The 111191-nt window shown below is 58.0% G+C and carries 95 protein-coding genes, 2 tRNA genes and 1 pseudogene; 53 read left to right on the top strand and 45 right to left on the bottom strand.

The window, feature by feature from the left end; translation table 11 throughout:
- From PKC81_RS00490 to PKC81_RS00465, 6 genes are all read right to left on the bottom strand, one after another.
- On the bottom strand, positions 1-895 hold an 895-nt coding region (locus tag PKC81_RS00490; RefSeq protein ID WP_324332640.1), incomplete at its 3' end, for an ATP-dependent metallopeptidase FtsH/Yme1/Tma family protein.
- Positions 896-997: 102 nt separating this feature from the next.
- Positions 998-1921, bottom strand: a complete 924-nt coding sequence (tilS, locus tag PKC81_RS00485; RefSeq protein WP_324332638.1) for a tRNA lysidine(34) synthetase TilS — start codon at positions 1919-1921, stop codon at positions 998-1000.
- An 86-nt stretch (positions 1922-2007) separates the two neighbouring features.
- A complete protein-coding gene (locus PKC81_RS00480; protein ID WP_324332636.1) occupies positions 2008-2940 on the bottom strand; it encodes a tetratricopeptide repeat protein in 933 nt (310 codons plus the stop codon).
- A gap of 148 nt (positions 2941-3088) precedes the next feature.
- Entirely contained in the window at positions 3089-3964 is an 876-nt protein-coding gene (locus PKC81_RS00475) for a helix-turn-helix domain-containing protein (RefSeq protein WP_324332635.1), read from the bottom strand.
- Between the two features lie 108 nt (positions 3965-4072).
- On the bottom strand, positions 4073-6337 hold the full coding sequence (gene ptsP / locus PKC81_RS00470) for a phosphoenolpyruvate--protein phosphotransferase (RefSeq protein ID WP_324332634.1): 2265 nt from the start codon (positions 6335-6337) through the stop codon (positions 4073-4075).
- 80 nt (positions 6338-6417) lie between these two features.
- Positions 6418-6762, bottom strand: coding sequence for a YdcH family protein (locus PKC81_RS00465; protein WP_324332633.1), 345 nt, complete (start codon positions 6760-6762; stop codon positions 6418-6420).
- 22 nt (positions 6763-6784) lie between these two features.
- Between PKC81_RS00465 and PKC81_RS00460 the strand changes: the two genes are divergently transcribed.
- The 3 genes from PKC81_RS00460 (at position 6785) to PKC81_RS00450 (ending at position 8704) form a co-directional block, all read left to right on the top strand.
- On the top strand, positions 6785-6982 hold the full coding sequence (locus tag PKC81_RS00460; protein WP_324332632.1) for a DUF465 domain-containing protein: 198 nt from the start codon (positions 6785-6787) through the stop codon (positions 6980-6982).
- Between the two features lie 128 nt (positions 6983-7110).
- A complete protein-coding gene (locus PKC81_RS00455) occupies positions 7111-7560 on the top strand; it encodes a DUF1465 family protein (RefSeq protein ID WP_324332631.1) in 450 nt (149 codons plus the stop codon).
- Positions 7561-7591: 31 nt separating this feature from the next.
- Positions 7592-8704 (top strand): fatty acid desaturase, encoded by a 1113-nt coding sequence (locus PKC81_RS00450; protein ID WP_324332630.1) that lies wholly within the window; start codon positions 7592-7594, stop codon positions 8702-8704.
- On the opposite strand, the gene PKC81_RS00445 is transcribed toward PKC81_RS00450, so the two are convergent.
- Positions 8701-10026 carry a M20/M25/M40 family metallo-hydrolase gene (locus tag PKC81_RS00445; RefSeq protein ID WP_324332629.1) on the bottom strand — a complete coding sequence of 442 codons (1326 nt, stop codon included), beginning with the start codon at positions 10024-10026 and terminating at the stop codon, positions 8701-8703. The genes PKC81_RS00450 and PKC81_RS00445 overlap by 4 nt on opposite strands.
- Before the next feature lie 20 nt (positions 10027-10046).
- Complete coding sequence (locus PKC81_RS00440) at positions 10047-11471, bottom strand: aldehyde dehydrogenase family protein (RefSeq protein WP_324332628.1); 1425 nt, start codon at positions 11469-11471, stop codon at positions 10047-10049.
- 461 nt (positions 11472-11932) lie between these two features.
- On the opposite strand from PKC81_RS00440, the gene PKC81_RS00435 reads away from it, so the two are divergent.
- Together PKC81_RS00435 and PKC81_RS00430 are read left to right on the top strand one after the other, a co-directional pair.
- Positions 11933-12580, top strand: coding sequence for a response regulator transcription factor (locus tag PKC81_RS00435; RefSeq protein ID WP_324332627.1), 648 nt, complete (start codon positions 11933-11935; stop codon positions 12578-12580).
- A gap of 82 nt (positions 12581-12662) precedes the next feature.
- Positions 12663-14447 (top strand): ATP-binding protein, encoded by a 1785-nt coding sequence (locus PKC81_RS00430; protein WP_324332626.1) that lies wholly within the window; start codon positions 12663-12665, stop codon positions 14445-14447.
- A gap of 72 nt (positions 14448-14519) precedes the next feature.
- Here PKC81_RS00430 and glnA read toward each other — a convergent pair whose 3' ends face one another.
- The 5 genes from glnA to PKC81_RS00405 form a co-directional block, all read right to left on the bottom strand.
- Positions 14520-15929: a type I glutamate--ammonia ligase gene (gene glnA / locus PKC81_RS00425; protein ID WP_324332625.1), complete on the bottom strand. Its 1410-nt coding sequence runs from the start codon at positions 15927-15929 to the stop codon at positions 14520-14522.
- 70 nt (positions 15930-15999) lie between these two features.
- Positions 16000-16338, bottom strand: a complete 339-nt coding sequence (locus PKC81_RS00420; RefSeq protein WP_115550127.1) for a P-II family nitrogen regulator — start codon at positions 16336-16338, stop codon at positions 16000-16002.
- 188 nt (positions 16339-16526) lie between these two features.
- The gene (locus PKC81_RS00415) at positions 16527-18716 is read right to left on the bottom strand and encodes a PQQ-dependent dehydrogenase, methanol/ethanol family (RefSeq protein WP_324332623.1); all 2190 of its coding nucleotides are present in this window, start codon (positions 18714-18716) and stop codon (positions 16527-16529) included.
- 66 nt (positions 18717-18782) lie between these two features.
- Entirely contained in the window at positions 18783-19460 is a 678-nt protein-coding gene (locus tag PKC81_RS00410; RefSeq protein WP_324332622.1) for a DJ-1/PfpI family protein, read from the bottom strand.
- A gap of 140 nt (positions 19461-19600) precedes the next feature.
- Entirely contained in the window at positions 19601-20788 is a 1188-nt protein-coding gene (locus PKC81_RS00405; RefSeq protein ID WP_324332621.1) for an acetyl-CoA C-acyltransferase, read from the bottom strand.
- A 130-nt stretch (positions 20789-20918) separates the two neighbouring features.
- Between PKC81_RS00405 and PKC81_RS00400 the strand changes: the two genes are divergently transcribed.
- The 3 genes from PKC81_RS00400 to PKC81_RS00390 all read left to right on the top strand — a co-directional run bounded on the left by PKC81_RS00400 (position 20919) and on the right by PKC81_RS00390 (position 22788).
- The gene (locus tag PKC81_RS00400; protein ID WP_324332620.1) at positions 20919-22340 is read left to right on the top strand and encodes a coniferyl aldehyde dehydrogenase; all 1422 of its coding nucleotides are present in this window, start codon (positions 20919-20921) and stop codon (positions 22338-22340) included.
- A 43-nt stretch (positions 22341-22383) separates the two neighbouring features.
- Positions 22384-22468 (top strand) — tRNA-Leu (locus tag PKC81_RS00395).
- 128 nt (positions 22469-22596) lie between these two features.
- Positions 22597-22788, top strand: a complete 192-nt coding sequence (locus tag PKC81_RS00390) for a hypothetical protein (RefSeq protein WP_324332619.1) — start codon at positions 22597-22599, stop codon at positions 22786-22788.
- A gap of 16 nt (positions 22789-22804) precedes the next feature.
- On the opposite strand, the gene PKC81_RS00385 is transcribed toward PKC81_RS00390, so the two are convergent.
- The gene (locus PKC81_RS00385) at positions 22805-24100 is read right to left on the bottom strand and encodes an MFS transporter (protein WP_324332618.1); all 1296 of its coding nucleotides are present in this window, start codon (positions 24098-24100) and stop codon (positions 22805-22807) included.
- 247 nt (positions 24101-24347) lie between these two features.
- Here PKC81_RS00385 and PKC81_RS00380 point away from each other — a divergent pair, with 247 nt between their 5' ends.
- Together PKC81_RS00380 and PKC81_RS00375 are read left to right on the top strand one after the other, a co-directional pair.
- Positions 24348-26813: a TonB-dependent receptor gene (locus PKC81_RS00380; protein WP_324332617.1), complete on the top strand. Its 2466-nt coding sequence runs from the start codon at positions 24348-24350 to the stop codon at positions 26811-26813.
- A gap of 11 nt (positions 26814-26824) precedes the next feature.
- Complete coding sequence (locus PKC81_RS00375; protein ID WP_324332616.1) at positions 26825-28111, top strand: amino acid permease; 1287 nt, start codon at positions 26825-26827, stop codon at positions 28109-28111.
- Here the strand turns inward: PKC81_RS00375 and PKC81_RS00370 are convergent.
- The 3 genes from PKC81_RS00370 to PKC81_RS00360 all read right to left on the bottom strand — a co-directional run bounded on the left by PKC81_RS00370 (position 28092) and on the right by PKC81_RS00360 (position 32380).
- Entirely contained in the window at positions 28092-29468 is a 1377-nt protein-coding gene (locus PKC81_RS00370) for an L-serine ammonia-lyase (RefSeq protein WP_324332615.1), read from the bottom strand. The two genes, PKC81_RS00375 and PKC81_RS00370, sit on opposite strands and share 20 nt — an antisense overlap.
- A gap of 41 nt (positions 29469-29509) precedes the next feature.
- Positions 29510-31111, bottom strand: coding sequence for an NAD(P)/FAD-dependent oxidoreductase (locus PKC81_RS00365; RefSeq protein ID WP_324332614.1), 1602 nt, complete (start codon positions 31109-31111; stop codon positions 29510-29512).
- Positions 31112-31219: 108 nt separating this feature from the next.
- Positions 31220-32380, bottom strand: coding sequence for an aromatic ring-hydroxylating dioxygenase subunit alpha (locus tag PKC81_RS00360; RefSeq protein ID WP_324332613.1), 1161 nt, complete (start codon positions 32378-32380; stop codon positions 31220-31222).
- A gap of 21 nt (positions 32381-32401) precedes the next feature.
- Here PKC81_RS00360 and PKC81_RS00355 point away from each other — a divergent pair, with 21 nt between their 5' ends.
- The 3 genes from PKC81_RS00355 (at position 32402) to PKC81_RS00345 (ending at position 35077) form a co-directional block, all read left to right on the top strand.
- Entirely contained in the window at positions 32402-33007 is a 606-nt protein-coding gene (locus tag PKC81_RS00355; protein WP_324332612.1) for a TetR family transcriptional regulator C-terminal domain-containing protein, read from the top strand.
- 41 nt (positions 33008-33048) lie between these two features.
- Complete coding sequence (locus PKC81_RS00350; protein WP_324332611.1) at positions 33049-33837, top strand: tryptophan 2,3-dioxygenase; 789 nt, start codon at positions 33049-33051, stop codon at positions 33835-33837.
- 121 nt (positions 33838-33958) lie between these two features.
- Positions 33959-35077, top strand: a complete 1119-nt coding sequence (locus tag PKC81_RS00345; RefSeq protein WP_324332610.1) for a class V aminotransferase — start codon at positions 33959-33961, stop codon at positions 35075-35077.
- Positions 35078-35176: 99 nt separating this feature from the next.
- Here PKC81_RS00345 and PKC81_RS00340 read toward each other — a convergent pair whose 3' ends face one another.
- Positions 35177-36517, bottom strand: a complete 1341-nt coding sequence (locus PKC81_RS00340; RefSeq protein WP_324332609.1) for a dicarboxylate/amino acid:cation symporter — start codon at positions 36515-36517, stop codon at positions 35177-35179.
- A gap of 197 nt (positions 36518-36714) precedes the next feature.
- Here PKC81_RS00340 and PKC81_RS00335 point away from each other — a divergent pair, with 197 nt between their 5' ends.
- Positions 36715-41349 (top strand): NAD-glutamate dehydrogenase domain-containing protein, encoded by a 4635-nt coding sequence (locus tag PKC81_RS00335; protein ID WP_324332608.1) that lies wholly within the window; start codon positions 36715-36717, stop codon positions 41347-41349.
- 96 nt (positions 41350-41445) lie between these two features.
- On the opposite strand, the gene PKC81_RS00330 is transcribed toward PKC81_RS00335, so the two are convergent.
- Positions 41446-42621 carry an acyl-CoA dehydrogenase gene (locus tag PKC81_RS00330; RefSeq protein ID WP_324332645.1) on the bottom strand — a complete coding sequence of 392 codons (1176 nt, stop codon included), beginning with the start codon at positions 42619-42621 and terminating at the stop codon, positions 41446-41448.
- Positions 42622-42852: 231 nt separating this feature from the next.
- Here PKC81_RS00330 and PKC81_RS00325 point away from each other — a divergent pair, with 231 nt between their 5' ends.
- The 17 genes from PKC81_RS00325 to PKC81_RS00245 all read left to right on the top strand — a co-directional run bounded on the left by PKC81_RS00325 (position 42853) and on the right by PKC81_RS00245 (position 61263).
- Positions 42853-44349, top strand: a complete 1497-nt coding sequence (locus PKC81_RS00325; protein ID WP_324332607.1) for an aldehyde dehydrogenase family protein — start codon at positions 42853-42855, stop codon at positions 44347-44349.
- Between the two features lie 201 nt (positions 44350-44550).
- Entirely contained in the window at positions 44551-44913 is a 363-nt protein-coding gene (locus PKC81_RS00320) for a hypothetical protein (protein ID WP_324332606.1), read from the top strand.
- Between the two features lie 214 nt (positions 44914-45127).
- A complete protein-coding gene (locus PKC81_RS00315; protein WP_324332605.1) occupies positions 45128-46642 on the top strand; it encodes a hypothetical protein in 1515 nt (504 codons plus the stop codon).
- A gap of 81 nt (positions 46643-46723) precedes the next feature.
- Positions 46724-49444: a TonB-dependent receptor gene (locus tag PKC81_RS00310; RefSeq protein WP_324332604.1), complete on the top strand. Its 2721-nt coding sequence runs from the start codon at positions 46724-46726 to the stop codon at positions 49442-49444.
- Between the two features lie 129 nt (positions 49445-49573).
- A complete protein-coding gene (locus PKC81_RS00305) occupies positions 49574-50395 on the top strand; it encodes a type II secretion system protein N (RefSeq protein WP_324332603.1) in 822 nt (273 codons plus the stop codon).
- Complete coding sequence (gene gspD, locus PKC81_RS00300; RefSeq protein ID WP_324332644.1) at positions 50395-52557, top strand: type II secretion system secretin GspD; 2163 nt, start codon at positions 50395-50397, stop codon at positions 52555-52557. Before PKC81_RS00305 ends, gspD begins: the two co-directional genes overlap by 1 nt.
- Positions 52554-54083 (top strand): type II secretion system ATPase GspE, encoded by a 1530-nt coding sequence (gspE, locus tag PKC81_RS00295; protein ID WP_324332602.1) that lies wholly within the window; start codon positions 52554-52556, stop codon positions 54081-54083. Before gspD ends, gspE begins: the two co-directional genes overlap by 4 nt.
- Positions 54076-55299, top strand: coding sequence for a type II secretion system inner membrane protein GspF (gene gspF / locus PKC81_RS00290; protein ID WP_324332601.1), 1224 nt, complete (start codon positions 54076-54078; stop codon positions 55297-55299). Before gspE ends, gspF begins: the two co-directional genes overlap by 8 nt.
- Before the next feature lie 44 nt (positions 55300-55343).
- Complete coding sequence (gene gspG, locus PKC81_RS00285) at positions 55344-55790, top strand: type II secretion system major pseudopilin GspG (protein WP_324332642.1); 447 nt, start codon at positions 55344-55346, stop codon at positions 55788-55790.
- Entirely contained in the window at positions 55768-56232 is a 465-nt protein-coding gene (locus PKC81_RS00280) for a GspH/FimT family pseudopilin (RefSeq protein ID WP_324332600.1), read from the top strand. Before gspG ends, PKC81_RS00280 begins: the two co-directional genes overlap by 23 nt.
- The gene (gene gspI / locus PKC81_RS00275; protein ID WP_324332599.1) at positions 56222-56590 is read left to right on the top strand and encodes a type II secretion system minor pseudopilin GspI; all 369 of its coding nucleotides are present in this window, start codon (positions 56222-56224) and stop codon (positions 56588-56590) included. The genes PKC81_RS00280 and gspI overlap by 11 nt, the downstream gene beginning before the upstream one ends.
- Before the next feature lie 5 nt (positions 56591-56595).
- Positions 56596-57240 carry a type II secretion system minor pseudopilin GspJ gene (gene gspJ / locus PKC81_RS00270; RefSeq protein WP_324332598.1) on the top strand — a complete coding sequence of 215 codons (645 nt, stop codon included), beginning with the start codon at positions 56596-56598 and terminating at the stop codon, positions 57238-57240.
- On the top strand, positions 57224-58216 hold the full coding sequence (gspK, locus tag PKC81_RS00265; RefSeq protein WP_324332597.1) for a type II secretion system minor pseudopilin GspK: 993 nt from the start codon (positions 57224-57226) through the stop codon (positions 58214-58216). The genes gspJ and gspK overlap by 17 nt, the downstream gene beginning before the upstream one ends.
- Complete coding sequence (locus PKC81_RS00260; protein WP_324332596.1) at positions 58213-59298, top strand: hypothetical protein; 1086 nt, start codon at positions 58213-58215, stop codon at positions 59296-59298. Before gspK ends, PKC81_RS00260 begins: the two co-directional genes overlap by 4 nt.
- Positions 59295-59777, top strand: a complete 483-nt coding sequence (gspM, locus tag PKC81_RS00255) for a type II secretion system protein GspM (RefSeq protein ID WP_324332595.1) — start codon at positions 59295-59297, stop codon at positions 59775-59777. Before PKC81_RS00260 ends, gspM begins: the two co-directional genes overlap by 4 nt.
- A complete protein-coding gene (gene gspN, locus PKC81_RS00250) occupies positions 59774-60496 on the top strand; it encodes a type II secretion system protein N (RefSeq protein WP_324332594.1) in 723 nt (240 codons plus the stop codon). The genes gspM and gspN overlap by 4 nt, the downstream gene beginning before the upstream one ends.
- Before the next feature lie 14 nt (positions 60497-60510).
- A complete protein-coding gene (locus PKC81_RS00245; protein ID WP_324332592.1) occupies positions 60511-61263 on the top strand; it encodes a prepilin peptidase in 753 nt (250 codons plus the stop codon).
- 3 nt (positions 61264-61266) lie between these two features.
- Here the strand turns inward: PKC81_RS00245 and PKC81_RS00240 are convergent, their stop codons facing one another.
- From PKC81_RS00240 to PKC81_RS00205, 8 genes are all read right to left on the bottom strand, one after another.
- Positions 61267-62343, bottom strand: a complete 1077-nt coding sequence (locus PKC81_RS00240) for a glycosyltransferase family 1 protein (RefSeq protein WP_324332591.1) — start codon at positions 62341-62343, stop codon at positions 61267-61269.
- Positions 62340-63215, bottom strand: coding sequence for a UDP-2,3-diacylglucosamine diphosphatase (locus PKC81_RS00235; RefSeq protein WP_324332590.1), 876 nt, complete (start codon positions 63213-63215; stop codon positions 62340-62342). The genes PKC81_RS00240 and PKC81_RS00235 overlap by 4 nt, the downstream gene beginning before the upstream one ends.
- Before the next feature lie 121 nt (positions 63216-63336).
- Positions 63337-64014, bottom strand: a complete 678-nt coding sequence (locus PKC81_RS00230) for a response regulator transcription factor (RefSeq protein ID WP_324332589.1) — start codon at positions 64012-64014, stop codon at positions 63337-63339.
- 113 nt (positions 64015-64127) lie between these two features.
- Positions 64128-65438, bottom strand: a complete 1311-nt coding sequence (locus PKC81_RS00225) for an ectonucleotide pyrophosphatase/phosphodiesterase (RefSeq protein ID WP_324332587.1) — start codon at positions 65436-65438, stop codon at positions 64128-64130.
- Positions 65438-67660 carry a TonB-dependent receptor gene (locus PKC81_RS00220; protein WP_324332586.1) on the bottom strand — a complete coding sequence of 741 codons (2223 nt, stop codon included), beginning with the start codon at positions 67658-67660 and terminating at the stop codon, positions 65438-65440. The genes PKC81_RS00225 and PKC81_RS00220 overlap by 1 nt, the downstream gene beginning before the upstream one ends.
- Before the next feature lie 122 nt (positions 67661-67782).
- On the bottom strand, positions 67783-68517 hold the full coding sequence (locus PKC81_RS00215; protein WP_324332585.1) for a ParA family protein: 735 nt from the start codon (positions 68515-68517) through the stop codon (positions 67783-67785).
- Positions 68518-68614: 97 nt separating this feature from the next.
- Positions 68615-70057: a Ppx/GppA phosphatase family protein gene (locus PKC81_RS00210; protein ID WP_324332584.1), complete on the bottom strand. Its 1443-nt coding sequence runs from the start codon at positions 70055-70057 to the stop codon at positions 68615-68617.
- A 15-nt stretch (positions 70058-70072) separates the two neighbouring features.
- Positions 70073-72175, bottom strand: coding sequence for an RNA degradosome polyphosphate kinase (locus PKC81_RS00205; RefSeq protein WP_324332583.1), 2103 nt, complete (start codon positions 72173-72175; stop codon positions 70073-70075).
- A gap of 244 nt (positions 72176-72419) precedes the next feature.
- Here PKC81_RS00205 and PKC81_RS00200 point away from each other — a divergent pair, with 244 nt between their 5' ends.
- On the top strand, positions 72420-73211 hold the full coding sequence (locus PKC81_RS00200; protein ID WP_324332582.1) for an enoyl-CoA hydratase/isomerase family protein: 792 nt from the start codon (positions 72420-72422) through the stop codon (positions 73209-73211).
- Positions 73212-73266: 55 nt separating this feature from the next.
- Here the strand turns inward: PKC81_RS00200 and PKC81_RS00195 are convergent.
- Positions 73267-73343, bottom strand: a tRNA-Arg gene (locus PKC81_RS00195).
- Positions 73344-73401: 58 nt separating this feature from the next.
- On the opposite strand from PKC81_RS00195, the gene PKC81_RS00190 reads away from it, so the two are divergent.
- Together PKC81_RS00190 and PKC81_RS00185 are read left to right on the top strand one after the other, a co-directional pair.
- Positions 73402-74133, top strand: coding sequence for a queuosine precursor transporter (locus PKC81_RS00190; RefSeq protein WP_324332581.1), 732 nt, complete (start codon positions 73402-73404; stop codon positions 74131-74133).
- A gap of 5 nt (positions 74134-74138) precedes the next feature.
- Positions 74139-74531: a hypothetical protein gene (locus tag PKC81_RS00185; protein WP_324332580.1), complete on the top strand. Its 393-nt coding sequence runs from the start codon at positions 74139-74141 to the stop codon at positions 74529-74531.
- On the opposite strand, the gene purQ is transcribed toward PKC81_RS00185, so the two are convergent.
- Positions 74484-75149 (bottom strand): phosphoribosylformylglycinamidine synthase subunit PurQ, encoded by a 666-nt coding sequence (gene purQ / locus PKC81_RS00180; protein ID WP_324332579.1) that lies wholly within the window; start codon positions 75147-75149, stop codon positions 74484-74486. The genes PKC81_RS00185 and purQ overlap by 48 nt on opposite strands.
- 5 nt (positions 75150-75154) lie before the next feature.
- Positions 75155-75388, bottom strand: a complete 234-nt coding sequence (purS, locus tag PKC81_RS00175) for a phosphoribosylformylglycinamidine synthase subunit PurS (RefSeq protein WP_298600413.1) — start codon at positions 75386-75388, stop codon at positions 75155-75157.
- A gap of 175 nt (positions 75389-75563) precedes the next feature.
- Between purS and PKC81_RS00170 the strand changes: the two genes are divergently transcribed.
- Positions 75564-75716 (top strand): hypothetical protein, encoded by a 153-nt coding sequence (locus PKC81_RS00170; RefSeq protein ID WP_324332578.1) that lies wholly within the window; start codon positions 75564-75566, stop codon positions 75714-75716.
- Positions 75717-75723: 7 nt separating this feature from the next.
- On the opposite strand, the gene PKC81_RS00165 is transcribed toward PKC81_RS00170, so the two are convergent.
- Both PKC81_RS00165 and purC read right to left on the bottom strand, forming a co-directional pair.
- The gene (locus PKC81_RS00165) at positions 75724-78585 is read right to left on the bottom strand and encodes an insulinase family protein (RefSeq protein ID WP_324332577.1); all 2862 of its coding nucleotides are present in this window, start codon (positions 78583-78585) and stop codon (positions 75724-75726) included.
- A 51-nt stretch (positions 78586-78636) separates the two neighbouring features.
- Entirely contained in the window at positions 78637-79416 is a 780-nt protein-coding gene (purC, locus tag PKC81_RS00160) for a phosphoribosylaminoimidazolesuccinocarboxamide synthase (protein ID WP_298600422.1), read from the bottom strand.
- A gap of 180 nt (positions 79417-79596) precedes the next feature.
- On the opposite strand from purC, the pseudogene aat reads away from it, so the two are divergent.
- Positions 79597-80049: pseudogene (aat, locus tag PKC81_RS00155) on the top strand (leucyl/phenylalanyl-tRNA--protein transferase); the annotation flags it as partial.
- 74 nt (positions 80050-80123) lie between these two features.
- On the opposite strand, the gene PKC81_RS00150 reads toward aat, so the two are convergent.
- The 6 genes from PKC81_RS00150 to PKC81_RS00125 all read right to left on the bottom strand — a co-directional run bounded on the left by PKC81_RS00150 (position 80124) and on the right by PKC81_RS00125 (position 83841).
- Positions 80124-80768, bottom strand: a complete 645-nt coding sequence (locus PKC81_RS00150) for a DUF2155 domain-containing protein (protein ID WP_324332575.1) — start codon at positions 80766-80768, stop codon at positions 80124-80126.
- On the bottom strand, positions 80765-81151 hold the full coding sequence (locus PKC81_RS00145; protein ID WP_324332574.1) for an NADH:ubiquinone oxidoreductase subunit NDUFA12: 387 nt from the start codon (positions 81149-81151) through the stop codon (positions 80765-80767). The genes PKC81_RS00150 and PKC81_RS00145 overlap by 4 nt, the downstream gene beginning before the upstream one ends.
- A gap of 48 nt (positions 81152-81199) precedes the next feature.
- On the bottom strand, positions 81200-81688 hold the full coding sequence (locus PKC81_RS00140) for a DUF192 domain-containing protein (protein WP_324332573.1): 489 nt from the start codon (positions 81686-81688) through the stop codon (positions 81200-81202).
- Between the two features lie 20 nt (positions 81689-81708).
- Positions 81709-82443, bottom strand: a complete 735-nt coding sequence (locus PKC81_RS00135; protein WP_324332571.1) for a DUF2807 domain-containing protein — start codon at positions 82441-82443, stop codon at positions 81709-81711.
- A gap of 148 nt (positions 82444-82591) precedes the next feature.
- Positions 82592-83119: a CarD family transcriptional regulator gene (locus PKC81_RS00130; protein WP_324332570.1), complete on the bottom strand. Its 528-nt coding sequence runs from the start codon at positions 83117-83119 to the stop codon at positions 82592-82594.
- A 203-nt stretch (positions 83120-83322) separates the two neighbouring features.
- Positions 83323-83841: a helix-turn-helix domain-containing protein gene (locus tag PKC81_RS00125; protein WP_324332568.1), complete on the bottom strand. Its 519-nt coding sequence runs from the start codon at positions 83839-83841 to the stop codon at positions 83323-83325.
- Positions 83842-84021: 180 nt separating this feature from the next.
- Between PKC81_RS00125 and PKC81_RS00120 the strand changes: the two genes are divergently transcribed.
- Positions 84022-84375, top strand: a complete 354-nt coding sequence (locus PKC81_RS00120) for a hypothetical protein (protein ID WP_324332567.1) — start codon at positions 84022-84024, stop codon at positions 84373-84375.
- A gap of 186 nt (positions 84376-84561) precedes the next feature.
- Here PKC81_RS00120 and PKC81_RS00115 read toward each other — a convergent pair whose 3' ends face one another.
- The gene (locus PKC81_RS00115; RefSeq protein WP_324332566.1) at positions 84562-85374 is read right to left on the bottom strand and encodes a DUF4344 domain-containing metallopeptidase; all 813 of its coding nucleotides are present in this window, start codon (positions 85372-85374) and stop codon (positions 84562-84564) included.
- A 210-nt stretch (positions 85375-85584) separates the two neighbouring features.
- On the opposite strand from PKC81_RS00115, the gene PKC81_RS00110 reads away from it, so the two are divergent.
- Positions 85585-87678, top strand: coding sequence for a bifunctional (p)ppGpp synthetase/guanosine-3',5'-bis(diphosphate) 3'-pyrophosphohydrolase (locus tag PKC81_RS00110; protein WP_324332565.1), 2094 nt, complete (start codon positions 85585-85587; stop codon positions 87676-87678).
- On the opposite strand, the gene PKC81_RS00105 is transcribed toward PKC81_RS00110, so the two are convergent.
- Positions 87675-88109, bottom strand: a complete 435-nt coding sequence (locus PKC81_RS00105) for a hypothetical protein (RefSeq protein WP_324332564.1) — start codon at positions 88107-88109, stop codon at positions 87675-87677. The two genes, PKC81_RS00110 and PKC81_RS00105, sit on opposite strands and share 4 nt — an antisense overlap.
- Before the next feature lie 247 nt (positions 88110-88356).
- On the opposite strand from PKC81_RS00105, the gene PKC81_RS00100 reads away from it, so the two are divergent.
- Complete coding sequence (locus PKC81_RS00100; RefSeq protein ID WP_324332641.1) at positions 88357-91605, top strand: amidohydrolase family protein; 3249 nt, start codon at positions 88357-88359, stop codon at positions 91603-91605.
- Between the two features lie 32 nt (positions 91606-91637).
- Here the strand turns inward: PKC81_RS00100 and PKC81_RS00095 are convergent, their stop codons facing one another.
- The 3 genes from PKC81_RS00095 to PKC81_RS00085 are packed head-to-tail and all read right to left on the bottom strand — an operon-like array spanning position 91638 to position 95042.
- Positions 91638-93428 (bottom strand): NAD(P)/FAD-dependent oxidoreductase, encoded by a 1791-nt coding sequence (locus tag PKC81_RS00095; RefSeq protein ID WP_324332563.1) that lies wholly within the window; start codon positions 93426-93428, stop codon positions 91638-91640.
- A gap of 1 nt (position 93429) precedes the next feature.
- Entirely contained in the window at positions 93430-94422 is a 993-nt protein-coding gene (gene cobS / locus PKC81_RS00090; RefSeq protein ID WP_324332561.1) for a cobaltochelatase subunit CobS, read from the bottom strand.
- Between the two features lie 11 nt (positions 94423-94433).
- Complete coding sequence (locus PKC81_RS00085) at positions 94434-95042, bottom strand: DnaJ domain-containing protein (protein ID WP_324332560.1); 609 nt, start codon at positions 95040-95042, stop codon at positions 94434-94436.
- Positions 95043-95087: 45 nt separating this feature from the next.
- On the opposite strand from PKC81_RS00085, the gene PKC81_RS00080 reads away from it, so the two are divergent.
- The 3 genes from PKC81_RS00080 to PKC81_RS00070 all read left to right on the top strand — a co-directional run bounded on the left by PKC81_RS00080 (position 95088) and on the right by PKC81_RS00070 (position 97243).
- Positions 95088-95363: a BolA family protein gene (locus PKC81_RS00080; protein WP_324332559.1), complete on the top strand. Its 276-nt coding sequence runs from the start codon at positions 95088-95090 to the stop codon at positions 95361-95363.
- A gap of 2 nt (positions 95364-95365) precedes the next feature.
- On the top strand, positions 95366-96247 hold the full coding sequence (locus tag PKC81_RS00075; protein ID WP_324332558.1) for a pirin family protein: 882 nt from the start codon (positions 95366-95368) through the stop codon (positions 96245-96247).
- 72 nt (positions 96248-96319) lie between these two features.
- A complete protein-coding gene (locus PKC81_RS00070) occupies positions 96320-97243 on the top strand; it encodes an alpha/beta hydrolase (RefSeq protein WP_324332557.1) in 924 nt (307 codons plus the stop codon).
- Here PKC81_RS00070 and PKC81_RS00065 read toward each other — a convergent pair.
- Entirely contained in the window at positions 97212-98258 is a 1047-nt protein-coding gene (locus PKC81_RS00065; RefSeq protein ID WP_324332556.1) for a DUF2332 family protein, read from the bottom strand. The genes PKC81_RS00070 and PKC81_RS00065 overlap by 32 nt on opposite strands.
- A gap of 48 nt (positions 98259-98306) precedes the next feature.
- On the opposite strand from PKC81_RS00065, the gene hisG reads away from it, so the two are divergent.
- The 7 genes from hisG (at position 98307) to PKC81_RS00030 (ending at position 106101) form a co-directional block, all read left to right on the top strand.
- Entirely contained in the window at positions 98307-98957 is a 651-nt protein-coding gene (hisG, locus tag PKC81_RS00060) for an ATP phosphoribosyltransferase (protein ID WP_324332554.1), read from the top strand.
- Entirely contained in the window at positions 98950-100239 is a 1290-nt protein-coding gene (gene hisD / locus PKC81_RS00055) for a histidinol dehydrogenase (RefSeq protein WP_324332552.1), read from the top strand. Before hisG ends, hisD begins: the two co-directional genes overlap by 8 nt.
- Positions 100236-100685: a transcription antitermination factor NusB gene (gene nusB, locus PKC81_RS00050; protein WP_324332551.1), complete on the top strand. Its 450-nt coding sequence runs from the start codon at positions 100236-100238 to the stop codon at positions 100683-100685. The genes hisD and nusB overlap by 4 nt, the downstream gene beginning before the upstream one ends.
- A gap of 81 nt (positions 100686-100766) precedes the next feature.
- Positions 100767-101684: a thiamine-phosphate kinase gene (gene thiL, locus PKC81_RS00045; protein ID WP_324332549.1), complete on the top strand. Its 918-nt coding sequence runs from the start codon at positions 100767-100769 to the stop codon at positions 101682-101684.
- Positions 101685-101819: 135 nt separating this feature from the next.
- Positions 101820-103916 carry a sodium-translocating pyrophosphatase gene (locus tag PKC81_RS00040; protein ID WP_324332548.1) on the top strand — a complete coding sequence of 699 codons (2097 nt, stop codon included), beginning with the start codon at positions 101820-101822 and terminating at the stop codon, positions 103914-103916.
- Positions 103917-104038: 122 nt separating this feature from the next.
- Complete coding sequence (locus tag PKC81_RS00035) at positions 104039-105259, top strand: GNAT family N-acetyltransferase (protein ID WP_324332547.1); 1221 nt, start codon at positions 104039-104041, stop codon at positions 105257-105259.
- Complete coding sequence (locus PKC81_RS00030) at positions 105256-106101, top strand: transcriptional regulator (protein ID WP_324332546.1); 846 nt, start codon at positions 105256-105258, stop codon at positions 106099-106101. Before PKC81_RS00035 ends, PKC81_RS00030 begins: the two co-directional genes overlap by 4 nt.
- Here the strand turns inward: PKC81_RS00030 and PKC81_RS00025 are convergent.
- Positions 106098-108722 (bottom strand): TonB-dependent receptor, encoded by a 2625-nt coding sequence (locus PKC81_RS00025; RefSeq protein ID WP_324332544.1) that lies wholly within the window; start codon positions 108720-108722, stop codon positions 106098-106100. The two genes, PKC81_RS00030 and PKC81_RS00025, sit on opposite strands and share 4 nt — an antisense overlap.
- A 266-nt stretch (positions 108723-108988) precedes the next feature.
- On the opposite strand from PKC81_RS00025, the gene infA reads away from it, so the two are divergent.
- From infA to yacG, 4 genes are read left to right on the top strand one after another with little or no spacing between them, the layout of a single operon-like run.
- Entirely contained in the window at positions 108989-109207 is a 219-nt protein-coding gene (gene infA, locus PKC81_RS00020) for a translation initiation factor IF-1 (RefSeq protein ID WP_115547927.1), read from the top strand.
- An 11-nt stretch (positions 109208-109218) separates the two neighbouring features.
- The gene (locus tag PKC81_RS00015; RefSeq protein WP_324332542.1) at positions 109219-109788 is read left to right on the top strand and encodes a nucleoside triphosphate pyrophosphatase; all 570 of its coding nucleotides are present in this window, start codon (positions 109219-109221) and stop codon (positions 109786-109788) included.
- Positions 109785-110894, top strand: coding sequence for a ribonuclease E/G (locus PKC81_RS00010; RefSeq protein WP_324332541.1), 1110 nt, complete (start codon positions 109785-109787; stop codon positions 110892-110894). The genes PKC81_RS00015 and PKC81_RS00010 overlap by 4 nt, the downstream gene beginning before the upstream one ends.
- A complete protein-coding gene (yacG, locus tag PKC81_RS00005; RefSeq protein WP_324332540.1) occupies positions 110872-111051 on the top strand; it encodes a DNA gyrase inhibitor YacG in 180 nt (59 codons plus the stop codon). The genes PKC81_RS00010 and yacG overlap by 23 nt, the downstream gene beginning before the upstream one ends.
- Positions 111052-111191: the final 140 nt, after the last annotated feature.

Here is a 111191-nt window from a genome sequence, read left to right as displayed (position 1 = left end):
CGAAACCGTCCATTTCGACGAGCAGCTGGTTCAGCGTCTGCTCGCGCTCGTCATTCTGGTTGCCAAGGCCTGCGCCACGGCTGCGGCCAACGGCGTCGATTTCGTCGATGAAGACAATGCAGGGGGCGTTTTTCTTCGCTTGATCGAACATGTCGCGCACGCGGCTCGCGCCAACGCCAACGAACATTTCGACAAAGTCAGAGCCCGAAATGGTGAAGAAGGGCACGCCTGCTTCGCCCGCAATTGCACGCGCCAGCAAGGTTTTACCTGTACCCGGCGAACCGACGAGCAATGCGCCCTTGGGAATCTTGCCGCCCAGACGGCTGAATTTGTGCGGGTCTTTGAGGAATTCGACGATTTCCTGCAGTTCTTCGCGCGCCTCGTCGATGCCGGCAACGTCGTCAAACGTTACGCGGCCATGTTTTTCGGTGAGCATCTTTGCCTTGGATTTGCCAAAACCCATCGCACCGCCTGCGCCGCCACCCTTCTGCATCTGGCGCAGCACGAAGAAAGCGATACCGAGGATGAGGAGGAAGGGCAGCGCCTGATAGAGCAGGATCAGCCAAAGGCTAGGTTGCTCTTCGGGCTTGCCCTGAACATCGACGCCTTTTTCATCGAGCAGCTTGTAGAGTTCTGTATCGCTCTGGATCGGAACGGTGACAATCTGCTCTCCATTGGAAAGCTCACCGGTAATCCGGTCTGGCGAAATCGCGACCGATTTGACTTCACCAGCTTCGATCTTGTCCCGGAAATTGGAGTAGCTGATTCCCGTTGATGCCGCGCTGTTGCCACCACTGAAAATCGAAACGACCAGCAGCAAAGCGACCATGATCCCGGCCCAGATCATCAGATTGCGGGCGAAGGGGTTGCCTTTGGGTTCCTGTTCGTCGTTCATTTTGAATTTCCAATAATGGGAGAAATACAAGCCTAATGTAGGTCACAAAAGGTGAATGGCAATATAACCCTAGGGCTGGAACGTGCGAAAATTCCGATTTCTCTAATGATTTTGCTTTCTAGGCGGCGCGGGTTCGATGTGCCACAGCGTTCCGCCGGTACAGACAAGGTCCCCTATGGTTAGTTTTCCACCCGCGTTCAGCGTTTCCAGCGCACGGTCAATCGTGTCGCCGCGCGGCGAAATTTGAGGGTTCTGGCTTTGCAGCGCGCGGATCAGCAGACGACGAACGATTTCGGGCGGCAGGCCTGACGGATCGAGTGTTGCGCCGCGATTTTCGTTCACAGCGATGCGCTCAGGCTCCAGCCGTGCGGCCATCCACTCGAGCGCTTCGTGCGATTGGCGCAAGGCAGTGACGGTGCGGGCAATGCGGGCCGCGTCGAGCAACGGCGGCGCTGATTTCAGCCAGTTGCGCACCTGCACCCGGTCGAAATCAAGATTGGCATTGCTGGGATCCTCACAGGGCGTGACGCTTTGTTCCTGACAGACGGCAACCAGCTCCGCCTTAGTGAAGCCCAACAGCGGTCGGATGATGCGGCCATTGCTTTCGCGGATCGCCGATAGCCCCGCAATGCCGCTGCCCCGCGCGATCCGCATGAGCAGCGTTTCCAGCTGGTCATCGGCATGGTGCGCGGTTGCTATCCAGCGCAGGCCTTGGTTGTCGGCCCAATCGTTGAGCAACTGATAGCGTGCCTCGCGGGCGGCAGACTGGAGGTTGCCAGTGATGGGTTGGTCCGGCGTCAGGATCGTATGCGGAATCCCCCTCTCGACGCAGAGTCGGGCAACAAAAGCGGCCTCATCGGCGGCTTCGGGGCGTAGACGGTGGTCGACCGTCGCAACGCTTATGGCTTTAGGAAAGGCAGCATGCGCCAGCAGCATCAACGCAAGGCTGTCTGGACCTCCCGAGACTGCGAGGCCAATCCGCGGCAAATCCAACATCGCCGGATCGCCGCCCGTCAGCCGGCCCATCGCTCCCGCGAACATAGGTAAGATGTCTCTGGATGAACCCGCCATCCAACCGGCCTTAAGCCCAGCTTTAGGCCTTGGCTATCGGCTTATTTGCACTTCGCCTTCTTGCGACCTTCAGCCAATCGCGAAGCCAAACGTCCGCTGGCTTCCGAAGGATAAGCGCTCGCCAATTGACCGAAAGCTTCGCACGCCTCAGGCGCCTTGCCTAGATCAGTCAAGGCATCACCTAAGAAATACAGGCTTTCCGGTGCGCGTTCGCCTTTCGGGTCGTTCTTGTAATTGTCGTAAAAAATCTTCACCGCAGTCGCCGGCTTGCCATCGTCCAGCCAAGACCGGCCCAGCAGATTGCGTGCGAAGCTGGCCCGTTTGTGTTTCGGATATTTGGTGATCACATCCTGCAGCTGTACTTGCGCTTCTGGATAGAATTTTGCTTCCCACAGACGATAGCCATAGGAATAGCCGTCTTCGAAAGCATCGCCGGTTGAGGGCCGCTCAATCGCCGCCACAGCGGAGGTTCGTGCAGCAGTCGGTTTGGCCGGCGCTGTCGCTTTTGCTTGCACTGCTGCGGGTTTGGGTGCGCTGGTGGCTTTGGCCGGAACAGCGGCGACAGTGGTATCGGTTTCCGCCGCGCTGGCTGTGCTCGCTGCTGGAACAGCGTTTTGCGCTTTGATCTGCGTTTCGAGAAGCTTCAGCCGCTCATCGATCGCCTTCATTCCGGCGCTCTGCGTTTCAACCTGCCCAGTCAGCGTTGCCAATTGTGTTTCCAGCGCATCAACGCGCCCGATCAGATCCGAGACTGCGCTGGATGATGGCGTTCCCGTGGTTGCAGGTTTGGTACCTTCAGGCTGGATTTCAGGCTCGAAAAATTTCCCTGCGCCATCCGGAAAGACCTTGCGCTGGACTGCCTTCATTTCCTTTTCCAGCTTCACGACGCGACCTTCTACATTCGCGTCCTGCGCATGGGCGGCCGGGACTGCGGCAACGATTGCGGTGGCAGTCAGGAAATATCGGAACTTCATTTCAGCCCTCCCGGCTAACAAACTGGATTCTACGGCTTTTGCGCATTCCCCTATCCCGATGAACTATAACTGACCCGGAATCGTGAATAAAGCCTCTGGCGGGCAAAAGCGCCAAAAGGCCGAAAATAACTGTGGATTGCAGAAAAGCTTAGCGCGTGCCTGACGTGGGGGGCACTGCCGAACCGGCTGACTTTGCTCCACTGGCGGGGGCAGGCGAGGTGTTTGCCTTACGTGCCAGCAGGGCCGCTGCACTCACGCCAACATCTGCGATCGAGCGTTCGCCGGTTCCCAACGCCGGAACCGGTTTGCCGCCAATGGTAACTTCCAGAACCTGCGGTCTTCCGGTGACGATCATCGGGTTGTTGGCATTTGCAGGAACTGTAAAGCGATCACCTGGTTGCATTTCCTGCTCGTACAGTCGCTTATTGTCCGCATCGTAAATCTTCACCCATACAGCTTCGCGTGCAGCAATCACGACTTCACCAGCTGGATCGATGGCTGTTGCTGCATCCGGCTTGGGCTGATCCTTAATCGAAGCTTCGGCGACAGTCTTGATTGATTCCGTCGGCGTCGCATCGGGAGACAATGCAAAACTGCGCCAGACGAAATAGGCAGCGACCAGCGCGACAGCCAGCCCCGCTGCACTCCATGCCAGCCAGCGCGGCGGCACGCGTGCAGGATCGGTGGGCTCATAGGCAGGCGCGCGCGCAACCATGCCTTGATAGCCACCCTGTTCCAGCTCCCCCCGCATTTCTGCGGCGATTGCTACATCATCCAGTCCCAATGCCTTGGCATAGGATTTGGTGAAGCCAACCGTATAGGTTGAACCCGGCAATGCTGAATATTCCGAGGTTTCGATTGCCTCGAGATGGCGGATCGGTACACGCGTCCGATTGGCGATTTCATTGAGCGAGAGCCCTTCGGCTTCGCGCTTGGCGCGCAATTTGGCACCGACCGACTGAAAAGCAGTTTGTCCTTCGTCAGCTTTCGCAGCTTCAATTTCTTCCTGTTCGCGATTGTCCACCAAACCGCACTCCATGACCCGAATAAAAACGCCTCTGCCGGGCGGTTGCGAAACAATGACGGCGGTATAACGAAAGTCAATGTTTAAAAGGCCTGTCGCCGCCGCAACTCAAGATATTTCAACGCCTTGGGATTGCGCCCATGATTCAAGTCGTTGCCTGACATTATCGGCTGGAGATGACAATATTGTTGCCATTTCAGCAGCTATTCCTGTGGCATCGAGCGAGCGGACCATCGCCTTGATCGCACCGACAGCTGCCGGAGTGATCGACAGCCGTTTTATACCTATGCCTATGAGTGCCATCGCTTCCAATGTGCGCCCACCCATTTCGCCGCAAACCGTCAAATCCACTTTGTGGTCATCGCATGCAACGACGACGCGCCGGATGAAACGCAATATTGCTGGGCTTAACCAATCATAACGCTCGGCCAGACGCGGGTCCGCCCGGTCCGCTGCAAAAAGAAACTGGGTCAAATCGTTGGTACCGATCGATAGGAAATCGATCTTGGGCAACAATATATCGAGCACTTCAGCAAGCGCTGGAACCTCAAGCATTGCGCCATAGCGGATGCGCGACGGAAGCTGTTTTTTGCGCGTGGCCAGATATTCCAGTTGCGCCTGAAAAACCTGTTTTGCCGCGTCAAATTCCCAAGGCTCCGACACCATTGGAAACATGACGTTGAGGTTGCGACCTGCTGCTGCCTCGAGAAGCGCACGCGCCTGCGCCTTCATCAACCCTTCCTGGTCGAGCGCAAGCCGCAAGGCGCGCCAACCCATAGCAGGGTTCTCCTCCTCCTCAGAGATATGCTTCAAATAGGGTAGTGCTTTATCGCCACCGACATCGATCGTGCGAAACACTACCGGCTTGTCTCCGGCAGCATCGAGGACTTCGCGGTAGAAGCGCTGCTGGCGCTCGCGTTGCGGCAATGTTGCCGATATCAGGAACTGGAATTCGGTGCGGAACAGGCCGATGCCCTCTGCGCCTGAAAGGCCAATGGCCAGCGCATCGTCGCGCAATCCGGCATTAATCAGCAAGGCAAGATTCTGGCCATCTTTGGTGACCGATGGTTCATCGCGCAGCGCCGCATAGCGGGCCTTTTTCTTTTGCCGGTCGGCCAACTCGCTCGAGAAGGCCTGTTGCACCGCGGCTGATGGCCGGACGATGACATTCTTCTCATCGACATTGAGCAGAAGCATGTCGCCATCGCGAATGGTTTGGCGGACGCCCGCCACCCGGCCAAGCACCGGCACACCCATCGCCCGCGCTACGATGGTTACATGGGCTGTCAGCGAACCCTCTTCGAGAATGAGGCCGCGCAAGCGCCTTTTATCGTATTCGAGCAGCTCTGCGGGTCCGAGATTGCGGGCGACGAGGATTGAATCCTGCTTCAGGCCCAATTGCGCTGCCGTGCCCATCTGGCCGGAAACGATGCGAAGCAACCGGTTGGACAGATCCTCCAGATCGTGCATGCGGTCGGCGAGAAGCGGATCATCGATCTGCCGCATCCGCATCCGCGTGCGTTGCTGAACCCGTTCAATGGCCGCCTCGGCCGTGAGGCCGCTGTCGATCGCTTCATTGATGCGCCTAGACCAACCTTCATCATAGGCGAACATCTTGTAGGTATCGAGGATTTCGGCATGCTCGCCGCCGGCGCCGAATTCCGCCATATTGGCCATGCGGTCGATCTGCTCGCGCATCTTGTCAAAAGCCGAATAGACACGTGCACGTTCGGCCTCTGTGTCTTCAGCCATTGTATGTTCGATACGGACATTGGGCTGGTGAAAAATCGCCGCGCCAGCAGCGACGCCAGAGACGAGAGGCAGGCCATTGAGAACGACTGTGCCTGTCTGCCCGCTGCCAATCGTTCCAGCTTCGTCAATCAGGCCGGCATAGGCGATGAGTTCCGAAAGAACCATCGCCGTGGTCTGCAAAGCCTCTATCTCGACTTCGGCATATTTGCGCGGATCAGCATGCTGAACCGCAAGAACGCCGACGGCGCGTTCAGAGCGAACGATGGGCACACCCGCAAAACTGTGGAACCGCTCTTCGCCGGTTTCGGGCATGTAGCGGAAGGCCGGATGGGCGGCAGCTTCATCCAGGTTCAGCGTTTCGACATTGTCTGCAATGGTTCCAACAAGGCCTTCGCCGAACGCCAGTTTTGTAACATGAACTGCGTCTTGATTCAGACCGCGTGTGGCAAACAGCTCAAGCACACCGTCGCGTAACAGATATATCGAGCACACCTCGCTCGACAGAGCTTCGCCGATGATATTGACGACCTGATTGAGCTTTGCCTGCGCGTGATTGCCCGAGGCCATCACCTCGTGCAGGCCGGTCAATATGCTACGTGCGGCGATTGCTGCGCTTTCCATGCCACCCGGTTAGCAGATGGCATGGGCGCTTGCGATACCCCAGCGGGCATCAACCGAAAAAATTACGTATGCCTAATATCTCAGGCTGAAGCCATTTCCTGCGTCATTGCATCTTTGAGCTGCAATTTCTGCTTCTTGAGGCGGTGGATCAAATCATCATCAGGGTGAGGCCGGGTCTCTTCGAGTTCGAGTTGGGCTTCGAGTTCTGCATGTTTCAGGCGCAGGGCCGACAGATGATTTTCGCTCACCGCTATCTCCTTCTTGCTTGCCGCGAGGAGAGTCGATCCATTTCGACTCACCAGAGCCAAGGCAGAAAGTAAAACATGTTTTCCACAGGCTGTCTTGCGAAAAAAGCATCCACTTTGCCGCAGACCATTTTCGTTCTGGCGACGCGGACGTGGCGGGGCTATCAGGCTTGAAAACATATTGCACATCCATTGGGGCGCCATGAACGACGACGGTATCCGGCAGCAGATAGAATTGTTGAAGATCGAACATCGCGATCTGGATGATGCGATATCCGCCCTTCAGTCCAGCCCGCTTGCCGACCAATTGCAGGTCGCGCGATTGAAGCGGAAGAAGCTTGCCTTGAAGGATCGCATCGGCATGTTGGAAGATCAACTGATTCCCGATATTATAGCTTGAAAGAACAGTATATTAACCGCTTAATCCAGGGCATGGTTAACGTGCCGTCATGGAACATTTTGCCGTAAGCGGTGGAAAAGTGGTAAATGATGCTGACAGTGCCGGAGTCGCTTTGGCATGGAGGCCGCATGCATGCTCCGCAGTATCAAATAACGCCCAAGCTGATCGACGGCCTGTACACCGAAGCGATGGTGCTGGCAGATGAAGCGCGATCCTATTTCGATAGCGATCGGGCGCGCCAGATTTCGCCCGCCGACGTCGCGGTCGCTTTCTCGTGCGAGTCGCTGAAAGTCACGACCCGGTTGATGCATGTCATCGCTTGGTTGCTGAACCAGAAAGCGATTCGTGCTGGTGAAATCCATCCCTCGGATGTGATGCGCGAATTGGATGAGCTGGGATATGCTCCGGCAACCGACGACTGGATGGTAAAGCGCATGCCCGATGAGGCGCGTACACTCATCATGGCGAGCGAAGATCTCTACTATCGTGTTCAGCGTATGAGCAGCCACATCTATACAGATGTGGAAAACCAGCCCGAACCCCATCGCATGATTGAGCAACTGCGCCGATCATTTTGAGTTTCGCGGCGATTACTCAAATCGGAAAGTTTTGCAATTCACAGGGCGTGACCTTGCGCCTGTGACGCCCTATATGGCGCTCATGGAAAATGTGACTGCACAAAAAGCGAAGGCGTTTGAGGATAACGACCTTATCCGGGAGGCCGCTGCGCTGACCCGTGAATTCAGCGTTGCCAAGCCCGGAATCTACTGGCCCGACTTTCTTGGTTCGGCGCTGGTTGGTTATATTGGTCTGTATTTCGCGATCACCGGATCTCAGCTGGCAATTCAGCTTGCAGGTGCTGCAGTCGCGATTACCTTCCTCTACCGCGCTGCTTTGTTCATCCATGAAATCACGCATATGAAGCGCGATCATGTGCCGGGCTTCCGCTGGGTGTGGAATTTTCTGGTCGGCATCCCGATGTTGATTCCGTCCTTCACCTATGAAGACACGCACAATCAGCACCATTCAAAGATGCGCTATGGTACAGATCGGGATCCGGAATATCTGCCGCTCGCGCTAATGAAGCCGCATATGCTTGTTTTCTTCATGGCAGTAGCCGCTTTGGGATCGATTGGGTTTCTGTTCCGATTTGCAGTTCTTTCGCCGCTGTCCCTGATCAGTCCCTGGGTCAGGCGTGAAACCGTTGCGCGTTTTTCGACCTTGTCGATCAACCCCTCCTATCGCCGCGCATTGCCCGAAGGGGAGTTTCGCCGCGACTGGATCATCATGGAAACTGGAGCAAGCCTGTGGTCTATCGGAGTGCTGACTGCGGTTGCGGTCGGCTGGATCCCGCTAAAGGCGTTCCTTATCTATCTTACAATTGTTGCTGCAGCTTTGGTGCTGAACCAAGTCCGCACTCTGGTAGCGCATTTGTGGGAAAATGATGGCGAGGTGTTGAGTGTTACCGAGCAATATCTCGACAGCGTCAATGTCCCGCCGCCGGGGATTATGGGCGAGTTCTGGGCACCCGTTGGGCTACGATATCACGCATTGCACCATCTGGTTCCCAGCGTACCTTATCATGCACTGCCTGAGGTGCACCGCAGGCTCGCTGCCAAATTTGGCGATGGCAGCAACTATGACAAGGCTAACTACCCGAATTTACGCAGCCTGCTAGCGAGGCTGGTGGCATCGTCGGTCAGGGGTGGAAAGGCGGCCTAGTTCGCCTTTTCCTTGGCGATCCGTGACATCAGGATGGCAGCGCGCTTGGCCTGGCGTCGGATGCTGTCGAGATCAACTGTTTCACCAGGCGCATGATCACCGCGGCTATAAGTGCCGAGGCCGGCAAGCCCGTCGACATCATTGGCCACAAAGCTGATATCGCCTGCTCCGCGCTTGAGCGGGTCTAGCGCCGGCATCTCGGCCAACCCCATGTCTCGATTCACGCCATTCAGTTTGTCGAGCAGTGCTTTGTTGCCAGCAGTCGGCGCCATGGCGGGATAGGCACCCGGATCGAAGCTGATTTTGGCGCTGGTCAACGGCGCTGATTCAGCAACAATCGCCAGCATCTTGGCCTTCAGACGTGCCGTCTGCTCTTCGGACAAGGTCCGGAAATCGCCTCGGGCCAGCGCAATACCCGGGATGATATTGGTCTTGCCCGCTGAGGTCGCGCGGATACCGCCTGCATCAAGCGCGGCCTCTTGCCCCGCAGCAATGAGGCCGACATTGAAAGTCAAATTGGGTTCGGGCAGTTCAGTACGGAAGCGGTGGAGTATGCGTGCGAGCTCAAATGCCGCGCCGTCGCCATAGGTTTCGCTGAAGATCAGCGAGCTGTGGCCAGTCTTGCCAGTTACTTCCAGTTTCCAACTGTTCGACGAGCGCCGGGCGATTGATCCCATGTCACGGCCTTCGTCACGCACCAGCCCTTCGAAATCGAGCGCGACATCGGCGCTCTTGCCGGCAGCAATCAATGGAGCGCGGGTGATATCGATTGGGTCACCCGCATCCTCTTCGTCGCCGGTCATGTGGATTTCGATATTGGCGTCTTTGAGCGTGCCTGCCGCCTGCATCGCACGCAGCGCAGCGACGATCACTGTCATCCCGCCCTTGTCGTCTCCAGCACCCGGGCCTTCGGCTTCATCGGTGCCACCTGACTTCTTGCGGACGAATTTCTGGAACGGACTGTCGGGTTCGAAGACAGTATCCAGGTGCGCAACAAGCAACAGGCGTTTGGTGCCCTTTTTGCCTTGCTTGGTTGCAACCAGATGCCCTGCACGGCCTGCCGCCGACATATCAAGCCATTCGAGCTTGAAACCCAGCGGTTCCAGTTCGGCACGCATCATGTCTCCGACCTTGCGCACGCCGTCAAAATTCATCGAGCCCGAATTCTGGTTCACCAGCCTTTCGAGCAATGCGACCGAGCGTTCATATTCGGCATCGACGGTCGCAACCATCTTCGTCTCGGCTTTGCTCAGTTGCGCAAATGCCGGAGTAGAAAAGGCGAGCACCAGCCCCGCACCCAAAAGGGCGAGGGACTGGCGCACATTTTTCGTCAAGCGAAAGCTCATGCAGGCAGGCCGCTGATCGCTTTTACTTCCATAAAGTCCTTGAGGCCGAACAGGCCAGCTTCGCGGCCGTTGCCCGACTGCTTATAGCCACCGAACGGTGCGCCCGGTGCCGGACCCCAATTGTTGATCGCAACCATGCCCGCACGCAGTTTCGGTGCGACTTCGGCGGCCTTGGCTGGATCGCCGGAAACCACAGCCGACAGTCCATATTCGGTGTCATTGGCGATTTCGATGGCTTCGTTAAGGTCTTCATAGGCCATGATGGTAGCAACCGGACCGAAAACCTCTTCCTTGGCGATACGCATGTCCGGCGTCACGCCCGAAAACACGGTCGGTTTGATATAATAGCCGCGGTTGAGGTCTGCCGGGCGGTCGGTACCACCGGTTTCCAGCGTCGCACCCTCGTCGATCGCGGATTGGATCAGGCCCTGGATCTTCTCGTACTGCGCCTTGTTGACCACCGGGCCGATATGCGCGCCTTCCTGCAGCGGATCACCAACCTTGGTGCCTTCGAACATCGCTTTGACGAAATTGGCGGCTTCCTGCGCGCGGTCTTTCTGAACAAGGATACGGGTCGGAGCGATGCAGCTCTGGCCGCTGTTGATGAGGACGCCCTGCACGGTCGGTGGCAGAACTTCTTCGAACTTCGCGTCGGGCAGCACGACATTGGGAGATTTGCCGCCCAGTTCCTGATGGACGCGTTTCACAGTGTCGGCTGCTGCCTTGGCAACAAGGATACCCGCACGGGTCGAACCAGTGAAGCTCACCATATCGATGTCGGGATGCGCGGAAATAGCGGCGCCGACGGTCGGGCCGTCGCCCTGAACCAGATTGAACACGCCCGGCGGAACGCCTGCTGCGTCCATGACTTCAGCGAAAATCGCCGCATTACCAGGGCATTCTTCCGAAGGTTTAAGCACCATTGTGTTACCCGCGGCAATGCAGGGTGCGACCTTCAAGGCAATCTGGTTCAACGGCCAGTTCCAAGGTGTGATGAGGCCGACAACGCCGATGGGTTCATAGACGACGGTGTTCGCGCCATGCTGTTCCTTGAACGCAAAGTTCTCAAGCGCCGGCAGGGTACCGAGGAAACCGCCAAGCCCAGCAGGTGCCTGTGCCATCGTTGCAAAGCTGACAGGCGCACCCATTTCGGCGGCCATCGATTTGGCGAAATCCGGGATGCGCTTTTTATATTCCTCGATGATACGGTTCATAAGCGCGATACGCTCTTCGCGGCTCGTCTGGCTGAAGGTCTTGAATGCCTCACGTGCGGCTGCAACGGCTGCGTCGACATCCGCCTGCGTGCCGAGGGTGATTTCGGTGCAGGGTTCTTCGGTCGAAGGGCTGATAACCTCGTGGCGCTTGCCGCCAATGCTGTCGACCCATTTGCCGTTGATATAATGCTTCAGATAGCTGTCCATGTCTCTCTCCTTAAATCCCAGCGAGTCGCGAAAGCGAGGCTTCGGTTTTGATTTGGGACTTTTTTGGCCAAGGTCAACAGCGCGTTCAATCGCGCGATTAAAAAAGCCCGAGGTTTGCCTCAGGCCTATCGACCAAACGAGACGGGAACGGGCTAGAATTTCACTGATACAGCCGATCCCAGGAACGAAATCTAAGCCTGTTCAAGCTTGAAGGTTTTGCGGTTTTCGGTGCAAGGCTGCAACCGCGACGGCGCGGATCAATGAATGCGGTCGTTTAGCCATCCCGAGAACAGGGTATCGGCATCCCCAATTCATGGGATGGCGAAGGGAGCAGTGCCAACCTATTCCGAGGCCGTCCGCTTCTGCCGCGATATGCGACCCATTGTGACGGAAGCGGACGAAATCTGCGGCGGCTATTTGGCCCATTGTCTAGTCGACCGGTTAGTGGGACAGTCGCCTGCATGATCCGAACCGCCATCATCGAAGACGATCCGCGCATCGCCGCAGATATTGCCGAAGTGATCCGGCAAGCTGACGATGTCGAATTGGTGGCCTCTGCCGGTTCCGTCGCGACGGGCTGCAAATTGATCGACGATGGCGGTTTCGACGTGCTGGTGTGCGATCTCGGTTTGCCCGACGGCGACGGTGCCACGCTCATCCGCAAGGCCGCGGCGCAATATCCGGACATTGATATCCTTGTGCTCACCATGTTCGCCGACCATCATAAGGTGCTTGATGCCATTCGCGCAGGTGCGCGCGGTTACCTTTTGAAGGATCAGAAATTGGGCGAATGCGTCGCCGCAATCCGCGAGGTGCGCAACGGCGGGTCGCCCATCAGTCCCATCATCGCCAGATTGTTGCTCAAGGAATTGTCCCCGCAAGAGCCGGTTTCGGCGCTAACAAATGAAGAGCAGCTATCCGAGCGGGAAAAGGAAACCTTGCACCTGCTGTCGCGCGGATTTACCTATTCCGAATGCGCGGAATTGATGGGGATTTCGCAGCATACGGTGGGCACGCATGTCAAACATATCTACCGCAAGCTTGAGGTCAATTCGCGTGCAGAGGCGGTATTCGAGGCGTCGAACCGGGGCATGCTTGATATTCGTTAAATGGCTGTTTGCGTGTATCGCTGCGTTAGTCTGCTGCGCCGCAGCATCGATCGTTGCCGCGAAGGGCACGTCTCCGGCCGATGTGTTAGAATTTCGCAGTGGCGAAATCGCATTTACCGATCAAAGCGACATTCCTGCAGCGGGCTGGGAAAGGCGCGCTACGCCTGCGCTTTGGTTGTCGGATGAGGCGCGCGCCAAGCTGGAAGGCAAGCTAACTGCATGGGGACGCTTTCGCTTTGACGGTCGGCTGCTTCCGGACGAGCCGCTTGCCATCTACACCGAAAATAATCGCGAGCGCCTGACGGTCTATCTGAACGGCGTTGAGCTGTTCCGCAATTATCGAAGCGCAACCTCGCAAACGCTCGGGTGGAACCGGCCCTATATCATTCCTGTCCCGCGAAAACTGTTGCGCGATGGGGGCAACGAGCTGGTGCTGCGCGTAGGTTCGGACCGGCAATTCTCGCTGGGAGTCGGAACGGTCAAGGTCGGATCGCAGGAAGTGCTGGGCAGGCTCTACAACTATCAGCAATTCTGGCGGGTGACGGGTTCGGCGGCTGCCAATTATGCGATGTTGTTCCTGACCTTTGCGGCATTCCTGATGTGGATGGCGCGCCGTTCGGAAACCGAAATATTCTGGCTGGTGATGACAGGGCTGCTCTGGTTCGTGCGCGATTTTCACTTTTTCGCTGAAGAGTCACCGCTTGATCCCTATTGGTTTCAGCAGGTCAGCTATTATTCGCTCTATTTTGCGGTAGCCGCATCGCTTAGCTTCTGCGTCGCCTTTTTGAAACTTCCCAATCATCGCCGGATCATTGCCCTGCTATTTACGATTGGAGTTGCTCTGTGCATTTTTCGTGTGGCGATTACGTCGACCAACCGTACCGACCTCGCGACCAGTCTTTCAACATTGCTCGTTTCACTGACGGCTTGCGGTTTGATGATAAGAGAGTGGTTTCGAAACCGCTCACTCGAAAGCCTAGCTCTTGTTGCGGTCGTTTTATTTGCCACCATATTAGGGCTACACGATATCGGCCGGATACCCAATGTGAACTGGTGGCAGGGGCTCGGTTTTCATATCCAGCCTTACACCGGATTTTTGTTGTTCAGCGTCTTCCTGCTGTCGGTCGGACGCAAATATCTACGAGCGCTCGCCGAAGTTGAGACGCTCAATACCAGTCTTGAAGAGCGGGTAGAAACTGCGACACATGCCCTTGCGGCAAGCGAACGTGCGCGGCAAAGAATCGAAGTAGAACACGCGGTTGGTATCGAACGCGAACGGCTGATGCGCGAGATGCACGATGGCATCGGATCAAATCTGGTCACGGCGCTGGCTGTCGTCAGAAAGCAGGGCGAAGCACCTGTTGCGGAAGAAACCTTGCAACGCGCGATCACCGATCTGAAACTGACGGTGGATTCACTCGCGCCGGTTGAGGGCGATGTTGTCGCGCTACTCGCCAATCTACGCCACCGGATGGAACCCGATATGGAAAAGGCAGGGGTAAAATGCATCTGGCGTGTCGAGCCATGCCCATCGCTCGATTGGCTTGATGCCCCAAACGCGCTCCATATGCTGCGTATCATCCAGGAAGGGGTCGGCAATGTCCTGTCGCATGCGAGTGCAAGCAGCATCACCATTGCCTGCTGTCCAACGGAAAGAGAGGGTCGCGATGGAGTCGAGCTTATCCTCGCCGACGATGGGCGGGGGTTTGTTGCAGCTAATGTGAGCGGAAACGGACGTGGCCTCTCAAACATGCACACACGCGCATCGCAACTTGGCGCCGAGTTGCGCATTGAAAGCGACGAAGGTGCTGGCAGTAAATTGTCGTTGTGGCTGCCAGTTGAAATGCACGTTCGCAAATCTGCTTAGTCGACAAATGGAAAATCAAAAAGGGCGCCCGGATTGCTCCGGACGCCCTTTCGATTGCGGCTGCTCCCCAGCTTAGCCGCTGTAATACATGTCGAACTCGACCGGCGAAGGCGTGGTTTCCCAGCGGCTGACTTCATCCCATTTGAGATCGATATAGGCTTCGATCTGATCCTTGGTGAAGACATCGCCTTCGAGCAGGAAGTCATGATCGGCAGCTAGGCTGTCGAGCGCTTCGCGGAGCGATCCGCAAACGGTCGGGACCTGGGCGAGTTCTGCCGGGGGCAGGTCATACAGGTTCTTGTCCATCGCATCGCCTGGGTGGATCTTGTTCCGGATACCGTCCAGACCCGCCATCAGCAGCGCTGAATAGCAGAGATAGGGGTTGGCGAGCGCATCAGGGAAGCGGAATTCAACGCGCTTGGCCTTGTCGCCGGTGCCGTACGGAATGCGGCACGAAGCCGAACGGTTGCGGCTCGAATAAGCGAGCAGAACGGGGGCTTCGAAGCCCGGTACCAGGCGCTTATAGCTGTTGGTGGTCGGGTTGGTGAACGCGTTCAGCGCCTTGGCGTGCTTGATGACGCCGCCGATGAAGTAAAGGCACATGTCCGACAGACCGGCATAACCATTGCCAGCGAAGAGCGGCTTGCCCTTGGCCCAGAGCGAAATATGGGTGTGCATGCCCGAGCCATTGTCCGACTTGATTGGCTTCGGCATGAAGGTTGCGGTCTTGCCATAGGCATGGGCGACCTGGTGCACGACATATTTGTAGACCTGCATACGGTCAGCTGTCTGTACCAGAGTGCCGAAAGTCAGGCCGAGTTCGTGCTGGGCTGCCGCGACTTCGTGGTGATGCTTGTCGCAGGGCAGGCCCATTTCGAGCATGGTCGAAACCATTTCGCCGCGGATGTCGACAGCACTGTCGACGGGCGCAACCGGGAAGTAGCCACCCTTGGCGCGCGGACGGTGAGCGAGGTTCCCTGTTTCGTAGGAACGGCCGGTGTTGGTCGGTAGCTCGATATCATCGATGCGGAAGCCCGAACCGTCATAACCGTCGTAAAAGGTCACATCGTCAAACATGAAGAATTCGGCTTCGGGGCCGACATAGACCGTGTCGGCTATTCCGGTTGCCTTGACATAGGCTTCGGCACGCTTGGCGGTCGAGCGCGGGTCGCGGGCGTAAAGTTCGCCGGTCGAGGGTTCGACGATGTCGCAGTTGATGATCATCATCGGCGTTGCGCTGAACGGATCCATATAGACCGAGTCCAGGTCCGGGCGCAGGATCATGTCGGATTCGTTGATCGCCTTCCAGCCTTCGATCGACGATCCGTCAAACATCAGGCCGTCTTCCAGTTCGTCTTCGCCAAGCACGCCAGCGCACATGGTGAGGTGCTGCCACTTGCCCTTCGGGTCGGTGAAGCGCAAGTCGACCCACTCGACATCATTTTCCTTGATTTGTTTCAGTATGTCCTTGGCACTGGCCATGATGCTTTCCTTCTTTGACTTGGAGTGTTTGGATTTGCCCGATTTGGTTTTTTGGGCGGGTTTCTTGGATTTAGACGGCATCGCTATCGCGCTCACCGGTGCGGATTCGCAGCGCGGTTTCGACTGGGATGACAAAAATCTTGCCGTCGCCGATGCGGCCGGTCTGTGCGGCGGCGGCGATGGCTTCGACAACACGATCTGCAAGCGCATCGTCTACTACAACTTCAAGCTTCACCTTGGGCAGGAAGTCGACGACATATTCGGCACCACGATAAAGTTCGGTATGGCCTTTCTGGCGGCCAAAGCCCTTGGCTTCGGTCACGGTGATGCCTGATACGCCGACTTCGTGCAGCGCTTCCTTCACTTCGTCGAGTTTGAACGGCTTGATGATCGCTTCGATCTTTTTCATGGCTTTCCTCTGGTCTTGGCGCACCGCGAAAACCCGCGCGCGCGAGTGTCATGCCATTTGCTTATCAAGTATCGTGCCAGTTTGCCGCAGCGCCGCAGACACGCAAAAGCTAAGCCCCGCACGATAACGCGCGGGGTTTGCTTGAATTTTGGTGCCTATTTTTTAGGCAAATGCCAGATTCATGGGCATCACCTGGCGCTCACCTTGAACTTTGCGTCATTGGCCTTGGCGAAATGCGCACGACTGGTGAGATAGGCGCGGATGGCTTCAACTTCCTCCGGCTTCAGCACCGTTTTGAAACTGGCCATGCCGTTCTTGGCGAGAATGCCGTCATACACTACCGACTTGAACGTTGCAGCATCGGCAATGGTTCCCGATTTGCGCAGGTCCGGCAGTACACCGGTCCCCACAGCGCCCGGTCCGTGGCAGACAAGGCAATAGCGCTGATAGCTCGATTGACCTGCTGCGATGATTTCGGGGCTGCCGAACAGGGCAGGCGGGTTCCAGACCCACTCCTCTGCGGGCGGAAGCGGAGGCAGTGTGCCCTTCGCCCCGATTTTGAGCACGATCAGACGCGGGATATTGGGCACTTCCTGGCTTGCGCCAGCGACATAGCCGGACACCAGCGGGAAGGCGCCGCCCTTGCTGGTCATGAAAGCGACATATTGCTCGCCATCGACCAGATAGGTGGAAGCACCGGTCAGCACGCCGGACTGCACATCAAGGCTGTAGAGCAGTTTGCCGGTATCGGCGGCAAAGGCCTGGAACTTGCCCATGGCATTGCCCTGGAAAACAAGATTACCTGCCGTCGTCATCGTGCCACCATTCCACGGCGTGGGATAGTTGACGGTCCATTGTGCTTTGCCCGTCTTCGGGTTGAATGCGACAAGCTGGCCGGTGGTGACCGACTGGATTGCCTTTACCATATTGAAATCGTCGGGGACATCCGCCGTGGCAATCGCCCCGCCGGTGTTGAAGCCCATCGCGCTGCGACCTTGCTCGTTTGGCGCGACAGGCGGCATATAGGCCCCGCCCAGCTGCTGCGCCGGGATGTAGACCAGACCGGTCGCAGGATTGTAGCTCATCGGATGCCAGTTATGCGCTCCAAGCGCAGACGGGTTCGCCATGTAAAGCTTGCCGGTCTTTTCATAACGCGCTTCGGGGTTTTCGATGGGACGGCCGGAGGCAAGGTCGTAACCTGTCGCCCAGGTGATGCCGCTGATGAACGGATTGGCCGAAAGCAATTTGCCGTTGGTCCGATCAAGCGTGAAGAAGAAGCCGTTCTTCGGTGCGTGGTACAGCACCTTCACATCCTTGCCGTCGCGCTTTTCGTTGGCGAGGATGATCGGCTGGGTAGCCGTGTAATCCCAGCTTTCGGCCGGGGTTTCCTGATAGTGCCATTTATACTCGCCGGTATCCGGGTCGAGTGCGACGATGGACGAGAGGAACAGGTTGTCACCTTCGCTGTTCGAACGGATGCCGTGATTCCACGGATTGCCATTGCCGACGCCGAGGTAAAGCTGGTCGAGCTCATGGTCATAAACAATGGCATCCCAGACGGTTCCGCCACCGCCTGAATCGCGCCAGTCGTCTTTCTTCGGCGTCTTGCTCCAGGTGTCGTAGGCCAGTTCCTTCATCACCTTGTCGCTCGCCGCGTTGTCCGGCTCGCCCTTGGGATTGGGAACGGTGTAAAAGCGCCAAGCCTGCTTGCCGGTATCAACATTATACGCGGTGACAAAGCCGCGTGCGCCGAATTCGGAGCCGCCATTGCCGATTATGACCTTATCCTTCACGACGCGCGGGAAGCCGGTGATTGTACCGTTTGATTTCGGATCGAGCGTCTGCACAGACCAGATCTCGCCACCGGTCTTCGCATCAAGGGCAATCAGGCGACCGTCGATGGTGCCGACGAAAAGCTTGCCTTTCCAGAAGGCGACGCCGCGGTTGACGACGTCGCAGCATGCCTTCACGCCGCGTGCCTTATCGACGCCGGGGTCGAACTGCCACAACGGCTTGCCGGTCTTGGCTTCATAAGCGAAAACCTTGGACCACGGGCCGGTGACATAAAGCGTGCCGTCAACTTCGACCGGGGTCGATTCATGGCCGCGCGCATCGGGCATATCCGCAAACCAGGCGATGCCGAGTTCGGACACATTCTTGTCGTTGATCTGGGTAAGTGGGCTATGGCGTTGCTCGCCATAGCTTTGGGCAGGGAAGGCCCAGTCATCGCCATTGCCGCCCGTCTTCAGAAATTCGCCGTCAATCTTGGCAAATTCGGGGTCTTGTGCCCCCGGATTATTATCCGCCAATTTGCAGCCGGACACCGCCAAAGCAGCTACACCAGCCAAAGCCAATACCGCACTACGCCGAAAACGCATCGCTCTCTCTCCCGAATTTAATCCCTCGATTAAATCGCTAGCGTGCGTTGCAGAGTCGGTCCAGCTTTAAGTTGTGGCAGCAAGAACCGCGCAGATTGCAGCATCCATATCAGCCGCCGCTTTGTCATAGACGCGCGACTTGAGGTTATCGACCAGAGGTTGCGCAGTCCGGCTAGGGTGGCCGCCTTCAAATGGCGGGGCAGGGTCATATTCAAGGGCAAGCTGGATGGTTCGGGCGACATCCTCGCCCTGGGCCAACGCCATCAGTTCCAGCGCGAAATCGATCCCTGAAGTAACGCCCCCTGCGGTGACCAAATTCCCATCGCGAACGACGCGGGCTTTTTCATGTGTCGCGCCGAACAGGGGAAGTAATTGCGTGTACGCCCAATGGGTCGTTGCGCGTTTACCCTGCAACAATCCCGCCGCTCCGAGGACAAAGGCACCAGTGCAGACGCTCGTGACCCAAGTTGCAGCCTTCGCCTGCTCGCGCACGAATTCGACAATGGCAGCATCGCCAATCGCCTCGCGCACCCCATGCCCGCCTGGAATGCAGAAAATTTCAGCCTGCGGGCAATCGGCAAAACTGGTGGTTGGCAGAATCGAAAAGCCGCAGTCGGTGGTAACGGCCTGGCCGTCTTTCGATACGACATATGTCTTCGCGCCCGGAAGCCGTGACAAGAACTGAACCGGACCCGAAAAGTCGAGTTGGGTTACATTGTCGAAGAGAACGAAAACTATGTTCATTTCGAAGCCTCTAGTCCTTTTTCACTTTCGTCATTCCCGCGAAGGCGGGAATCCATCACCTGTCGGTTAAATTGCAGCCTCCGGTGATGGACCCCCGCCTTCGCGGGGGTGACGAAGTTTGGGGCATGAAGGGCGTAGGCTCATACCAGCTCAATCGCGACCGCCGTACCTTCACCGCCGCCGATGCAGAGCGAAGCGACACCGCGCTTCAGCCCCTTATGCTTCAGCGCGCCGATCAGCGTGGTGATGATGCGCGCGCCCGACGCGCCAATAGGGTGGCCGAGAGCCGTCGCACCGCCATGGACGTTGATCTTTTCATGCGGAATGCCAAGGTCGCGCATCGCGAACATGGCTACACAGGCAAAAGCTTCGTTGATTTCAAACAGGTCGACATCGGCGACGCTCCAGCCCGCCTTGGCGAGGCATTTGTTGATGGCACCGACCGGGGCCGTTGTGAATGCCGACGGTTCTTGCGCATGAGCAGCGCTCGCCACGATGCGCGCGACTGGCGTCTGGCCTTTCGCAGCGGCCGTCGACGCACGCGACAGGACAAGCGCGGCGGCACCATCCGAGATCGACGAAGAAGTCGCGGCAGTGATTGTGCCATCCTTGGCAAAGGCAGGCTTCAGCGTCGGGATTTTGTCCGGGCGGCCCTTGCCGGGTTGCTCGTCGGTATCGACAACGGTTTCGCCAGCGCGGCTGACGATCTTCACCGGCACGATTTCCGAAGCGAAAGCGCCCGATGAAATCGCATCCTGCGCGCGGCGCAGCGATTCAATCGAATAATTGTCCTGATCCTCGCGGGTCAGCTGATATTCGTTCGCCGTTTCCTGCGCGAACGTGCCCATGGCCCGGCCGGGTTCATAGGCGTCTTCGAGGCCATCGAGGAACATATGGTCATAGGCGGTGTCATGGCCGATACGCGCGCCGCTGCGGTGCTTTTTCAGAATGTAAGGAGCGTTGGTCATGCTCTCCATGCCGCCTGCGATGACATAATCGACCGAACCCGCGGCGATAGCTTCTGCACCCATTATTACAGTCTGCATGCCACTGCCGCAGACCTTGTTGACGGTGGTTGCCTGCACCGATTTGGGCAGGCCAGCCTTGATCGCCGCCTGACGGGCAGGGGCCTGGCCGAGGCCAGCAGGCAGAACGCAACCCATATAGATGCGCTCGATGTCTTCGCCCGATACCCCAGCACGCTCGACAGCAGCCTTGACCGCAGTGGCACCCAGATCGGTTGCGGCGACGTCGGAAAACACGCCCTGCATGCCGCCCATCGGGGTGCGGGCATAGGAAAGGATGACGACGGGATCGGTGCTGCTCATGGATAGCTTCCTTGTGCTTGGGAGACGTTACGGATTCGCCCTTAATCCGGTGCAAGCTGCAACACAATGCGCTGGCGCGTTGCATTCGTATCCAGAAATGTTAATCCAGCGATTAAATCAGGAGAGTGCCATGACCGCCGATATGCAGACCATATTAGAAAAGCAAAAAGCCGCCTTTACTGCAGCAATGCCCGAACCGATGTCCGTGCGCCGAGATCGCATGGACCGCGCTATTGCCTTGCTGGTCGATTACAAGGATGAATTCGCCAAAGCGGTGTCGGCTGATTTCGGCCATCGCAGCACCGAACAGACGCTGATGACCGACATCATGCCGTCGGTCAGCGCGCTCAAACATGCGAAAAAGCATTTCGAAAGCTGGGCCCGCAATGAAAAGCGCAAGCCAACCTTTCCGCTCGGGTTGATCGGCGCCAAGGCCGATGTCGTGTACCAGCCCAAGGGCGTGGTTGGCGTTATTGCGCCCTGGAATTTTCCAATCGGTATGGTGATGGTGCCGATGGCGGGCATATTGGCGGCGGGTAACCGCGCCATGGTGAAGCCGAGCGAGTATACGGAACGAGTCGCTGAAGTTTTTGCTGAAGCCGTACCCAAATATTTTGCCGAAGAGGAAATGGCGGTGTTTACCGGCGGAGTCGAAATCGGCACGGCCTTTTCAAAACTTGCGTTCGATCACCTGATCTTCACAGGCGCAACCAGCGTCGGCAAGCATATCATGCGCGCTGCAGCCGATAATCTTGTACCCGTCACGCTCGAATTGGGCGGCAAATCGCCGACGATCATCGGACGTAGCGCGGACAAGAAAAAGGCAGGTGAGCGGATCGCCTTGGGCAAGATGATGAACGCAGGGCAGATCTGCCTTGCGCCCGACTATCTGCTTGTTGCCAAGGAGCAGGAGCAGGAAATGATCGACGGCGTCGTGAATGGCGTGTCGACGCTCTATCCCTCGCTGCTCAACAATGACGATTATACGTCGGTTGTGAATGGCCGCAATTATGATCGGCTGCAGGGCTATCTCGCAGACGCGAAGGAAAAGGGTGCCGAACTGATCGAGGTCAATCCTGCGAACGAGGATTTTGGTTCGTCGAACGGCAATAAAATGCCGCTCACCATCGTTCGCAACGTCAATGACGATATGAAGGTGATGCAGGAAGAAATCTTTGGCCCGATCCTGCCCGTGATGACCTATTCGTCGATGGATGAGGCGATTGATTATGTGAACGCGCATGATCGCCCGCTCGGCCTTTATTATTTCGGAGCCGACAAGGCGGAGGAGCAGCGCGTTCTGACCCGTACCATTTCGGGCGGCGCTACGGTCAATGATGTGATCTTCCACAATGCGATGGAAGATCTGCCGTTCGGGGGCGTCGGGCCGTCGGGCATGGGCAACTATCATGGGCAGGATGGCTTCAAGACCTTCAGCCATATGCGCGCAGTCTATCGCCAGCCTTCGATAGATGTCGCCGGCATGGCAGGCTTCAAACCGCCTTATGGCAAATCTACACACAAGACTCTCGAACGCGAACTGCGTAAGTAGGCTTGCGCCTTGGCGGGAGCTTCGCTAGAGGCTCCCCCGCAACGCCCCTGTGGTGGAATTGGTAGACGCGCTCGACTCAAAATCGAGTATCGAAAGATGTGCCCGTTCGAGTCGGGCCAGGGGCACCACTCCACAAAATCTGTAGCGAAATGATACGATCGCAATTGCGATCGCTATTAACCACCTTTGTGCCTCGCCATCATCCCTAATGAAACGTTAACGTCTGCGGTAACGAAATCATTAAGGGGTAGGCGACATGCACAGGCAACTGGTTCAGACAAATGACGGCGCGCGGCATCCGTTGCGACAGGCATTGGCACCGCACATCTTCGCTGTTCCGGCTGAATGGAAACCCAAGCCGCTGAAATGGTGGCAGCGTGAAGACGCACATCTGTTCGTGGTCAGCTTTGGTGCATTTTTTACGGTGTTCTATACCTTCATTGCCTAACGCTTTCAGTCGGGCCTCAGTCGCAAGCCTTGTGCAGCAATTGAGCGAGCCAGGCCGAAACGAGACACATTGCCGCGCCGAGCAGTAGCTGGTTCACCATGCTAATGCCTGCGGCGCTCAGCCCGAGGGCAATCAGGGATCCGATAACCATCGCTCCAGAATTGACGATATTGTTCGCGGCTACGGTGCGTGCGGTCTGATCCTTGGGCACCGTAGTGGTCAAGAAGGCATAAAGCGGCACGACGAACATCCCCCCGGCAACGGCGATGCCCAGCAGCGTACCCAACAGCATCCACGCACCGTCATGGTTCACAAAGCTGCCGATGGTGTAAAGTTCGCCATCGCCGTTGATCTGCCAGTTGCGGCAGACAAAGTGGAAGGCGACCACGAAGAGCCCCATTGCGATGACGCTGGCAGGAGCGAAACGCGCCGAAACCTGGCCCTTGAGCAGCCTGTTGATTGCGACGGATCCGATGGCGATCCCGATTGAGAAAATGGCCAGAAAGAGGCTGGCAACTTCCTGATCCGCACCCAACACATTTTTTGCCAGTGGCGGGAACTGGATGAACAGCACCGCCCCAATCGTCCAGAAAAAGCTGATCGACATAATGGCGAGGAACAGTTTGCGGATGTGCATCGTGCCTTTGACCAGCGCGATCGAGGAACGAAGAATATGCCAGTCGATGCCGGTTTCCTGATGCTCTGGCGGTGCGGGGGGAACTTGTCTTCCCGTCATATAGCCCAGCATTGCCGTCAAGACGACGCCCAGCGCTGCCCATTCGACCGGTATGATGCCGGCCAGAATGGTGCCTACCAAAATGGCGATATAGGTGCCCGCTTCAACCAGGCCGGTTCCGCCCAGAACTTCATTGTCATTCAAATGCTGCGGCAAGATCGCATATTTGATGGGGCCAAAGAAGGTCGAGTGCACGCCCATAGCGAACAACGCGAGCATCATAAGCGGTATGGCCACCACTGTTACTGCTATGTCGAGCCAAGCCAGAACCAGCCCGGCACCTCCGACCAGCATGATAAGGATTTCGCAGAATTTGACGATGCGGATGATCTTGGCCTTGTCACGCGTGTCCGCCAACTGGCCTGCAAGCGCTGACAACAGGAAAAAGGGCAATATGAACACTGCTGTGGCTACCGCGCTGAACAAAGCTTCAGATTTTTCGTCGTTGTACACACCGTAAACAACGAACAGCACCATGGCATTTTTGAACAGATTGTCGTTAAAGGCGCCGAGCAACTGGGTGACAAACAGCGGCAGAAAACGCCGTTTGTTGAGCAAAGCCATCGATGTTTGCATAAATTGACTGGTCCCCGCCCGTGTTCGGCATTGCCCTAACGCGCGCCATTGCATTGGCAAGCGATTTTGCTTTTTGGACCTTGCCTGCGCATCGTTGCGGCAATGTTGCAGTTCGGCTTTCCAGCGTTGCGCATATGCCACAGCGTTCGGAATAAATTAACGACCGCACGTCATTTGACGAAAAATTCTTGCCACGATTCCAGAAATATGAGGAATTGCGGCATTGCAACATAATGGAGGGTGCGCAATGCGCAAAACACACAGCAATATTTATGTTCGGACAGCAGTCGCTACTTTGATGGCCTCCAGTGCTATCGGTATGTCTGTACCGGCCTTTGCCCAAGCGGCGGCCGAAGGCGACAATGACGAAATCGTCGTTACCGCGCAAAAGCGCGAGCAGAATTTGCAGGACGTTCCTGTTGCTATCACTGCAATCGGCACCGAGAAGCTCGACCAGCTCCAGGTCAATGAATTTGCCGATGTCGTCAAGTTCCTGCCGTCTGTGACCATCCAGCAGGGTGGGCCGGGTTTTGCGCAAGTCTACTTCCGCGGCGTCGCTTCGGGCGAAAACGCCAACCACTCGACGTCGTTGCCGACTGTTGGCACCTATCTGGACGAAATGCCGATCACGACCATTCAGGGCGCGCTCGACATTCATGCCTATGACCTTGCGCGCGTCGAAGCGCTCGCAGGTCCGCAGGGCACGCTGTATGGTGCAAGCTCGATGGCTGGCACGCTGAAGCTTGTCACCAATGCTCCGGACACATCGGGTTTCTATGGAAATGTCGGGGTTGAAATCAACAATGTCGCGCATGGCGATTTTGGTTCGGTTTTCGAGGGTTTCATTAACGCGCCGCTCAGCGATCGTGCCGCGCTGCGCCTTGTCGGCTGGTATCGCGATGATGGCGGCTATATCGACAATATTCCGGGTTCGCGGACTTATGCGACCTCTGGCATTACACAGAACAACGCTGCCCTGGTCGAGAAAAACTATAACGACGCCGAAACCTATGGCGCACGTTTGGCTCTCGGCATCGAGTTGAATGACAGCTGGACTATCAAACCGACCCTGATGGGCCAGGTCCAGAAAACCGAAGGCAGTTACGCGCGTGAGCGTTCGGGCCAGAACAGCGGCAACTATCAGATTGTCCAGTACAATCCCGAAAGCAGCAAGGACAAATGGATCCAGGCTGCAATGACCATCGAAGGCAAAATCGGTAATTGGGATATGACGCTGACCGGTGGTCACCTGCGCCGCAAGACCAATACCGAAAGTGACTATTCGGACTATGGCTATTTCTATGATGCCCTGTCAGGTTATGGTGCCTATTGGTACGACAATGCCGGTGACCCTGTCAGCCCGAACCAGTATATTCAGGGCATCGACCGCTATCGGAAGAGTTTCGCCGAATTTCGCGTATCTTCGCCGCAGGACGCATCACTGCGTTTCATCGGTGGCTTGTTCTGGCAGCGCCAGACACACAATATCGAACAAAACTACATCATCGACAATATCGCTGACGCGATTACAGTTCCAGGAACCGATAGCAATATCTGGTTGACCAAGCAGTTGCGTACCGACCGTGACTATGCGGCATTTGGCGAGTTGAGCTTCGACGTTACGGACAAGCTGACGCTAACCGGCGGTGCGAGATTGTATAAATATGACAACTCGTTGATCGGATTCTTCGGCTACTCCGACGGTTATTCAAGCCGCACTGGCGTTGCTGCATGCTTCACGACGACTGGAGCAACCTTGCGGGACAATCCGACGGGTACACTCGCCCCCGCCGATGTGGCAGGTTCGCCCTGCACCAATGTCGACAAGTCGACTTCGGATACAGACGCAATCTATAAGGTGAATGCGACCTACAAGATAAACGACGATGCACTGGTTTACGCGACCTGGTCGCGCGGGTACCGCCCCGGTGGCGTGAATCGTCGCGGTACCCTGCCGCCATACGGTCCGGACGAGCTCGATAATTACGAGCTGGGTTGGAAAACCACCTTCGGCGCATTCCGTTTCAATGGTGCGGTGTACCAGCTGGACTGGAACAATATCCAGTTGTCATTCCTTGGAGCCAATGGGCTCAGCGAAGTTCGCAATGCTGGCATTGCGCGCATTCGTGGTGCGGAATTTGATGTCGGGTATCGCAATGGTGGATTCAGTATCAATGCGGGCTTCAGCTATAATGACGCAAAGATTCGCCGCGATTTTTGCGCGATCGCGAACCCGCAGTTTGATTGTACTATCGATGTGGATCTAGATGGCAGTGGTGCCATCGATCGGAATAACGAAATCAACGATACGCTGGCACCATCAGGTTCGCGCCTGCCTGTCACCGCGAAATTCAAAGGCAATGTCGTTGCCCGTTATGAATTCCCCGTGGCGGCTTGGAACGGGCATTTCCAGGTAGCGGCAAATCATACCGGGAGCCGCCGCAGCGATTTGCGTCCGTTTGAAGCAGGAATCAAAGGTAAGCTCGACGCGTACACGACCGTCGATCTCAGCTTTGGTGTGAAGAATGACCAGTGGAGTATTGAGGCTTTCGCGACGAATGTGCTTGATGAACTGGGCGTCGTGAACACTGGCGTCTCCTGCATCGAAACGGTGTGCGGCGATCCGGATGGTGGGACTGCTCTCGGTGGAACCTTCTACGACACGCTGATTAAACCCCGTATCATCGGCCTTAAATTCAGCCGCGATTTCTGATCGCTGGATTGATGAACGACAAAACGGAAAAGCCGGGCCAAAAGCTCGGCTTTTTCATGTCTGTGGCGCTGGTCATGGGCAATATGATCGGATCCGGCGTGTTTCTGTTGCCTCAAGGGCTCGCGCCCTTTGGCTGGAATGCGATTGCAGGCTGGGTGGTAACTATCGCGGGTGCGCTTTGCCTCGCCCATGTCCTAGCCAAACTAACAGCTGCCCATGAAGGAGCTATTGGCCCAGCTGAACTTGTAGAGCGCAGTTTCGGCCCGCTCGCCGGCTTCCTTATCGGTTTCGCCTTTTGGGTTTCTGTATGGACGGGCTGCGTGACGATAGCCGTTGGCGCGACATCCTATATGTCCAGTTTCCTGCCTGTTCTGGGTGAACATCCATCGCTCACTGCGCTTGGGGTTATCTGGACGATGACGGCGGTAAATCTGCTCGGGGTGCGCTCAGCTGGCTCGTTCCAGGTGATCACGACCCTGCTCAAGCTGACGCCTTTGATCGTCGTCGCTATCCTGATCGGTCTGATTTTTGGTCGTGATGGGATGTCGGCACTTGCGCCTTATCCGGCGGAAGGGTTGTCGCTTCCATCGGTTAACACAGCGGCGGCCATGACGCTTTGGGCAATGATCGGTTTTGAGGCGGCCTGCGCTGCATCGCACAAGATTGACAACCCGCAACGCAATGTTCCGCGCGCGACTTTTTACGGCGCATTGCTATCTGGCATAATCTATCTGATCGTCTGTTCGGGCATCACTTTGATGCTTCCCGCAGATAAGGTCGCGGCCTCTCCAGCTCCATTCGAGCTGTTTGTTTCGACCTTCTGGTCGCCGGGCCCAGCCTCGTTGGTGGCCGCCTTTGCCGCGATTAGCGCAATTGGTGCGGTCAATGGCTGGACACTTGTGCAAGCAGAAGTCCCGCTCGAAATGGCCAAAAGGCAGATGATGCCACAATGGTTTGCCCGCACGACGGCCAATGGCGTGCCGATCAACGGCCTGCTGTCAGCGACGGTTCTGGGAAGCCTGCTGGTGCTGGCGAACAGCAGCCAATCGATGGCTGGCCTTTTCACCTTCATGGCGCTGGTCACCACGTCGGTCACGCTCTGGCTCTATCTCGCCTGTGCAGCCGTAGCGCTGAAGCGCAAGATCGCTGTGCCCTTCGCGCTGATCGGGTTGGTATTTGGTGTATGGAGCCTGTGGGGCGCGGGCGTTGACGCCAGCGGCTTGAGCATCGTGCTGATGCTCGCAGGCCTGCCGCTTTACTGGTGGACGCGGCGCTCGCTCAACACTCAACCACATTGACGGCTAGGCCGCCCTGCGCGGTTTCCTTATATTTGCTCGACATATCGAGCCCGGTTTGGCGCATTGTTTCGATGACTTGATCGAGGCTGACGCGCATCGGCCCGGTCGAATGCAGCGCCAGTCGCGCCGCGTTTGCCGCCTTGACGGCACCTATGGCATTTCGTTCGATACAGGGCACTTGCACCAATCCGGCGACCGGATCGCATGTAAGCCCCAGATTATGTTCCATCCCGATTTCGGCGGCGATGCTGACTTGCTCAGCTGTGGCGCCCCAGATTGCCGCAAGTCCAGCGGCGGCCATCGAGCAGGCAACGCCGACTTCACCCTGACAGCCCATTTCCGCGCCCGAGATGGACGCGCGCTGTTTGTAGAGGAGGCCGATGCCACCTGCAGTCAGTAAGAAGGTGTGGATGTCTTTCGCGGGGCGTTCGGCATCGACGCAATAATAGCGGATAACCGCTGGAATGATACCGGCTGCACCATTCGTAGGCGCGGTAACAACACGGCCGCCGGCTGCATTTTCCTCGTTTACCGCCATGGCATAGGCGTTCAGCCTGTCGAACAGACTTTCGCGCTCATTTGCAAGCGGTGCCGCCTTGAGCTTTTGCCACAGATGCGCTGCCCGGCGCTGGACCTGCAGACGGCCGGGAAGGATACCTTCGGTCGCGAGACCGCGATCAACACAATCGAGCATGATCCGTGCGATCGCATCGAGACGCTCTTCGGTCTCTTGGCTCGGTCGCATTGCATTTTCATTGGCCAGCATCAGGTCGTGAATGTTCATGCCATGTGTGCTGCATAGATTCAGCAATTCAGCGCCACTGCTGAATGCAAAGGGCACAATATTGCCGACGGTGATGCGATCATCTTCAACCGGTGCCGATAATTGCCGCTCCGAGGCGATGAAGCCACCGCCGGTCGAATAATAGGTTTTGGCTGATACGATGCGTCCTGCCGCATCAAATGCTGTCAAGCTCATGCCATTGGGGTGCAATGCGGGGATATTGTCGAAGTCGAGGATGAGATCGTTCGACGGATCGAAGGCAATTTCGTGGCCTTCGGAAAGATGCAATCGCCGGGACTGGTGCAGCTTGGCCAGCGACTGTTCCGCCTGTTCAAGGTCAATCGTTTCAGGCAAGAAACCGAGTAATCCCAGCAGCGTCGCGCGCGGGGTTCCATGGCCTTCACCGGTTAGTGCGAGTGATCCCTGCAGTTCAACCTGAATCCGCGTGGTTTGGGATATATTTCGGTGGCGCTCCATATGGGACAGGAAACGGGCAGCTATCCGCATCGGCCCAACCGTATGCGAACTCGACGGGCCAATTCCGACGCGAAACAGATCGAGCACCGATAACATGGCGCCCTGATAGCGATATTATATTTCAGGTGCGAGGAATTTTAGTTCCACTTGGGTCCGAGCCAGGAACGCTTGTCGCGCAGGATCACATGCGCCGCATTGTGCCCAGGTGCGCCGGTCACGCCGCCGCCTGGATGCGTGCCGGCACCACACATATAAAGCCCCTTGATCGGTCCGCGATAGGATCCGTGGCCAAGTACAGGTCGTGCGGACCAGAGCTGGTCGAGGCTCATATTGCCATGCATGATGTCGCCACCGACAAGGCCGAATTTGCGCTCAAGCCCCTTCGGGCTGAGTATTTGGCGGCCGAGGATCGAGGCGCGGAAGCCGGGGGCATAGGCTTCGACGGTATCGATGATCGTATCGGCAGCCTTGCCTTCCTCGACATCCCAATCGCGGCCATCGGGAAGTTCGGGTGCGAACTGCTGGCAAAAGAGCGAAGCGACATGCTGGCCTTCGGGGGCTAGGCTGTCGTCCACCGTCGAAGGGATGAGCATCTCGACAATCGGCTTTTTCGACCAGCCATAGCGTTTCGCGTCGAGGAAAGCTTCGTCCATATAATCGAGCGTCGGGGCAATGATGATGCCCGATTGGTGATGTTCGCCGGGTTCGGGCAGGCATGTGAATTTGGGCAATTCGGACAAAGCGACATTCATACGGAAGGTGCCGCTGCCGGCCTTGAAGCCCTTTATGCGGCGTTTGAATTCGCCGCTCAGGTCGCTGTGCTCGAACATCCGTTCGTAAAGCAGTTTCGGCCCGACATTGGAAATCACACGGTCGGCGATCACTTCCTCGCCGCTTTCAAGGCGCACGCCTGCAACCTTGCCGCCATCGACCAGCACGCGCGCGACGGGGCTTTCGAGACTGATTTCGACGCCATGCTCGCGGCACACCTTGGCCATGATCTGGGTGATGTTGCCCATCCCGCCGACGCTATGGCCCCATGCGCCCTTCTTGCCGTTCACTTCGCCAAATACGTGGTGGAGGAGGACATAGGCGCTGCCCGGTGTGTCGGGACTGGCATAGTTGCCGACCACAGCGTCAAAACCAAAGGCAGCCTTTACCGCTTCGCTTTCGAACCAGCTGTCGAGGAAGGTACGGGCGGATTTGACAAACAGATCGAGCACGTCGCGCTGCTGAGACAGCGTCAGGCGGGCAAGGCCCATGCCCTGCCGCGCACCATCAAACAATGTCTTCAAGCCCTCGCCCACATTGGGCGGGGATTTGAGCGCCAGATCGCGTAGCACATCGGCGACGCCTTCGAGCATGTCGTAATATTCGGGCAGAACTTGCGCATCAAGCTTTGAGAAACGCGCAAACTCCGCTTGCGTGCGTTCAAGTCCACCACCCAGTTTCAAATAGCCGCCATCTTCCTGCGGCAGGAAGTTGCTGATAGGGCGCTCGATCACGCGATAGCCATGGTCGGCAAGGCGCATGTCGGCGATCACCTTGGGCTGCAGCAGGCTGACGGTATAGCTCGCCACCGAATTGCGGAAGCCGGGGTGGAATTCCTCGGTTACAGCCGCACCACCGACAACATCGCGGCGCTCGACGATGCGCACCCTCATGCCCGCACGGGCAAGATAGAATGCGCAGACAAGGCCGTTATGGCCGCCACCGATGATTACCGCGTCGTATTTCATTTTTCTCCCCTCCCGCTTGCGGGAGGGGCCGGGGGAGGGCCTGTCCCGTATAACAATGACTGGAGGAACAGGCCCTCCCCTAACTCCTCCCGCAAGCGGGAGGGGGGCTTATTTGCTCCAACCCGATTTTGGACGCTCTGGTAATCGCGCTTCGGGGATCAGGTCACGGATCCGCGCGCAGAAGGTTTTGAGGCAGACTTCCTTGTCGGACAGCGGGCCCATCGAGAAGGTACGGCTCGCCATCCCCTGCTGTACGCGGGTGATCAGCGCGGTATCCTCTGCATTGACCTGACGGTTGATACGCCAGTTGAGGTAGCGCGCAGCCTTCATTTCGCGGCGATCATCGTCAAAGACATAGCTGATTTCGCGGATCAGGCAGGTGGTCGGCCCGGTCGGCAGCCACTGCATGAAATCGACCTGATCGGGATAGATGTCGAACGCGACCGACGGCCAAAGCTTGAAATAGAGCCAGCGTTTCTGGTTCGCCTCCGGCAGATGCGGGACGGGTGGCAGCAGGTTTTGGTAGGCGCGTTCAGACCAGTTGTTCGATGGCCGGTCGACAAGGTCGCCCCACATGCGGTCGACATGCGGCTCGGCCTCTACACCATAGCTTTTGCCGAACAGGCGGGTGAGGCCGGGATGCGCGACGGGGATGTGGAGGCCGTCCGAATAATTGTCGCCGACATTCTTCCAGTTCACATCGCGCGGGCGCAGCGTGACGCGGCCCAATGCCTTCAATTCTTCGAAGCGATAGGGCGCAACCTGATCTTCATAGGGCGCCATCATATCGGTGACCGAGGGACCACCGCTTTCGAGACGGACGAAAATGAAGCCGCGCCAGATTTCCATATCGACCGGCACGAGACCCGCCTTGCTCTTGTCGAGCGTGGGGTAGGAGGCGCTGTCGGGAACGCCGTTCAGGCGACCGTCCAGGTCATAGGTCCAAGCATGATATGGGCAGACCAGTTTCTTTGCGCAACCGCTTGCACCATCGACGATGCGGCTGCCGCGGTGGCGGCAGACATTGGTGAAGGCGCGCAGTTGCTGGTCGGCTCCGCGCACAACGATGACGCTTTCGCCGACATAATCGAGGCTGTGCCAATCGCCCGCATTAGGCACATCGGAGACATGGCAGACCACCTGCCACCCAGGGCGGAAGATGCGGTCTATTTCGACCTGCGCGAATTCAGGATCATTATAGGTCCAAGCCGGAAGGCTCCAGCCATCCAGAGAGTCCTGACCTATGTCGAGAGTGTGTATGCTTGCCATGACGCAGCAGTTGTTATACGAGTGTATAACAATATGCAAGCTGCCCGATCATCCTTTACGCGCGAAAGCGCAGATGCCCGGCGAGAGGCGTTGATCGCGGCCTGCGCAAGCTCGCTCGCGCGCAACGGGGTGCAGGGAACATCGGTCCGCGTGATCTGCACAGAGGCAGGGGTCTCGCCCGGTCTGCTAAGGCATTATTATGACGGCATCGATGCGCTGATCGCAGCAACTTATCGCTGGACTGGGGATCGGGTGCAAAAGGCGCTGGCCGACGCGGTTGCCGCTGCTCCCCAAACCCCGCGCGAACGTTTGCTCGCTTATCTGACCGCCAGCTTCGTCCCCCCGATTGCCGATCCCGAGCTGCTTTCAACCTGGCTCGCCTTTTGGGCACTTACCAAGACCGATCCGCAGATAGCGAAGCTGCATGGAGAGATTTACCGTGACTATCGCGCTGACCTCGAAGCACTGCTTTCGACCTGCCAGCCCGCCGACCACCGGCTGACAGCGGTTGCGCTGACGGCATTGGTCGACGGCCTGTGGCTCGAACTCAGCCTTGGCGATGCACCCTTCAGCCGCGCGGAGGCCGGGGTGCTGGTCGAGAAATGGCTCGATGTTCTTCTAGGTTGACTGGGCTGGCATAGTTTCAATTGAAACTGTATCGGTCGGGCATGACCGATATGACCTACGCCCGCTACCTTGCGCTCGACGATCTGCTCGCTTGCCAGCACCCGCAATCCGAACTGGATGACGAGATGCTGTTCATCATCATTCACCAGACCAAAGAATTGTGGCTGAAACAGATCATCCGCGAGATGAAGCTGGCGAAGGTCCAGGTGCAGGCGGATGCGCTGATACCAGCCTATAAGGCGCTGGCAAGGGTTAGTCGAATCCAGGCAGTTATGACGTTGAGCTGGGATGTTCTCTCAACGATGACACCATCCGATTATACCCGCTTCCGCCATGTGCTCGGGCCGAGTTCGGGCTTCCAGTCGGACCAGTTCCGCACAGTCGAATATATGCTGGGCCTGAAAGATGGCGGTTTCTTGAAATATCAGGAGGATCGTCCGGAAGCACAGCAAGCGATGCGCGATGCCTTGCAAACGCCGAGTATCTGGGACGATGCACTTGCGGCGGCGTCGCGCGCCGGATTGCCGATTCCAGCTGAAGTTCTGAATCGGGATTTCAGCCAGCCTTATGTTGCGCATACCGAAGTCGAGGATGCGTTCCTGACCGTCTATCGCGAACCGGAACGCTATTGGGAATTGTACCAGCTCGCCGAGAAACTGGTCGATCTCGACGATGCCATGGCGACATGGCGGCACAAGCATGTGATTACTGTCGAACGCGTTATTGGCGGCAAGCGCGGGACAGGTGGAACTGCGGGCGTCAGTTACCTGCAAGCCACCTTGGCGAAACGCGCCTTTCCGGAGCTCTGGTCCTTGAGGACGATGTTGTGAGGGCGTCGGCTGATTTTCTCCCCTCCCGCTTGCGGGAGGGGCCAGGGGTGGGCCTGCGTTGTTTCAGGCTCGCTTCGCTCGTGCCCTCCCCTAACCCCTCCCGCAAGCGGGAGGGGTATTGATGACCCACAAACATCTCTTCTCCCGCGCGCTATCTGCCAACCCTGATCGCCTGCACTTTGCTGCGCATAGCCACCACCTCTGGCCCGACGCCAGCTTTGACGGTCAGGTCAAGGCATGGGAGGATGCGGCGCGGCTTGCCGACCTGAAATGGGGCCGCATCATGGGGCCGGTTTTGGAGGAAGCACAGAGCCATATCGCCCGTGAGCTGAAACTGCCCGACTCGACCACCATCGCCTTTTCGCCGAATACCCACGATTTCCTCGTCCGCATTTTCTCTGCGATCCCGAAACGCCCGGTACGCGTGCTTGCCACCGATGGTGAATTCCACAGCTTTCGCCGCCAGATGGCGCGCTGGGTTGAAGCGGGTGAGGCGGAGCTGGTCAATGCGCCAGCGGACGAACTGGTGGCGAAGGCAGAGTCAGGTGGTTTCGACCTGATCTTTGCCAGCCAGGTGCTGTTCAACTCGGGCGCGATCATCGGCGAGCTTGAACGGTTGGCCGCACAAGCAAAACCCGAAGGGCCGTGGGTTGTGGTTGATGGCTATCATGGCTTCATGGCGATCGAGACCGATCTGTCGGCGATTGCCGACCGCATCTTCTATGTCTCCGGCGGATATAAATATGCGATGGCGGGGGAGGGGGTGTGCTTCCTTCACGCGCCGCCGGGCTTCGCGCCAAGGCCGGTGGTGACGGGCTGGTATGCCGCGTTTGAAGACCTTGCCCTTCCTCCCGGTGCTGTCGGCTATGCGCAGGATGGCGGCCGGTTTCTGGGAAGCACATTTGACGCTTCGGGGCTGTACCGCTTCAATGCCGTGCGCCGGATGTTGGATGCGGAGGGGATAACGACCGCCTCTGTTTCAGCGCATGTCGTAAAGTTGCAGCGCCAATTTGTCGAGGCGAACGGATTGCCCGGTTTTGAATTGCTCAATCCGCTCGGTGATGGCGCGCACGCCCGCTTTCTCGCTTATCGCGGTCCTTCGGCACCGTCTCTACATGCTGCATTGGAAGCGCGAAACGTCATAATCGACGTGCGCGGTGATGTGCTGCGGATAGGTTTCGGAATCTATCAGGATGCGCAGGATGTCGACCAGTTGGCCGATATCCTGCGGGAAATCTAATCCGTCGCCCCTGCGCAGGCAGGGGCCGCAGTCGGTTTAGTCAGCTCTGAAGGATACAACCTCCAGCGGCCCCAGCCTTCGCTGGGGCGACGGCGTACCTCAAGTCTTCGTTCGCTGATCCTCGACCATATCCTCGGCCAATTCCAGGCCGGCCTTGCCACCCGCAACAGTGTGCGACGGGGCATGGGGTGGTTCGATGAATTCGGGCTCTTCAACCTCGAGCATGCCTTCCCATTTGGTGATAACCGAGGTCGCAACGGCATTGCCGACTACATTGGTCGCGGTGCGACCCATGTCGAGGAATTGGTCGATGGCGAGGATCAGGGCGACGCCTTCCACCGGCAAATCGAACATGGCGAGCGTGCCGGTGATCACGACCAGCGAAGCACGTGGCACGGCGGCGACACCCTTGGACGAAATCATCAGGGTCAGCAGGATCAGGATTTGCGTGCCGATCGACAAGTCCATGCCATAGGCCTGCGCGATGAAGATTGTCGCAAAGCTCATATACATCATCGAGCCGTCAAGGTTGAAGCTATAGCCCAATGGCAGCATGAAGCCGGAAATCCGGCGCGGTACGCCAAAGCGGTCAAGCTGTTCGAAAAGCTTGGGCAGGGCGGCCTCGGATGAGGCGGTCGAAAAAGCTATCAACATCGGCTCGCGGATGTAACGGATCAGCGTCCATATCCGCCGCCCCAGGAAAATCGCACCTAGCGAAAGCAGGATCACCCACAAGATTGTCAGCGACAGATAGAATTCGACCACCAGCTCCAGATAAGTGCCGAGGATAGCCAAGCCGCTGGTCGCCACCACCTTAGCCAGCGCGCCGAAGACAGCAAACGGAGCAAAACGCATCACATAGTGCGTGATCTGCAACATCATTTCGGCGAGCGCATCGGCCCCCCGTACCAGTGGCGCGCCCTTCTCGCCCAATGCCGACAGGGCGACACCAGCGAACAGCGCAAAAACGAGTATCTGCAGAATGTTGTTGGTCGCCATCGCCTCGAAGGCGTTTTTGGGGAAGATTGACAGGATGAATTCCCAGAAATCGAGCTTCTTCACCTCGCCGATATTCTGCGCGGCCGCGGCGACTGTATCCACTGGAGCACCGACGCCGGGTTGGAAGACATTGACCATCAACAGGCCGAGGCCGATCGATATGAAGCTGGCGATAATGAACCAGCTGATCGCGCGGAAACCTATGCGGCCGAGCGCCGAACTGTCCCCCATATGCGCAATCCCGACGACGATGGTCGACAGGATCAAGGGCGCGACGAGCAGCTTGATCAGGTTGAGGAAGATATCCGACAGCAACTTGAATGTCTTGGTCGCATATTCGAACCAGACATTGTCCTGCGCTATACCTATATGAACGGCATAGCCGACAACCACGCCCAGGATCATCCCGGCAAGGATATACCATGTCAGTCGGCGATCCATTTATGCTTCCCCTTAATCTTTGTCTGTTCTTCGGCTGTGGTAACCGAGCGGTAACCGCACGGCAAGCGCATCCGTTTCCGCAGCGTAAATTTCGTTTCAAACGCAACTATCCGGTTGTTTGGTCGTCCCAACGGGGGCATAGGGCTTGGAAAATCAAAAGGGGCGAAAGGCCCTCAAACGACGCGGAGCGAGTGATCATGGCAAGTGCCGACCCCAAATTGGCGAAACCCCTGCTTTCAGCAATATTGGCCCGCACCCTTCCCGGCGAGATTGACGGATTTGGCAAGGATGCGCAGGCTCAGGCGGTTGAGTTCATGCTGGCGACAGCTGCGAAGCGGACAAGCGGCAAGTCCAACATCGCGGTTGATACATTTGCCGATGCCAGCGGACGACTGGCGATGCGTGTGGCGCTGATCAATGACGACATGCCCTTCCTTGTGGATTCTGTTGCGGCTGCTCTCGCCTCCGCCAATGTCGCCATTGAGCGGCTGATCCATCCGGTGGTCGATGTCGAACGTGATGCTTCGGGCACGCTGACCGCGGTCAGCGAGAAGCGTGGATCGACGGGTAAGCGCGAAAGCTTCATCTATGTTGAGACTTCGCGCATTGATGCGAAAGAACGGCGTGCTCTTGCCGACAGCCTCGCCGCGGTGCTGGAAGATGTGCGCTGCGCGGTGACCGACTGGCGCAAGATGCAGGGCGCGATGTCCGAAGATGCCGACAGCCTGCCCGAAGGTGAGGGAGCAGCGCTGATGCGCTGGTTCATGGATGGCGCGATGACCGTGCTGGCACATGAACGCATCATGGGCGACGGCGTACGTGAGGCGCGTCTGGGGTTGGCCCGATCTAGCGAAACCGCATTGCTTTCAGAGGAAAGTATAACCCGCGCCCGAGCATTTTTTGCCGAAGGTGGGCAAGCGCCTTTGATCCTCAAATCGAGCCGCGTGTCGACGGTGCACCGCGCGGTACAGCTCGACATACTGGTCGTGCCGGTGCGCGACGGCGACAAGATCAAAGGGCTGGGCGTAACCGGCGGCCTGTGGACGAGCAACGCGCTCGCGACCCCGCCCGAACGTATTCCGCTGCTCCGCACCCAGCTTTCCGATTTGCTCACCCGATATGGGTTTGACCCGTCGGGTCATGCGGGGAAGGCGATGTCGCATGCGTTGACCTCGTTGCCGCACGATCTGCTGGTGTCGTTCAAGCAGGCTGATCTGGAACGGGTGACCTTGACGGCGATGTCTCTGACCGACCGTCCTCGGCCCAAACTGCTCGCCGTGCGTTCTGCGCTGGGGCGGCATGTGTTTGTGTTTGTCTGGCTACCGCGTGATGAAATTTCGACCGGCTTGCGCCGCGCGATAGAGGCGATGCTGACCGAGACCAAGGGCGCGAGCGTGCTTGGCTGGTCAATCGGGCTTGAGGATGGCGGCATCGGCCTGCTCCGCTACCTGCTCGACCTTGAAGATCGCAGTGTTGACATCGACGAATCCGCACTAGACCGACGCCTCCAATTGATGGTCCGCGGCTGGGAGCCTGCCGTTGAGGCAGAGCTGGCACGCGTAACTGATGAAAAGCGGGCAGCTGCCCTGATGGAGCGCTATGCCGCCGCCTTCCCGCAATCGCATCGCGTAGCCTATCCGGTTGCAGAGGCGGCGCAGGACATGATCAGCCTGCTGGCGATGGAACGCGACCATTGTCGTATCTCCCGCCTGATTGCCGATGCCGACAAGGATGACAGCACGCTCAGCCTGAAGGTCTACAATGCAGGCGGCGCGATGCCGCTGTCGGACATCGTCCCTGTGCTTGAAAATTTCGGCTTCAATGTGATCGAGCAGGTGCCGACCGCGCTGGGCGAGATTGCCCATATCCACGATTTCCATCTGGGTCTGCGCGGTGGGGCGGTTACTGCGCCTCTGTTCGCGCGCAAGGATGTGATCGAAACTGCGCTCACCCAGGTGATTGACGGCAAGGCAGAAAATGACGCCTTCAATCAACTGATCACGATTGCCGGGCTGGAACCGCAGGCGGTGGTCTGGCTGCGTGCATGGCACCGTTATCTGCGCCAGACTGGCCTCAACTATGGTGTTCCGACTATCGTTGCTGCGCTGGGCAACAATGCCGGCATTGCGCGTGCGATTGTATCGCTGTTCAACGCGCTGCACTATCCCGCTTTCGCCGGTGATCGCACGGTTGTTGCAGCGAAACTGGACGAAGAAATCAAGGCTGGTTTGGCCAAGGTCGCGGCTGCTGATGAAGACCGGATCCTGCGTTTGATGCAGGCGGTGGTGAAGGCGACGCTGCGGACCAATGCCTTTGCGCCCGCCTCGAAAGAAGCGCTGGCGTTCAAGCTGGACAGTGTGAAGGTTCCGGGATTACCCGCGCCGCTGCCCTGGCGCGAAATCTTCGTATACTCGCCGCGGGTCGAGGGCATCCACTTGCGCGCAGGGCCGGTTGCGCGTGGCGGACTTCGCTGGTCCGACCGGCGTGACGATTTCCGCACCGAAATTCTTGGCCTGATGAAGGCACAGCGCGTGAAGAATGCGGTAATCGTGCCTACCGGGGCGAAGGGCGGTTTCTATCCGAAACGTCTCCCCGATCCGCGCGTCGATCGCGACGCATGGTTGGCTGAGGGCACCGAAAGCTATCGCATCTTCATCCGCACGCTGTTGTCGATCACCGACAATTTGGTCGACAACAAGGTCGTGCATCCCGACAGCGTCGTAATCCGCGATGGCGACGATCCCTATTTCGTGGTCGCCGCTGACAAAGGCACTGCGACCTTCTCCGACGTGGCCAATGCTATAGCAATCGAGCGTGGTTTCTGGCTTGGCGATGCTTTCGCGTCGGGTGGCTCGGTCGGCTATGACCATAAGGCGATGGGGATCACGGCCAAGGGCGGTTGGGTTTCGGTCCAGCGGCACTTCGCCGAAATGGGCATTGATGTGCAGAAGGAGCCAGTGACGGTTGCGGGCGTGGGGGACATGTCGGGCGACGTGTTCGGCAATGGCATGCTGCTGTCAAAGGCGATCAAGCTGGTCGCCGCGTTCGACCACCGCCACATCTTCCTCGACCCCAACCCAGATCCGGCGACAAGCTGGAAGGAACGGCAGCGGCTATTCAACCTGCCGCGTTCCAGCTGGGCGGATTATGATGCCAAGCTGATTTCCAAAGGCGGCGGCGTGTTCGCGCGCAGCGAAAAGGAGATAAAGCTTTCGCCGGAAGTTCGCGCGCTGCTTGGCGTCGAGGATAGCGTGATGGAACCTGCCGCCTTGATGAAGGCGATCCTCAAGGCTGAGGTCGGCCTGATCTGGTTCGGCGGCATCGGCACCTATTTGAAGGACGCCAGCGAAGCCAATGTAGAGGTGGGTGATCCCGCCAACGATGCGATCCGTATCAACGCCCAGGATCTGCGCGCCAAGGTGATCGGCGAAGGTGCAAACCTTGGCGTCACGCAGGCCGCCCGCATCGCCTTTGGCCTGAAAGGCGGTCGCATCAACACCGACTTTATCGACAACAGCGCGGGCGTCGATTGCTCGGACAATGAGGTCAATATCAAGATCGCGCTCAACGCCGAAATGGCGGCGGGCAGGTTGAAGATCGAACCGCGCAATACATTGCTCGCCAGCATGACCGACGAGGTCGCCGATCTGGTCCTGGAAGACAACCGGATGCAGACGCTGGCGCTCTCCATCGCCGAAAGCGGCGGGGCAGGGGACTTGCCAGCCTATGTTCGTTTGATGGAGATATTCGAAAGCCAGGGCAAGCTTGACCGCGCGGTCGAAGGGCTGGAGGGCAATGATGAATATCTGCGCCGCGAAGCCGAAGGCCATGGCCTGACCCGCCCTGAACTTGCCGTGCTGTTGTCGACGGCCAAACTGGCGGCGCAGGATGCGGCGGAGGACGGCCCGCTCGCTGGTGATAGCGCGATGGACGGAGAGTTGCTCGCGGCCTTCCCCAAACCGATGGCCGACGCACATCGCGACGCCATCCTGTCGCATCGCTTGCGCCCGCAAATCATCGCTACCAAGCTCGCCAACCGCATGATCAATCGCATGGGCATGCTCCATCCGTTCGAGCTGGCGGAGGAAGAAGGTTGCACGTTGGGCGTCGTGACCGAAGCCTTTGCAATAGCCGAGCGACTGTTTGATCTGCCCGCGCTCTGGGCCGAAATTGACGAAGCCAAAATTCCCGAAGCGACGCGCATCATGCTGTTCCAGCAGGTCGCGGTCGAAACCCGGGCGCATATGGCGGACATGATCCGCAACGGCAAGGAAGGCCGCACTGTCGGGGCTGCAATCGCCGATTACATGCCGATCATCGAAGAGCTGTCGGCGGCGCGCAAGGAATTGCTGACGCCGGATGTCGCCGTGCAGACAGAGGCCTATGGTGAAAAGCTGTCAGCGGGCGGTGCGCCTGCCAAGCTGGTGGCAAAGCTGGTTCGCATCGCCCAACTCGACGGCGCAATCGGTCTCGCCGCACTGGCCACCGAACGCAAGGCGGATGCCAAGGCGCTGACCAAGGCGTTTGTCCTGCTGGGTGATGCGCTGGGTCTCGGCTGGGCGCAGAACAGCGCGATGCAGATGGACCCCAAGGATCCGTGGGAGCGCTTGCTGGTCGCAGGCCTCGCGCGCGATTTTCAGGCGATGCGGCTCGATTTCCTGCGGCGGCAAGAGGCGATGGATGCCGATGCTGTGACGGCGTGGCTGGGCAAGCATCAGGACCGGGTGGCGATGTTCCGATCAATGATCGACCGCGCGCGTCGGGGTGGCTTACCGACGCCCGCCATGCTCGCGCAGATCGCCGGACAGGCGCGGACATTGTTGGGTAGATGATCTGTCGCCCCGGCGTAGGCCGGGGCCACGGTCGGTTTACCCAATACGATCAGTATAAACTTGCGGCGGCCCCGGCCTACGCCGGGGCGACGGTTTTTAGAAAGCCGCAATCCCCGTAATCGCGCGCCCCAAAATCAGCGCGTGCACATCATGCGCGCCTTCATAGGTGTTGACCGTCTCCAGGTTCACCATGTGTCGGATGACCTGATATTCTTCGCTGATGCCGTTGCCACCGTGCATGTCGCGCGCCTGACGGGCGATGTCCAAAGCCTTGCCGACATTGTTACGCTTTACGATCGAGATCATGTCGGGCGCGAAGCGGCCTTCGTCCATCAGGCGGCCAACCCGGAGTGAAGCCTGCAGGCCGAGCGCGATGTCGGTCATCATGTCGGCGAGCTTCTTCTGGTAAAGCTGGTTTGCGGCCAGCGGCTTTCCGAACTGGTGCCGGTCAAGACCATATTGGCGGGCCGCATGCATGCAGAATTCGGCGGCACCGAGTGCGCCCCAGCTGATGCCATAGCGCGCGCGGTTCAGACAGCCGAATGGACCTTTCAGGCCCTGCACTTCGGGCAACAGTGCGTCTTCACCAACCTCGACATTATCCATCATGATCATGCCGGTGGTCGACGCACGCAAGCTCAGCTTGCCCTCGATCTTGGGCGCGGAAAGACCCTTCATGCCCTTTTCCAGAATGAAACCGCGAATGCCGCCACCATGCGCCTCGCTCTTCGCCCAGACGACAAAGACATCGGCGAACGGCGCGTTCGAAATCCATGTCTTGCTGCCGTTGATCACATAGCCGCCGTCGACCTTCTTCGCGACGGTGCGCATGCCAGCCGGATCGCTGCCCGCATCTGGTTCGGTAAGGCCGAAACAGCCGATCAGCTTGCCCGCGGCGAGGCCGGGCAGATATTTGCGGCGTTGCTCTTCAGAACCATAAGCATTGATCGGGTGCATAACGAGGCTCGACTGTACCGAGGCCATCGAACGATAGCCCGAATCGACGCGCTCGATTTCGCGCGCAATCAGGCCATAGGCGACATAGCTGGCGCCCGCGCCGCCATAGGCCGGGTCAATGGTCGCGCCGAGAAGGCCTGCCTGACCCATCAGCGGGAAGAGTTCCGGGGCATCGACTTCCTCCCGAAACGCCTTGATCACACGCGGCTGCAGCTCGCCCTGCGCAAAGCCATGCGCGGCGTCACGGATCATGCGTTCTTCTTCGGTCAGCTGGTCGTCGAGGAAAAAGGGATCGGACCAATCAAATGCTGCCATCTCGGCCATATTAGTAACTCCTGAAACTGGTTGGGCGCTTAGGATGTTTCGTGATTTTGGGCAACACCTGCCGACTAAACAAGGCTTCGTCATTCCCGCGAAGGCGGAGAACGCAGTGATCGACGATCAATCCAACCCCAAAGCTTGCGGTTTACAGCAACCGCTGTTTAGTGCCGATAATTCAGGAGATGGATTCCCGCCTTCGCGGGAATGACGAGGTGGGATTAGGTCATGTCAGTTTTATCCATTGAAGTGGGAAGCTTGTTAACGCGGTTAAGTTGCACCATCCCCACCGGCGACCTCCCCGTCCATACCCCGATCGACGGCGGTTTGATTGGCTCTGTCGCAACAGCAAGTGCCAACGAAATAGACACTGCGGTCTCCCGCGCCCAATCCGCCTTCCTCGCGTGGCGCACCATCCCCGCGCCGCTCCGGGGTGAACTCGTCCGCCGCTTTGGCAATGCCTTGCGCGAACACAAGGCCGATCTCGCCCGTCTCGTCACCATCGAGTGTGGCAAGCCAATCTCCGAAGGCGAGGGCGAGGTGCAGGAGATGATCGACATTTGCGACTTCGCGGTCGGCCTGTCTCGCCAGCTCCATGGCCTGACCATCGCCAGCGAGCGTCCCGGCCACCGGATGATGGAGCAATGGCACCCGTTGGGGCCGACTTTGATTATCAGTGCGTTCAACTTTCCGGTTGCGGTATGGGCATGGAATGCGGCGCTCGCTTTGGTGTGCGGCAACAGCATCGTCTGGAAGCCTTCGGAGAAAACGCCACTGACGGCGCTGGCGGTGCAGGCCTTGCTCGACGGCGTGCTGCGGGATTTTGAAGATGCGCCAGATGGTCTGTCGCAAGTTATCGTTGGTGCGCGCGAAACCGGTGCTGCGCTTGTCGCCGACCCACGCATAGCGTTTGTATCGGCTACCGGCAGCACCGCGATGGGCCGCGCTGTCGGGCAGGCCGCAGCGACTCGTTTCGCCAAGACCATCCTCGAACTCGGCGGCAACAACGCAGCGATTGTCAGCGACAAGGCCGATCTTGACCTTGCTTTGCGGGGGGTGCTGTTCTCGGCAGTAGGCACCAGCGGCCAGCGCTGCACCAGCCTGCGTCGGCTGTTTGTGCACAATGCGATCTACGATGATTTTGTCGCCAAGTTGAAAGTCGCTGCGACCAGCATCCCGGTCGGCGATCCGCTGGACACCGCCAATCTGGGCGGTCCGCTGATTGATGGAGATGCCTTTGAACGGATGCAATCCGCCTTGGGCGAAGCTGATGCAATGGGCGCGCGGATACATGGTGGCGATCGGATCGACCGGCCCGGCGTCTATGTTCGTCCCGCAATTGTCGAAATGGAAGATCATAGTGGACCAGTCCTTCGCGAGACATTCGCGCCAATTCTGTATGTGCTTCGCTATTCGAAGCTGGAAGAGGCTATCGCCCTTCAGAACAGTGTCGGAGCCGGACTCTCGTCCTCAATCTTCTCGCTCGACATGCGCGAATGCGAACTTTTCCTGTCTGCGGCAGGCAGCGATTGCGGTATCGCTAACGTCAATATCGGTACATCAGGTGCCGAAATTGGTGGAGCCTTTGGCGGCGAAAAAGAGACCGGCGGCGGGCGTGAAAGCGGCTCTGATGCCTGGAAGGCCTATATGCGCCGCGCGACCAATACGATCAACTACAGCAGCGCGTTGCCTCTGGCGCAGGGCGTGAAATTCGACATTGGTTGAATAAGGCTGACTCAGGATTCCTGTTGGACGAACATTGCCTCTGACGCGGTGGAGTCAAATTTATGTCATATAATTGTCGTATAGATGAAATAGTAAGGTTTTCTGCGATTTTTTCGGCATTTCGTACGCTTTTTTCTTCCATTTCCCTCCCACTGTAATGATACTGTAACAATCATAAAAATGGCGGATAGGAGAGTCGCTATGAAAATGGTTTTGATCGGATTGGCGCCAATGGTCTTCGCAGCATCCGGAGCATTGGCCGGAACCCCTGCAGCAGAAATCGGTTACGAACGCGGCGCGCTGGGCTTTGAAGCGCTCATGGCAAACGATAATGAGACCGCGTTGCGCCAGATCCAGTCTGCGAAGAGCGTGCCCCACAATGATCCTGCAAGGCTGATCAATCTTGGACGTGCGCATGCGCGTTTGGGAAATGTGACACAGGCGCAGCAGGCGTTTGAGGCGGCTGCCAATTGTCGGGAGCATTTCGACATCGTGCTGTCGAGCGGCAAGGTCATGAACTCGCGCAAGGCCGCTATGTTGTCGTTGCAGTCACTGAAAAGATAGTCGCCGACTGGGCCGCCGATTGCTGTTTGATTGGGGTTTTGAAGCAGATGTAACAGTGTTGCAACATAAGTTTCACGAAACTGTCTCCAACATCGAACAATAGAGTCACATGCATATTCTAGGGGCCTTCACCGAAGACCGGTGGGGGCCCTTTTGATTCGCGCCCGCAAGTCTCAATGCCCGTTCTGGGTAAGGTTTATTGCGGAGAATCAGAATGATAGACCCGAAATTGCGTGGGATAGTTTATGCAACGGCAGCAGCAGGCCTGCTGTCGGCTTGCGGTGCCGATGATATCGCTTCGCCCGGCGACGGCAGCATTGTGGTGGTGCCGCCGCCAGTCGTTGCTCCGCCCCCGCCGCCGCCGCCTCCCCCGCCGCCGACAGGCCCTGCGGCCAGCTGCCCCTCGGGAACAGTCGATGCGGGCACGATCGCCAATCGCCGCAACTGCCAGATTTCGGGTACCATCACCGGCGCGCTTCGCCTGCAGAACCTTGCGGGCACGATCTACTCGCTCAATGGCAAAGTGCAGGTTGGCCAGGATCTGGGTGCCGACCCGAATGCTCCAATCGCAGGCGCTGTTTCAGGCGTTCTCACGATCGACGCAGGCGTCACCATCTTCGGCGCATCGGGCGCTGACTTCATGGTCGTCAATCGCGGCTCGCAACTGAATGTCGACGGTTCTGCGACCCGCCCGGTCGTCATGACCAGCCGCAACAACGTGTTGGGCACCTCAACCGCTTCGAGCATCGGCGAATGGGGTGGTCTTGTTATTCTTGGCCGTGCGCCGATTGCCGATTGCGCTGATGCTGCTGCGACTGGCGGCACCGTGGGCTGCGTCGCTCCGGTCGAAGGCACCAGCGGCTCGATCTATGGCGGTGCATCGCCGAACGACAATAGCGGCACCATCCGCTATCTGCAGGTTCGCTATCCGGGCTTCCGTGTGGATACCAACAACGAACTCAACGGCATCACCATGGCCGGCGTGGGCGCTGGCACGATCTTCGAAAATGTCCAGGTGCACAACAGCTCTGACGACGGCATCGAATGGTTTGGTGGACGCGTAAACGGTCGCAACCTTGTTCTGACCGGCAATGACGATGATTCGCTCGACGTTGACTCGGGCTTCAAGGCTGCCCTGCAGGATATCATCGTGCTGCAGCGCACCGACGGTGGTGACCATATCGTCGAAGCCGACTCTTCGGGCAACGACACCCGCCTGCCGCGTACCGATGTCCGCTTTGCGAACTTCACTTTCATCGGCCAGACCGGACGCAATACGACCCTGCTGCTCCGCGGCGGTGGTGACTATTCGTTCGTCAACGGCATCATGACGGGCAGCCCGCGTTGCATCGATATCGATGGCGCGTCGACAGTGCAGGCTGCGAACGCTGCGCAGGATGAGGACGGTCCGCCGGTGTTCAACTCGGTGTTCATGTCGTGTGCGACGGCTTTCCCCGATGATGCCGACGTGACCGGTGCGCAGGTGCAGGCCATTTTCGCTGCTGGCACCAACAACACCGCCAACGGCACCTCGACGCTTTCGGGCACCTTCATCAACGGCGCCAATGAAAATGCAGTCTCGCCCTTCGCGGCAGCAGGCCTCGCCAGCTACCTGATCAACCGGGCCTATATCGGCGCGGTCCGCGACAGCACGACCAACTGGTGGTCGGGTTGGGCGTGCGGCCTTCCGGGTCAGGCCTCGTGCCTTGAAATCCCGGCCGCAGGCTAAGCTAGCGCATCGTTAATCCCAAAGGGGCGGCGCCTTAATGTCGCCGCCCCTTTTTCTAAATAATCAGGGCACCCAAAGATCATGAAACGCATATTCGGCACCACATTGCTGCTCACTTCCGCACTGGTCGCTCCGGCGGCGCTTGCGCAGGATGTCACACAGCCAGAGGCGGCGGAAGAGGCTGCTCCGGCAGTTGAGGAGACCCAGCCTGCAGAGGAAGAGGTCGAAATTTCAGGTCCGGGTGCCGATAGCGGCGAAGGACAGGAGATTGTTGTCCAGGGTCGCTATATTCCCAATGTGATCCGCGCGACGCCCGAAGTCGTATCGGTGTTGTCGGCGGCGGATATCGCCCGCACGGGTGAAGGTGAAGTCGCAGGTGCCCTGCAACGCGTCACCGGTCTTTCGGTTGTCGGCGGCAAATTCGTCTATGTGCGCGGACTGGGTGAGCGCTATTCGCTCGCACTGCTCAATGGCTCGCCCCTGCCGTCGCCGGAGCCGCTGCGTCGCGTTATTCCGCTCGATCTCTTCCCGACCAGCATCCTTGCATCGACCGTAGTTCAGAAGAGCTATTCCGCCGACTATCCCGGCGAATTTGGCGGCGGTGTGATCAACCTGACCACCAAAAATGCACCGTCGGAAGGCTTCTTCGATGTCGGTTTCGGCATCGGCGGTGATACCGAGACCACCTTCGAAGTCGGTTACACCTATTTTGGTAGCCGCGGTGACTGGACCGGTTATGACAGCGGTGAACGCTCGCCCAAGGGGGCTTTTGCAAATGCTCTGGCCACCGGCAATCGTATCTTGGCAGGCTCGCAATTCAGCGTAGCCGATGTGCAGGAAATCACCGCCAGCCTCAGCAATTCGCGCACCAATGTGATCCAGCGCAACCTGGATATCCAGCCGAACATCAGCGGCGACATCGCGATGGGCAAGACCTTCGAGCTGGGCGCTGTCGATCTGGGTGTCATTGCCATTGCCGGTTACAACAACAACTGGCGCACGCGCAGCGGGATGCAACAGTTCGGTAACGTATCAACTGCCAATGGCAGCTCGTTCCTCGAACCCGCTCGCGATTTCGACTATCTGTCGACCGAAAACCGCATCATCCTCAATGGCATGATTGGCCTAGGCCTGCAATTTGGCGAGCACAAAATCCGCTTCAACAATCTGTTCATCCGCGACACACTGAAAGAGGCGCGGGTAGCTCTGGGTAATAACTTCGACACTGTAGGACCCAGCCCGACCCGCCCCGACGCAACGATCCAGACAGGCATCACCAGCTGGTTCGAACGCCAGTTGTTTGACAGCCAGATCATCGGCGAATTCAAGTTTGGCGATCTCTCGCTCGACCTGCGCGGCACCTATGCCAAGTCGCAGCGCGACGCGCCCTATGAGCGCTCGTACAGCTATGTCTATAGTGAGGCGTTTCAGGATTATGTGAACGACCTGCGTTCGCCTGGTCAGGATGCTTTTATCGCATTCAGCGAGCTCGAAGATGCCGTTTGGGCTGGTGGAGCGGATGTGGCCTATAAGCTGCCCACCGAATATCCACTGACCCTTTCGGCGGGCTATGCCTATTATGACAATAGCCGTGACTCGATCCGCCGCGATTTCCAGTTCCAGCCTTCCTCGGCGCTCAACCCGGCGGTGACGCAACAGCGCATCGATTATCTGCTGAGCGACTACAATGTTTACAGCTACAATGTGTTGTTGACCGAAACCACGGGTGGCCTCGGCTCGGCGGCCTTTACCGCTGGTCTGAAGGTGCATGCCGGATACGCCATGCTCGAAATCGAACCGGTCGATGGCGTGATGTTGAACGCCGGCGTGCGTTATGAAGACGGCAAGCAGTTTGTTCAACCGACCGCGCTGTTCGGCTTAACGCCAGCGCCGCGCACCGATCTCAACAATGATTACTTCCTGCCAGCCGGGACAATCACCTGGAACTTTGCCGAAGACATGCAGCTTCGCCTTGCCGGTTCGCGTACCATTGCGCGCCCGCAGTTCCGCGAACTTGCGCCGCAGCCCTATCGCGACACCGATTCCGGCCGCACCTTCTTTGGCAACCAGTATCTGCAGGATTCGGAACTGACCAATGTCGAGGCGCGATACGAATGGTATTTCGATCGCGACCAGCGTTTCTCGATCGCAGGCTTCTGGAAGGATATCACCAACCCGATTGAAAGCGTGGCGGTGCAGGTCGGCTCGAGCTTCTTCACCAGTTTTGCCAATGCGCCGAAAGCGACGTTGTACGGTGTGGAAATCGAAACCCAGAAATATTTCCCGCTCGAAACTTTGGGTGGTGATTTCTGGCTCAACCGCCGTCTCGCAGTGGTGGCGAACTACACCTATTCGGATTCCGAGATCAAAATCGGTGCCAATGATACGACAGTCAGTTTTTCGAGCGCGCCCAATTCTGTGCCTGCATCGACGGTGTTCGATACCAGCCGCAAATTGCGCCTGACGGGGCAGTCAAAACATCTGGTCAACCTGCAGCTCAGCCTTGAGGATACCGAGAAACTGTCGCAGCAGTCGTTGCTGATTACCTACACCAGCCCGCGTGCCACCAACCGCGGCCCTAACCTGTCGCCCGACTATATCGAGCGCCCGGGTTTGCGCCTCGACCTCATCTTGCGCCAGGGCCTGAAGATTGCCGGCAAGGAACTGGAGTTCAAGCTGGAAGGCCGCAACCTGACCGGTACCGATTATCGCGAACAGCAGCGGCTGGGGGATTCGGTTCTCAACATCAACAGCTATGATGTCGGGACCAGCTATTCGGCCAGCGTCACGGTGAAGTTCTAAATATCGTTAGTTGAAGGGCAGCCCTCACACCGGCTGCCTTTCCTCTTAATGTCTGTCATAAAAATGAAACCCAAAAGTCATCGAACTGTCTTCTGGTCAGCCTAACGCCGACTCGGTACAGGAGAATCGATGACACGGGGTTTGCTGCAATGGGCTGCTGACAGCTTGGTTTTGGCGTTACGTCGCGTTACGCCAACTGACGCTGTTGTCGGCCTCGCGCTTGTATTCGCCGCAATTCAGGCCGCCCGTTTGTTTTGGGCGCTGATCACCCCGATTGCCCTGGTCGGTGATTGGCGGCCCAGTCCGGTCAATGTTGTCCCCGCCGCTGAACGGGCGGCTTTGTTCGGTGGTTTCGATCCCTTTTTCCGCACCGCACAAGTCGCTGCCGATTCGGAAGTCGTCACCTCCTTGCCGCTGACCTTGTTTGGCATTCGCACCAACGAAGCATCGGGCGGCGGGTCTGCGATTATCGCTGGCGCAGATGGCGTTCAGAATAGCTGGTCGGTTGGTGAAACGATCATGCCCGGCGCGACGCTGCACGCGGTCGCGTTCGATCATGTGGTTATCAGTAACAATGGCGTTCTCGAAAAACTCTATATCGACCAGTCGGTGCCAGCCGAAAATGTTACGCCTGACACCCCAGCACCAACTCCCGAGTTGAAGAGCGAGCCGACGGCTAAGCTGAACGCGCAGACACTTCAACAATCCATCGGTCTCACACCCCGCAATGAAGGGGGCAAAGTCACTGGCTTGGTCGTATCGGCCAAGGATGACGGGACGATGCTCTCCGCAGCCGGGTTGCAAAAAGGCGACGTAATAACCTCGGTCAATGGTCGACCAATTGCGGCCGCCGCCGAACTTGCAGCGCAACTGCGACCCGGTGCCCGCCTGACCCTCGAAATCGAACGCGGCGCGCAAAAGCTGCCAGTCGCCCTCATTCTGGAACAATGATGAAGAAGCCTTTCCTTGCCCTGTCGCTCGCAACGCTGCTGGCGTCGACCTCGTTGCAGGCGCAGCACATCCTGAACGTCCGCGACGCGGATATCCGTGCCTTCGTTCAGGACGCCGCGCGCGTCACCGGCCAGACTTTCATCGTCGATAGCAGGGTGCAGGGGAAGGTTTCGGTTGTCACCGACCGTTCGCTCAGCCGGTCTGAATATTTCGAGGTGTTCCTTTCGACATTGCGGGCCAACGGGCTGGTCGCCATTCCGCTGCGTGGCGGTGGCTATCGCGTCCAACAAGCCGATGGCGCGGCGACCCAACCCACGCGCGTCGGTTCGGCCTCTGCCCCCGCCAGCCAGTTCGTCACCGAAGTATTCCGGCTGCGCTCGATTGACGCACCAGCTGCGGTTGAAACCCTGCGCCCGTTGATCAGTCGCGAGGGATCGATTACCGCCAACCGCAACGCCAACAGCCTGGTCGTGGCGGACTATGCCGACAATATCCGTCGCATCCGCGACCTCGTCCGTCAGATCGATCGCGACAGTGCCGCAACGCAGATTGTCGCGCTCGACAATGCCGGAGCACGCGAGATCGCAAGCGCGCTGCAAGGGCTGGCAGGGCAGGGCGTCGCCGGTGAAGGCGCCCGCCCGCCCGTTACTGTTGTGCCGATAGATTCGAGCAATGCCATTGCTTTACGCGGCGATCCCACTTCGGTTTCTAGATTTGCTTCGATGGCGAAGGAGCTCGACAAGCGGGCGGAATCGGGAGCTGAAATCCGCGTCTATCAGCTCGAATATGCCAATGCCGAAACGCTGCTGCCCACGATCCAGTCGCTGATTGGGGAGAGTGCAGCTTCGGCCATTCCGGCTGTGCAACCGGTACAAAACAGCGGGGCTGCTGCAGGTGAAGGATCTGCACCGGCCGCCGCCGCTTCGGCTCCCGTTTCTGTCACTGGCACCGCGAGTGCGCTGGGTGGTCGCGGCAAGATTGTCGTCAGCCGCTATGAAGGCACCAATGCGATCATCATTGCGGCCAGCCCGGATATGCAAAAGATGCTGGGCGAACTCATCCGCCAGCTCGACTCCCGCCCACAACAGGTATTGGTTGAGGCGATCGTTGTTGAGATCGGCAATGATGCGGCAAAGCGGCTTGGCGTGCAGTTCCTGATCGGTGGCAAGGATGCGCCTTTCGCAGCCACCAACTATTCAAACGCAGTACCCAGCATTTTGACCATTGGCGGTGCGATTGCGGCAGAGGAGCTTGCGACCCAAACGACCACGGTGAATGGTAATGTCACGACCACCACTTCGCGCAGCCCGCTGGGCGATAGCCTGCAACAAGCGGCGGCGCAGTCGATCCTGAATGCCACCGGCGGCTTTGGCGGCTTCGCCCTCGATATCGGTGCAGATGCGATTTTCGGGACGATCATCAACGCCGTCCAGAACGACACCGAATCCAACATTCTTGCGACGCCGCATATCGTGACGCTGAACAATCAGAAAGCGAAGTTCCTCGTCGGGCAGGATGTGCCGATTACCACGGGCGAGGCGCTGTCCGACAATTTCGACAATGCCTTCCGCACTGTGCAGCGAAAAGAGGTAGGCATCAAACTGGAGGTGATGCCGCAGGTCAACCAGCAGGGTGAAGTGAAGCTGTTCGTCAAACAGGAGGTGTCGAGCGTTGCTGGCCCCGTGTCGAACCGATCATCCGACCTCATCTTCAACAAGCGCGAATTTGAAACCACGCTGACCGTTGGCGATGGGCAGATCCTCGCAATTGGCGGGCTGCTCAATGATGACGAGCGCCGGACGATCGAGAAAATCCCGCTACTCTCGGACATTCCCTTGCTCGGCGAATTGTTCAAATCGAAGAGCCGCACAAGGCGGAAGACCAACCTGACGGTGTTCATCCGGCCAACGATCATCCGCAGCAGGGCCGACGGCGATGTCCATACAGCGCGCCGCTATGATTATGTGCGCGGGCTGCAACTTGATCGCAATCCGGACTTGGAGCCTTCGATCGACCAGCTGTTCCGCGACTATATGGGCGCGCCGCTTCCGGTTGCGCCGACGCTGGCGCCGGGCGACACGTTGGTCGGCGCTTCGACTGACCGTACGCGGCCTGCCGACGGCGAAATCCAGCCGTTACCCGAAGCCGAGGTCAAGCCATGAAGATCGGGCGCGGATCTGGTGAAGATACCCAGCCGGATACCGGCGCAATGCCGCTTGACCTGCCTTATGCCTTTGCCAAATCGCGCGGCGTCGTTTTGTTGAAGCGTGAAGAGGGACGTCTTCAGGTGGCGATGCGCGCCGGGGCCGATCCCGCCGATCTCCTTGAAGTTCGTCGCTATCTCGCCATGCCGTTCGATGTCGAGATAGCCGAGCCCGCCGAGTTTGATCGACACCTGTCAGACCATTATTCGATGGACGGCACCGCTGCGGCCATGGCCGGATCAATCGAGGCGGGCAATGCCGATGATGATCTGCTGGTGTCGGGCCTACCCAGTGCCGACGACTTGCTTGATAGCGCTGACGATGCGCCAGTCATCCGCCTGATCAACGGCATCATTGCCGAGGCGATCCGGCAGGGCGTTTCCGATATCCATATCGAGCCTTATGAAACCGGGCTTGTCGTGCGCATGCGGCAGGATGGCGTGCTGCAGGAGCGGCTGCGCATGCCGCCGCATGTTGCGCCTGTGGTCGTCAGCCGTATCAAGGTCATGGCGCGGCTCGATATTGCCGAACGGCGCGTGCCGCAGGACGGCCGCATAAGTCTGACGCTTGGTGGCAAGCAGGTCGACGTCCGCGTATCGACCTTGCCTAGCCGCGCCGGTGAGCGTGTGGTGCTGCGTATCCTTGATAAGGACAATGCCTTCATCTCGCTCGATCTGCTCGGCATGTCGGACAATGCGCGTGCGGTAATTTCCAGCGCGCTGGCTGAACCCAATGGCATCATCCTTGTCACCGGCCCTACCGGTTCGGGCAAGACAACCACCCTCTATGCCTGCCTGAAACAGTTGAACGATGGCAAGCGCAACATCCTGACCGTTGAAGATCCGGTCGAATATGCTTTCGAAGGCGTCGGCCAGACTCAGGTCAATGCCAAGGTCGGGATGACATTTGCGGCAGGGCTGCGCGCTATCCTTCGGCAAGACCCCGATGTTGTAATGGTCGGCGAAATCCGCGACCGGGAGACGGCAGAGATCGCGGTGCAGGCCGCGCTGACCGGCCATCTAGTCCTGTCGACGGTGCACACCAACGATGCGATCGGCGCCATCACCCGCATGCGCGATTTCAAGATCGAACCCTTCCTGCTGGCCTCGACACTGCGCGCGGTTGTTGCGCAAAGGCTTGTACGGCGGCTCTGCCCCGATTGTCGTGAACCTGTGCAGGCAGAAGCGGGCGCTGCGGCGCTGCTGGGGCTGGATGCAGGCAGTGTGATCCACAAGCCCGTTGGCTGCGAGAAATGCGGGCATAGCGGTTATCAGGGGCGCATCGGCGTGTTCGAGGCGATCAAGATTGATGACACCGTCCGCCGCTATATCGGCAATGGCGGCGACGAAGCGATCATCGCCCGCCATGTATTTGCCAACAGCCCGAACCTAGCCGCTGCCGCCCGCCGCCTTGTGCGCGACGGGGAGACGACCGCAGAAGAAGCTGTTCGCATCATGCGCTCCGAGGCGACGACCGATGCCTGACTTTGCCTGGCGTGCAATTGATGTGGAGGGCCGCGAGAAACGCGGACGCATCGCTGCCGCCAATGATCAGGTGGTGCGCGAGCGGTTGGCGCGGCAGCGTCTGCATGTCGTTACCATTGAGCCAGCAGCGGCCAAGCCGACAGTCACTGCGGGCTTGCCAAAGGCGTTCCAGCGGACGCCGAAACTGCGCCTGAAACAATTGACGCTATTCACGCGCCAACTGTCCTCGCTGGTGCAGGTATCTCCACTCGAAGAGGCGCTGCGCACCGCAAGCCTGCAAACCGAGTCCCAATCGGTGCGGACCATATTGGGTAATGTCCATGCAGGGATTGTCGAAGGGCAAAGGCTGTCCGAAGCGATGCGTCGCGAAGAGGCCAGCTTCCCGCCGATGTACCGCGCGATGGTTTCGGCAGGGGAAAGCTCCGGAGCCCTTCCCGAAATTCTGCAGCGATTGGCCGACCTGCTGGAGCGGCGCGCGGCGATCAACAGCAAGCTGCTCTCGGCGCTGGCCTATCCGATCATATTGACGCTGGTCGCGTTGCTCGTTGTGTCCGGGCTGATGATCTCGGTCGTACCGCGCGTGGTCGAGCAGTTTGACGATGTGAACCAGCAACTGCCGACGATCACACGGATCGTTATCGGGCTGTCGTCGTTCCTTGCCAGCTATTGGTGGGCCATCCTGCTGCTGATTGCAGTTGCTGTCGTCGCGGCTACTGCCGCATTGCGTCGCGAAGATATCCGTTTGCGGTTCGACCGCTTCCTGCTGCGCCTGCCGTTTATCGGCCGCCTGATCCGCGACCTCAACGCCGCCCGGCTGGCGCGGACATTGTCGACCATGGTGTCGAGCCGCCTGCCGTTACTCGATGGCTTGCGCCTGACGCGCGACACCGTTGGCAACCGCGCGCTGCGCGTCGCGAACGACCAGATGATCGAACAGGTGCGCACTGGCGGCAGCCTTTCGGGTGCGATGCGCACCGCCGGCGTCTTTCCACCGCTGCTTGTTTACCTAACTGCCAGCGGCGAAAGCTCTGGGCAACTCGAACTGATGCTCGAGCGCGCCGCCGATTATCTCGAACGCGAATTCGACAATTTCACCACGACCGCGCTGTCGCTGCTCGAGCCGCTGATCATTGTGGCGATGGGCGGCATTGTCGCCGTGATCATCCTGTCGATCCTATTACCTATCCTCCAACTGCAAAATCTTGCGGGGCTATGACCATGATTTCACGCAAACTTCTCTGGAATCTCTTTACCGACCTGATGCTGCCCGACCTGCGCTTCCGGAAGGGGCGTTGTCGGAAGGCGAAGGCCAATGGCTTCACGCTGACAGAAATGCTGGTCACGCTGTTCATCCTTGGGCTTGTGACAACTGTGGTCGTGATCAATGTCCTGCCCAATCAGGACAAGGCAATGGTCGCCAAGGCCAAGGCAGACGTCTCGACGCTGGCACAGGCGATGGAGAGCTATCGTCTCGACAATATGACCTATCCGTCGGCGAGCGAGGGGCTGCAGGCGTTGGTAACCCCTCCGGCGGCGGCTGGTTCCTCGGCACGTCCCGGCTATATCAAGAAATTGCCGACCGATCCTTGGGGGCGCCCCTATCAATATGCAAATCCGGGCCGCAACGGGGCATTTGATGTCTATTCGCTCGGCGCCGATGGCGCGCCCGGTGGCGATAATGAAAATGCCGACATCTATTCCGACTGACCATAAAGCCAAGGCAAACGGTTTCACGCTGGTTGAAATGCTGGTGGTGATTTTCCTGCTCAGCCTTGCTTCGGCTGCTGTCGTGCTGATGCTGCCCGGCAGCGACAGCACGGTGCGCAACGATGCAGAGCGTTTGGCGGCGCGGATAGCGGCAGCGCGCGATGAGGCGGTCATGCAGGCGCGTCCGGCTGCTGTCTGGACGCGCGCTTCGGGCTATGGCTTTGAACAGCGTTTCGACGGGCAATGGCGCGCGCATCCGGATTCTGCATTCAAGCCGCGATATTTCGATAATGGCACGCGCATAATGGGTGCAACGCAGAACCGCATCCTGTTCGACGCCACCGGTCTGCCATCTTCGCCTGCAAAAATCGAACTGGCCAATGGCGAAGGCCGCAGCCTTGTTTCGGTCAGTGCATCTGGGGAGGTGGCCGTTGCGCGCTGACCGCCTCTCACAAAATGGCTTCACGTTGATTGAAGTTGTCGTCGCGCTGGCTGTCTTCAGCCTTGCGGCGCTGGCGCTGATAAAGCTCTCCGCTTTTTCATTGCGCACCGGCGGGGACGTGATCGCGCACGAACTGGCGTGGCAGGTGGCGCGGAACCGGGCGGTTGAAATCATCTCCGATCCCGCAATGCCCGCACTGGGTGAAATCCAGGGCAGCGAGAACAATGGCGGACAGGCGTTCATCTGGAAGCAGACGGCCAAACAAACAGGCGATGACCGGTTTGTGCGGATCGACATACTGGTCAGCGGTCAATCGGGCGGGCGTGCCCTGCTAACCGTCGCGAAGCAGCGGCCATGACATCGATGGCTGATTTCCGAACCCCGGCCAGCAACGGCTTCACGCTTGTCGAAATGCTCGTTGCGCTGTTTGTTTTCGGGCTGATTTCGGCTGCGGGTGTAACCTTGCTGAGAAGCACCGCAGACAGCCAGATCCAGTTGCGCGACAGGCTGGGTGAACGGGCAACGCTCAGCCGGCTCTCGAACCTGATCGAAGCCGATCTCGCGCAGGCCGTGCCGCGACCAGCGCGAGTTGAAGGCGGGTCGACACGTCCGGCCTTTGAAACGGGTGATGGGAAACTCTTCACATTCAGCCGCATCGGGGCCGCACCGGACGCAGCCACGGCCCAGCCTTCACTCGCGCGTATTGCTTACCGGTTAGACGGCAGCAGGCTTATTCGTAGTGCGGCGAGCCACGCCGATGGTTCGCGCAGCGGCAGCGATGCTGTTTTGATCGAGGGATTACGGCAAGCGATCGTGCGTCTGCGCGAGGCCGATGGCGGCTGGCGTAACGATTGGACAGCGGTCGATGCGGACATATTGCCGCGCGCGCTGGAAATTGTGCTGACCACGCAAGACGGCAGAAACTACCGCATGCTGTATCTGGTCGGTGCGGGAAATGACCCGGTCAAGCGTGAAGATGAGGAGGCGGCCAATGGCCAAGCCATTTAATCCTCCCGCAAGCGAACGCGGTGCAGCCCTTTTGACGGTTCTTCTGCTTGTTGCCGTCATGGCGGTCATTTCTGCGACCGCGCTCGAACGGCTGCGGCTATCGACGCGCTTGGCGGTAAACGGCGCAGCAATGGCGCAAGCCCGCGCTTACAGCCTTGCGGCGGAGGGGATTGCGACTGCACGCATAGAGGATCTGTTGCAGCGCGATGCAGCGCAATTGACCAATGACGGCAACTGGCTTGATCGCGAGATTCCCGTTCCGGTCGATCGCGGCCAGGCAACGGTAAAGCTGAGCGACGGGCAGAATTGCTTCAATCTCAACAGCCTGGTTTCGGGCAAGGAAGGCGCATTTGCCGCCAGCCCGATGGGGATGCAGCAATTCACCAAGCTGATGGAATTGCTCGGCATAGCCTCCAACGATGCGATCGTCATCACCGAGTCCACAGCCGACTGGCTCGACAGCGATAGCAACGCACTGCCGTCGGGGGCAGAGGACAGCTTTTATAGCGGACAATCCGAACCCTATCTGGCCGCCAACCGATTGTTCATTGATCGCGGCGAGTTGAAGGCAGTGCGCGGGATGACGCCGACTTCTTATGCCCGGCTGCGCCCATGGATTTGCGCCTTGCCGGTGGCCGAGCCGATCAAGCTCAACGCCAATACATTGGCACCGGATCGCGCTATTCTGCTTTCGGCCCTGCTCGATGGCAAAATTTCGCCAGCCCAGGCCAAGGCTCTGCTCGCCATCCGGCCGGCAGGCGGCTATGGCAGCGCGATCAAATTTTGGGCGATACCGCAACTCGCGGGATCGGAAATCCCCGCAAATATTCAGGGTCAGGTGGGTGTGACAAGCAACTGGTTTTTCCTGCAAAGCCGGGTTTCGGCTGAGGCGATAGAGCTTGAGAGCCATGCATTGCTGCAAGCTACCGACATGCCGGTGCGCGTTCTGTGGCGCAGTTGGGGAGAGGCCGGATGAGTCTGCTTGCCCATATCGTGCTGTTCCCGGACCATCAGACCGAGGCGCTGCAAATCTGGTCGCTGACCGAGGATGGATTGATTCCTGCCGAACCGCCTTTTGGCGATGACGAAGCCCTGCCAATAATCGCACTTGTTGCGCCCGAACATGTTGTGGTCCGCTGGCATGAATATGAAGGGCTGGCGTCGCGGCAGGCCGAGGCGGCGGCGCGGCTCGATGCCGCTTCTGCGTCGATCAACGCCGCCGCACTCCATGTTGCCGCGCAAGAGCGTGATGGCGCGGTGGTTTCGGGGAGCATGGATAGCGCCCTGTTCACACGCGGGCTGGATCGGTTGAAGGTCGACCGGATTGATCCCGATCATGTCTGGCCGCTCGGACTTGTCCTCCCTGACGACGCTGGTCACATTGCCCGTGTCAATTTGGGCGGGGCGATTGCATTGCGTTCGGGGTTGCACATCTTGCCCGATGAACCAGCTTTGACCGCTTGGCTATCCGGCGAACGACAGATTCGCGAAATCAGCCATGCCGAATTTGCCGGATATTTTCGTGGCGCAATTTCCGAACCGCCGCTCGATTTGCGTTCGGGACTTTTTGCGAAAAAGAACGCCCGCGCTGGGCTCGATAGAAACAAGTTGAAGCTTGCCGCAGCCATCGTCGCTTTCGGCTTGCTCTGCAGTTTGCTGTTGGCGCTGGTGACATGGTTCAAGGTCGACCGCGCCATTGCCCGCGAGGACGAAACGGCATTGGTCGCCGCACGCAAGATTGTACCGGGTATCAACAGTGCTGCAGAGGCTCCTGTTAAAATTGAACAAATGCTTAGCTCGCGTGGAGGTGGGCAACGTGCTTTCACCATCCCAGCCTCGGCCTTGTGGCGTTCAATGCAGCAAGCCGAGGGGGCAAGTCTGCGCGATCTGCGCTTTGGTTCGGACAAGCTGCTGTCGGCCACAGTGACGGCAGCAACGGTCGATCCGGTCAACCGGTTGCTGCTCGACCTGCAACGGCAAGGCTATAAGGTGACAGCGACGCCGCGACAGGAAGCCAACGGCGTTACCGCTGTGGCCATCACGGTGAGGGCGCCATGATCGAAAAGCTGGCAAACTGGTTTGACAGGCTTTCGCTGCGTGAGAAGGTATTAGTGAGCGTGGCGGCTATCCTGTCAGCGCTTTTGGTGGCGATCTACGGCATTTATTTGCCGCTCACCAACTCGATCCACGAAAAACGGGTCGAGTATCGCGAGGCACTCGAACGGCGTGTCGCGATTGAGGCGATGGCGGCGCAGGCAAACCAGAAACGGACTGGATCGGTGGTTGCTGATATCTCCGGGCCGCTGGAGCAGGTGGTAAACCAGCGCGCAACCGAGGCGGGCTTCGCCCTCGAAAAAGCCGATGCGGCAGGTAATGGTCGTGTCAGCATTTCAATGGCGCAGGCCCGGCCTGCTGCCTTGATGAAATGGCTTACCGAACTGGAGATGGCAGGCATCGTTACCGAGCAGATTGAGGTGAAGGTCGGCAGCGCGGGCACGGTTTCGGTCAACGCTACGCTGGCGAGGGGCGAACAATGAGGCCGTCACGGCGCTTTTACTATGCGGCGGCCATATTGTTCGCCATTGCGGCGATTGCCTTCATGCCTTTGCGCTGGGTTGTCGGCGTGGCGGTGCCGGAAAAGTCAATGGTGACAGCTTCGGGGGCAGATGGAACGATATGGTCGGGCCGCGTCTATGATGTGCAGTTGGGGCAGCTGGGTATCGGCACGTTGGACGCCGGTATTCAACCGCTGGGTCTTTTCCTTGGTCGAGCCGGTTTCTGGTTCGAGCAATCGGCGACTGCAGGACTGCCCGGCTTTCGGGGTACAGTCTCCAAGGGCTTTGGTGGTGTTTCTGCAGAAGGGTGGAATGGCAGCGTTCCGGTAGCCGAAATCCTGCCCGGTTTCCCCGCTGCGCACCTTGAATTTGATAATCTATCTGCGTCCTATTCAGCTGGGAAATGCCGCACGGCCAGTGGCAGCGTTCGGCTAAAGCCCGAAGGTCCCTTATTTGCGGCACTTGGTGTCGACGCGGGATTGATGGGGCGGGTACGTTGCGAGGCGGGCGAACTGCTACTGCCGTTCGCCAGTGCGTCGGCGATGGAACGGGTGGAATTGCGCATATCGGCTGACGGTCGCTACCGCGCGGCGGTGCAGCTGCAACAGCCCAGTGCAGAAATTGCGCCGATGCTGTCAATGGCGGGATTTGCGCCCATCGCTGGCGGCTACCGCAAATCGGGCAAGGGCCGGTTCTGGTAGAGTCAGGCGGCCTATTGCAGCCCATCGCTTCACTGGGAGCGCCGACGCTCGCGGTTTTGGCCGCAATCTTTGGGGCGATCATCGGTAGTTATATCGGCGTTCTGGTGCTGCGCTGGCCGACGGGTGAGCCGACCGTCGGTGGGCGTTCGCGCTGTGATAGCTGTGAGCGGCAACTGGCATGGTTTGATCTGGTACCTTTATTTTCGTTCCTGATGCTGGCGGGCAGGTGCCGATATTGCAAGGCCCCGATAGACCCGGTCCAGGTAGTTGCAGAGTGGACGGGCGCGATACTGTGCGGGTTGGCCTTTTACCTTTTGCCATTGGAGATCGCAGCCGCGTGCGCATTGTTGTTTTTGCTGCTGTTGCCGCTGGCACTGCTTGACGCACGCCATTTCTGGTTGCCCGACCGTTTGGTTATCGCTCTGGCGCTCCTTGGTTTGGTGCTCGGTGGAATAACATCGGGCGGCACCGAGCTGACGACACGTTTGTTCGCTGCCGCATTGGCCTTTGCCGTGCTCGAAGGTCTGCGCCGCTTGTTTCGCGCGGTTCGGCATAAGGAGGGGATGGGCGCTGGAGATCCGAAATTGTTCGCAGCGCTTGCGCTTTGGCTGTCGCCCTATGATTTGCCGCTGCTGATCCTCATAGCATCAACGCTTGGCATTGCATTCGCTCTGTTCCTGACGTTCAAAAAGCAGTCGATGCTGCAACTGCCATTCGGCTCGCTTCTGGCCGCTGCGACGGTCATTTTGGTCTTCGTCCGGCTCTAGCCATCACCCTGTTTGCAGTTCGGCCGTGGCTTCTGCACCCGAAACCATCGCATCGTGCAGTGCATCGACGAACTGGTCACAGCATTTTTCCCAATCAAAGCTGGCGCCCAGTTCTGCAGCGGCTTGCCGCGACGCGCCTTGTGCCTTGACGATGGCGGCGGACAGCGAGACATCCAGCGCACCCGCGGCCTGATCGATCTGGTCGTAGATACCGCGCGATGATGGGCCCAATATGTCGATCGGTCCTTGCACGGGGAACGCAGCCACTGGCACACCGCAGGCCAGTGCCTCAATCAAGACGAGGCCGAATGTGTCGGTCAGGCTGGGGAAGACGAAGACATCGGCGCTGCAATATGCGCGCGCGAGTTGTTCGCCGTGCAGCGCGCCGAGGAAATTCGCGTCCGGAAACTGTTCGCGCAACTCGGCAAGCGCGGGGCCATCGCCGACGATGACCTTGGTTCCGGCAACGGCGGCACCCAGAAATGCACCGATATTCTTCTCCGGCGCGACCCGCCCGACATAGAGCAAAAGCGGTCGCGGCAGATGCGCCAGGTCTTCGAGCGGATCATGGCCGGGATGGAACAACTCTCGGTCGATGCCCCTCGACCATAATTTCGTCTGGCTGATGCCACGCTGCGCCAGCTCATCCATCAAACGGTAGGTCGAGACGAGTACGCCCTTTGAAGGCTTGTGAAAGCGCCGCATGATCGGCCAGAAACGGTCGGACGACAGGCCTGTCCGCACGGCAGCATAGTCCGGAAAGCGGGTGTGAAAGGCGGTGGTGAAGGGTACATTGTTGGCGATACACCACGAACGTGCAGCCCAACCGATTGGCCCTTCGGTGACGATGTGGACAATGTCCGGCTGGTAGCGGCGAAGAGTACGGCGAACGCCAAATCGCGGCGCAACAGCCAAGCGGATTTCGCTATAACCCGGCGCGGGTAAGGTGATGAACTGGTCAGGCGAGATCAATTCAATTTCATAGCCCCGGCGCTGCAGGATCGAAATGGTGGTCGCAAGGCTGCGCACCACGCCATTGGTTTGCGGAAACCAGGCGTCGGTGGCGATAGCGATCCTCATGCCACGGCCAGCATTTGTGGCTGCTTTGCCCTGGCGCGATGTGTTTCGGACCAGTCGAGGATCGACATGGTGCCATCGAATGCCTCGACCAATGCGGTGCAGCTTTCCACCCAGTCGCCGTCATTATAATAGGTCACATCGCCGATCTGCCGGATCTCAGCGCAATGGATATGGCCGCACACGACTCCGTCAACGCCACGCTCGGCTGCTTCGCGGGCGACAGCATCTTCGAAGGCGCAGACATATTGCACCGCATTTTTAACGCGCTTCTTGAGATAGGACGACAGCGACCAATAAGGCATGCCCAGCCGCTTGCGGATGGCGTTCAGCCAAACATTGGCGCGCAGCATCAAGGTGTAGGCCTGATCGCCTAGAAAGGCGAGCCAACGGGCATAGAGCACAACACCGTCAAAGGCATCGCCATGCGTGATCAACAGGCGCTTGCCGTCCGCCGTTTCGTGGATGGCTTCCTGCGCGAGCGTGATGCCGCCAAAGCTGAATCCCGCATAATCGCGCAACATCTCGTCGTGATTGCCAACAATGAAAACGACGCGTGTTCCCTTATGCGCGATTTTCAGGATGCGGCGGACGACTTCATTATGGCTATCAGGCCAATACCAGCCCTTTTTGAGCCGCCAGCCATCGATAATGTCGCCCACCAGATACAGCGTTTCGCACTCGACCGAATGGAGGAAATCAAGCAGCAGGTCGGCGTTACAGCCTTTGGTGCCGAGATGGATGTCCGAGATCCAGATGGTGCGATATTTGCTCTTGGGCCTGAAACTTCGCGGTTCGGGGTGGTTGATCCAGTCAGGCGGTGCAATCGCCGTTGCTTTGTCGATGATCAGATCGGTGGCAGCATTTCGTAGCAAAGTCCGCGCTCCCTGTTTTGGCTGGGACGGATTGCTCTTACAGACTGACTGTTACGTGCGATGGGCCGGGCGATGACGATTTGGGGACTATTTGGTTGCAGCTATATTTCAGCCAGCTGGGTCAGGGGATTTCAAAAACATAGCCGATAGGACGGACTGTGCGGATCACCTCGGGCGCACCGACTTTTTTAAACGCCCGGCGCAGGCGCCCGATCCACACATCAACCGTCCGGCTTTCGATCTCATCGAGTGGTTTACCGGAGAGCTGGATCAGATCTTCGCGCGAAAAAACCTTGTCGGGGTTATGCGCGAAATGCAGCAGCAGCTGAAATTCATTCGGGGCCAGATTGACGCGCTGTCCCTTATATTTCACCCGATAGGCTTGCGGCTCAACCACCACGTCACCCAATTCGATCCTTTCCGAAGTGTCGGAGGGCAGGACATGCGATGCACCATGCTCGATACGCCTCAAAACCTCTTCAGGCGATAATTGGCCGACGACATAATCGTCGGCGCCCGCCTGCATGGCGCGCACCAGCATATCCTTGTCGGCCTGATCGAAAACCATCGTGATGGTAGACTTCTGTGTAACAGGGTCGACGCGCAGCCGCCTGCACATTTCCAGCCCGGAAATTTCCGGTAGAATGAAATCGACAAAGCACCAGATATCGCCGCCTGATTCCAGCGCAGGCACGGTTGATCCAATGGCGACCAGTGCAAGATTTGGCCGCGCCCGTTGCAATTCGACAAACAGCGAAGGGTTCTGTGAAGTGAACAGAACAGTCTTCGATCCGGTCATGGCATAAAATCCGCAGGTCTGAGTTAAATCCTAACTGCAACCTTCAAATGACAGAATCGTGACTCTTTGTGTTCACAACATTCAAACAGGGTTTTTGAGCCGGAAGGCGGACTTCAGCGCAGCGCGACGCCGAGTTTGTCAGCCAGCATCGGGGCGATGCTGCGCATGTCAATCTCGCCAAGATTTTTGCCTGCGGTGACGCCTTTACCCATAATCAGGAAGGAAGACCGCATATTCCCGCCCGACTGGAAATAGCCATGCGTGCCTTTGCTGCCCGATGCAGAGACCAAGGGCGCATCTTTACCTTTGAAGCCGCCTCCATAAGCACCGAATTCAAAATTGACGTAGAAACTGGCTTTCGGATTGCCGCCCATCTGAGCGATTTCGTTGCGATCTGCTATAGCCGCAATCCGGTTTGCCGGATCGAACTTCAGCTTTTTGAGCAGGGCTTCGACGCGCGCGACCAATGATTCATCGGCAGGATCAGCGAGCATGATGGCGCTCGAACCGCCGGAGTTCCAGGGGGCGGCCTGCCACTCTTTGATTTTGCCATCGGCACCCAGCATCATCAGCCCGGCATCGATAAAGGCGCGGTACAGGTTGATCTCGGTTGTGGTCGCGGCAAAGCCATGATCCGACGCGATCGCGATCACCGCATCCGGATGCACTTTCAGTTGGGCCGCGACCAATTTGCCCACAATGGCGTCGATGCGTTCGAGAATCTGGTGGGCATCTTTTGTGTCCGGCCCTTTTTCATGCTGCTCATGATCGAGCGCGGTGAAATAGGCGGTCATGAAATCCGGCTTTTCAGAGAGGATCAGTGCCTCGGCAAAACGCGCCCGGTTTTCGTCACCCGCGATGCTCTCATCAATACCTTGGGCATAGGCAACGCCTAGTGATGCTTCCAGCTTGTCCACCAATCCAGGGGTGGCCAGTACTTTCATCAGCTTGACGTCATCCTCATGCCCGGTGCGCCAGATTTGCGGCAGGTTGTAGCGGATGGCGTTTTGCCCGACGGTAACGGGCCAGTGGACATTGGCGGTCTTGAGGCCAGCCTTAGCTGCAGCATCCCACAATGTAGGTACCTTATAGTCGCTGGCATACCAGTACCAGCCCGACTGGTTTATCTGCATCGGATCAAAGCCGGTATTGCCGACTATGCCATGCTCGGCGGGACTTTTACCTGTCACCAGGGTCGCGTGGCTGGGATAGGTCACCGAAGGCAGCACGCCTGTGACGCCGCTGGCGTAGCTACCTTCTTTGACGAAACGTTTCAGATTTGGGATGTTGATGCCCCGCTTTTCGGCTTCGATCACATCGGCGGGTTGCAACCCGTCGATAGAGATTAAAAGCACGGGTTCGGCCTGACTGGCGGCAGGAACAAGCGCAGCCAGCGCGACGATAAAGCGGGGCATCCTGCGCATCAGAAACCGACCTTTGCAGTTACAAAGAACTGTTGCGGTGCACCAGCCTGAAGGGTCTGGTTATCGCCGCTATTGCCAAAGCCGTTCGACCCGATGGTCGAAACATAGCGCTTGTCGAACAGGTTGGTTGCATTGAGTTGAACCTCGATCGGCTTGCGCATGCCCATGTTGAAGCGATAGCCAAGCGTTGCATCGACGAGCACGCGGCTGCCAACCGACTGGTCGTTGGTGTAGGTGAAGTAGCGCTTGCTCATATAATTGGCACCGATGCGGCCAAAGAGGCTGTCGCTGTCATAGGCAATTTCGCCCTTCAGCATGTGCTTAGGCGTATCGACAAGCGTTTTGCCTTTTGTCGGGATGGTGACAGGGGTCACGCCCGGTACAATCACATTGTCGCGATAGGTCGCGTCGTTGTAGCTATAGGAAGCAAACAGTGTCAGCCCGCCACCCAGCCGCACATCGCCAGCTGCTTCGAAACCGAGCGAACGCACCGAGCCAACATTCTGCTGGATCGACGGGTTGCCGACAATCCCGGGACCGGTCGGGATGCCGAGCAGTCGGTTGCGGAAGTTGACAAAGTAGACACCCAATACGCCGTTGAAGGTCGCGTTGTTGAAACGAGCGCCGAGCTCGTAGGTATCCGATTCCTCTGGCTTCAAGCCGCGTGTCCGCAGTGCATCAAAACCAGCCTGTGTGGTTGAGAAAGGACCGCTGGTTGCTGAGGAAACGAAGGCACGGGTGGCCTGCGTAAAGCCACCGAATACCTCTGCATTGCCGCTCAGCTTATAAGCGACGCCGGCATGCGGCTGGAACCAGTCGCGCGACTTGATCTTGCCGGCAGCGAGCGTACCCTGAACGCGCGGGTCGGCCTCATTGTTGACCTGAAAACCCTTCCATCCAAGGTTGATCGTCAGATCGCCCATGCTGATCTTGTCCTGCACATGATATTGCAGCGTGTCGGTGTTGAAATCGAACAGCCACTGCGTGAAGAACGGGTTGCGCAGGAATTTGGTGTGATCGAGACCCGGAGTGGTCAGGCTTTGGTAGGCGTAAAAACGGCGCGCCTGGGTGAAATCATTATGCTCATACCAGCCGCCGACGCTGATATTGTGATCGCCGACTTCGGCTTCCAGTGAGCCGAATACGCCGCCGCGCTGGATATCATATTCGGTGGTACGCGCCGACATCGGGACGCCGTTGGGGCTGGGAACATAAGGTGTGCCCCAAGTGCCCTGGCCGGTGTTGTCGTGGTAATAAGCCTTGATCTTGAAGGTCACGCCCTCGTCGAGCGGGGCCGTCAGGCCATAAGCCGCCAGCGTGTCCTTGCGCAGGCCCGATGCATCATAATAGCTGTCGTCCAGATTGTTGATCGGGGCGACGAAAACGCCCTGCGCTGCGGCGATGGCCTTTGCATAGTCCGGGAAATAATTGTCATGATCATAGCCGAGGCGGTTGATCATCTCGAGCGACAGATCCTGATAATCCTGTTCGGCGCGATCCGAATAGCTGAAATAGGCGTCGAATTCCGCCTCACCCACAGGGATGATCGCTTTCGCATTTATCATCCAGTTACGCTGGTCACCGCCGCCCTTCCATTTTTCCGCATTGTGATAGGTGCCGGAGATGAAACCGCGAATGCCATCGCTCTCGCCAAAGTTGACGCGCGCAAAGGCACGAATGGTGTTTTCCGAACCGTACGTCAGATTGGCATCAGCGCCAAAGCCATCGGTCGGGTCATAGGAGAAGAATTCCAGCGTGCCGCCGAGATTGTTGGTCGATTGCGTGCCGATTGAGCCGGCGCCCTGTGAAACGCGGGTGATGCCGATATTTTCAGGCGCAATCGCACGGCCAATGTGCAGGCCGTTATTGTTACCATAGGTTGAATCGCCGAGCGGAATGCCATCGAGTGTGTACCCAAGCTGGTTTTGGTTGAACCCGCGAATGGTGACGCGGCTCGACCATTCATAGGTGCCGAACGGGTCAGCCGACTGGAAATTCACGCTGGGAAGCTTTTCGATTGCCTTCAACGGGCTGGTGCCGGGCGCGAGGATGGTTACATCTTCTGTCTTGAGTTCTTGTACCTGACGGGTCTGGCCTTGGCCGAAGACGACAATCTCGCCTTCTGCAGTTGCTTCATCAGCGGCAGGTGTTGTTTGCTGGGCGAATGCCGGCGCTGAAACGAGCGCCGAAGTCGAAAGCAGGAAGAGAGTGGCGGTACGCATGATTTTCCCTCGCAGTTGTTATTGCGAGGCGCGCATTAGGCGGGTGCTGTTGCGATTCTGCGAGGGTATCGTGACAGTTTGGCTAAGGCTTCAAGATAGTAAAATGACAACAACCGTTTCGGTTATCGCATTTTCTCCAGTTTCACCTCGATACCCTTCCACAAATTTATGAAGGCGGCTGACGCGGGGCAACTTCGCTGAAATGCACCAATAGGGGCACGGCGGACAGCAACCTGCTCGATCGCGCTCGACATCGGAATGATCGGCCAGTCGGGTTGTCCCGCACAAGCGTCACGGTGCAGGGATCGCCTACGATCGATCATCGAGAAGACTGGTAATATCGCTGCATGCGATTTGACGATTCTTGATAGCTCCAGCCGAACCAGATCAAGCGATCGTCTAGCCAGCGGGGAAGGCGATAATGGTACTATTATCAGGTCCGCGGCGCGCATGATCTGTCGCGCGACTTCGTTCATGACAGGCGGGCAGTCGAGAATGATGACCTGATATTCGCTTTGCAGTCCTTCCGCGATTTTTGCGAGGCGGCGTTTCTTGCCCAACTGGCTGAAATAGGAATCGAGTTCGACCAAGCTGCCGTCGGAAGGCAGTAAATCAAGGCCTTCAATTTCGGTTGCGGTGATGATCGAACTGGCCGGACGGTCTTTTGAGAAGACCGAAAAAGCGGGTTTCCCGTGCTCTTCATCCTCCCCCAAAAGATAGGATGCACCGCGTTGCGGATCGAGTTCCCACAGCAAAGTTCGTTTATTGCTGATTGTCGATGAACACCAGGCGAGGTTCACCGCCATGGTCGATTTGCCGACGCCGCCTTTGGGGCTGTAGATCGCGATGACTGCCATAATTACCCTCCGCCCAAATCGTCTGACCCAGGCTATGCTAACATCAAGAATCTTCCATGTCTGTGGCGGGTTGAATGCAGAAATGTCCTATTGTGAACTAAGTCGATTTCCCGACAAAGATATCGTTCAACTGTTTGAGACGCCGCCGCACCGTGGGTGAATCAAGATGGGCAAATTCCGGCTCGAATTGCAGATTCAGGTTTTTGCTCTCCTGCATAAGGGCAACGCCCTCCAGGCCAATGCCTGTTCCACCATCGAGGCGCTGGGCTAGCCGGACTGCAAGCCCCCACAGCGTTGCGCGGTCGAGCAGGTCATCGGTTGCGAGCAGGGACAATAAAGGTGGTCGGGTTTTCTTGCCGCCATAGGATGCATAGAGCCCCGCTGCCATAACGGCGCGATCCGATGCAGTAACACCAGGCCAATTGCCTTCCAACGCAAGTTCGGCGGCATGTTCTGCGCGATACTCAGGGTGGCTGTTCCATGCGCTGTCGGCAAGCAGGCAAACCGCTTTGCGGAGCCGGTGCAGCGGTTGCGGGTCATGCATGAAAATCGGCGCGATCCAGTTCGCAATCCGGTCTCCATGATAGGCGAATCTCGATAAGCGCGCGCCCTCGTGCCGGGCGGCAGCGATCAGGGGATCTTCGTTTCGTTGCTCGCTTGAAAGGCGATCGAAAAGCAGGCCTTCGCGAAGTCCATAGACGCTGACAATAATTTCGGACGGCTCAAAGACACGTATCAGTGCCTCCATGGTCGAATAGGCTGTCGACATGAATGGCAGGCGTGCGTTCGAAACGACACCCGATTGCTCCATTGCCGATCGATTGGCGACCAATTCCGCTAGTGTCTTGCCTGCATCCAGCGGCATCGAATAGTTGGACAAAATCGTCAGCGGGTAGCCGGTTGCGTGCATATGCAATTGGGCAAGGGTCCGCCATGCCCCGCCAACAAGATGCAGGGGAAGATTTTTGCGGATCTCAAATCCGTCGGTCTCTTCGATCCTCTCTTCAATATCGTGCGCAATGGATTTGGGGCTGCATTCTGGGCTTTTGGAGAGCGGTATCGTCCCGAATGGCATGGAAAGCGGTTGCTGCGGTTCGCCATTTTCCACCTTGGCCAGTTCAAGGCTGCCGCCGCCCTGATCGGCGACATATCCGGTTGCCCATGGCATGTCGCAAACGACGCCCAGTGCTGAAGCACGCGCTTCTTCCTCACCTGTGATGAGATCTATGGGCACACCTGCCTTGGCGGCCCGCAGCAGAAACTCGCCGCCATTTTTGGCTTGTCGGGTAGCTTCGGTGGCGACGACATGACGCTCACCGACGTTCATTGCAATTGTCAGGGCATCAAACCGCTGCAGGGCGGCGATAGCCTGCTCCATGGTTTCGGGTGTTATCCCTCCGCTTTTTGCGACGCTTTCCCCAAGCGCGACACGCGCTTTTTCGTTGTAGATGGGCATGGGTGCACGGGCGGGACCGCCATAGACGACCAGACGGATCGCGTTCGAACCGATGTCGATGACGGCGCGGGGGGATTGGATCATGTTCGGCGAATAGGCTTACTGGCGAACGAGGTCCAGCTTTGGAACGTCGTTGCGTTGGGCCAAGGCGCCGCCACGACCGGACAGCGACGGATTGGTCATGAAATATTGGTGGAGATTGAAACGGCGGCCTTCCGGTTTCAACCTTACATATTCACCAGACGGCGTCAGTTTCCAGCTTTGCTCATTGTCGATCAGATTGGCGACCATAACCTGATCGAGGATCTGGTCGTGCACCGTCGGGTTTTCGATCGGCAGCATATATTCAACCCGCCGGTCAAAATTGCGACTCATCCAGTCGGCAGAGGAAATATATACGCGCGCACCGGGATTTGGCATTTCCTGACCATTGCCGAATGCCCATATCCGGCTGTGCTCGAGGAAGCGGCCAACGATCGATTTGACACGGATTCGCGATGACATGCCCTTTACGCCGGGACGCAGGCAGCAAATACCGCGGACAACCAAGTCAATTTCGACACCCGCCTCGCTGGCTTCATAAAGCTTTTCGATGATCTGTGGATCGACCAGTGAGTTCAGTTTGGCCCAAAGCGATGCGGGTTGCCCGTTGCGGGCGAAAGCGATTTCGGCGTCGATCAGTTCCATAATCTTCTCGCGCATCCCGAGCGGGCTCATGGAAAGCATCTCGAGGTTGTGCGGTTCGACATAACCTGTGACGAAATTGAAAATTTGCCCGGCATCGCGCCCCAGCCGGGGGTCGGCGGTGAAGAAACTGAGGTCGGTGTAAATCCGTGCCGTGATCGGGTGGTAATTGCCTGTGCCAAAATGGCAGTAGGTTTTGATGCCGCCATTCTCCCGTCGGACGACCATCGAAATTTTCGCATGCGTCTTCATGTCGACGAAGCCGTAAATTACCTGCACGCCCGAATTTTCAAGCTGCGAGGCCCACATCAGATTCTGCTCTTCATCGAAGCGCGCCTTGAGTTCGACAACAGCGGTGACGGATTTTCCGGCCTCTGCGGCATCGCAGAGGGCACGGATAACAGCAGATTGCTTGCCTGCGCGATACAGGGTCTGCTTGATCGCAAGAACATCGGGATCAGCCGCCGCCTGTTGCAGGAAGGCGAGCACGACGTCGAAGCTTTCATAGGGGTGGTGGACGACAATGTCTTTCTGGCGGATTGCGGCGAAGCAATCGCCATCCTGTTCCAAAATGCGTTCCGGAAATCGCGGTGTATAGGGTTTGAATTTCAGGGCTTTTCGGTCTTCTTCGACCAGTTGCGCCAGATCGCCAATGCCCAGAAAACCGATTGTTTCGGTTACGATCGATTCCTCGCCACCCAAGGCGTGCCGGATCAGTTTCTGAATGCGTGACGGCAGCCCGCGCTGCATTTTCAACCTGATGACCCGGCCGCGTCGGCGCCTTTTGATCGCGCTGCGAAAATAGCGGACAAGATCTTCGGCTTCTTCCTCAACCTCTATGTCGCTGTCACGAAGGATGCGAAACGCGCCTGCCGCCAGCAATTTATGATCTGGAAACAGAAGGCCGACATAGGATTTGATCAATTCTTCAATAGGCACAAAGCGCCGTCGTGAGCCGGGCACGCGGATGAAGCGGGGCAGGGCCGAAGGTATCATGATCAACTGCCGCACCAATTCCTTGTCATGAAGCCGCCGCATCTCGAAGATGACGCTCAGTCCAAGATTGGGGATGAAAGGAAATGGATGGCCGGGATCGAGTACCTGCGGTGTAAGAACGGGCAGAATCTGCTCGCGGAAATGTTGCTCAACGGCTGCTTCGGCCTTTTTGCCGATTTCTGAGGGATCGATAACGGCGATACCCTCTTTCGCCAGATGCTTGCGCAGTTGCTGCCACAGCTTTTGCTGGTCTGCCATCAACGCATCCGCCTCTATGGTCACCGCCTCGAGCTGTTCACTCGCGGTCATGCCGTCTACGGAGAGTTCTTCGATCTTGCGGATTTGCTGACCACGCAGACCAGCGACACGAACCATGAAAAATTCGTCGAGGTTGCTGCCCGAAATCGACAGGAAGCGGAGTCGCTCCAGCAAAGGGTGGCTGCGATTGGACGCCTCTTCAAGCACGCGGCGGTTGAACTGCAACCAGCTGAGTTCACGGTTGAAGTATCGGGAATGGGACATGCCGGCCTCGCCCTCGATTAACTTCCTGCCCGTCAAAGCTACCTCCCAAAATTCCAATAACAGCTATGCTTCGACCATGTTACGAAAATACGACAACAACGCCCATCGACTGAGCAGGAACAGCTAAAGACTTACTGCAGCACTATTGCATCCACATTTCGTTTCGCTACGCAACTATCTTGCATTTGGCCAAACGGGGATGCTGCCGCATATAGGATGCAAGCGTAGGAAAGAGGAGAGATAAATGAGCGAAGACGTCAGCTATGATGTGTCAGATGGTATCGCAACGCTGACGTTGAACCGGCCGGAGCGCATGAATACCATTTCCGGCCCGATGCTCGATGAACTGACTCGCTTGTTGGTAAAGGCCGGGGCTGACCGTGATGTCCGCGTCATCATCTTAACCGGCAGTGGCCGGGCTTTTTGCGCCGGATTGGATTTGGGGCAGGCGCAAAAGGGTGAAGGTATCGGATCGTCGTCCGCGACATTTGGAGCGACGATTGATCTACGGAATACCCCGCCGACAGTCCTGCACGCGCTCGATAAGCCCGTGATCGCCGCCCTCAATGGATCTGCCGCCGGCTATGGCATGGACCTGGCTCTAGGCTGCGATATCCGCGTAATGGCGGACGACGCCAAATTGGCCGCCGCATTTGTGAAAAGGGGTGTGCTGCCCGAATCCGGTGGAACCTGGTTCCTGCCACGCATGCTCGGCTGGGCGAAAGCAGCTGAGATTATCTTCACTGGCCGCACATTGTCTGCAGAAGATTGCCTTAAGGAGCGGTTGGTCAATGAAGTGGTGCCGAGCGGTCGGGTCGCGGCGCGCGCACGGGAATTGGCGACAGAGATTGCCAACAACGCTCCATTGGCGGTGCAAGGCGCAAAGCGGCTTATGCGTATGGGCATGGAGGAGACTTTCGACACCCATGTGCAGCATGTGTATCTCCAGTTGCTGCCCTTATTCCAGAGCGCTGATTTCAAGGAAGGAATTGCCAGCTTCATGGAGAAGCGCCCGGCAAAGTTCACCGGCAGGTGAAGGTGACCAAGGGGGTGTGTGCTTGCTAGCTGCCATGGCCGAATGAATTTGAAAGTGGCGCGCCCTGCAGGAGTCGAACCTGCGGCCTCAAGATTAGAAGTCTCGCGCTCTATCCAGCTGAGCTAAGGGCGCGCGCTGGCTGCGCAATAACCACTTTGCGCGAGTGTGCAAAGCGGGATATGGCGACGGGATGAGCAATCGAGCAATAGAAGCGCACAGCGCCGCTGAAATGACCGGCCGGCATTTCCGTTACTATGACTTTGTTATGGCAGCGTTTGTGGCGGTGTTGCTGCTTTCCAACGTTATCGGTGCCGCAAAACCTGCGGCCATTGAAATCGGCGGTGAGCCTTGGGTTTTCGGCGCAGGTATTCTCTTCTTCCCGCTCGGTTATGTCATCGGCGACGTGTTAACCGAGGTCTATGGCTATGCGCGCGCCAGGCGGGTGATCTGGGCAGGCTTTGTCGGTCTGATATTCATGGCTTTCATGAGCTGGGTTGTCGTCAGCCTGCCACCTGCCACCGGCTGGGAAGGGCAAGCGGCCTATGAGAGTGTGTTCGGGCAGGTTCCGCGTATCGTGCTCGCGTCGATCGTCGCGTTTTGGGCGGGCGAGTTCGTCAACAGCTATGTCATGGCGAGGATGAAAATCTGGACGCAGGGCCGACATCTCTGGTCGCGCACCATCGGGTCGACAGTGGTGGGGCAGGGAGTCGACAGCCTGATATTTTACCCGCTGGCCTTCTGGGGTGTTTGGGAGAATGACGCTGTTGTCACGGTGATGGTCACCAATTGGGGGCTCAAGGTTATATGGGAAGTCGTGCTGACGCCCGTTACCTACATGGTTGTGGGCTGGCTGAAACGGAAAGAAGGCGTCGACCTGTTCGATGAAGGTACCAACTTCACTCCCTTCAAAACGCAGGTCTGAACCGCATGCTTTTCGGTTATACCCCGCTGGATTTCCAGCAGTTCAAGGTCGTGATGTTGGGCTTTACGGGTCTCGGCAAGGATGCCTTGCACATCTATGCTGGAATGGGGCTGTTCCTGTTCGTCCGGCTGATGTGGCGCTGGCGTGGCGGCTGGATGCTCGCCTGGTTGGCCGTTTTGGCCATGGCTTGCACGGTTGAATGGATCGATATGAAGGCGGAAGGCGCAGCTGACGCACTTCAGCCTGACGCCGCGCACTGGCACGATATCTGGAATACGATGTTCTGGCCGTCGGTCTTATTACTGGTAGGGCGTTGGCTACAGCCCAAGCCAAAACCCAAGACAGAAATGTCAGGCGATCTCGCGGATCAGGCCCTCGAAGAGCCGACGTCCATCTGATCCACCCTGTACAGCCTCGATCATGCGTTCGGGGTGCGGCATCATGCCGAGGACATTGCCGGCGTCGTTCAAGATACCTGCAATGTTGCGCGCAGACCCGTTTACCTCTTCGGCGTAACGGAATGCGACCCGACCTTCGCCTTCGAGGCGGTCCAGCGTGGCTTCATCGGCGAAATAATTGCCGTCATGATGCGCCACCGGAATGATAATTTCTTCACCTGCTTGATAGCGGCTGGTGAACATCGACTGGCTGTTTTCGACAGTCAGTTTCACTTCGCGGCAGACAAAGCGGATACAGGCATTGCGCATCAAAGCACCCGGCAACAACCCTGCTTCGGTGAGTATCTGGAAGCCATTGCACACGCCCAGAACCGGAACGCCGCGTCCCGCAGCGGCGACAACGGCCTGCATCACGGGCGAACGCGCAGCCATCGCACCTGAACGCAGATAGTCACCATAGGAAAAGCCGCCGGGCACCGCGATCAGATCAAGACCAGCGGGCAATTCCGTCTCCCGATGCCAGACCATCGACGTGTCGGCACCGGTAACTTCACGAATGGCAACTGCCATGTCGCGATCACAATTGGACCCTGGGAACTGGATGACTGCTGCGCGCATAGCGATCAGCCTTTCTGTTCGATCTCGAAATTCTCGATCACCATATTGGCGAGCAGTTTGCGGCACATATCTTCAAGCTGCGCGGTTGTGATACCCGGCTCATGTTCGATCTCGATCAGGCGACCGGCACGGACGTCGCTGATACCCTGAAAGCCAAGACCTTCAAGCGCGTGGTGAATAGCCTTGCCTTGCGGGTCAAGAACCCCGTTTTTCAGTGTGACGAAGATGCGGGTTTTCATGGCGCTGCCCTGATTGCGGAAACTGCGCCCCCTATAGCTTTGCCGGACAGGGAAACAAGGGGGGCATCAGGGTTAATTTGGGGTAACCGAAGCCGCCAACCATTGTTTGACCTTAGACGCAGTAGCGTAAGCAGATGAAGGGTTGATTGCGGGCGAATACCCGCAGAGGTGGCATATGGTCGGGCTTGCAGCAGCGCTTTTTGTCGGAGTATTCGGCTTCGGAAACGAGATTTTCGGTTGGAGCCAATATACGCTCCACGAAGTCCAGCTTGCGCTGTTCCTGTCGTTCGTGCTCGGCATTTTATGCGGCTACAAGACCAAAGGCTGACGCAGCTTCAGTTTTGCACTGCCACTTTTGGCACGACCCTGAAAGTATAGCTCTTCTTCGGATCGAGAAACCGCTTGGCGGCCTCCCACACCTGTTGCGGCGTGATTGAGCGATATTGCTCCTCGCTTATGCGAAAGCGTTGCAAACGATCAGGGGCTGATTGCGCCTCGTCGACGATATCCATCCAGGTGGCATTGCGTTTCTTCCAATCGGCATAGCTTTCGAGCGTCGGCTTGCGCGCCCGCTCGAACAAGTCTGCATTTACCGGTGCTGCCAGCAGTTCGGCGACAACTTCATCCACGGCTGCTTCGATCTTTTCGAGGTCCTTGGGGTCGCCACTGGTCGATATCGTAAACATGCCGCGTTCCGGATAGACATCTGACATGTCTGATCCTGCGCCAGCCCCATAGGTGGCTCCCAATCCTTCGCGCAATTCATCAATCAGGCGGATGCGGGCGATGTCCGCCAGCAGGGACATCGTCTGTTCCAGCCTGAAATCCGAATCGTCTGTCGTTGACCAGACGCGCCGCCAGCTCAGCTGGTTGGCTTCGCCCCGATGGTAAAGCGTATGGATGCCATAACTGCCAGTAAAGCTGGTCGTTTTGGCTGAGCCGAAGTCAACTTCTTTGCTGGACCGTTGCGGAAGGGCACCAACAGTGCGCGCAATTGTATCAATCGCTGCCGCCTCGTCCACATCTCCCACAAGACCGACTTCGATCGCGCCACTTTGCAACTGGGTACCAATGGCGGCTCTCAATCTCTCGAAATCGGCTGCAAGCAACGCATCGATCGGCGGAAGCACAAAACGTGGATCGTCGCCGTTCATGATCCGCGCCTGACCGATGGTCAGCGCTGATCCGGGGGTTGCGTCCAACCTCGCGTAAAATTCCGGCAGGGGCCTGCGGAACAGCTTGACGGCTTCCTCCCGATATCCCGGATCGGTTACATAAGCAGCGAGCAACTGCATTTGCCGTTCAAGGTCTTTTGACACAATTGCTCCAGCCCCGCCAAAATAGGTTGGCGCGGAAGCGAAGGCCGGGCTGGCGGTTGTACCGGCCAATACAGCACGCAGATCGTCAATGTCATATTTGCCCAGCCCGCCGCTTGCGAAGGCCCCATCCATGAACATGCCGAGCGGCTGGTCGGCCGTGGGCAGCGAAAGCTTTCCACCTTCGATCTGCAAGGTCCAGCGGACGCGATCTTTCTCGAAGTCAGTGCGTTTGATGTTAAGCCGGACATTGTTTGAAAAACGGACCGTGCGAATGCCGAGGTCGGCAATACTCTTATCCTCCACAACATCGCCGCGCGGACCGAAATCGGTGTAACCCCATTCGAGGGAGGCACGCTGCGTTGGGGCTTCAACAGGCTGCTTACGGCTTTCGGAGAAGGCAGCGAGCAGCGTTTCTGGCGTGGCTGGATCGGAATTCTTGCTGGAGAGGAAAATGCGCGGGCGATCAAGGCGGCCATACCATTGCGCGAATTCCCGGGAGACGGCGTCCTTAGTCATGAAGGGGCGCAACTGCTTCCACAGGCGCAGTCTGTATTCAGCGCTCGTTACGATATCGTCGTCCAGATTGGTCAGTTCGTTGGCAAAGCTGCTGCTGACGGTTGTGGGTTCGCTTTTGACCGCATTGTCGAAAGCCGCGTCATACCTTTTAATCTGCTCGGAAATTTCCTGTTCCGAAAAGCCAAATTCAACCGCCTGACGCACCATCTGTTCGACAATCGGTAACACGGTTTTCCAGCTGCCATCCTTGCCTGCAATCGTCATGCCGACGCGCGCATGCTGATCGCAAAAACCAGCTGCAAATGAGAGACCGCTGTTGAGCAGCGGAATATCTTCATTGCGGCTTTTGCGCGAAATCCGGTCAGCGACGATTGCCGCAGCCATACCCATTTTAAGGTCGAGTAACGCCCGTTCGAATGTATCGGGGCGTTTCTTGTCAGCGACAATCTGTTCGATGTTGAGGGCTTCGTACACCTCAGGATGGCTGAAAATGGCGGCTTTTGCTGGTCGGTCATTGTCGAAACTGCATCGGTCGATTTCGCCCAGTGTCGCGCCTGAGCCCTGCCAGTTGGAAAATTTGCGAACAATTTCGCGTTCGATAGCCGCCGGATCGATTGGCCCGACTATGACCAGTCGTGCGCGATCCGGTACATACCATTTCCGGTACAATGATTTCATTTTTTCCGCTGATGCATTCTGCAGTACATCAAGCTTCCCGATGGGATAGCGCGTTGAAAAATAGCTGTCGGGATATAGGAGTTCGCTCGCCGCGCGGTTTCGCTGGAAGTTGAAATTCTCCCTGTCGCGCATTTCAGCGATGACGACGCCGCGCTCACGATCAACTGCGCCAGAGTTGAAACTGATTTCGCTGGCCGTTTCGCGCATCAGGAAGAGCGCGCGTTCGATTAAAGCGGGATCGGCCTTGGGAAGATCCAGCTTATATTGAGTGCGAACGAACCCGGTCGACGCATTGGTATCTGCGCCAAAGGAAAGACCAAGCCTTTCAAGCATACGCACCATTTCGCCTTCGGGGACATTGGTCGATCCGTTGAAGGCCATATGTTCGATAAAATGGGCGAGGCCTTGCTCGTCATCTGCTTCCGCAGCCGAACCGAATTCGAAGGCGAGCCGCACCAGTACCTGGTTTTCGGGCCGTTCGTTGCGGCGGATGGCATAGCGGAGGCCGTTGGGCAGGCGACCATAGATGATACGGCTGTCGGCCTCGAGTTCGGTGGTCTCGCTGTTCCACGGCGCCGTTCGCGTCGCACCTGCCGGAGCGGCAGGCGCTGCCGAAGCAGGAGTTGCGACGATCAGCGCGCCCGAAAGCAGCGCCAAGGCTATGACAGCAAAGGATTTCCCCATGCCGCTGTTTATCGCCGGTTTTTCAGCAATGGCAACCGCCATTGGTCGAAATCATTTGCCCTTTCGCAGGCGGTGCGTAACCATGTCGAGTACTGCGCCTTCGCCTTCTTCGGGCATCAGGCCAAGGCGGCGTGCGACTTCCTGATAGGCTTCGGCTTCACCGCCAAGGTCGCGACGGAAGCGATCCTTGTCGAGCTTTTCGCCGGTTTCGATATCCCACAAGCGGCAACCATCCGGGCTGATTTCGTCAGCAAGGATGATGCGGCTGAAATCGCCGTCATAGAGACGACCAAATTCAAGTTTGAAATCGATCAGGCGAATGCCGATTGCGGCGAACATGCCGCACATGAAATCGTTGATGCGGATCGCCATTGAGGAGATGTCCTGCATCTCTTCCTGGCTCGCCCAGCCGAAGCACGCGATATGCTCTTCGGCAACCAGCGGGTCGCCAAGACTGTCATCCTTATAGCAATATTCGAGAAGCGTATGGGGCAGAGGGGTCCCTTCCTCGATGCCCAACCGCTTCGACAATGTGCCGGCTGCGACGTTGCGGACGATAACTTCGATCGGCACGATCTCTACCTGGCGGATCAATTGTTCGCGCATGTTCAGGCGGCGGATGAAGTGCGTCGGGATGCCGATATGCGCCAGTCGAGTGAAGACATGTTCCGAGACGCGATTGTTGATCACGCCCTTGCCGCTGATCGTGCCCTTTTTCTGGGCGTTGAACGCGGTTGCATCATCCTTGAAATATTGGATCAGCGTGCCGGGTTCGGGACCTTCGTAAAGAATCTTGGCCTTGCCTTCATAGATTTTGCGGCGGCGTGTCATCGGCATATCCCGTTAAAAACAAATCACCCCGGTGCCAGCGGGACTCGGTGAAGATAGGCTGGCCGGGGTTCTTCCGCGCCCTTAGCCGAAACTGGCATTCGGCGCAAATATTGATAGGGTGCATATGTGCCGATCAATATCGACCTGCTCTTGAGTGCTTATGCCCACGGCATTTTCCCCATGGCGGACTCACGCGAGGATAGGGAATCTTTCTGGGTTGAGCCGCAACAGCGCGCGATCATGCCGCTCGACGGCTTCCACGTCTCGAAATCGCTGGCCAAAACCATCCGGCAGGACCGTTTTGAAGTTACCGGCGACAGGGACTTTGCGGGCGTGATCCGCCTGTGCGCCGAAAGCACCGATGACAGGCAGGAAACATGGATCAACTCCGATATTGAACAGGCGTTTCTGCGCCTGCACCAAATGGGTTTGGCACATAGTGTCGAATGCTGGCGGGATGGCAGGATGGTGGGCGGGCTCTACGGGCTGGCGATGGGGAGGGCATTTTTCGGCGAAAGCATGTTCTCACGCACTACCGATGCTTCCAAGGTGGCTATGGCTTGGCTGATTGCGCGGATGAAGCTGGGCGGTTTTGCTTTGCTCGACTGCCAGTTTATGACCGAACATCTTCAATCTTTGGGGGCGATCGAAATCAGCCAGAAGCACTATCTTGAATTGCTCGAGATCGCGTTGGTTGACCTGCGAGATCAGGTTTCGACGGTTGCCTCCCCTTCGCCGCCCGATGCCTCATCATCGGCGGGAGCAGCGGGGGCAGGAGCAGGGGCATTGTCCGCCGGGGCAGATTGGGGCGCACTCGATCGGTTACTGGCAGAACCATCTTTCGGGTCTTCCACTGGCGTTTCTTCGCCGGGGAAGCTCATTCTGCATTCCTTGACCCAAACGTCATAAATCGGATGCTGCACAATATTGGCGGCCGGATTTTCCTTGAACAACCAGCCTGAAAATACCTGCGCCCAACGTTCAGCGTCGTTTGTGCCTGCGGGACGTTGACGCACGATCAGTTGCACAAAAGCGCCTTGGTCCTGATAGGATTCCCAAGGTGCCGTTTTTTCGCACGCACGCACGCGGATGACGACCTTGCCAAAACGAACGGATTCACCGGGCTTCACTTCAAAATCGCGGGTCTGGCCGTTGCGTTTGTTCAAAAGGCCAATGATCGCGACGCGTTCCGCCATAGGCGTTCCGATTTGCTCGCCCTCCGCCGAGACAGGTTTGTCAGCGCTGGCTGTGGTTTTGGCCTTGGCTTTGGGTTCAGCTGCCGGTTCGCTGCTGTTGCAGCCTGACAGAATCAATGCAGCAGAAATAGCCAGTGCAGAGATGAGCCGGCTCATGCCGCGTCGGGGCTCCATGCCTCATAATCACCGGTTGAAGGCGCGCGATGGCCGCCGCGTTCAAGCGCGCCTTGCGGCCTGTAAGCGGCTTCACTGCCTGTCGGGTTGGCCGACTGCGGCAGCTCGAATTTCCGCTTTGGCGGTAAGTAGCTGTCTGGCTCACCTTCAAAGGTTCCGTGCAACCAGCCATGCCATTCCGGGGCGACCCGGCTTGCATCATTTGCGCCGTTATAAATAACCCAGCGCCGCGCGCCGTCTTTCGAACGATAATAGCGATTGCCCTGCTCGTCCTCACCCACAAGCGCGCCTTTGCGCGCGCTGTAAAAGGCTGTGCCGATGGTGGCACCGTCCCACCAGGTGAAGATTTTCGCCAAGATTCCCATGCGCCGCCGATTAGGCTGAAGTGCCCGGGCTTGCAATCAAAAAGGCGACTAGCGGGCAGTCCAGCGGACAGTGTCGCCCGGCTTGATGCCCAGTTCAGCGGTAAGGCCGCCGCGCAATTCGAGCACAGCTGCGACAGGTGCAGATGATTCTACCGGGTCGGTCGAGTAGGGAGTGGTGTTCGCGGCGATATTTTCAATTTTTCCGTCCGCGCGAACAAAGATGATGTCCAGCGGGATAACGGTATTTTTCATCCAGAAGCTGGCCATCCGTGGTTCGCCAAAGGGGAAGATCATGCCCTTGTCGTCTGCCAGTTCGTTTCGGAACATCAATCCTCTCGCCTGTTGCGGCGATGTTCGGGCGATTTCGACGGTAAAGCTGTGTGTTCTGGTGCCACTCTCAATGCATAATTGCGTTTGTTCGAGACCTGCTTCGCTGGGTGTAAGTTTGGCTCCGGCTATGCAGCCTTTTGCTTTGGTTGCATTGCTGCCGGCACTCAGGCCGCTGCAGCTGGCCAATGCCGCTGCAGCAAACATCATGGTTATCCATCGCAATACGCTCATTGTGCGGTCTTTCCGCAGATGATTTTGGCAGATCCGGGCTGGCGTACAAAGCAAGTTGCGTTGCCATCAATCTGGATCATTCCAGATCCACTGTTCGAAATGTCGATTTTCTCATTGACCAGCAAATGCGTTGTCGCATTGCCCTGCTGGAAGAGATTGGCCTGCATCAGCGACAGTTTCTGCGCGTCCACCTTGCCGCTTCCGTTTATTGAAAAGCGCGCAGTACGAACTTTCCCGGCCATAAAGTTGATTCCGCCAGTCCCTGCCAGGCTGGCCTCCATACGATCGCTTTCGATTTGACCGACATTGATTTGCCCGGCGCCTGCAATTCTAATGGTGACTGGAAGGCCTGGCGAACGGATGCGGTTAATATCCAACTGCCCGTTTCCGTCGACGCTGACCCTTCGCACGCCGCGTCCGCCCAATGTGACCACCAGCGGATCGCCTATTCCGGTATTTTGCGTCGTGCCCTCATAATCCTGCACCCGGATCCGCACGGTCAATCCGTTGCGTTCGATCTTAAGTGCCTCGACCAGATTGTGATCGCCGCTCGCTTTGGCCGATGGTGCTTTCATATTGTCTAGCTTGACGATGATGTCGCCCTCGACAATTAATTCGTCAAAGCTGCCAATAAGGAACGTTTTGGACGCTGCATGGGCGTGATATGGGGTTTGTGTGAGCATCAATGATGCTGCAACAGCCAATATGAACGAGCCTTTGGGATGCTGCATGCGGTTTCCTTGCACCTGTAAGGCCGCCCGACGCGGCTATGCTGTGGCGTTATGCATATTGCGCCTTGTCTGGTCAAACCGGAAGGTCAAACGGACCGCATAAAAAAGGCCCCCTTCCGGGAGCCTTTTGTGTGGTTGCGCGGTTGGCTTATTCAGCCTTTTCGTACCATTGCGGTGCGGACACCTTGAGAACGTCGAGGATTTTCTTGAGCGCGGTCGGCTCATCGGTTTTTTCCATCGCGGCCAGCTCGCGCGCGAGGCGGCTCGAGGCGGCTTCGAAAATCTGCCGTTCGGAATAGCTCTGCTCGGGCTGGTCGTCCGGACGGAACAGATCGCGGGTCACTTCGGCAATCGATACAAGGTCGCCCGAATTTATCTTGGCTTCATATTCCTGTGCGCGGCGCGACCACATGGTGCGCTTGACCTTGGGCTTGCCCTTCAAGGTTTCCATAGCTTCCTTCAGCGTTTTGTCTGAAGAAAGCTTGCGCATGCCAACGCTCTCGGCCTTGTTGACCGGAACGCGAAGCGTCATCTTCTCTTTTTCGAAGCGCAGAACATAGAGTTCAAGCTGCATGCCAGCGATTTCCTGGTTCTGCAGTTCAATAACCCGACCGACGCCATGCTTGGGATAAACAACATAGTCGCCAACGTCGAAGGATATAGCGGAAGTCGCCATTATACGGACCCTTTCTGGATTAAGTATAGGGCATCTTGGGCGGGCAAAATCAGTCGAGCTGCTATTGCCAATATGCCGGTGCCTGTCGTCTGAAACTCTCTTTTCTGTCCGTCGTCCAAGCGACGGGAATCTGGTGCTTGAAAAGCTCTTTAACAGAGTCGCAATAAAATTTCAATGTTGCGATGCAAAAGACGGATTCGGTGTCAGCCGGATCCCAATTGCCGAACATTTGCAGATTCTTCGGTTGTCGAAGACCGGCCTTCGGATTTCACTTCGGACACATCAATCCAGCAAAGGTCCATGTGCGACAATATCCGGTCGTCATGGCCGCGCAACGTTACCGGCAGAATCGGTTTGTGGTCGCGGGCGTCGCACAATACCGGATTGGAAGGCACGCCAGTCGCCCAGCGCTCACCCCATTGGCGCAGCGCGATCATTGTTGTCAGAAAATCGAGCCCCTTGGCGGTCAGCCGATATTCGACACGGCGGCGGTCGTCGGGGCAGGGGCTGCGGTGCAATATGCCCGCTTCGGTCAATCGTGTCAGGCGGTTGGCAAGAATATTCCGCGCAATACCGATCTCGGTCAGAAATTCTTCGAAATGCCGGACGCCGTTAAAGGCGGCACGCAGGATCATGAACGACCATCGTTCGCCAATCGCCTCCAATGCAGCAGGCAGGCCGCAATTGGCGACTTCACTTAACGGCTCTCTCAATTTCCCCATCAGTCTGTCCTAACGTGACAACAAAAATTTGCCAGCCGAATATCAGTTTTCAGTTGCAACTTAAAACCTAGTGGAATAGATGGCGATTCGCAACTGGTTTTCCAGGGGCTCGAATTCCGGCCAAGCCTGAAATGGGATGGCGGAGTTTGACGAACAAGGTCCAGAAAAAGGATTGATGACATGAACCTCTCCCAAACTTCTTCGCGCTTTGGCGCGCTCGTTGGCGCTGTCGCAACCAGTGCCGTGCTTCTTTTTGCCGCACCGCAGGCCCACGCCAACAGCGGTCGTTTTTACACCGTTGAACTGGCACAGCCGGCTGCGAGCTCGAAGGCTGTTGTCCGCGGCGTTGTCTTCCAATGTGAAGGCACCAGCTGCCGCGCGCCTGTCGCCACTTCGGCTCCGCGCAATGTGTGCGCCAGCGTTGCCAAGGAATTCGGCGAAGTGACCAGCTTCAAGGCTGGAGACCGCGTTCTCGAAGCAGACGACATCGCAACTTGCAATGCCAAGAAAAAGGTCGTCCTCGCAAAGGACTGATCTGTACAATTTCGAGAGAATTTCGGCCGCTCTCACACACCGCGGTCGGTTGACAGGCCACCCCTTCATCCGACCCTAAGGCCGAAACAAACTGCGCCGGATTGCGCTTGCTGCCTCCTCTCCCCCTTGTGCAGCGTGCGCGACCGGCGCTTTTTGTTTGCCCTGTAACAGCTCGACCTGTCTGACCTAAGCTGGCTCCGGCTTCAGATGGTTTTCCATCAACCGCTCCCAATTGCGCGCGCGTTGCTTATATTCATAAGGGCATTGCTCCGCCCGTTCCTTTGGTAGAATGTCATCGCTGACCAAGTCGGCATAAGCTTCGCTATTGCTGCCATATATCATGCACATCAGATGATACATGCGCTGCGCATCCAATGAGTGCTGACCCCAGAAGGGCAGGGAATCCATGTCCGCCATCTTCATCGCCAGCTCTCCAAATTGCTGAACCACCGATGCGATCATAACGCCGCCGCTGCCGTCTTCATTATTTTCCAGCAGCAGTAGTGCAGCCATATCGTCGACGGCGTCTTCCTCCTTCCCGGTTATGGGTAGGTCGAGCTGGTGCACCAGCGCATGCCCCATCTCATGGTAGAAAAAGAAGATGCTGGCGAACATCATGTCCTGGCCGATTTCCTCATCACTTTTCCCCGCCGCAGCTGCATTTTGGGCAAGCATTCCCATCAGTTCGTAGCACATTACAAGTTGCTGTAACCGCGGCTCGTAAAAGGCATTGGCGGTGTCGCAATTGCGAAACTGCACCGACAAATCGGCCGGTAAGCGGATGGTCTCGCTCACCCCGTTCGCCAGATCTTCAAAAATGGCGGCATCGCGAAGAATGGTGGCAAGCTCGTCGGATGCTTCGTCAATTCCTGGGGCGTAGGAAACCGATATAGTACCGCCTGCTGTGTCCTGGGTCGCATGAGCGGGGGCAAAGCACAGCGCAAAAGCAAGGGTGCAGACAAGGCCTTTGGAAGCTCTTGAAAAAGCGCGTTGTTTCATATTGCCACTCCCCTTAGGCATTGAACGATAATGTCGGGTGGGCCGTTTGCAATTTCTTTCCGGCAATCGCTTGAGAGCTACGGCGTAAACCGCTGAACCAAGGAAATATTGTTTTTCTATGGCCCCACAATTCGACGCTGTTCGTCAAGTTTATGCTGCTCCGTCCACTTTCCTGTTGCATCGCAGCGTAAAAAGCACATTTTGGCTTTGATGATGCGCCAATATGAACTGGTTGAACGGGTCCGCGCTTATGATCCGGACGTCGATGAAGATCGGCTCAACCGGGCTTATGTTTTCACGGTGCAGATGCACGGCTCGCAAAAGCGTGCCAGCGGCGACCCCTATTTCAGCCATCCGGTAGAAGTTGCGGGCCTTATGACCGAGTTGAAGATGGACGAAGATACCATCATCACCGCTCTGCTTCATGATACCGTTGAGGACACGCTGACCTCGATCGAAGATGTCGAAAACCGCTTTGGGCCCGAAGTTGCCCGGCTGGTCGACGGCGTAACAAAGCTTTCGAAGATCGAGGCGCAAACCGAGGATGAGCGTGCCGCCGAAAACTTGCGCAAATTTTTGCTCGCTATTTCCGACGATATTCGCGTGCTATTGGTCAAGCTGGCCGACCGGTTGCACAATATGCGGACGCTGCATTTCATTAAGAGCCCCGAAAAACGCCGCCGCATCGCCAAGGAAACGATGGATATCTATGCCCCGCTTGCAGAGCGGATAGGCATGTACGAATATATGCACGAGATGCAGTTGCTGGCATTCGAGCAACTGGAACCGGAGGCATATCAAACGATAACCGGGCGTCTCAAACAGATCCGTGAAAATGGCGACAAGCTGATCGAGGAAATCAGCCAATCGATCGCCAGCTCGATGGAGCGGGCCGGAATCAAAGCCCGGGTATCAGGACGCGAAAAGCATCCTTACTCGATCTGGAAGAAGATGCAGGAACGCCATGTGGCATTCGAGCAGCTTTCGGATATCAACGCTTTCCGGATCGTCGTCGAGGATACCGAAAGCTGCTATCGCGCACTCGGTGTATTGCATCGTCGCTGGCAGATGGTGCCGGGCCGGTTCAAGGATTTCATCTCGACGCCAAAGCGCAACGGCTATCGTTCAATCCACACCACGATCATGTTTGCGCAGAATATGCGGGTCGAGGTGCAGATACGCAGTCAGGAAATGCACCGTGCCGCTGAATATGGCCTTGCCGCGCATTGGGCCTATAAACAGGATGATGCGCCGGATGGGCAGGCAGGCTGGCTACGCGACTTGATCGAGATCCTCGAAACCAGCCAGGATCCCGAGGAGCTGCTCGAGAACACGCGTATGGCGATGTATCAGGATCGCATCTTCGCATTCACGCCGAAGGGCGCCTTGCATCAGTTGCCTAAGGGATCGACCCCGGTTGATTTCGCTTATGCCGTGCACACGGACCTTGGCGACCGCGCCGTGGGAGCGAAGGTGAACGGGCGGCATGTGCCGCTGCGTACTTTGCTCAACAACGGCGACATGGTCGAAATCCTGTCAAGCAAAGCGCACCAGCCGGAGCCGGCATGGCTGAACTTTGTCGCTACCGGAAAGGCACGTGCAGCCATTCGCCGCCATGTGCGTCATCGCGAGCGGGATGAGCTTGTCCAGCTGGGGCGGCAATTGTTTGAGGACATTTGCTCGCGCTTGCCCGGCAAGATCGGCGCAAAGGCGATCAAGGCTGCGCTGGGCCGGTTGCAGCTGGACAATGAGGATGAACTGATGTTTGCTATCGGTTCGGGCAAATTGAGCGACCGTCGGGTCATGGTGGCGCTGGTCCCCGGCTTCGATCCAGGCGAAGATGAAAAGGACTGGCCGTCGCAGGAGCGGGCTATTTCCATTCGCGGATTGACGCCCGGTGTTTCCTTTGAGCTGGGCGAATGCTGCCATCCCGTTCCGGGGGATCGCATTGTCGGGCTACGGCGCGAAGGGCTGCCGGTGCATGTCCATACAATTCATTGCGAACGGTTGGGCGCCGATGCTGAAGGCGATTGGCTTGACCTCAGCTGGGGGCAGGGAAGCGATGGCGGTTCGGCCCGGATGCGCGTGATTATCCACAACCGCCCCGGCATGTTGGCCGAAATGGCGGGGATTTTCGGTTTTCACAAAGCCAATATCATCAATCTGCGGATGACAGCGCGCGATGCGAGCTTCCACACTTTCGAGGTTGACCTTGAAGTGCACGATCTGCCGCACCTGATGCGCATCCTTTCGGCATTGCGCGCATCCGATGCGGTGGCGCAGGCAGACCGGGTCTTCGGCTAGCCTTCGACGGTGACAACGCCCCGTCGGCGGATATAGCCTTTCTCGATCATCTCCTTGCGATAATCGGAACGCGCATCGCGCAACTCGCGCCGATATTCGGCCCACGCCTCGCGCTCATCCTGATCGGATTTGGCGCGGCGCAGATCCTTGCGCAATTCGCTTTGGGCTTCCTCAACGTCGGACCGATAATCATACCAGTAATTGTTGCGCACGCCCGCAATCGGACGGTCAAGGATCGCGTCATTTGCCTTGGTTGCGGGATGCGCTGCTGCTTCCCGGGTCGCGAACAACATCGCGACCAAAGCAGCGAACAACAATGGAATGCCGATCGTCGCGCGCTTTTTCCAAGGATTGGGCGGCGGCCCCAGATGTAGCGGTTCCCTTCGACGCGGACGGGGCCGGTTATGCCCCTCGCGAAACACTCCTGTCATATTGCGACCTCCACTGCCCCCGAAACAGCGAATCCCTTCCTGTTGTCGCTTGTGACTGCATTTTACAGATTGCTGTCGGATGAATGGCGGGGGGATAGGTGAGACGGGGCGAGAGTGTCGTTCGTCGAAACGAACTTTTACAGTCAATTGACTTGCCGCATCGCCCGACCAATAGCGATCAGCAGGAGGATCTCTGATGAAAAGACATCTCGCTTCGGTTTCCCGTTCGACTTTGGCTTTGGCTGCGATGTGCGGGCTTTGGTCGACGGCTGTGTTCGCACAGGATAAGAAGGAAGAGGCTAAGTGGGATGTGAACGCGCCGCCGGGGCTCACCATTCGCGAGATTCCGATTTCGGTCGATGAAGGCACATGGATGAATGTCGATGTCAGCCCCGATGGTCGGCTGATTGCCTTCGACATGCTGGGCGACATCTATACCATGCCCATTGCCGGAGGCGCTCCGACACGTATCGCCGAGGGGCTGGCTTATGAAACCCAACCTCGTTTCTCGCCCGACGGCAAACGCATTTCCTTCACATCCGATCGTGGCGGCGGCGACAATATCTGGATCATGAATGCAGATGGCAGCGACAAACGTCAGCTGACAAAGGAAGATTTCCGCCTGCTCAACCAGGCGAGCTGGAGCCCCGACGGCCAGTTCATTGCCGCGAAAAAGCATTTCACTACGCAGCGTTCGCTCGGAACAGGCGAGGTCTGGCTTTATCACATCTCTGGCGGTGCCGGTGTGCCGTTGGTCAAGAAGCCCAACGAGGTGCACCAGAAGGAGCTGGGTGAACCCATCTTCGCCCCCGACGGCAAGCATATATACTATACGCGCAATACAACCCCAGGCCCGATCTTCGAATATGCGCAGGACTCCAACAACCAGCTGTTCGCCATCGAACGCTATGCAATCGAAACCGGAGAGATCGAGTTTGTTGTCGGTGGTGAAGGCGGAGCGGTACGCCCCACGCCTTCGCCTGACGGCAAGAAACTGGCCTATGTGCGGCGTGAAAAGACCCGTTCGAAACTCTATTTGCGCGACCTTGAGGCCGGGACCGACCGCAAGATTTACGATAGTCTCGATCAGGACGTGCAGGAAACCTGGGCGGTCACGGGGGTCTATCCCAACATGGCCTGGACACCCGACAGTTCGGCATTGATATTCTGGGCTGGGGGAAAGTTGCGCAAGCTGAACGTCGGAAGTGGTGCCAGCGAAAATATTGCTTTCCGCATTGATGACAGTCGCGGCGTCATAGATCCGCCGCGCCCACCTGTGGAGGTTGCACCTGACAGTTTTGAAACGAAAATCCCGCGCGGGGCGGTCGTGTCGCCCGATGGCAGCAGGGTCGCGTTCGAAACGCTGGGTAAATTGTGGGTCAAGCCGGTGGCCGGCGGCGAACCGCGCCGCCTGACCAACGATAGCGAAGCTATGGAGGCCTATCCCACATGGTCACCCGACGGAAAGACCATCGCCTTTGTCCGCTGGACCGATGCGGGGCTTGGCGCCATCCACAGCGTGGCAGCCAGTGGCGGGACCAGTCGGGCGATTACCAAGGTTGCAGGCCATTATGCCCGCCCACGCTTTTCTCCCGACGGCAAGACGATTGTTTTCGAAAAGGGGAATGGCGGTTACCTTGTGAGCCCGCGCGCTTCCGCCGAGCCGGGAATTTACCGCATTTCGAGCAACGGCGGTGCTGCCAAGCGCATTTCGAGCAACGGTGAAGCGCCGCATTTCGGAGCGGCCAATGATCGGATATTCTTCACTACCAGCGACGCCAAGGGTGCAAAGCTGGTCAGCACCGATTTGAACGGCGAAGCCAAACGCACGCACGCCGAAGGGGAGATGGTCAACGCCTATAGCGTTTCGCCGGACGGAACCCATTTTGCATTCCGCCAAAACTATCAGGCCTTCGTCATGCCGTTGATGCCCGGTACGCAGGCAGTAACGGCATCTCCATCGGGTGGCCCGATGCCGGTTACCAAGGCCAGCGGTGATGGGGCAGACTGGATCCATTGGTCCAATGGCGGTGCCAAGCTGCACTGGTCGATGGGGCCGGTGGTGTACAGCGCAGACCGCAGCGCGCTTTTTGCCAGTGCCCCGCTGGCCAAGGATGCGAAGCCGACAAAGTTTGAACCGCCGAAAACGGGTGTGTCTCTTTCCATGCGCGTGAATGCGGAAAAGCCCAGCGGCAGGGTGGCGCTGGTCGGCGCGCGCATTGTGACCATGGCCGGGGCTGATGGCGGCATCATCGAAAATGGCGTTGTGCTGGTTGAAGGCAACCGGATTGCAATGGTCGGCGATCTTGCCTCGACAACGATCCCCGCGGGGACGCCGACGGTGGACGTTAGCGGCAAGACGATCATTCCCGGCCTGATCGATGCCCATGCGCACGGGCCTTATGGCGTCGACGAAATGACGCTGCAAGTGAACTGGTCTGAGACCGTAAATCTTGCACTGGGCGTGACCACGCGGCACGATCCTTCCAGCCGTTCGGCATTGGTCTTCCCCGCGCTTGAAATGGTGCGTGCGGGTAAGATTATCGGCCCGCGCAGCTTTTCGACCGGCGAGATCGTCTATGGTGCCAAGAACCCGCATGTCTATGCGCAGATCGACAGCAAGGCCGATGCGCTGGCGCACATCCGTCGCCTGAAGGCGCAGGGCGCGCATAGCATCAAGAATTACAACCAGCCCCGCCGCGATCAGCGCCAGCAGGTTGTAGCTGCGGCGATTGACGAGAATATGCGCTCGGTTGCCGAAGGCGGCTCGCTCTTCGGCCTCGACATGACCCTGATTGCCGATGGCAACACCACGGTCGAGCACAATATCCCGGTCGAAACCTTTTATCAGGATGTGCAGCAATTCTTCTCGCGCTCGAAGGTTGGCTACACGCCGACATTGGTTGTCACCTATGGCGGCCCGGCAGCCGACCCCTATTGGCGCGCCCATACCGAAGTGTGGAAGCAGCCCCTATTGCAAAAGCACTTTCCGGAAACGGTGTTGGTGGCGAACAATGCCCGCCGGACGATCGCGCCCGAAGACAATTATGTCGATGATGAAAGCGCCCGCGAAGCGGCCAAGCTGGCGCGGCTGGGTGTTCCCGTATCGATCGGTGCGCATGGGCAGGAGCCCGGCATCGCCGCGCATTGGGAGCTTTGGTCCTTCGTCCGTGGCGGCATGACGCCGGTTGAGGCATTGCGTGCAGGGACCATCGAATCCGCCCGTTCGCTTGGCTATGACAAGGATATCGGTTCTCTTGAGGCAGGCAAACTCGCCGATTTGGTCGTGCTTGATGCCGATCCGACCGCCGACATCCGCAATTCAGAAAAGGTTGCGAAAGTAATGATCAACGGCAGGCTTTACGATGCTGCCACGCTGAACGAGGAAGTTACCGGAAACCGGAAACGCCCCGCTTATTGGTGGGAAGGCGGGCAGGGTGGCAAAAGCTACGCCTCAGGCTCCACCGAAGCTGCGGGCAACCAGCACCGTCATTGATCCGTAGGGGCCTGAGCCAATGGCTCAGGCCTTCAAGCGAAGGTGAGCCCTTCAAATTTGCCCGAATTGCGCCACGCGTCGATATAGTTGAAATAGGCGACGGCGCCCGCCGGATAGCCTGTCCCCAGTGCTGCCGGGGTTCCTTCCCAGCCATGGCCTTCATTATTATAGTAACCCGGCGTGCATTCGGTGCCACCGATGATCATGCCCATGCCGGTCGACAGCAAAGCGAGCCAATCATCTTCTGCCTGCTTGGTCACCTCGTTGGTCTGGTGGCCCGATGTCAGTGTGTGACTGACAATCTTGGAGATGGTTTTGGCAGAATCGACAAGATTGTGCGGCACGTTTGAAATCAGATTTGCGCCCTGTGCCGGATGGACGATATACATGTTCGGGAAGCCATGGACATGGATGCCGTGCAGGCTGCGCATGCCTTCGGCCCAATAGTCGGACAGTTTCAATCCGTCGCGGCCAACCGCGTCAAAGCCCGAGCGCCGCTGGTAGCTGGTGCCGACTTCAAAACCCGACGCGTAGACGATGCAGTCGACCTCATATTCCTTGCCTGCGACTACCAGCCCCTTTTCGGTAATCCGTTCCACGCCCTTGCCGTCGGTATCGATCAGATGGGTGTTGGGATTGTTGAACGACTGGAGATATTCGTCGTGGAAGCAGGGGCGTTTGCAAAGCTGGCGATACCAGGCCTTCAGCTTTTCCGCCGTTTCCTTGTCGTTGACGATCGCCTCCGCGCGTGAACGAATTTCGGCCATTTTTTCATGATCGGTTTCTTCATACGCAGCGAGGATGCCGACCGGATTCAATTGTTCGGGCGGCAAATCCACCATCTTGGCACGCATGCGGCGGGACATGTCGGTCCAGCCATCGGCGACCAGATCGACTTCCGGAATTCCGATTCCGGAGAAATGCGCAGCGAAATTTTCCAGCCATTTATACTGCCAGCCCGGTTCGGAAATCTGGTCGAACCAGTCAGGGTCGATGGGCCCGTTATTACGCGCATCGACCGACGACGGGGTGCGCTGGAAAACGAACAGTTCCTTCGCATCGCGTGAGAGATGTGGAACGACCTGTACAGACGTTGCGCCGGTGCCGATAATCGCGACGCGTTTGTCGGCCAATTTGGTCATCGGAGCGCCTTCGGGACTGCCGCCGGTATAGGCATAGTCCCAGCGGCTGGTGTGGAAGCTGTGGCCTTTGAAATTCTCGATACCGGGGATGCCCGGCAATTTCGCGACGTGCAGTGGTCCGGTTCCAAGCCCCACAAATTGCGCGGTAAAGGCATCGCCGCGGTTGGTACGGATTACCCAGCGGCTGTTTGCATCATCCCATTCCAGCCCGGTGACTTCGGTGTGCAGCAAGGCCTTGTCATAAAGGCCGAACGTGTTGCCGATGCGTTGGCAGTGCGAGAGGATCTCGGGCGCATGCGCATATTTTTCGGATGGCATGTGCCCTGTCTCTTCAAGCAGGGGCATGTAGATGAGTGACGCCGTGTCGCATTGCGCACCGGGATAGCGGTTCCAATACCATGTGCCGCCAAAGTCACCGCCCTTTTCGACGATGCGGACATCTTCAACGCCAGCTTCTTTCAGCTTGGCGGCTGTCACCAGCCCTGCATAGCCGCCGCCGATGAAGGCGAAAGTTACGTGATCGGTTGCCGGCGCGCGCGGCTTGACCGGAATATAGGGGTCTTCCTTGTAATGCGCGAACTTGCCCGCAATCTCGACATATTGTTCGTTGCCATCGGTGCGGACCCGCTTGTCGCGCTCTTCCGCATATTTCGAACGAATAGTATCTATGTCGAGAGTCATGTTACCCCGCTTTCGCCGCTACACTTTCCGGTAAATCCTTGCCGAACACCCGCTGATAATATTCCGCAACCAGCGCCCGTTCCGCATCGTCGCATTTGTTGAGGAACGAAAGGCGGAAGGCGAAACCCACATCCTTGAAGATCGCTGCGTTCTGCGCCCAGGTGATCACTGTGCGCGGGCTCATGACGGTCGATATGTCGCCGTTTATGAATCCCTGACGGGTCAATTCGGCAACCTTCACCATATTGGCAATCTGGGCTGCGTCGCCGCCCGCCTTGGCAAGTACGATCTCGCTCTCCACCTGCGCTGGCAGATAATTCAGACCGACGACGATATTCCACCGGTCCATCTGGCCCTGGTTGATCTGTTGCGTGCCGTGATACAACCCGCTGGTATCGCCAAGGCCAACCGTGTTGGCGGTTGCGAAAAGGCGGAACCACGGGTTGGGGCGGATAACCCGGTTCTGATCGAGCAGTGTCAGCTTGCCCTCGGCTTCGAGCACGCGCTGGATCACGAACATCACGTCCGGACGGCCGGCATCATATTCGTCGAACACGAGCGCGGTTGGCGTTTGGAGCGCCCACGGCAGCAGGCCTTCACGGAATTCGGTTACCTGCACCCCGTCACGCAATACGATTGCGTCGCGGCCGATAAGGTCGATACGGCTGATATGTGCGTCAAGGTTGATGCGGATGCATGGCCATTTGAGGCGCGCTGCGACCTGTTCAATGTGGGTCGACTTACCCGTGCCGTGATAGCCCTGAACCATCACGCGACGGTTATAGGCAAAACCGGCGAGGATCGCGAGCGTTGTGTCGGGGTCGAACACATAGGCCGGATCAAGATCGGGTACGCGTTCGTCAGCCTCGCTGAACGCCGGGCATTCCATGTCGATATCGATACCGAACATCTCGCGCACATTCACCTTGGTGTCGGGTGCATCGAGGATGGTGGTCGCCCGGCTGTCAGGCTGGATGTTCGGTATGTCGGTCATGGTCTTGCTCGTCAGATAAAGGCTGGTGCCGTTTTGAGGTGCGTATAAGCGGCAATCACGTCTTGCAAAGCCTTTTCGTGGGTCCTGTCGCCACCATTTTTATCAGGATGATATTTGCGTACGAGCTGAGAATAGGCGCTGCGCAAGGCCTTGCGGTCTGCATCTTGGCCAAGCCCTAGCGTCTTTAAGGCGCTGCGGTCTTCGCCCGAGAGGAATTTGCCATCTGCTCGCGGTTTCGGGGCGGCAGATTCCATGCGGTTTTTGAATCGCGCAGAAATGGCTTCCAGAGGGTCGTTGAAGTCCGCCCAACGCGGCGGCGAATCGGCACCCCCGTTCGCCTTGAAGGCCCGTGTTTCGCTCGGCCAGACATTCAGCGGGCTCTGCGCCTTTGCAATTTCATCGGCAGACATGCCGTCAAACCAGTCATAGCCTGCGTTGAACTCGCGTACATGATCCAGGCAGAAATAAAGATAATCTCCCGGCCCATTCGGTCCCGGCGGGCGGCCATAGGGGTTGGGCGCGCGAAACTCACCCGGATACTGACAGCGAGGGTGCTGGCACACCCGCTGCGACCCGCGCATGCGGCCATGGAATCTGTCAGGATTGCGTGGTGCGGACATGCTTTCCCCTTGGCCAAAGAGACATGATATGGGAAGAGGGAAGCCATGACAAAAGGACAAATCCAAGTTGAAATGGAGGCACTGCTAATCGCGGCCTTCTCCCCAAGCCATCTTGCCGTGATTAACGATAGCGGCAAACATCGCGGCCATAGCGGAGACGATGGCTCGGGTGAAAGCCATTTCACGGTGGAAATCGAAAGCGCGGCCTTTTCTGGGGTGAACCGTGTGATGCGCCAGCGGATGGTGAACAAGGCGCTTGGAGACTTGCCGGGAGAACGCGTCCATGCACTGGCAATCAAGGCGACGGCGCCCGGGGAATAGCCATGCTGGTAGTCACACCGACCTCACACGATCTGGGGATGTTCAAGGTTCGCCGGACCTTGCCCAGCAAGGCGCGGATCATGGTAGGCCCGTTCATTTTTGTTGACCAGTTCGGCCCTGCGCATTTTGACATCGGGCAGGGCATGGATGTCCGCCCGCATCCACATATCAACCTTGCAACTGTAACTTACCTGTTTGAGGGTGCGATCGATCATCGCGACAGTCTGGGCACCTATGCGACGATAAGGCCCGGTGCACTCAACCTGATGACTGCGGGCAGCGGTATTGTGCACTCGGAACGCACACCTGCTGTTGAGCGTGTCAGCGGATCGCCGATATCAGGCATGCAGACGTGGCTTGCGCTGCCTGATGGCAAGGAAGAAATCGATCCGGCATTCGAACATGTCGCGGCGGATCATCTGCCGCAGATCGACGGCGACGGCGTGACCGCGCGCGTCATCATGGGCAGTCTGTGGGGTGCTACAGCGCCCACCACTCAGCATGCCGAAACCATCTATGCAGACATTGCAATGAACGCAGGGGCCGCCTTGCTGATTGATGCGCAGGCCGACGAACGCGCGGTCCTTGTCGCAATGGGTGAAGCGAGCCTTGATGGGCAACCGCTGGAAACGCACAGCCTCTATATCCTGCAGCCGGGCGTACCGATGACGTTGCGCGCCGGAAGCGATGCGCGCGTGATGCTGCTGGGTGGCGAAGCCTTCAAGACACCGCGCCATGTCTGGTGGAATTTTGTCAGCTCGTCACGCGACCGTATCAATCAGGCGAAGGATGATTGGAAAGCGGGGCGCTTTCCCAAAGTACCCGGCGACGAAATCGAATGGATTCCCATTCCTGAAATTCCGCTGACACGCAGCGAGATTTGACAAATTTATACAATACGATTTGCTTTTTCCTGTTAATGTAATTCTTTGTAGGTCGGGGTTGCGGAGAGTATTGTGCTGAAATCGTCTTTAAGGCGTATCTATCTTTCGACAGATATTGAGTTGGATTGCTGCGTAGTCGGTGATCCCTCAAATCCGGCAATTATTTTCCTGCATGGTTTTCCGGAATCGCATCGCACATGGCGGCATCAATTACTTGCCTTGTCCGAAAACTATTACTGTATTGCACCTGATCAGCGCGGGTATCGCGGATCTTCCAAACCAAAAGATGTAAACGCTTACACGGCAGACAAATTGACAGCCGATGTTTTCGCTTTGGCGGATGCTCTGGAAGTCGAAGATTTCACAATTGCAGGTCACGACTGGGGCGGTGCTATCGCTTGGAGTGTTGCGCTCAATGGCCAACCCGGTGGTATGAATGCACAATGGGCTGGACGCGTGACTCGCGCGATGATTGCCAATGCGCCACACCCTGCGGTTTATCAACGGCTGTTGGTCAGCGATCCTGTTCAACGGGCGTCGGCGCAATATGTCCGCTTTTTTCGCGATCCGGCTTGTGATGCCATCGTCGACGGCGGCGGATTGTTGCCAGTACTTGAAAAGATATGGAGTTGGCAGAAGCCGGAGGCCATGGACAGTTATGAATATGGGGAATTGCTGGCTGGCTGGGAAGACCGTGCAGCCGCAACCGCGATGCTCAACTGGTACCGCGCGTCCATCATCTCGGTTCCAGCCATCGGAGAAGTTGTTGAAGTGCCTGAATGGGCTGCTGTGGGCGTCCCGAAACTGACGATCCCGACGCTGCTGGTGTGGGCGATGGAAGACAAGGCGCTTGCACCCTCCAACATCGAAGGCATCGACGAATTGGTGCCCGATATCCACATTGAACGCATCGCTGATTGCGGACATTTTGTTACCTGGGAAAAGCCCGAAGCGGTGATTGCTGCTATGCAGAATTTTCTCGCCCATACCAATTAATCGATGCCCCATGCGGATGGCAGGCGGCCAGGTGTAGTGACTCACCTGACGGCCACACCCGCAACCGCAATTGCATAGGTGAAATGGTCGACGGATCGGGTTCGAACGATAGCCAGCCAAGCGGGCAATCCGGGGTTGCGGTTTTGCCAGCCTTTAATATTGCCGCCTCAATCCGTTTTTGCGCGTCCACGGGTAGATACTGCCAAAACACACTGTGCATCACGATGCGTGCGGTGCCTTTAGCTTGCGGTTCGGCCAACATATGCTCGGTCCAGTCGGCGGCATCGCCTGCTGCGACCGCTGGAGGAAAAGCGCGGGCAATTGCTATTGCGGCCTCCAGGCGCGCCAGCCGGTCGTGCTGGTCGGGCCAGCAATAGGCGAGAAGGCGCTCGGCAATAGCGTCGTCGCCGACGTCGAGCGGATTCTGGTCGACACCGCAGCGCGCGATGACGTGCGGCCATCGGCCTTCCGGGGCATGGCCGTTCCATTCAGGCATGATGCGCACTGCTGCATCATTTGGTCCCGCCTCCAGCCTGCCCAGATTGTAGCGGAAACGGTCGAGGTTGAGATTGAGGCCAGCGCTGGAGCCAAGTTCTAGCAGTTCGATCGGCATATCGAGTCGCTGTACCGCGACCATCAACCCGGCCATCAGCGCAGCGCTTCGTCCGACTTCGTTCGTTTGCGGGGGGCTGTCGAGCCAAGGGTATAGCCAATCATCCCATTCCTTCAGAACGCGTGTGAGGACCGTCGCAAAATCGCCGGTTCCAGCCCGATACATAGCCGTAAATTCGGTATCTCGCCCAGACCGTGCCAATGCATGCAATCCCCCCGCAATCCGCAGTTTCAGGGCATCTGCCATGGGATCCCCGGGCCAATCCAATATCCGCGCACCTGTGCGGGTGCATTGATTGAGAGTATAAGCTAGCGTCTCGAGTATCTCTGCCGTGAGCGGCGAGTTCATTGCGCGGCAACCGGTAGCCTGCTGGCGAAAGGCATTTCGTATGGCGTCGGACATGCACTACTCCTTGCCCTTGCTGCATCGCACAAGTAAAGCGCGCCGACAATGACTGCGCCAATCATCTTTGCCATCCCCAAGGGACGGATTCTCGACGAGGCTTTGCCGTTGATGCAGGCCGCCGGAATCGAACCCGAAGCAGCCTTTTTCGACAAGGAAAGCCGCGCGCTGATGTTCGACACCAGCGATCCGGGCGTGCGGATCATTCGTGTGCGCGCCTTTGACGTCGCCACCTTCGTGGCGCATGGTGCCGCCCAAGCCGGAATTGTGGGCTCAGATGTTATCGACGAGTTTGACTATTCGGAGCTGTATGCGCCGGTCGACCTGAATATCGGTCATTGCCGCATCTCGGTAGCGGAACCAGCTGAACTGGCCGCGACGGACGATCCGCGCAGCTGGTCGCATGTTCGCGTCGCTACCAAATATCCCAATCTGACGCGCAAGCATTTCGCTGCGCGCGGCGTGCAGGCCGAATGCGTGAAACTCAACGGCGCGATGGAAATCGCCCCGCTGCTTGGGTTATCCAGCCGTATTGTCGATCTCGTTTCGTCGGGTAAGACGCTCAAGGAAAATGGACTGGTAGAGGTCGAAAAAATCGCTGAAGTCTCGGCACGGTTGGTCGCCAACCGGGCTGCATTCAAGACAGATGCGCGCGTTTCCGATCTCGTCGAGAAATTCCGTGAGGCGGTACGTGCTTAGGCTATCGACAAATCAACCCGATTTCGACCGGCAGTTTGAAAAGCTCGTCAATGGTCGCCGTGAAGCCGAAGCCGATGTATCGGCGATCGTCGAGCAAACGATCCGCGACGTCCGCGCCCGCGGTGATGTAGCACTGCTTGAACTGACCGAGCGTTTTGATGGTTTCAGCCTCAGCGAGCAGGGCTGGCAGATTACAGCGGAGGAATGCAAGGCTGCCTATCTGTCGCTTGCCCCCGAATTGCGCGATGCCCTGAAAATTGCTGCACATCGGATCAAGGCTTACCACAAGGCGCAGTTGCCTAAGGATCGCGACTATCGCGACGAGGAAGGCGTGCGGCTGGGTGCGCGCTGGAGTGCGGTTGATGCTGCCGGGGTTTACGTGCCCGGCGGGCGCGCTGCCTATCCTTCCTCGGTGTTGATGAACGCGATTCCGGCAAAGGTGGCAGGTGTCGGACGTCTGGTTATGGTCACACCTACTCCGCAGGGAGAGGTAAATCCGACGGTGATGGCGGCGGCGCATTTGGCAGGTGTCGATGAAATCTGGCGGCTGGGCGGTGCGCAGGCGATTGCCGCACTTGCTTATGGGACCGAGAGGATTGCGCCAGTCGACGTTGTCACCGGCCCGGGTAATGCCTGGGTGGCAGAGGCCAAGCGCCAGCTTTATGGCGTGGTCGGCATTGATATGGTGGCTGGACCATCGGAAATTGTGGTTGTCGCGGATGGCAAGAACAAGCCCGAATGGATCGCGGCCGACCTGCTCAGCCAGGCCGAGCATGATCCGACCAGCCAGTCGATCCTGTTCACGGACAATGCGGATTTCGCCGATAAGGTCGCTGCTGAAATCGATGCGCAACTGGCGCAACTTGCTACCACAAAGGTTGCGACCGAAAGCTGGCAGACCAATGGCGCGATCGTCGTCGTCGATAAACTTGAAACGGCAATGCCTTTGGTCAACCGTCTCGCCGCCGAGCATCTCGAACTGGCGGTGGATGACAAGCGCGCCGAAAAACTGTTCGATCTGGTTCGCCATGCCGGCTCAGTCTTCTTGGGCCGTATGACGCCCGAAGCGATAGGCGATTATGTGGCGGGCCCCAACCACGTGCTGCCGACTGGGCGGCGTGCGCGCTTTTCATCGGGGCTGTCCGTGCTCGATTTCATGAAGCGCACCAGCTTTATCGCACTCGACAAAAAGGCGTTGAAGGCAATCGGGCCGGCGGCGCTCGCCTTGGCCGAAGCCGAGGGCTTGCCCGCACATGCCGAAAGCGTGAGAAAGAGATTATGAGCAAACCCCGTTCCAAAGCCCGCGCCGCAGCGCGGCTTGCAGCCGTACAGGCGCTGTACCAGATGGATATGGAGTCGATCGGGATTGCCCGCTTATTGTCCGAATTCCACGCGCACCGCCTGGGTGCCGAAATTGAAGACGCGCAATATGCAGAAGCTGACATCGACTTTTTCGACGATCTGGTCGCAGGTGTGGATGCCCGGCGGGAAGAGATTGACGCATTGATTGAAGCCAAGCTTGGCGAACAATGGAAGATCGGCCGCCTCGACAAGACAATGCTGCAATTGCTGCGGGCCGGGGCCTATGAATTGCTGGCTCGCCCTGACGTGCCGACGGCGACGGTGATCGACGAATATGTCGATGTAGCGCACGCGTTTTTCGATAAGAAAGATGCCAAGTTCGTCAACGGCTTGCTCGATGCCGTGGCGAAGGAGAAGCGGGATTGATTTCCAACCGTAGCCCTGAGCTTGTCGAAGGGCGCTTCCCGGCGAGGCGTGCTTCGACAGGCACAGCACTACGGTGCTTCGATGACCGCTGAATCCACCTTCATCGAAATGATGCGTGCCATGGCGCTAGACCCGGCAGCGCGTGGATTGATGGACGATACCGCCGTCATCGAACTTGGCAATGAAACCCTGATCCTCACTCACGACATGATGGCAGAGGATGTGCACTGGCTGCCCAAAGCGGATCCCGCTGATGTCGCGTGGAAACTTGTATCGGCGAATCTGTCGGACCTTGCAGCCAAAGGCGCGCGACCCTTGGGGGTGCTGCTCGGGTTCATGCTTGGGGATAGTGATTGGGACAGGCGCTTCGCCGATGGGCTTGAGCGCGTGTTAACGCATTTTGGCGTTCCGTTACTTGGCGGCGATACGGTTTCAAACAAGGGCGACAAGCGAGCCCTCGGCTTGACGGCCATAGGTGCTGCGACGCATCGCCCCGTTCCCGCACGGAACGGTGCGCGGGCAGGGGATATACTATACGTCACCGGAACCCTTGGAGATGCGCTCGCGGGTTTCGAGCTTGCCGAAGCCGGGCTGGAAGGCGTCGATGCACTGTCTGATGCCTATCACCGGCCAATGGCAAGACTAAGTGACGGGCAAGCGCTCGCACCCGTCGTTACCGCCATGATGGATGTGTCCGACGGATTGCTGATCGACGCCGAGCGGATGGTCCATGCGAGCAAGGTTGAAATCCGGATCGACATCGACGCGATCCCGCTCAGCGCCGCCTATCGCGCGATGCGCGGCGACAGCCTGGATAGCCGATTACAGGCGGCCTCATGGGGTGACGATTACCAAATGCTTTTCACGGCTCCTGTCGATGCTGCACTACCAGTCGCCGCAACCGCCATCGGGTGCGTGAACGACGGTTCGGGGCTGGCGCTGTTTGAAGCCAATGCGCCGATACCGCTTCCCCCCTCGCTCGGTTATCAACATCATTGACGCATTTGGCCGATTCCTGCGGCTTTTAAGGGTTGCCTAAGCCATTAATCCACAGCATAGCAGCGCGGCTTGCGCCCTTGTCCTCTTGGGCGCGGTCGCAAAAACAAAGTGGGAATTTAGGGGGAAGGAATCTCCATGTCTTTGACATTAATCGCAATTATTTGCGGTGTCTTGGCCGTAGTCTACGGCTTTGTCACCAGCCGCCAGGTGCTCGGCGCCTCGGCCGGCAATGAAAAAATGCAGGAAATCGCAGCTGCAATCCAGGAGGGCGCACAAGCCTATCTGGGCCGTCAGTATCGCACCATTGCCATTGTTGGCGTGGTCGTTGCCGTACTGGTCGCCGCGTTCCTCGGCGTCATCCCGACTATAGGCTTCGTCATCGGCGCCGTACTTTCGGGTGTGGCGGGCTATATCGGGATGAACATCTCGGTACGCGCTAACGTACGTACGGCTGCCGCTGCGCAGACTGGCCTGCAGGCTGGCCTGACCATGGCGTTCCGTGCGGGTGCGATCACCGGCATGCTCGTTGCTGGTCTTGCGCTGCTCGCGATCGCCGTGTTCTTCTGGTACCTGACCGACATCGCCATGATGGCACCGAACAGCCGCGCCGTTGTAGACGCTCTTGTTGCGCTCGCATTTGGCGCTTCGCTGATCTCGATCTTCGCGCGTCTCGGCGGCGGTATCTTCACCAAGGCTGCTGACGTCGGCGCTGACCTTGTCGGCAAGGTCGAAGCTGGTATTCCGGAAGACGATCCACGCAACCCGGCGGTTATCGCCGATAACGTTGGTGACAATGTCGGCGACTGCGCCGGCATGGCCGCTGACTTGTTCGAAACCTATGTCGTTACCGTTGGAGCAACGATGGTTCTCATCGCGCTCCTCGTTAAGGGCGTAACCGACAGCGCATTGTTGCTGAACCTGATGAGCCTTCCGCTCCTCATCGGCGGCGTCTGCGTCGTAACCTCGATCATCGGCACCTATTTCGTCCGTCTGGGCGGTGGCACCAATGTCATGGGTGCGATGTACAAGGGCTTCCTTGTGACCGCAGTACTCTCTGTTCCGGCGATCTGGTTTGCCATCAGCCACGCAATGGGCGGTATGGAAACAGATGTGGGCGGATATACCGGCCGTACGCTTTTCTATTGCTCGCTGCTCGGCCTGATCATCACCGGCCTGATTATCTGGATCACCGAATATTATACCGGCACCAACTATCGTCCGGTTCGGTCGATCGCCAAGGCTTCGGAAACCGGCCATGGTACCAACGTCATTCAGGGTCTGGCTATCAGCCTTGAATCGACCGCGATGCCGACCATCGTGATCTGCGCTGGCATCATCATCGCTTACCAGCTGGCAGGCGTGATCGGGATTGCCTTTGCGGCTACCGCGATGCTGGCATTGGCCGGTATGGTCGTTGCACTCGACGCTTATGGTCCGGTGACGGACAATGCGGGCGGTATCGCCGAAATGGCTGGTCTGGACGAAAGCGTCCGTGAAAAGACCGACCTTCTCGATGCCGTGGGCAACACCACCAAGGCTGTGACCAAGGGCTATGCCATCGGTTCGGCGGGTCTTGCCGCGCTGGTGCTGTTCGCAGCCTACACCACCGACCTTCGCGAGTTCTTCCCGAACCTGACGGTCAACTTCAGCCTCGAAAACCCCTATGTCATCGTCGGGCTTCTGCTCGGCGCGCTTCTGCCGTACCTGTTCGGTGCGATGGGCATGACCGCTGTGGGCCGTGCGGCTGGCGAAGTGGTGAAGGACGTGCGTGACCAGTTCGCAAACGATCCGGGCATCATGACCTTCAAGTCAAAGCCGAACTATGCACGCACGGTTGACCTGGTGACCAAGGCGGCGATCAAGGAAATGATCATCCCGTCGCTGTTACCGGTGCTCGCACCGATTGCGGTGTACTTCATCATCACGGCGGTTGCAGGCCAGGCAGAGGGCTTTGCCGCTCTCGGCGCGCTCCTGCTCGGCGTGATTGTCGGCGGTCTGTTCGTTGCCATCTCGATGACCTCGGGCGGCGGCGCATGGGACAATGCCAAGAAGTTCATCGAAGACGGCAATCATGGCGGCAAGGGTTCGGAAGCCCATAAGGCTGCCGTGACCGGCGACACCGTTGGTGATCCGTACAAGGACACCGCTGGCCCCGCCGTGAACCCGATGATCAAGATCACCAACATCGTCGCATTGCTGCTTCTCGCAGCGCTCGCACACGGCGCTGCCTGATCTGGACGAACATATGTAAAAATTGACCCCGCCGGAGCGATCCGGCGGGGTTTTTCATTGCCTTGTTAGCAATTATTTCGGGACTTGGTGCTAAGGCAGCGCAGCAACAGGAGCCCGACCCGATGAACGCATCTGGCGTCCAGATTGACCCTATGCACCGGACGCAAACAGCGGAAAACGGTGAGTGGTCAGTCGTGCCTGCCGTTGCCAGCTTTGTGTCCGCTCGGGAATTCGTGTCGGTTCCGCATCAAGTGGCCGAATGGCATGGCCTTGCAGCAGATTGCAGCGAGCCCAATGCCTTCAACGAACATTGGTATCTGACGTCGGCGTTGGCGGCGCTGGACCGTCAGGGTGAGGTCGAACTTGCCGCCGTGCGTTCCCATGGCCGCCTGATCGGTCTGATGCCGCGATTCCTCGCCCAATCCTATGCAGGCTTGCCGCTGCGATCGACGCAGAACTGGCTCAACCACAATGCCTTTTTGGGGACGCCGTTGATAGCCAAGGGATTTGAAAGCCTGTTTTGGCAGGCTTTGCTTTCCGAATTGGACAGCCGACCAAATGGCGCGTTTTTCTGTCACCTCACTGGCATAGCCGTCGATGGCCCGGTAGCATCAGCACTTGAAGCAGAATGCCATGCAACGCGGCGCCAGTTCGCCTTGTTCCACCGCGAAGAACGGGCGCTGCTTGAGCGCGGCTTGTCGCCCGAAGCCTATCTGGAGGCGACGATGCGCGGCAAAAAGCGCAAGGAGTTGCGACGGCAGCAGAACCGTTTGGCCGAACTGGGGCAATTGGAGTTTCAGCGCGGCGATGGTCGCGAAGGACTGGATGGCTGGATAGACGAATTTCTGGCACTCGAACGACGCGGCTGGAAGGGCGCCAATGGCTCCGCGCTCGATTGCGCTGACAGCACGCGCAACCTGTTTCGAGGTGCGCTTCATGGCGCAGCAAGCGAAGGGAAGCTGGAGTTGCTGGCGTTGCGTCTCGATGGCCGGGCGATTGCGATGTTGGTCAACTTCCTGACTCCGCCTGGCGCCTTCTCGTTCAAAACTGCGTTCGATGAAGACTATGCCCGCTTCTCGCCGGGCGTATTGCTGCAGATCCACAATCTGGCCTTGCTCGAACATGCGGGAATCACATGGTGCGATAGTTGTGCGGCGCAGGATCATCCGATGATCGACAGCATCTGGTCTGGGCGGCGAGCCATCGGCCGATATTCGGTCGCCATAGGCGGCCCGGTCCGCCGGGCAGCGTTTGCAACATTGTTGTTTGCGGAAAAGGCAAAGGGCCGTTTGCGTCAGATCAATGCAGGAAAATCAAAAGAAGCCAATGGGATGTCGTCATGACCCAGATTTTTGATGAAGATATCCGCGCGGAATTTTCGCGCAACTATCCCGAAATCCCGCACCGCTTGCGCCATAATCTGCGCGACCACCCGCTGCTGACACTTGAGGCTTTGGCGAAACTGGGTGAGGGGCTGCCGGTTTCATCCATCGAATATAACAAAGGCGATTTGCCTACCGGCGTTGATCCCAATTCGGATATCGCCAACGGCCTTTCCATTGGCGACACTATCCGAAATGTGGACACGTGCCGCAGTTGGGCCGTGCTTAAAAACATAGAGCAGGTGCTTGAATATCGTGCGCTGCTGCTCGATCTCTTGGGCGAATTGAAACCTTTCATCGAAGCGAAGACCGGGGCGATGTTGATGCCGCAAGGCTTCATTTTCGTGTCGTCACCCGATGCCGTCACCCCTTACCATTTCGATCCGGAGCATAACATCTTGCTGCAATTGAAGGGCAGCAAGACAATGACGCAATTCCCGGCGGGCGACCCCGTTTATGCGCCGGATGAAACGCATGAAGGCTATCACACCGGCGGGCATCGCAACCTGGTATGGCGCGACGAACTGGCGCAGGGGGCCACAGACTGGAGTCTTCAGCCAGGTGAGGCCGTATTTGTTCCCGTGATGGCACCGCACCATGTGAAGGTCGGACCCGACCCCTCAATTTCGCTTTCGATCACCTGGCGCAGCGACTGGAGCTATGCCGAGGCCGATGCCCGCGCTTTCAACAGCATCTTGCGCAAATCGGGCATGCGCCCGCGCGCACCGGGACGCTACCCCGCACAGAATACCGCCAAGGCCTATGCTTGGCGGGTCATTCGCAAGCTGAAAGGCTCTGGCTAGAACCGTTTGCGGAAGCTGAGTTCGAACACGCGACCTTCCGGATCGAGGAAGCCTCGCTGATAGCTCAATGGCGTTGCGCCATTATTGTCGCGCACCTTGATATAATCGTTGAGGACATTCTGGACGCGGAAAGCTATGCGGCTGCCTTTCAGGAAGGGTATTTTCTTGGTCAGGTCGCCGCGCTGGTCGAGGCTGATGAACAGGAAGCTGTTCAAGCTGAACTGGTCGCTGAAATAGAGATCGCTGCTACCCGGCAGCCCGCTGCCATCGGCACGCGTTGCCCCGCGATAGGTGCCTTCAAAGCGTAGCCCCATCCCTTTGTGGAAGACCCCGCCGTTAAGCGACAGTTCATGCCGCGGCGACCCACCCAGACTGCTGGTTGCCGAGCCATCGAGCAGGTCGAGCACGGGGACGCCGGGTGCAATGAGGATTTCGTCTTGCAGGCGATAGGTGTGGTAGAGTGCGATCTGCCAGCGGCTGGGCGGGCCACCTCCGGGCATCATGCCCATCGGGCCTCGACCACCACCCTGACCGCCCGCTCCGGGGCCACGCCCGCCGCCTCCAGCGCCGGGGCCGCGCTGTTGCTGCTTGCCAATGGGGCCGGACATGTTGAATCCCCAGCGGATGCGTTCGGACCGTTCTTCCGCAAAGTTGACTGGCCGCTGGTCAAGCCGGATCAGTTGCCCATTGGCATCGCGCGTGACACGTCCCGGGAATGCGGCCTCGATTTCAGGAGTTAGCAGCGGGAAAGACGAGGTCGTATTCTCGCTCTTGTTTTTGAAATATTCGACTTGCAGGCTCAAGCCGTCGATGAACTTGGGCGCCCAGTCGAGCCCTACCTTAATGTCTTTGCGGTTTTCGGCGAGAAGGGCGGGGTTACCGCCTGTCACCAGATCGATGAAACGGCTCTCTCCGCGCGCGAAGTCAAAATAGGCGACATTGGGGGTTACGATGGTCGGATTGCCCAATTGGCCCAAGCCGGGCGCGTTTTCATCACCGAAGATGGATGCGGATAGCGAAAGCCCTTCAATTGGCGACCAGCGCAGCCCGGCACCATATTCGATCAGCGTGCCGAAATCCGACAGGTCGGAAAAGCCCATATTGCCATTGATGGAAAAGTCGCCAATCCCGCCTAGCGCGCCGACGCCGCGGTCAACCAGCGGAATTTCGAGGTTGAAGGCGCTGTTGATATTGTCGCGGTTGAGCCCAATGGATGAAACCACGCCGCGGCGATAGGTGCTGCTGTCGATGGTCTGGCGGTCATAGCCGTTCCGGATCGTTATCTGCACTTCGCCCGAAGGCAGCTCGAACAGCGTGCCCGAAAAAGTGCTGCGCAGCGAGAGCGTGCCGGTGGTGCTGTCTGCGGTGTCGGGTGCGACAAACAGGAGGTTGCTACCCAGATCGGCTGCGAAGGGGTTGATCGTTCCTGCCGCTATCCCTGCACGAAGGTCGGTGTAATCGCCGTTGGTCTGCGTAACGGTTTCAGTATCGACCAGCGTGTAATCGCCGGTGAGCGCAAGCCGCCAGTCGCCCAGCAAGGTGTTGAACGAAACGCCACCCTGCGCGGTTTTCGTCTTCACATCTCGGGTAAGCGGACGGGGATCGGCGAAATAACGGTTAAGAGTGACATCTGTGGTAAAGGGCGAGAATGGGTTGGAAGCCGGGATCGCAATACTCGCAAAGGGCAGGCCAAGCAGGCTGTGCTGGTCTTGCACCTCGAAACGCCCGTTGATTGACAAATTGGTCTGCGCGCCGAGCACCTTGCTCCAGGTTGCATTGGTTGAAAAGCGCTGCGAACTGGGCTGCAAGGTGCGGAAGGTGCCGATGTCGCCAGGTGCAGCCGCATTGGCAGTTCCCGCAAAGCCCGTAAGTGTTGGACTCGATGGTATCGCCGCAATTGTTACCGTCTGTCCTGCAAGTGCGCTGAGGGCCGGATCAATCTCGCCGCCCACGCCCGCACCCGTTACATTGCCGATCAGCGCATAAGGTGCCGAAGCGCTGCTGGGTATGATCGCACGTTCGTCTTCAGTAATCCGGCTGCTGCTCTCGAACTCGGAATCAATGTTGAGACGGTTGTCCTTGCCAATGCGGGTGAATGTGGCTTCGAACTCCTTGGTTGTGAAGCCACCTTTCTCGGGCATTTCGAAATCATGTTCGACATTGAACGAAGCGAAATCGGGCTTGAGGATGAAGTTCACGACGCGCTGGTCGGGCCGGAAGCCATATTTTAGTGCGACTTCTTCGGGGAATATCTGCACCTGACGGATTGCTTCGGGCGGCAGGTCGCGCAATTCGCGGAAACTGGAGACGCGCTGGCCGTTGAGCAGGATCACGGGCGGGCCGCCGCTGCCCCGACCACGACCTGAACCGGCTTGCGGCGCAACGGCAGCCAACAGGTCGTTTATGGACGATGCGCCGATCGCCGCAATGTCGCCTTCGGAAAGCTCGTCGATTGGCGGCGCATCGGTATCGATGGAACCGGGCAGCCGCGTTGCCGTTACGATAATGTCGGGCGTTGCTGCTTCTTCGTCCGCCGCCTCGGTTTCGATAGCCGGAGTTTGGTTTTCGGACGATTCAAGCGCTTCTTCACCAACACTACTGGCCAGAACTGGGGCTGACACGCTGGCTGCAAGTGCAACCAGACTGGACGAGAGCAAGGAAAGGCGAGGAGAGGGCATGGGAGGTTCCGTTATATTCTTTGTTTCGACGCCTTTATGGCGATCACCTGTCGCAGTTACAGCCCGTAGATGTCATAATTTGTCGCAGCTATCGGGCAAAAAGCCCGTAATCATTGATGAACAGGCATTATCCGCGCGCTCTTCCCTTTTTGTGACAAAAGGCCTAAGGGCGCTCGCACGTAAAACTCATTCAAATTTACAGGGGCCGAATGGCAAAAGAAGAACTTATCGAAATGCGCGGAACGGTGCGCGAGCTGCTGCCCAACGCGATGTTCCGTGTTGAACTGGAAAATGGCCACGAAGTATTGGGCCATACAGCAGGCAAGATGCGCAAGAACCGCATTCGCGTGCTCGTCGGTGACGAGGTTCTTTGCGAAATGACTCCTTATGATCTGACCAAGGGCCGGATCACATATCGCTTCAAATAAGGCAGCGGCCCTTGCGGCTAGTACTCGCCTCTTCTTCCCCACGCCGCCGCGACCTTTTGTCGCGCATTGCCGTGGTGCCGGATCGTATTGCGTCCCCCGACATCGACGAAACCCCCCGAAAGGGAGAGATTGCGCGGGTCTATGCGCTGCGCATGGCCGTGGAAAAGGCGCATGCGGTAGCGCGCGAAGCGGACGAGATTGTTGTTGCAGGCGACACAACCGTGGCCGTTGGCCGCCGTATCCTGCCGCAGGCCGCCGATGCTGAAATGCAGCGCAGCTTCCTCGAATTGCTGAGCGGGCGTCGCCACCATGTCTGGAGCGCGGTGTGCGTGATTGACGCTCAGGGCCGCGCGCGCAGCCGTATCAGCGACAGCGTCGTCCGCTTCAAACGACTGAGCCCTGCCGAGATGGAAGCCTATATCGCCAGTGGCGAAGGGCTTGGGAAAGCCGGTGGCTATGCCATCCAGGGCAGGGCGGAGGCGCTGATCGACTGGATGTCGGGCAGCCATTCCGGCGTGGTTGGTTTGCCGCTGTATGAAACGCGGGCTTTGCTTCGCGCCTCGGGCTATCCGGTCGAATGACCTGCACCCTTCTATGGGATGCTGCACCGGGTGAAATCCGCGCCGGACTGGTTGAAGATGGCGCACTGACCGAATTCCGTCTCATCCGGCCAAGCCGCCGGGGAATCTATCTTTCGGTTGGCCAACTATACACCGCACGCATCGTTGAAAATCAGGGAGCTGGCAGAGCCGTTGTCACTTTGGGTGACGGCCTCGAAGCGCATCTCGAACGCGCACCGCGTGTACCCGAGGGGACATTGCTAGCCGTTGAAATCGTGCGGGCATCGATTCCGGAGCCGGGACGGTGGAAACAGCCTCTGGTCAGGTCACGAAGCGATCTGCTTGCCCGTTCGAGCGAGGGTCCGCACGACATCGGAAAGGAGCCTTGGGCGTATTTTCTCGAAGAATGGCGGGACAAGGTCGATCGGATAATTTGCTGCGACGCGACTGCGATGCAGCAAGTGTCCACAAGCGTTGGCCCTGATGGGCCACCTGTCTCGGCTGATATCGCAGCAATTGAAGAAGCAGATTTTGATAGCATAGCGGAATCGGCGGTCACCGGGGAGTTCGCTATCAACGGCGGCATGCTGACAGTTGAGCGGACACGGGCGATGACCACCATCGACATTGACGGTAGCGGGGATCCCCTTGCGCTCAATCTGGCTGCGACGCTTGAAATCCCGCGATTGTTGCGATTGCTCGACATAGGCGGGCAGGTGGGTATAGATTTTCTCGCCATGCCTGATCGAAAGGCGCGGCTTTCGGTCGATGCCGCGCTTGCGCAAGCATGTGCGGCGCTGGGCCCTCACGAACGCACTGCGATAAACGGCTTTGGTTTCGCGCAAATTGTTCGCCCGCGCCCGCGCCCCTCCATTCCGGAAATCCTGTGCGGCATAACGCCGGGGCGTCTCTCGACCGAAAGCCGCGCCGTCGCCCTGCTGCGCGAGGCTGCGCGGTCGACCGGCTTTGGCAAACGGCAACTGGTCGCGAACCCTGCAATCGTTGACATGCTGCGCGGATGGACCGACGAGCTCGAATTGCTACAAAAACAGCTCGGCGTGGTCGTCGAACTGGTTTCCGACTCGTCGGTGCGCGGCTATGGGCATGTGCATGTCAGCCAAAGCTAAAACCGCCAAATGCCCGCTCTGTGGCAAGCCCGAAGTCGCCGAACATAAGCCCTTTTGCAGCAAGGGCTGCAAGGATCGCGACCTGCTGCAATGGCTGGGCGAGGGCTATCGAATGAAAGGGCCGCCTGCCGACCCCGATTTCCCCGAAGAGGTTTGATTTTGGGGCTGGACAAGCGCCCATTGCCCTGCCTATAGGCGGCGCTCCAAAACGCGGTGCGGATATGTGCGCCGCCAGATGCCTCGGTAGCTCAGTTGGTAGAGCAGCGGATTGAAAATCCGCGTGTCGGTGGTTCGAAT

The sequence above is a fragment of the Sphingorhabdus sp. genome, from assembly GCF_035329025.1.
Taxonomy (GTDB): Bacteria; Pseudomonadota; Alphaproteobacteria; order Sphingomonadales; family Sphingomonadaceae; genus Sphingorhabdus_B.
The sequence above is the reverse complement of the archived record's forward strand: the minus strand, read 5'-3'. Positions and strand labels throughout refer to the sequence as shown.

Bases quoted from the DNA above. Each gene is read 5' to 3' on its own strand.
- PKC81_RS00350 (WP_324332611.1), top strand. From the start codon at position 33,049: ATGACCGATATGACCTACGCCCGCTACCTTGCGCTCGACGATCTGCTC.
- gspE (WP_324332602.1), top strand. From the start codon at position 52,554: ATGAAGATCGGGCGCGGATCTGGTGAAGATACCCAGCCGGATACCGGC.
- PKC81_RS00220 (WP_324332586.1), bottom strand. From the start codon at position 67,660: ATGCGTACCGCCACTCTCTTCCTGCTTTCGACTTCGGCGCTCGTTTCA.
- PKC81_RS00010 (WP_324332541.1), top strand. From the start codon at position 109,785: ATGACCTGCACCCTTCTATGGGATGCTGCACCGGGTGAAATCCGCGCC.
- ptsP (WP_324332634.1), bottom strand. From the start codon at position 6,337: ATGGAAAGCGCAGCAATCGCCGCACGTAGCATATTGACCGGCCTGCAC.
- PKC81_RS00375 (WP_324332616.1), top strand. From the start codon at position 26,825: ATGAACGACAAAACGGAAAAGCCGGGCCAAAAGCTCGGCTTTTTCATG.
- purQ (WP_324332579.1), bottom strand. From the start codon at position 75,149: ATGCGCGCAGCAGTCATCCAGTTCCCAGGGTCCAATTGTGATCGCGAC.
- PKC81_RS00400 (WP_324332620.1), top strand. From the start codon at position 20,919: ATGACCGCCGATATGCAGACCATATTAGAAAAGCAAAAAGCCGCCTTT.
- PKC81_RS00095 (WP_324332563.1), bottom strand. From the start codon at position 93,428: ATGACTCTCGACATAGATACTATTCGTTCGAAATATGCGGAAGAGCGC.
- PKC81_RS00380 (WP_324332617.1), top strand. From the start codon at position 24,348: ATGCGCAAAACACACAGCAATATTTATGTTCGGACAGCAGTCGCTACT.
- infA (WP_115547927.1), top strand. From the start codon at position 108,989: ATGGCAAAAGAAGAACTTATCGAAATGCGCGGAACGGTGCGCGAGCTG.
- PKC81_RS00370 (WP_324332615.1), bottom strand. From the start codon at position 29,468: ATGTTATCGGTGCTCGATCTGTTTCGCGTCGGAATTGGCCCGTCGAGT.
- PKC81_RS00225 (WP_324332587.1), bottom strand. From the start codon at position 65,438: ATGCGCAGGATGCCCCGCTTTATCGTCGCGCTGGCTGCGCTTGTTCCT.
- PKC81_RS00480 (WP_324332636.1), bottom strand. From the start codon at position 2,940: ATGAAGTTCCGATATTTCCTGACTGCCACCGCAATCGTTGCCGCAGTC.
- PKC81_RS00040 (WP_324332548.1), top strand. From the start codon at position 101,820: ATGTCTTTGACATTAATCGCAATTATTTGCGGTGTCTTGGCCGTAGTC.
- PKC81_RS00415 (WP_324332623.1), bottom strand. From the start codon at position 18,716: ATGCGTTTTCGGCGTAGTGCGGTATTGGCTTTGGCTGGTGTAGCTGCT.
- PKC81_RS00320 (WP_324332606.1), top strand. From the start codon at position 44,551: ATGAAAATGGTTTTGATCGGATTGGCGCCAATGGTCTTCGCAGCATCC.
- PKC81_RS00190 (WP_324332581.1), top strand. From the start codon at position 73,402: ATGAGCAATCGAGCAATAGAAGCGCACAGCGCCGCTGAAATGACCGGC.
- PKC81_RS00130 (WP_324332570.1), bottom strand. From the start codon at position 83,119: ATGGCGACTTCCGCTATATCCTTCGACGTTGGCGACTATGTTGTTTAT.
- PKC81_RS00345 (WP_324332610.1), top strand. From the start codon at position 33,959: ATGACCCACAAACATCTCTTCTCCCGCGCGCTATCTGCCAACCCTGAT.
- PKC81_RS00360 (WP_324332613.1), bottom strand. From the start codon at position 32,380: ATGGCAAGCATACACACTCTCGACATAGGTCAGGACTCTCTGGATGGC.
- gspG (WP_324332642.1), top strand. From the start codon at position 55,344: ATGCTGCCCGACCTGCGCTTCCGGAAGGGGCGTTGTCGGAAGGCGAAG.
- glnA (WP_324332625.1), bottom strand. From the start codon at position 15,929: ATGGCCAGTGCCAAGGACATACTGAAACAAATCAAGGAAAATGATGTC.
- purS (WP_298600413.1), bottom strand. From the start codon at position 75,388: ATGAAAACCCGCATCTTCGTCACACTGAAAAACGGGGTTCTTGACCCG.
- PKC81_RS00145 (WP_324332574.1), bottom strand. From the start codon at position 81,151: ATGGGAATCTTGGCGAAAATCTTCACCTGGTGGGACGGTGCCACCATC.
- PKC81_RS00035 (WP_324332547.1), top strand. From the start codon at position 104,039: ATGAACGCATCTGGCGTCCAGATTGACCCTATGCACCGGACGCAAACA.
- gspK (WP_324332597.1), top strand. From the start codon at position 57,224: ATGGCCAAGCCATTTAATCCTCCCGCAAGCGAACGCGGTGCAGCCCTT.
- PKC81_RS00150 (WP_324332575.1), bottom strand. From the start codon at position 80,768: ATGAGCCGGCTCATCTCTGCACTGGCTATTTCTGCTGCATTGATTCTG.
- PKC81_RS00210 (WP_324332584.1), bottom strand. From the start codon at position 70,057: ATGATCCAATCCCCCCGCGCCGTCATCGACATCGGTTCGAACGCGATC.
- PKC81_RS00105 (WP_324332564.1), bottom strand. From the start codon at position 88,109: ATGACAGGAGTGTTTCGCGAGGGGCATAACCGGCCCCGTCCGCGTCGA.
- PKC81_RS00325 (WP_324332607.1), top strand. From the start codon at position 42,853: ATGTCAGTTTTATCCATTGAAGTGGGAAGCTTGTTAACGCGGTTAAGT.
- PKC81_RS00465 (WP_324332633.1), bottom strand. From the start codon at position 6,762: ATGTTTTCAAGCCTGATAGCCCCGCCACGTCCGCGTCGCCAGAACGAA.
- PKC81_RS00310 (WP_324332604.1), top strand. From the start codon at position 46,724: ATGAAACGCATATTCGGCACCACATTGCTGCTCACTTCCGCACTGGTC.
- gspN (WP_324332594.1), top strand. From the start codon at position 59,774: ATGAGGCCGTCACGGCGCTTTTACTATGCGGCGGCCATATTGTTCGCC.
- PKC81_RS00140 (WP_324332573.1), bottom strand. From the start codon at position 81,688: ATGATGTTTGCTGCAGCGGCATTGGCCAGCTGCAGCGGCCTGAGTGCC.
- PKC81_RS00125 (WP_324332568.1), bottom strand. From the start codon at position 83,841: ATGGGGAAATTGAGAGAGCCGTTAAGTGAAGTCGCCAATTGCGGCCTG.
- PKC81_RS00340 (WP_324332609.1), bottom strand. From the start codon at position 36,517: ATGGATCGCCGACTGACATGGTATATCCTTGCCGGGATGATCCTGGGC.
- PKC81_RS00230 (WP_324332589.1), bottom strand. From the start codon at position 64,014: ATGACCGGATCGAAGACTGTTCTGTTCACTTCACAGAACCCTTCGCTG.
- gspF (WP_324332601.1), top strand. From the start codon at position 54,076: ATGCCTGACTTTGCCTGGCGTGCAATTGATGTGGAGGGCCGCGAGAAA.
- PKC81_RS00305 (WP_324332603.1), top strand. From the start codon at position 49,574: ATGACACGGGGTTTGCTGCAATGGGCTGCTGACAGCTTGGTTTTGGCG.
- PKC81_RS00410 (WP_324332622.1), bottom strand. From the start codon at position 19,460: ATGAACATAGTTTTCGTTCTCTTCGACAATGTAACCCAACTCGACTTT.
- PKC81_RS00455 (WP_324332631.1), top strand. From the start codon at position 7,111: ATGCATGCTCCGCAGTATCAAATAACGCCCAAGCTGATCGACGGCCTG.
- PKC81_RS00240 (WP_324332591.1), bottom strand. From the start codon at position 62,343: ATGAGGATCGCTATCGCCACCGACGCCTGGTTTCCGCAAACCAATGGC.
- gspD (WP_324332644.1), top strand. From the start codon at position 50,395: ATGAAGAAGCCTTTCCTTGCCCTGTCGCTCGCAACGCTGCTGGCGTCG.
- PKC81_RS00135 (WP_324332571.1), bottom strand. From the start codon at position 82,443: ATGCAGCATCCCAAAGGCTCGTTCATATTGGCTGTTGCAGCATCATTG.
- PKC81_RS00170 (WP_324332578.1), top strand. From the start codon at position 75,564: ATGGTCGGGCTTGCAGCAGCGCTTTTTGTCGGAGTATTCGGCTTCGGA.
- PKC81_RS00280 (WP_324332600.1), top strand. From the start codon at position 55,768: ATGCCGACATCTATTCCGACTGACCATAAAGCCAAGGCAAACGGTTTC.
- PKC81_RS00435 (WP_324332627.1), top strand. From the start codon at position 11,933: ATGATCCGAACCGCCATCATCGAAGACGATCCGCGCATCGCCGCAGAT.
- PKC81_RS00115 (WP_324332566.1), bottom strand. From the start codon at position 85,374: ATGAAACAACGCGCTTTTTCAAGAGCTTCCAAAGGCCTTGTCTGCACC.
- PKC81_RS00405 (WP_324332621.1), bottom strand. From the start codon at position 20,788: ATGAGCAGCACCGATCCCGTCGTCATCCTTTCCTATGCCCGCACCCCG.
- tilS (WP_324332638.1), bottom strand. From the start codon at position 1,921: ATGGGCCGGCTGACGGGCGGCGATCCGGCGATGTTGGATTTGCCGCGG.
- PKC81_RS00030 (WP_324332546.1), top strand. From the start codon at position 105,256: ATGACCCAGATTTTTGATGAAGATATCCGCGCGGAATTTTCGCGCAAC.
- gspJ (WP_324332598.1), top strand. From the start codon at position 56,596: ATGGCTGATTTCCGAACCCCGGCCAGCAACGGCTTCACGCTTGTCGAA.
- PKC81_RS00385 (WP_324332618.1), bottom strand. From the start codon at position 24,100: ATGCAAACATCGATGGCTTTGCTCAACAAACGGCGTTTTCTGCCGCTG.
- PKC81_RS00200 (WP_324332582.1), top strand. From the start codon at position 72,420: ATGAGCGAAGACGTCAGCTATGATGTGTCAGATGGTATCGCAACGCTG.
- PKC81_RS00330 (WP_324332645.1), bottom strand. From the start codon at position 42,621: ATGGCAGCATTTGATTGGTCCGATCCCTTTTTCCTCGACGACCAGCTG.
- PKC81_RS00390 (WP_324332619.1), top strand. From the start codon at position 22,597: ATGCACAGGCAACTGGTTCAGACAAATGACGGCGCGCGGCATCCGTTG.
- PKC81_RS00460 (WP_324332632.1), top strand. From the start codon at position 6,785: ATGAACGACGACGGTATCCGGCAGCAGATAGAATTGTTGAAGATCGAA.
- hisG (WP_324332554.1), top strand. From the start codon at position 98,307: ATGACTGCGCCAATCATCTTTGCCATCCCCAAGGGACGGATTCTCGAC.
- PKC81_RS00205 (WP_324332583.1), bottom strand. From the start codon at position 72,175: ATGTCCCATTCCCGATACTTCAACCGTGAACTCAGCTGGTTGCAGTTC.
- PKC81_RS00365 (WP_324332614.1), bottom strand. From the start codon at position 31,111: ATGAAATACGACGCGGTAATCATCGGTGGCGGCCATAACGGCCTTGTC.
- PKC81_RS00335 (WP_324332608.1), top strand. From the start codon at position 36,715: ATGGCAAGTGCCGACCCCAAATTGGCGAAACCCCTGCTTTCAGCAATA.
- nusB (WP_324332551.1), top strand. From the start codon at position 100,236: ATGAGCAAACCCCGTTCCAAAGCCCGCGCCGCAGCGCGGCTTGCAGCC.
- thiL (WP_324332549.1), top strand. From the start codon at position 100,767: ATGACCGCTGAATCCACCTTCATCGAAATGATGCGTGCCATGGCGCTA.
- PKC81_RS00080 (WP_324332559.1), top strand. From the start codon at position 95,088: ATGACAAAAGGACAAATCCAAGTTGAAATGGAGGCACTGCTAATCGCG.
- purC (WP_298600422.1), bottom strand. From the start codon at position 79,416: ATGACACGCCGCCGCAAAATCTATGAAGGCAAGGCCAAGATTCTTTAC.
- gspM (WP_324332595.1), top strand. From the start codon at position 59,295: ATGATCGAAAAGCTGGCAAACTGGTTTGACAGGCTTTCGCTGCGTGAG.
- cobS (WP_324332561.1), bottom strand. From the start codon at position 94,422: ATGACCGACATACCGAACATCCAGCCTGACAGCCGGGCGACCACCATC.
- PKC81_RS00420 (WP_115550127.1), bottom strand. From the start codon at position 16,338: ATGAAAAAGATCGAAGCGATCATCAAGCCGTTCAAACTCGACGAAGTG.
- PKC81_RS00065 (WP_324332556.1), bottom strand. From the start codon at position 98,258: ATGTCCGACGCCATACGAAATGCCTTTCGCCAGCAGGCTACCGGTTGC.
- PKC81_RS00075 (WP_324332558.1), top strand. From the start codon at position 95,366: ATGCTGGTAGTCACACCGACCTCACACGATCTGGGGATGTTCAAGGTT.
- PKC81_RS00085 (WP_324332560.1), bottom strand. From the start codon at position 95,042: ATGTCCGCACCACGCAATCCTGACAGATTCCATGGCCGCATGCGCGGG.
- yacG (WP_324332540.1), top strand. From the start codon at position 110,872: ATGTGCATGTCAGCCAAAGCTAAAACCGCCAAATGCCCGCTCTGTGGC.
- PKC81_RS00440 (WP_324332628.1), bottom strand. From the start codon at position 11,471: ATGGACAGCTATCTGAAGCATTATATCAACGGCAAATGGGTCGACAGC.
- PKC81_RS00100 (WP_324332641.1), top strand. From the start codon at position 88,357: ATGTGCGGGCTTTGGTCGACGGCTGTGTTCGCACAGGATAAGAAGGAA.
- PKC81_RS00315 (WP_324332605.1), top strand. From the start codon at position 45,128: ATGATAGACCCGAAATTGCGTGGGATAGTTTATGCAACGGCAGCAGCA.
- PKC81_RS00185 (WP_324332580.1), top strand. From the start codon at position 74,139: ATGCTTTTCGGTTATACCCCGCTGGATTTCCAGCAGTTCAAGGTCGTG.
- PKC81_RS00110 (WP_324332565.1), top strand. From the start codon at position 85,585: ATGATGCGCCAATATGAACTGGTTGAACGGGTCCGCGCTTATGATCCG.
- PKC81_RS00260 (WP_324332596.1), top strand. From the start codon at position 58,213: ATGAGTCTGCTTGCCCATATCGTGCTGTTCCCGGACCATCAGACCGAG.
- PKC81_RS00120 (WP_324332567.1), top strand. From the start codon at position 84,022: ATGAACCTCTCCCAAACTTCTTCGCGCTTTGGCGCGCTCGTTGGCGCT.
- PKC81_RS00165 (WP_324332577.1), bottom strand. From the start codon at position 78,585: ATGGGGAAATCCTTTGCTGTCATAGCCTTGGCGCTGCTTTCGGGCGCG.
- PKC81_RS00215 (WP_324332585.1), bottom strand. From the start codon at position 68,517: ATGGCAGTCATCGCGATCTACAGCCCCAAAGGCGGCGTCGGCAAATCG.